Source organism: Kluyvera genomosp. 3 (assembly GCF_011765685.1).
GTDB lineage: Bacteria > Pseudomonadota > Gammaproteobacteria > Enterobacterales > Enterobacteriaceae > Kluyvera > Kluyvera georgiana_A.
On the sequence record NZ_CP050321.1, the window covers coordinates 337,223 to 452,565 of the forward strand.

Annotated in this window: 94 protein-coding genes and 1 pseudogene (1 of these 95 cut by a window edge); 65 read left to right on the forward strand and 30 right to left on the reverse strand. The window is 56.5% G+C overall.

What is annotated here, in order from left to right; all coding sequences use genetic code 11:
• The 3 genes in view from bcsG to bcsE are tightly spaced (each overlapping or abutting the next) and all read right to left on the reverse strand, a layout consistent with a single transcriptional unit that may run on beyond the window.
• Positions 1 to 614, reverse strand: the 5' portion of a protein-coding gene (bcsG, locus tag GY169_RS01600) for a cellulose biosynthesis protein BcsG (RefSeq protein WP_163446855.1). 1,063 nt of this gene lie to the left of the window's left edge; the window shows 614 of its 1,677 coding nt (coding positions 1–614); the start codon lies at positions 612 to 614; its stop codon lies beyond the left edge, outside the window.
• Complete coding sequence (gene bcsF, locus GY169_RS01605; RefSeq protein ID WP_163446853.1) at positions 607 to 804, reverse strand: cellulose biosynthesis protein BcsF; 198 nt, start codon at positions 802 to 804, stop codon at positions 607 to 609. The genes bcsG and bcsF overlap by 8 nt, the downstream gene beginning before the upstream one ends.
• Positions 801 to 2,360: a cellulose biosynthesis protein BcsE gene (gene bcsE / locus GY169_RS01610; RefSeq protein ID WP_167574857.1), complete on the reverse strand. Its 1,560-nt coding sequence runs from the start codon at positions 2,358 to 2,360 to the stop codon at positions 801 to 803. The genes bcsF and bcsE overlap by 4 nt, the downstream gene beginning before the upstream one ends.
• A 300-nt stretch (positions 2,361 to 2,660) precedes the next feature.
• Between bcsE and bcsR the strand changes: the two genes are divergently transcribed.
• The 9 genes from bcsR to GY169_RS01655 all read left to right on the forward strand — a co-directional run bounded on the left by bcsR (position 2,661) and on the right by GY169_RS01655 (position 18,252).
• Positions 2,661 to 2,861, forward strand: coding sequence for a cellulose biosynthesis protein BcsR (gene bcsR, locus GY169_RS01615; RefSeq protein WP_064541198.1), 201 nt, complete (start codon positions 2,661 to 2,663; stop codon positions 2,859 to 2,861).
• 9 nt (positions 2,862 to 2,870) lie between these two features.
• Positions 2,871 to 3,623 carry a cellulose biosynthesis protein BcsQ gene (gene bcsQ / locus GY169_RS01620; protein ID WP_167574858.1) on the forward strand — a complete coding sequence of 251 codons (753 nt, stop codon included), beginning with the start codon at positions 2,871 to 2,873 and terminating at the stop codon, positions 3,621 to 3,623.
• Positions 3,620 to 6,238, forward strand: coding sequence for a UDP-forming cellulose synthase catalytic subunit (gene bcsA, locus GY169_RS01625; RefSeq protein ID WP_163446849.1), 2,619 nt, complete (start codon positions 3,620 to 3,622; stop codon positions 6,236 to 6,238). Before bcsQ ends, bcsA begins: the two co-directional genes overlap by 4 nt.
• Positions 6,239 to 6,251: 13 nt before the next feature.
• The gene (gene bcsB, locus GY169_RS01630; RefSeq protein ID WP_167574859.1) at positions 6,252 to 8,555 is read left to right on the forward strand and encodes a cellulose biosynthesis cyclic di-GMP-binding regulatory protein BcsB; all 2,304 of its coding nucleotides are present in this window, start codon (positions 6,252 to 6,254) and stop codon (positions 8,553 to 8,555) included.
• Between the two features lie 6 nt (positions 8,556 to 8,561).
• Complete coding sequence (gene bcsZ / locus GY169_RS01635) at positions 8,562 to 9,659, forward strand: cellulose synthase complex periplasmic endoglucanase BcsZ (RefSeq protein WP_167574860.1); 1,098 nt, start codon at positions 8,562 to 8,564, stop codon at positions 9,657 to 9,659.
• Entirely contained in the window at positions 9,641 to 12,937 is a 3,297-nt protein-coding gene (bcsC, locus tag GY169_RS01640; protein WP_167574861.1) for a cellulose synthase complex outer membrane protein BcsC, read from the forward strand. Before bcsZ ends, bcsC begins: the two co-directional genes overlap by 19 nt.
• Before the next feature lie 148 nt (positions 12,938 to 13,085).
• Positions 13,086 to 15,095 (forward strand): biofilm formation regulator HmsP, encoded by a 2,010-nt coding sequence (hmsP, locus tag GY169_RS01645; protein ID WP_167574862.1) that lies wholly within the window; start codon positions 13,086 to 13,088, stop codon positions 15,093 to 15,095.
• A gap of 151 nt (positions 15,096 to 15,246) precedes the next feature.
• On the forward strand, positions 15,247 to 16,533 hold the full coding sequence (locus GY169_RS01650) for a dicarboxylate/amino acid:cation symporter (protein ID WP_163446840.1): 1,287 nt from the start codon (positions 15,247 to 15,249) through the stop codon (positions 16,531 to 16,533).
• Positions 16,534 to 16,761: 228 nt separating this feature from the next.
• Entirely contained in the window at positions 16,762 to 18,252 is a 1,491-nt protein-coding gene (locus tag GY169_RS01655; protein WP_163446838.1) for a M16 family metallopeptidase, read from the forward strand.
• Positions 18,253 to 18,469: 217 nt separating this feature from the next.
• Here the strand turns inward: GY169_RS01655 and GY169_RS01660 are convergent, their stop codons facing one another.
• Positions 18,470 to 19,399 (reverse strand): sugar kinase, encoded by a 930-nt coding sequence (locus tag GY169_RS01660; RefSeq protein WP_167574863.1) that lies wholly within the window; start codon positions 19,397 to 19,399, stop codon positions 18,470 to 18,472.
• 227 nt (positions 19,400 to 19,626) lie between these two features.
• Here GY169_RS01660 and pdeH point away from each other — a divergent pair, with 227 nt between their 5' ends.
• Positions 19,627 to 20,397, forward strand: a complete 771-nt coding sequence (pdeH, locus tag GY169_RS01665) for a cyclic-guanylate-specific phosphodiesterase (protein WP_163446834.1) — start codon at positions 19,627 to 19,629, stop codon at positions 20,395 to 20,397.
• Between the two features lie 76 nt (positions 20,398 to 20,473).
• On the forward strand, positions 20,474 to 22,534 hold the full coding sequence (locus tag GY169_RS01670; RefSeq protein WP_167574864.1) for an AsmA family protein: 2,061 nt from the start codon (positions 20,474 to 20,476) through the stop codon (positions 22,532 to 22,534).
• 50 nt (positions 22,535 to 22,584) lie between these two features.
• On the opposite strand, the gene GY169_RS01675 is transcribed toward GY169_RS01670, so the two are convergent.
• The 3 genes from GY169_RS01675 to GY169_RS01685 all read right to left on the reverse strand — a co-directional run bounded on the left by GY169_RS01675 (position 22,585) and on the right by GY169_RS01685 (position 26,118).
• Positions 22,585 to 23,901 (reverse strand): MFS transporter, encoded by a 1,317-nt coding sequence (locus GY169_RS01675; protein ID WP_167574865.1) that lies wholly within the window; start codon positions 23,899 to 23,901, stop codon positions 22,585 to 22,587.
• 263 nt (positions 23,902 to 24,164) lie between these two features.
• Positions 24,165 to 25,127, reverse strand: coding sequence for an inner membrane protein YhjD (gene yhjD, locus GY169_RS01680; RefSeq protein ID WP_223882138.1), 963 nt, complete (start codon positions 25,125 to 25,127; stop codon positions 24,165 to 24,167).
• A 91-nt stretch (positions 25,128 to 25,218) separates the two neighbouring features.
• The gene (locus GY169_RS01685) at positions 25,219 to 26,118 is read right to left on the reverse strand and encodes a LysR family transcriptional regulator (protein WP_167574866.1); all 900 of its coding nucleotides are present in this window, start codon (positions 26,116 to 26,118) and stop codon (positions 25,219 to 25,221) included.
• A 119-nt stretch (positions 26,119 to 26,237) separates the two neighbouring features.
• On the opposite strand from GY169_RS01685, the gene GY169_RS01690 reads away from it, so the two are divergent.
• Both GY169_RS01690 and GY169_RS01695 read left to right on the forward strand, forming a co-directional pair.
• A complete protein-coding gene (locus tag GY169_RS01690; RefSeq protein ID WP_065356390.1) occupies positions 26,238 to 26,996 on the forward strand; it encodes an SDR family NAD(P)-dependent oxidoreductase in 759 nt (252 codons plus the stop codon).
• Between the two features lie 330 nt (positions 26,997 to 27,326).
• The gene (locus tag GY169_RS01695) at positions 27,327 to 27,953 is read left to right on the forward strand and encodes a response regulator transcription factor (protein ID WP_167574867.1); all 627 of its coding nucleotides are present in this window, start codon (positions 27,327 to 27,329) and stop codon (positions 27,951 to 27,953) included.
• On the opposite strand, the gene GY169_RS01700 is transcribed toward GY169_RS01695, so the two are convergent.
• Both GY169_RS01700 and GY169_RS01705 read right to left on the reverse strand, forming a co-directional pair.
• Positions 27,930 to 28,373, reverse strand: coding sequence for a lysozyme (locus GY169_RS01700; RefSeq protein ID WP_163446826.1), 444 nt, complete (start codon positions 28,371 to 28,373; stop codon positions 27,930 to 27,932). The two genes, GY169_RS01695 and GY169_RS01700, sit on opposite strands and share 24 nt — an antisense overlap.
• Positions 28,374 to 28,426: 53 nt before the next feature.
• The gene (locus GY169_RS01705) at positions 28,427 to 28,972 is read right to left on the reverse strand and encodes a GNAT family N-acetyltransferase (protein ID WP_167574868.1); all 546 of its coding nucleotides are present in this window, start codon (positions 28,970 to 28,972) and stop codon (positions 28,427 to 28,429) included.
• Between the two features lie 136 nt (positions 28,973 to 29,108).
• Here GY169_RS01705 and GY169_RS01710 point away from each other — a divergent pair, with 136 nt between their 5' ends.
• Positions 29,109 to 30,701 (forward strand): STY4199 family HEPN domain-containing protein, encoded by a 1,593-nt coding sequence (locus GY169_RS01710; protein ID WP_167574869.1) that lies wholly within the window; start codon positions 29,109 to 29,111, stop codon positions 30,699 to 30,701.
• Between the two features lie 74 nt (positions 30,702 to 30,775).
• On the opposite strand, the gene GY169_RS01715 is transcribed toward GY169_RS01710, so the two are convergent.
• The 3 genes from GY169_RS01715 to GY169_RS01725 form a co-directional block, all read right to left on the reverse strand.
• Complete coding sequence (locus tag GY169_RS01715; RefSeq protein WP_167574870.1) at positions 30,776 to 31,663, reverse strand: bestrophin family protein; 888 nt, start codon at positions 31,661 to 31,663, stop codon at positions 30,776 to 30,778.
• A gap of 3 nt (positions 31,664 to 31,666) precedes the next feature.
• On the reverse strand, positions 31,667 to 32,086 hold the full coding sequence (locus GY169_RS01720; protein ID WP_167574871.1) for a hypothetical protein: 420 nt from the start codon (positions 32,084 to 32,086) through the stop codon (positions 31,667 to 31,669).
• A 382-nt stretch (positions 32,087 to 32,468) separates the two neighbouring features.
• Complete coding sequence (locus GY169_RS01725) at positions 32,469 to 33,398, reverse strand: LysR family transcriptional regulator (protein ID WP_167574872.1); 930 nt, start codon at positions 33,396 to 33,398, stop codon at positions 32,469 to 32,471.
• Between the two features lie 120 nt (positions 33,399 to 33,518).
• Between GY169_RS01725 and GY169_RS01730 the strand changes: the two genes are divergently transcribed.
• Positions 33,519 to 34,259, forward strand: a complete 741-nt coding sequence (locus GY169_RS01730) for a MipA/OmpV family protein (protein ID WP_167574873.1) — start codon at positions 33,519 to 33,521, stop codon at positions 34,257 to 34,259.
• A 76-nt stretch (positions 34,260 to 34,335) separates the two neighbouring features.
• Here GY169_RS01730 and gorA read toward each other — a convergent pair whose 3' ends face one another.
• Positions 34,336 to 35,688 carry a glutathione-disulfide reductase gene (gene gorA, locus GY169_RS01735; protein ID WP_167574874.1) on the reverse strand — a complete coding sequence of 451 codons (1,353 nt, stop codon included), beginning with the start codon at positions 35,686 to 35,688 and terminating at the stop codon, positions 34,336 to 34,338.
• A 105-nt stretch (positions 35,689 to 35,793) separates the two neighbouring features.
• On the reverse strand, positions 35,794 to 36,636 hold the full coding sequence (locus GY169_RS01740) for a 23S rRNA (adenine(2030)-N(6))-methyltransferase RlmJ (RefSeq protein WP_064541271.1): 843 nt from the start codon (positions 36,634 to 36,636) through the stop codon (positions 35,794 to 35,796).
• A gap of 193 nt (positions 36,637 to 36,829) precedes the next feature.
• Here GY169_RS01740 and prlC point away from each other — a divergent pair, with 193 nt between their 5' ends.
• On the forward strand, positions 36,830 to 38,872 hold the full coding sequence (gene prlC / locus GY169_RS01745) for an oligopeptidase A (RefSeq protein WP_167574875.1): 2,043 nt from the start codon (positions 36,830 to 36,832) through the stop codon (positions 38,870 to 38,872).
• A gap of 8 nt (positions 38,873 to 38,880) precedes the next feature.
• Positions 38,881 to 39,633 carry a 16S rRNA (guanine(1516)-N(2))-methyltransferase RsmJ gene (gene rsmJ, locus GY169_RS01750; RefSeq protein WP_064541283.1) on the forward strand — a complete coding sequence of 251 codons (753 nt, stop codon included), beginning with the start codon at positions 38,881 to 38,883 and terminating at the stop codon, positions 39,631 to 39,633.
• 64 nt (positions 39,634 to 39,697) lie between these two features.
• Here rsmJ and uspA read toward each other — a convergent pair whose 3' ends face one another.
• Positions 39,698 to 40,135: a universal stress protein UspA gene (uspA, locus tag GY169_RS01755; protein WP_064541286.1), complete on the reverse strand. Its 438-nt coding sequence runs from the start codon at positions 40,133 to 40,135 to the stop codon at positions 39,698 to 39,700.
• A gap of 378 nt (positions 40,136 to 40,513) precedes the next feature.
• Between uspA and uspB the strand changes: the two genes are divergently transcribed.
• Positions 40,514 to 40,849: a universal stress protein UspB gene (uspB, locus tag GY169_RS01760; protein WP_064541289.1), complete on the forward strand. Its 336-nt coding sequence runs from the start codon at positions 40,514 to 40,516 to the stop codon at positions 40,847 to 40,849.
• Positions 40,850 to 40,902: 53 nt separating this feature from the next.
• Here the strand turns inward: uspB and pitA are convergent, their stop codons facing one another.
• Positions 40,903 to 42,390, reverse strand: coding sequence for an inorganic phosphate transporter PitA (pitA, locus tag GY169_RS01765; RefSeq protein WP_163446808.1), 1,488 nt, complete (start codon positions 42,388 to 42,390; stop codon positions 40,903 to 40,905).
• Positions 42,391 to 42,620: 230 nt separating this feature from the next.
• Between pitA and GY169_RS01770 the strand changes: the two genes are divergently transcribed.
• On the forward strand, positions 42,621 to 43,811 hold the full coding sequence (locus GY169_RS01770) for an NAD(P)/FAD-dependent oxidoreductase (protein ID WP_167574876.1): 1,191 nt from the start codon (positions 42,621 to 42,623) through the stop codon (positions 43,809 to 43,811).
• A gap of 5 nt (positions 43,812 to 43,816) precedes the next feature.
• On the opposite strand, the gene GY169_RS01775 is transcribed toward GY169_RS01770, so the two are convergent.
• The gene (locus tag GY169_RS01775) at positions 43,817 to 44,680 is read right to left on the reverse strand and encodes a LysR family transcriptional regulator (RefSeq protein ID WP_167574877.1); all 864 of its coding nucleotides are present in this window, start codon (positions 44,678 to 44,680) and stop codon (positions 43,817 to 43,819) included.
• Between the two features lie 99 nt (positions 44,681 to 44,779).
• Here GY169_RS01775 and GY169_RS01780 point away from each other — a divergent pair, with 99 nt between their 5' ends.
• From GY169_RS01780 to GY169_RS01820, 9 genes are all read left to right on the forward strand, one after another.
• Positions 44,780 to 45,286 (forward strand): phenolic acid decarboxylase, encoded by a 507-nt coding sequence (locus tag GY169_RS01780; protein WP_064541301.1) that lies wholly within the window; start codon positions 44,780 to 44,782, stop codon positions 45,284 to 45,286.
• A 383-nt stretch (positions 45,287 to 45,669) separates the two neighbouring features.
• Positions 45,670 to 46,809 (forward strand): UDP-4-amino-4-deoxy-L-arabinose aminotransferase, encoded by a 1,140-nt coding sequence (gene arnB, locus GY169_RS01785; protein WP_167574878.1) that lies wholly within the window; start codon positions 45,670 to 45,672, stop codon positions 46,807 to 46,809.
• Between the two features lies 1 nt (position 46,810).
• A complete protein-coding gene (gene arnC, locus GY169_RS01790) occupies positions 46,811 to 47,791 on the forward strand; it encodes an undecaprenyl-phosphate 4-deoxy-4-formamido-L-arabinose transferase (protein WP_167574879.1) in 981 nt (326 codons plus the stop codon).
• Positions 47,791 to 49,776 (forward strand): bifunctional UDP-4-amino-4-deoxy-L-arabinose formyltransferase/UDP-glucuronic acid oxidase ArnA, encoded by a 1,986-nt coding sequence (gene arnA, locus GY169_RS01795; protein ID WP_167574880.1) that lies wholly within the window; start codon positions 47,791 to 47,793, stop codon positions 49,774 to 49,776. The genes arnC and arnA overlap by 1 nt, the downstream gene beginning before the upstream one ends.
• Positions 49,773 to 50,675 carry a 4-deoxy-4-formamido-L-arabinose-phosphoundecaprenol deformylase gene (gene arnD, locus GY169_RS01800; RefSeq protein WP_167574881.1) on the forward strand — a complete coding sequence of 301 codons (903 nt, stop codon included), beginning with the start codon at positions 49,773 to 49,775 and terminating at the stop codon, positions 50,673 to 50,675. The genes arnA and arnD overlap by 4 nt, the downstream gene beginning before the upstream one ends.
• Entirely contained in the window at positions 50,672 to 52,327 is a 1,656-nt protein-coding gene (arnT, locus tag GY169_RS01805; protein WP_163446792.1) for a lipid IV(A) 4-amino-4-deoxy-L-arabinosyltransferase, read from the forward strand. Before arnD ends, arnT begins: the two co-directional genes overlap by 4 nt.
• Positions 52,324 to 52,662, forward strand: coding sequence for a 4-amino-4-deoxy-L-arabinose-phosphoundecaprenol flippase subunit ArnE (gene arnE / locus GY169_RS01810; RefSeq protein ID WP_167574882.1), 339 nt, complete (start codon positions 52,324 to 52,326; stop codon positions 52,660 to 52,662). The genes arnT and arnE overlap by 4 nt, the downstream gene beginning before the upstream one ends.
• Positions 52,662 to 53,051, forward strand: coding sequence for a 4-amino-4-deoxy-L-arabinose-phosphoundecaprenol flippase subunit ArnF (arnF, locus tag GY169_RS01815; protein ID WP_163446788.1), 390 nt, complete (start codon positions 52,662 to 52,664; stop codon positions 53,049 to 53,051). Before arnE ends, arnF begins: the two co-directional genes overlap by 1 nt.
• 79 nt (positions 53,052 to 53,130) lie before the next feature.
• A complete protein-coding gene (locus tag GY169_RS01820) occupies positions 53,131 to 54,321 on the forward strand; it encodes an MFS transporter (RefSeq protein WP_167574883.1) in 1,191 nt (396 codons plus the stop codon).
• Between the two features lie 33 nt (positions 54,322 to 54,354).
• Here the strand turns inward: GY169_RS01820 and GY169_RS01825 are convergent, their stop codons facing one another.
• Both GY169_RS01825 and GY169_RS01830 read right to left on the reverse strand, forming a co-directional pair.
• Positions 54,355 to 54,912: a DcrB family lipoprotein gene (locus tag GY169_RS01825; RefSeq protein ID WP_065356415.1), complete on the reverse strand. Its 558-nt coding sequence runs from the start codon at positions 54,910 to 54,912 to the stop codon at positions 54,355 to 54,357.
• A gap of 73 nt (positions 54,913 to 54,985) precedes the next feature.
• Complete coding sequence (locus tag GY169_RS01830; protein WP_167574884.1) at positions 54,986 to 55,651, reverse strand: 7-cyano-7-deazaguanine/7-aminomethyl-7-deazaguanine transporter; 666 nt, start codon at positions 55,649 to 55,651, stop codon at positions 54,986 to 54,988.
• Between the two features lie 181 nt (positions 55,652 to 55,832).
• Between GY169_RS01830 and tusA the strand changes: the two genes are divergently transcribed.
• Complete coding sequence (gene tusA, locus GY169_RS01835) at positions 55,833 to 56,078, forward strand: sulfurtransferase TusA (RefSeq protein ID WP_163446782.1); 246 nt, start codon at positions 55,833 to 55,835, stop codon at positions 56,076 to 56,078.
• A 180-nt stretch (positions 56,079 to 56,258) separates the two neighbouring features.
• Positions 56,259 to 58,154, forward strand: coding sequence for a bifunctional metallophosphatase/5'-nucleotidase (locus GY169_RS01840; protein ID WP_167574885.1), 1,896 nt, complete (start codon positions 56,259 to 56,261; stop codon positions 58,152 to 58,154).
• 47 nt (positions 58,155 to 58,201) lie between these two features.
• Here GY169_RS01840 and zntA read toward each other — a convergent pair whose 3' ends face one another.
• Positions 58,202 to 60,403 (reverse strand): Zn(II)/Cd(II)/Pb(II) translocating P-type ATPase ZntA, encoded by a 2,202-nt coding sequence (zntA, locus tag GY169_RS01845; protein WP_167574886.1) that lies wholly within the window; start codon positions 60,401 to 60,403, stop codon positions 58,202 to 58,204.
• Positions 60,404 to 60,481: 78 nt separating this feature from the next.
• Positions 60,482 to 61,108, reverse strand: coding sequence for a lysoplasmalogenase (locus GY169_RS01850; protein ID WP_167574887.1), 627 nt, complete (start codon positions 61,106 to 61,108; stop codon positions 60,482 to 60,484).
• A 141-nt stretch (positions 61,109 to 61,249) separates the two neighbouring features.
• Between GY169_RS01850 and GY169_RS01855 the strand changes: the two genes are divergently transcribed.
• The gene (locus GY169_RS01855) at positions 61,250 to 61,609 is read left to right on the forward strand and encodes a DUF2500 domain-containing protein (RefSeq protein ID WP_167574888.1); all 360 of its coding nucleotides are present in this window, start codon (positions 61,250 to 61,252) and stop codon (positions 61,607 to 61,609) included.
• 34 nt (positions 61,610 to 61,643) lie between these two features.
• On the opposite strand, the gene GY169_RS01860 is transcribed toward GY169_RS01855, so the two are convergent.
• Together GY169_RS01860 and rsmD are read right to left on the reverse strand one after the other, a co-directional pair.
• On the reverse strand, positions 61,644 to 61,922 hold the full coding sequence (locus tag GY169_RS01860) for a DUF1145 family protein (RefSeq protein WP_064541345.1): 279 nt from the start codon (positions 61,920 to 61,922) through the stop codon (positions 61,644 to 61,646).
• Positions 61,912 to 62,508, reverse strand: coding sequence for a 16S rRNA (guanine(966)-N(2))-methyltransferase (rsmD, locus tag GY169_RS01865; RefSeq protein WP_167574889.1), 597 nt, complete (start codon positions 62,506 to 62,508; stop codon positions 61,912 to 61,914). The genes GY169_RS01860 and rsmD overlap by 11 nt, the downstream gene beginning before the upstream one ends.
• 178 nt (positions 62,509 to 62,686) lie before the next feature.
• On the opposite strand from rsmD, the gene ftsY reads away from it, so the two are divergent.
• From ftsY to livJ, 6 genes are all read left to right on the forward strand, one after another.
• Complete coding sequence (gene ftsY, locus GY169_RS01870) at positions 62,687 to 64,204, forward strand: signal recognition particle-docking protein FtsY (protein WP_167574890.1); 1,518 nt, start codon at positions 62,687 to 62,689, stop codon at positions 64,202 to 64,204.
• 2 nt (positions 64,205 to 64,206) lie between these two features.
• Complete coding sequence (gene ftsE / locus GY169_RS01875; protein ID WP_064541355.1) at positions 64,207 to 64,875, forward strand: cell division ATP-binding protein FtsE; 669 nt, start codon at positions 64,207 to 64,209, stop codon at positions 64,873 to 64,875.
• Positions 64,868 to 65,923, forward strand: a complete 1,056-nt coding sequence (ftsX, locus tag GY169_RS01880) for a permease-like cell division protein FtsX (protein ID WP_064541359.1) — start codon at positions 64,868 to 64,870, stop codon at positions 65,921 to 65,923. Before ftsE ends, ftsX begins: the two co-directional genes overlap by 8 nt.
• Before the next feature lie 256 nt (positions 65,924 to 66,179).
• Positions 66,180 to 67,034, forward strand: a complete 855-nt coding sequence (gene rpoH / locus GY169_RS01885) for an RNA polymerase sigma factor RpoH (RefSeq protein WP_064541362.1) — start codon at positions 66,180 to 66,182, stop codon at positions 67,032 to 67,034.
• A 186-nt stretch (positions 67,035 to 67,220) separates the two neighbouring features.
• On the forward strand, positions 67,221 to 68,486 hold the full coding sequence (locus tag GY169_RS01890; RefSeq protein WP_167574891.1) for a 4-aminobutyrate--2-oxoglutarate transaminase: 1,266 nt from the start codon (positions 67,221 to 67,223) through the stop codon (positions 68,484 to 68,486).
• Between the two features lie 253 nt (positions 68,487 to 68,739).
• On the forward strand, positions 68,740 to 69,843 hold the full coding sequence (livJ, locus tag GY169_RS01895) for a branched chain amino acid ABC transporter substrate-binding protein LivJ (protein WP_100249924.1): 1,104 nt from the start codon (positions 68,740 to 68,742) through the stop codon (positions 69,841 to 69,843).
• 105 nt (positions 69,844 to 69,948) lie between these two features.
• Here livJ and panM read toward each other — a convergent pair whose 3' ends face one another.
• Positions 69,949 to 70,332 carry an aspartate 1-decarboxylase autocleavage activator PanM gene (gene panM, locus GY169_RS01900; protein WP_167574892.1) on the reverse strand — a complete coding sequence of 128 codons (384 nt, stop codon included), beginning with the start codon at positions 70,330 to 70,332 and terminating at the stop codon, positions 69,949 to 69,951.
• A gap of 444 nt (positions 70,333 to 70,776) precedes the next feature.
• On the opposite strand from panM, the gene livK reads away from it, so the two are divergent.
• The 10 genes from livK (at position 70,777) to ugpQ (ending at position 80,919) form a co-directional block, all read left to right on the forward strand.
• Positions 70,777 to 71,886 carry a high-affinity branched-chain amino acid ABC transporter substrate-binding protein LivK gene (livK, locus tag GY169_RS01905; RefSeq protein WP_163446764.1) on the forward strand — a complete coding sequence of 370 codons (1,110 nt, stop codon included), beginning with the start codon at positions 70,777 to 70,779 and terminating at the stop codon, positions 71,884 to 71,886.
• Positions 71,887 to 71,940: 54 nt separating this feature from the next.
• Positions 71,941 to 72,867, forward strand: coding sequence for a high-affinity branched-chain amino acid ABC transporter permease LivH (gene livH, locus GY169_RS01910; RefSeq protein WP_064541376.1), 927 nt, complete (start codon positions 71,941 to 71,943; stop codon positions 72,865 to 72,867).
• On the forward strand, positions 72,864 to 74,144 hold the full coding sequence (gene livM / locus GY169_RS01915) for a branched chain amino acid ABC transporter permease LivM (protein WP_064541378.1): 1,281 nt from the start codon (positions 72,864 to 72,866) through the stop codon (positions 74,142 to 74,144). The genes livH and livM overlap by 4 nt, the downstream gene beginning before the upstream one ends.
• Positions 74,141 to 74,908 (forward strand): high-affinity branched-chain amino acid ABC transporter ATP-binding protein LivG, encoded by a 768-nt coding sequence (gene livG / locus GY169_RS01920; RefSeq protein ID WP_035892174.1) that lies wholly within the window; start codon positions 74,141 to 74,143, stop codon positions 74,906 to 74,908. Before livM ends, livG begins: the two co-directional genes overlap by 4 nt.
• A gap of 1 nt (position 74,909) precedes the next feature.
• Positions 74,910 to 75,623: a high-affinity branched-chain amino acid ABC transporter ATP-binding protein LivF gene (livF, locus tag GY169_RS01925; RefSeq protein WP_064541380.1), complete on the forward strand. Its 714-nt coding sequence runs from the start codon at positions 74,910 to 74,912 to the stop codon at positions 75,621 to 75,623.
• A 286-nt stretch (positions 75,624 to 75,909) separates the two neighbouring features.
• Positions 75,910 to 77,226, forward strand: a complete 1,317-nt coding sequence (ugpB, locus tag GY169_RS01930) for a sn-glycerol-3-phosphate ABC transporter substrate-binding protein UgpB (RefSeq protein WP_064541383.1) — start codon at positions 75,910 to 75,912, stop codon at positions 77,224 to 77,226.
• A 154-nt stretch (positions 77,227 to 77,380) separates the two neighbouring features.
• The gene (ugpA, locus tag GY169_RS01935) at positions 77,381 to 78,268 is read left to right on the forward strand and encodes a sn-glycerol-3-phosphate ABC transporter permease UgpA (RefSeq protein ID WP_163446760.1); all 888 of its coding nucleotides are present in this window, start codon (positions 77,381 to 77,383) and stop codon (positions 78,266 to 78,268) included.
• Positions 78,265 to 79,110 (forward strand): sn-glycerol-3-phosphate ABC transporter permease UgpE, encoded by an 846-nt coding sequence (gene ugpE / locus GY169_RS01940; protein WP_167574893.1) that lies wholly within the window; start codon positions 78,265 to 78,267, stop codon positions 79,108 to 79,110. The genes ugpA and ugpE overlap by 4 nt, the downstream gene beginning before the upstream one ends.
• A gap of 1 nt (position 79,111) precedes the next feature.
• Positions 79,112 to 80,182, forward strand: coding sequence for a sn-glycerol-3-phosphate import ATP-binding protein UgpC (locus tag GY169_RS01945; RefSeq protein ID WP_167574894.1), 1,071 nt, complete (start codon positions 79,112 to 79,114; stop codon positions 80,180 to 80,182).
• Positions 80,179 to 80,919 (forward strand): glycerophosphodiester phosphodiesterase, encoded by a 741-nt coding sequence (gene ugpQ, locus GY169_RS01950; RefSeq protein ID WP_163446754.1) that lies wholly within the window; start codon positions 80,179 to 80,181, stop codon positions 80,917 to 80,919. The genes GY169_RS01945 and ugpQ overlap by 4 nt, the downstream gene beginning before the upstream one ends.
• Positions 80,920 to 80,927: 8 nt before the next feature.
• Here the strand turns inward: ugpQ and GY169_RS01955 are convergent.
• Positions 80,928 to 81,236, reverse strand: a pseudogene (locus GY169_RS01955) (DUF2756 family protein); the annotation flags it as partial.
• Positions 81,237 to 81,355: 119 nt separating this feature from the next.
• On the opposite strand from GY169_RS01955, the gene ggt reads away from it, so the two are divergent.
• Together ggt and GY169_RS01965 are read left to right on the forward strand one after the other, a co-directional pair.
• Positions 81,356 to 83,101, forward strand: a complete 1,746-nt coding sequence (gene ggt / locus GY169_RS01960) for a gamma-glutamyltransferase (protein ID WP_167577234.1) — start codon at positions 81,356 to 81,358, stop codon at positions 83,099 to 83,101.
• A gap of 159 nt (positions 83,102 to 83,260) precedes the next feature.
• Entirely contained in the window at positions 83,261 to 84,721 is a 1,461-nt protein-coding gene (locus GY169_RS01965; protein WP_167574895.1) for a T6SS phospholipase effector Tle1-like catalytic domain-containing protein, read from the forward strand.
• A gap of 28 nt (positions 84,722 to 84,749) precedes the next feature.
• Here GY169_RS01965 and yhhY read toward each other — a convergent pair whose 3' ends face one another.
• Complete coding sequence (yhhY, locus tag GY169_RS01970) at positions 84,750 to 85,244, reverse strand: N-acetyltransferase (protein ID WP_167574896.1); 495 nt, start codon at positions 85,242 to 85,244, stop codon at positions 84,750 to 84,752.
• Between the two features lie 266 nt (positions 85,245 to 85,510).
• On the opposite strand from yhhY, the gene GY169_RS01975 reads away from it, so the two are divergent.
• The 5 genes from GY169_RS01975 to gntU all read left to right on the forward strand — a co-directional run bounded on the left by GY169_RS01975 (position 85,511) and on the right by gntU (position 90,481).
• Positions 85,511 to 86,548: an oxidoreductase gene (locus tag GY169_RS01975; protein ID WP_167574897.1), complete on the forward strand. Its 1,038-nt coding sequence runs from the start codon at positions 85,511 to 85,513 to the stop codon at positions 86,546 to 86,548.
• Positions 86,549 to 86,669: 121 nt separating this feature from the next.
• Positions 86,670 to 87,365 carry a pirin family protein gene (locus tag GY169_RS01980; protein WP_064541402.1) on the forward strand — a complete coding sequence of 232 codons (696 nt, stop codon included), beginning with the start codon at positions 86,670 to 86,672 and terminating at the stop codon, positions 87,363 to 87,365.
• 102 nt (positions 87,366 to 87,467) lie between these two features.
• Positions 87,468 to 88,463, forward strand: coding sequence for a gluconate operon transcriptional repressor GntR (gene gntR / locus GY169_RS01985; RefSeq protein WP_064541405.1), 996 nt, complete (start codon positions 87,468 to 87,470; stop codon positions 88,461 to 88,463).
• Positions 88,464 to 88,610: 147 nt separating this feature from the next.
• Positions 88,611 to 89,144, forward strand: coding sequence for a gluconokinase (gntK, locus tag GY169_RS01990; RefSeq protein ID WP_064541408.1), 534 nt, complete (start codon positions 88,611 to 88,613; stop codon positions 89,142 to 89,144).
• Positions 89,141 to 90,481, forward strand: a complete 1,341-nt coding sequence (gntU, locus tag GY169_RS01995; RefSeq protein WP_163446745.1) for a gluconate transporter — start codon at positions 89,141 to 89,143, stop codon at positions 90,479 to 90,481. The genes gntK and gntU overlap by 4 nt, the downstream gene beginning before the upstream one ends.
• A gap of 55 nt (positions 90,482 to 90,536) precedes the next feature.
• Here the strand turns inward: gntU and GY169_RS02000 are convergent, their stop codons facing one another.
• Complete coding sequence (locus GY169_RS02000; RefSeq protein ID WP_035892151.1) at positions 90,537 to 91,130, reverse strand: YhgN family NAAT transporter; 594 nt, start codon at positions 91,128 to 91,130, stop codon at positions 90,537 to 90,539.
• Between the two features lie 233 nt (positions 91,131 to 91,363).
• On the opposite strand from GY169_RS02000, the gene asd reads away from it, so the two are divergent.
• From asd to glgP, 6 genes are all read left to right on the forward strand, one after another.
• A complete protein-coding gene (asd, locus tag GY169_RS02005; RefSeq protein ID WP_064541414.1) occupies positions 91,364 to 92,470 on the forward strand; it encodes an aspartate-semialdehyde dehydrogenase in 1,107 nt (368 codons plus the stop codon).
• A 252-nt stretch (positions 92,471 to 92,722) separates the two neighbouring features.
• Positions 92,723 to 94,909: a 1,4-alpha-glucan branching enzyme gene (gene glgB / locus GY169_RS02010; RefSeq protein WP_163446744.1), complete on the forward strand. Its 2,187-nt coding sequence runs from the start codon at positions 92,723 to 92,725 to the stop codon at positions 94,907 to 94,909.
• Positions 94,910 to 94,913: 4 nt separating this feature from the next.
• Entirely contained in the window at positions 94,914 to 96,890 is a 1,977-nt protein-coding gene (gene glgX / locus GY169_RS02015) for a glycogen debranching protein GlgX (RefSeq protein WP_167574898.1), read from the forward strand.
• An 80-nt stretch (positions 96,891 to 96,970) separates the two neighbouring features.
• On the forward strand, positions 96,971 to 98,266 hold the full coding sequence (glgC, locus tag GY169_RS02020; protein ID WP_064541420.1) for a glucose-1-phosphate adenylyltransferase: 1,296 nt from the start codon (positions 96,971 to 96,973) through the stop codon (positions 98,264 to 98,266).
• Positions 98,266 to 99,699, forward strand: a complete 1,434-nt coding sequence (gene glgA / locus GY169_RS02025; RefSeq protein ID WP_065356439.1) for a glycogen synthase GlgA — start codon at positions 98,266 to 98,268, stop codon at positions 99,697 to 99,699. The genes glgC and glgA overlap by 1 nt, the downstream gene beginning before the upstream one ends.
• A 17-nt stretch (positions 99,700 to 99,716) precedes the next feature.
• Positions 99,717 to 102,164, forward strand: a complete 2,448-nt coding sequence (glgP, locus tag GY169_RS02030; RefSeq protein WP_163446740.1) for a glycogen phosphorylase — start codon at positions 99,717 to 99,719, stop codon at positions 102,162 to 102,164.
• Positions 102,165 to 102,208: 44 nt separating this feature from the next.
• Here the strand turns inward: glgP and glpD are convergent, their stop codons facing one another.
• Positions 102,209 to 103,717: a glycerol-3-phosphate dehydrogenase gene (gene glpD / locus GY169_RS02035; RefSeq protein WP_167574899.1), complete on the reverse strand. Its 1,509-nt coding sequence runs from the start codon at positions 103,715 to 103,717 to the stop codon at positions 102,209 to 102,211.
• A gap of 204 nt (positions 103,718 to 103,921) precedes the next feature.
• Here glpD and glpE point away from each other — a divergent pair, with 204 nt between their 5' ends.
• From glpE to GY169_RS02050, 3 genes are all read left to right on the forward strand, one after another.
• Positions 103,922 to 104,251: a thiosulfate sulfurtransferase GlpE gene (glpE, locus tag GY169_RS02040; RefSeq protein WP_064541432.1), complete on the forward strand. Its 330-nt coding sequence runs from the start codon at positions 103,922 to 103,924 to the stop codon at positions 104,249 to 104,251.
• A gap of 127 nt (positions 104,252 to 104,378) precedes the next feature.
• The gene (gene glpG, locus GY169_RS02045) at positions 104,379 to 105,209 is read left to right on the forward strand and encodes a rhomboid family intramembrane serine protease GlpG (RefSeq protein ID WP_167574900.1); all 831 of its coding nucleotides are present in this window, start codon (positions 104,379 to 104,381) and stop codon (positions 105,207 to 105,209) included.
• A gap of 17 nt (positions 105,210 to 105,226) precedes the next feature.
• Positions 105,227 to 105,985, forward strand: a complete 759-nt coding sequence (locus GY169_RS02050) for a DeoR/GlpR family transcriptional regulator (protein ID WP_064541438.1) — start codon at positions 105,227 to 105,229, stop codon at positions 105,983 to 105,985.
• A 74-nt stretch (positions 105,986 to 106,059) separates the two neighbouring features.
• Here the strand turns inward: GY169_RS02050 and malT are convergent, their stop codons facing one another.
• Positions 106,060 to 108,765 carry an HTH-type transcriptional regulator MalT gene (malT, locus tag GY169_RS02055; RefSeq protein WP_163446734.1) on the reverse strand — a complete coding sequence of 902 codons (2,706 nt, stop codon included), beginning with the start codon at positions 108,763 to 108,765 and terminating at the stop codon, positions 106,060 to 106,062.
• A 623-nt stretch (positions 108,766 to 109,388) separates the two neighbouring features.
• Here malT and malP point away from each other — a divergent pair.
• Positions 109,389 to 111,779 (forward strand): maltodextrin phosphorylase, encoded by a 2,391-nt coding sequence (gene malP, locus GY169_RS02060; protein ID WP_163446732.1) that lies wholly within the window; start codon positions 109,389 to 109,391, stop codon positions 111,777 to 111,779.
• Between the two features lie 10 nt (positions 111,780 to 111,789).
• On the forward strand, positions 111,790 to 113,874 hold the full coding sequence (malQ, locus tag GY169_RS02065; RefSeq protein WP_167574901.1) for a 4-alpha-glucanotransferase: 2,085 nt from the start codon (positions 111,790 to 111,792) through the stop codon (positions 113,872 to 113,874).
• Positions 113,875 to 113,942: 68 nt separating this feature from the next.
• On the opposite strand, the gene gntT is transcribed toward malQ, so the two are convergent.
• Positions 113,943 to 115,259: a gluconate transporter gene (gene gntT, locus GY169_RS02070; protein ID WP_163446728.1), complete on the reverse strand. Its 1,317-nt coding sequence runs from the start codon at positions 115,257 to 115,259 to the stop codon at positions 113,943 to 113,945.
• Between the last annotated feature and the right edge of the window lie 84 nt (positions 115,260 to 115,343).

Consider the following 115,343-nt stretch of genomic DNA (forward strand, 5'->3'; position numbering starts at 1 on the left):
AGGTTATCGGATGTCGGCGCGGCGGTTTGTGCCGGAATATCGCTGTTTGCAGCTGCACTTGTGCCTGTTGTTGCCGTTGGCGCTGCCGTGTTGGCGGTTGTCGCCGTCGCATTTTGCCCGGTAGGCCACAGGCTAAACGAGGGACCAAGGAGCGCGTTCAGGTTAATCCACACCATGGCGATGACAACAAATACCGTAATACGAATCCATTGGTTCAGGAACAACCAGGCGACCAGCAGTACGAAGAAGACGCCAACCATCTGCCAGTTGATGAAACGCGTGATCAGGTCCCAAATGTAATCGGCGCTAAAACCTGCAATTTGCGAGCCCTGGCTCATAATGCTTTCCGGTCCCGGCAGCCAGGTATCGTGCCAGAACAGCGCAAAGCCGATAGGTATCGCAATCCAGTGTCGCCAACGGTGCAGCCGACTGTTGGGCAACGGGAACAGCAGGAAGGCCATAAATACCAGGTTCTGCATGGCGTGAAAATTCAGGTATCCGGCCCACAGTAGGCCAAATTTGACCAGAAAATAGAAGTTCCAGCCGGATAGGCCCCGCCAGTAATGCCAGGAGGAAGAAGGCGTCGCGGTGGCGTTTTGCGTCGAATTAGTCATTTTTTGATTTTGCCCTGACGGCCAGATCCCGGCGCAATACGCCTACTGGCTTAACATAACGGGGTTTAAGAAACATCAAGCGGAAGGCGTTTTCAATCCGACGTTGATGGTGGCGCGTCAGATATCCCAACGGGAAAAAAATAAACGCGCACAGTACCACGAGTTGAATAATATCGCTTATTGACATCATGACGATTTCTCTTCGGTATCGGCGGACAAACGCAGTGGTTCGGGATAACGACGCCAGCCGTTGCCCTCGTAAGTGGCGTTGATGACGTTGGTCGGTTTTGGCGCCATCTGCAGTGGTTTGGTCCACAGTTCTGGCTTCACGTCGCGCATGATCAGCAGTTCGGAGGCAATTTGCTTATCTTCGAACCAAATCATGCGGTTAGAGAAAATATCGCCGGTAGGTAGCGGAAAAATATGGTTCAGCGCTTTGTCCAGGTCATTGACCCGGCAGAATGGCAGGAACAACACCAGACGTTGGTCGGCAATGGTGACGATGTCGCCCATACGGTGAGGGCGACATAGCGTGAGCGCCTGCTCAACGCGCAGTCCCGGCGCCGGGCGCAAAGCGACCATCACCCCTTTGCTGTCGGCGGGGAGTAAGGTGTTGTTGATCACTTTTTGCACCGAGTCGCAGAATACATCCCACTTCTGATAACCCTTCAGCTTCAACGGTTCCGTGTTGGCCAGTAGAGTGCTCAGGTCTTCCGGTACGTGGCGATTGAACTGCTGCGTTTGCACGCTTTCAATCAACGTCAGGCTGCGAGACAGCGGCGCGTTTGCAGAAATTACCAGGTTGGCGCCACAGCTGAGCAGCAGGCGCTCGTCGGTGGCGCGCAGGCTTGCCGTGGTCTCGCGAACGATGATTTTTAATGCGCTTCCGCGCTGGCGACGCAAGGTATGGATATAGTGGGCCAGTTGTTCGACCTGGCTATTCTGGTTGAGCGAGAATATGACCGTTGCGGCCTGGGCGGTGCGCGCGGCATTAAATACGGCGTCGTTGGTTTCGAATAACGTCCAGTGTTCTGACAGCGGCGGTGCGCCTTCAAGAATATTGATATTACTCAGAACTTCTTTTTCATCACTACGTGGTTGCACGTTGGCAACCTCTTCCTGTGCTAAATGCCAGCCGTTGTCATTTTGTTTAATTAAAAGCTGCTGACGGGCGCTAACGCCTTTTTCATTCGCCCAGTAAGATATATCCAGGAGTTGACTATCACCCTGGTAACGTAAATTTGCGAGGCCGGAAAGTGAACGATATTCACCCAGAAGATGTGATGTTAAGGCATCGGCATTGTTGCCAGGGCTAAGAACTAAAAGAGTGCAATGGTAGTATTTCGCCCATTGTTGAGACTTGTTTACCCAATCGAGAAGTTTTTTCCCCGATATATTTTCCCAGGCGTTGTGGGAACATAAAAGGATAACGAAATAATCTTTGGGCTCCAGCGTGCAGAGTAAATCGCGGCGCATAAAGTGTAGACCATTCTGGCTATCCTGCATGGTAAATAGCGCAATTTTTTTTGGCCCGGAATTATCCCTTAACTCTATGAGGTCATTGGGGTTTCCCCCCATACCGACGACGGCGACATGGGCCGAATCTGGCTGCGCGGAAAGCGTCTGATTTAGCAGGCTAACGGCATCCTCATGGCGGTCAGTATTGATCCACCAGACACCGCCTGTGGGCATATGGCTCACTTCATCCCACAGCGACTGAATACCTAGCGAAAATATGGGGTTCATCGTGTCCCTCTTATCGACGAAAATCCTGCGTATAAGTTTACTAGTGTCATCGCCAGAATAAACCTAATATTGAAATTAAATAGCATCAGATTTAGCATGTATACTCTGAATAATTCGAGTTATCGTCAGGCGATAAGTGTGTAAATCCCCTGGAAATTGCATAACTATGTGGCTGGAATGAGTAGAAGTGGATGTGCTCATTGCCATCTGAAGTATGATGAGTATAAACGAATTTCATGGAAAGGTTGCCAGTCGAAAGAGGTGGCGCATTCGTACTTTGATTTCAGAGGGAGTAAAGAAATGCCAGATAACGAACCTATGACATCAGTTGATTCGCAACTCGGTTACACTTTCCAGAATGATTTTCTCGCATTGAGCCGAGCTTTCTCTCTACCCAATATAGATTACACTGATATTTCCCAGCGTGAAAAATTAGCTGCGGCGTTTAAGCGCTGGCCGCTGCTATCAGAGTTTGCAGAACAAAAAGCCGAACAAAAATAAGGAAGCCGAATGGCTATTCTGGGATTACAGGGCGTGCGCGGTGGCGTGGGCACAACGTCAATCACGGCGGCCCTCGCGTGGTCATTGCAACTGCTCGGGGAGTCGGTATTGGTTATCGATGCCAGCCCCGACAATATGCTGCGCCTGTCATTTAACGATGATATCGCTCGTGAAAGCGGCTGGGCGCGCGCAGTGCGGGACGGTAATGACTGGCGCGATACCGCGCTCCGCTATACCGCGCAAATCGACCTGCTGCCGTTCGGCAAACTGCACCCCGGCGATCGACAAAATGTGGCCGTACTCAGCGACACGCTGTCGATCATCACCGAAATTGTCCAGACGCTGGAGCGTGAGGGACGCTATCAGTGGATACTGATCGACGTGCCGCACGGCTTCTATCCGTGGACGCCTGCGCTTATTGAGGCTTGCCACTATACATTGACCATCGTGAAGCCGGACGCCAACTGCCACATTCGTTTGCACCAGCAGCCGCTGCCTGCCAATACCCATATTCTGCTTAACGGCCTGCGCATGAGCAGCCCGCTGCAGGAAGACCTGTATCAGGTCTGGCTGCAAACACAGCGCCATCTGGTGCCGGTGGTGGTCCATCGCGATGAGGCGATGGCCGAAAGCCTGGCCAGCAAGCAGCCGTTGGGCGAGTATCGTCATGACTCGCTGGCCGCTGAAGAGATGATCACCCTCGCCAACTGGTGCCTGATGCACTATGCCGGACATCACCCGGCGGAGGAGCGCGAATCATGATTCGCCTTAGCAGCTGGATATTCGTCCCGTCGGTGTATGCGCAGCTACGTGCGCGCTATATCGGCTATCGGCGTGCTGGCTCTTCCTGGCTCGCCGCAACGCTAGCTTGCCTGTGGGTCGGGCTGGCGTGGATGTTTTTGCCGCTAGAAAACCCGCGCTGGCAGGCGCTGCAAGCACGTCAGGATGAGCTGTTTCCGCATATTCGTTTTGCGCGTCCCAGGCCATTAGATCCGCTGCGTTACCTGCTGCAGGCACTGTGGCTCATCATCAGCAAACCACCGGAAACCCGGCGTGCCGTGGCCTGGCGCCCTTTCGCCGGCGTCGATCGCCTGCGTGAACGCTATAACCAGTGGGCGGAGTCGTTGCCGGGCCGTGTGAACGCGCAAACCGGCCATCTCGACCATAAAAAAGAGCTGGCGCACCTGAACCCAAAACTGCGACGGTTTGTGCTTGGCGTTGCCGTGGTGCTATCGCTGCTGCTGGCGCTGGTTTGTATCACGCAGCCGTTTAACCCGATTTCACAGTTTATTTTCCTGATGCTGTTGTGGGGCGTGGCCCTGCTGGTGCGCCGTATTCCCGGTCGTTTCTCCGCGCTGATGCTGATCGTTCTGTCGCTGACGGTCTCCTGCCGCTACATCTGGTGGCGCTATACCTCGACGTTGAACTGGAACGACCCCGTCAGCCTTGTATGCGGGCTGATTCTGCTGTTTGCAGAAACCTATGCCTGGATAGTGCTGGTACTGGGCTACTTCCAGGTTGTCTGGCCGCTGAATCGTCATCCGGTGCCGCTGCCGAAAGACATGAACGAATGGCCGACGGTCGATATCTTTGTGCCGACTTACAACGAAGATCTGAACGTGGTGAAAAATACCGTTTATGCCTCACTCGGTATCGACTGGCCGAAAGACAAGGTGAAAGTGTGGATCCTTGATGACGGCGCCCGTGAAGAATTTCGCCAGTTTGCGAAAGACGTCGGCGTTGAGTATGTCGCGCGTACAACGCATGAACATGCAAAAGCGGGGAACATCAACAACGCGCTGAAGCTGGCGAAAGGCGAGTTCGTCTCCATCTTCGACTGCGACCACGTGCCGACGCGCTCGTTCCTGCAAATGACCATGGGCTGGTTCCTGAAGGATAAAAAGCTGGCGATGATGCAGACGCCGCACCACTTCTTCTCTCCGGACCCGTTCGAACGTAACCTGGGGCGTTTCCGTAAAACACCGAACGAAGGCACGCTGTTCTACGGCCTGGTGCAGGATGGCAACGACATGTGGGATGCGACCTTCTTCTGCGGCTCGTGTGCGGTCATCCGTCGTAAGCCGTTGGATGAAATTGGCGGTATCGCCGTGGAAACGGTAACCGAAGATGCGCACACCTCGCTGCGTTTGCACCGTCGTGGCTACACCTCTGCCTATATGCGTCTGCCGCAGGCGGCGGGGCTGGCGACGGAAAGCCTGTCGGCGCACATCGGCCAGCGTATTCGCTGGGCGCGTGGGATGGTGCAGATCTTCCGTATGGATAACCCGTTGTTGGGCAAAGGGTTGAAGTTGCCGCAGCGGCTCTGCTATCTCAACGCCATGTTCCACTTCTTATCGGGCGTGCCGCGGCTGATCTTCCTGACCGCGCCGCTGGCTTTCCTGTTGCTACACGCTTACATCATCTACGCCCCGGCGTTGATGATTGCGCTGTTCGTGCTGCCGCACATGATTCACGCCAGCCTCACCAACTCGAAGATTCAGGGTAAATATCGCCACTCCTTCTGGAGTGAAATCTATGAAACGGTGCTGGCCTGGTACATCGCGCCGCCGACCATGGTAGCGCTGTTTAACCCGCATAAAGGCAAATTCAACGTGACCGCTAAGGGCGGCCTGGTGGAGGAAGAGTACGTCGATTGGGTGATCTCAAGACCGTATATCTTCCTTGTGCTGTTAAACCTGGTTGGCGTGGCGTTCGGCATCTGGCGCTATATGTACGGCCCGGAGAACGAAATTCTCACCGTATGGATCAGTCTGATTTGGGTGTTCTATAACCTGATTATTCTCGGCGGCGCGGTTGCCGTGTCGGTTGAGAGCAAGCAGGTGCGCCGCTCGCATCGTGTCGAAATCAAAATGCCGGGGGCGATTTCCCGTGAAGACGGGCATCTGTTCTCCTGTACGGTACACGACTTCTCCGACGGTGGCGTCGGCATTCGTATCAACGGCGACGCTCAGGTGCTGGAAGAGCAGAAGGTGAATTTGCTGCTAAAACGCGGCCAGCAGGAATATGTCTTCCCGACGCAGGTGGTGCGCGTGCTGGGCAGCGAAGTCGGCCTCAAGCTGCTGCCGATGAGCACGCGTCAGCATATCGACTTTGTACAGTGTACCTTTGCGCGCGCGGATACGTGGGCGCTGTGGCAGGACAGCTTCCCGGAAGATAAACCGCTGGAAAGTCTGTTCGATATTCTGAAGTTAGGGTTCCGTGGTTATCGTCACCTGGCCGAGTTTGCGCCGCCGGTGGCAAAGGAAATTTTCCGGTCGCTCACCTTGTTGGTGGCGTGGGTGGCCTCGTTTGTACCGCGTCGTCCGGAACGTGACGCGGTGGTCGAGCATCCGCTATCGGCTTTGGCTCAACAATAATGATGATTATGCGATGAAAAGAAACCTTTCCTGGATTTGTGCAGTGGCGGTGGGTATGGGCAGTTTACTGCCGCTCACGACGCATTCAGAAACGACGCCAGAGGTGTCGGTGACGCCCACCGTTCAGCAGGACGCGACGGCGCCTACGCCTGACGCCGCGCCGGTGGTGGTGGAAGATGCGCCAAGCCGTGACGTAAAGCTTTCTTTCGCCCAGATTGCGCCACCGCCGGGCAGCATGGTGCTGCGCGGTTCGAATCCGGACGGTGGCGTGGAGTTTGGCATGCGCAGCGACGAAGTGGTGTCTAAGGCGCTGCTTAACCTGACCTACACCCCGTCGCCGTCCCTGCTGCCGATTACCTCGCAGCTGAAGGTTTATCTGAACGATGAACTGATGGACGTCCTGCCGGTGACCAAAGAGCAGTTAGGTAAAAAAGTGACCGCGCAGATCGCCGTCGATCCGCTGTATATCACCGATTTTAACCGCGTTCGCCTGGAGTTTATCGGCCACTACCGCGATGTGTGCGAAAACCCGGCCAACAATACCGTCTGGCTGGACGTGGCGCGTAATAGCTCGTTGGATTTGACCTACCGCTCGCTGAAAGTGCGTAACGATCTTTCCCACTTCCCGGTGCCGTTCTTTGACACGCGCGACAACCGCGCGCTGGAGCTGCCGATGGTCTTTGCCGCGTCGCCCGATCTGCAACAGCAGCAGGCGGCGGGCATTATCGCCTCGTGGTTTGGCGCGAAAGCGGGCTGGCGTGGACAGAGTTTCCCGGTGCTGTTTAACACGCTGCCGGAGCGTAACGCGATCGTCTTTGCCACCAACGATCGTCGTCCGGACTTCCTGCGCGATCATCCGGCGGTCAATGCGCCGACGATCGAGATGATCGACCACCCGGGCAACCCGTATATGAAGCTGCTGGTGGTGTTTGGCCGTGACGATAAAGATTTGCTGAAAGCGGCGCAGGGCATTGCCTCGGGCAACATTCTGTTCCGTGGTGATAGCGTCACCGTTGATGAAGTGAAGCCGCTGCGGCCACGCGTGCCGTACGATGCGCCGAACTGGGTACGTACCGACCGTCCGGTCACCTTCGGCGAGCTGAAAACCTACGAACAGCAGCTACAGTCTACCGGGTTGGAGCCTGCCTCCATCAACCTGTCGCTGAATCTGCCGCCGGATCTGTACTTGATGCGCAGCACTGGCATCGATATGGATCTGAAATATCGCTACACCATGCCGCCCGTCAAAGACAGTTCGCGGATGGACATCAGCCTCAACAACCAGTTCCTGCAGTCATTTAACCTGGATAGTACTCAGGACGTTAACAAGCTGATGCTGCGCCTGCCGGTGCTGCAAGGTCTGCTGGATGGCAAGAATGACATTAGCATCCCGGCGCTGCGCCTGGGGGCGATGAACCAGCTGCGCTTTGACTTCCAGTATATGAACCCGATGCCAGGCGGTACGCTGGAAAACTGTATTACCTTCCAGCCGGTACAAAACCACGTGGTGATTGGCGATGACTCGACGATCGACTTCTCAGACTATTACCACTTCTTGCCGATGCCGGATCTGCGCACCTTTGCTAACGCGGGCTTCCCGTTCACCCGTATGGCGGACCTGTCCGATACGGTCATCGTGATGCCGAAGACGCCATCTGAAGCACAGGTCAGCACGCTGCTGAATACCGTGGGCGTGGTGGGCGGACAAACCGGTCTGGCGGGCACCAGCATGACCATTGTCGATGAGGGTAGCCAGATTAAGAGTAAAGATGCCGACCTGCTGCTGATTGGCTCTATTCCGCAGCAGCTCAAAGACGACAAGCATATCGACCTGCTGGTCAATGCGACGCAAAGCTGGGTGAAAACGCCGGTGCGCCACCACGACCTGCCGAGCATCTATATGGATGAGGATGACCGCCAGGCCAGCGTGCAAACGGGCATTACCTCCTCAGGGCCGATGGCCGCGGTGGTGGGTTTTGAATCGCCTTATTACAAACAACGTAGCGTGATCGCCCTGTTGGCGGACAGCGCCAGCGGCTATAACTTGCTGAATGGCGCGCTGAACGACAGCGGTAAACGCGCGGCGATGTTTGGTTCGGTATCGGTGATTCGTGAATCCGGCGTCAGCAGCCTGCGGGTAGGGGATATCTACTACGTCGGCCACCTGCCGTGGTTTGAACGCGTTTGGTTTGCGCTTTCCAACCATCCGGTGCTGTTGGCTATCTTCGCGGCGATCAGCATCGTGCTGCTGGCCTGGGTACTGTGGCGTCTGCTGCGTATCATCAGCCGTCGTCGTCTGGATCCGGAAGACGAGTAAGCCGCGATGAAGATGCTGAGCTGGATCGTTCTGCTGTGCGCCCTTGGCGGTCAGGTACAGGCTGCCTGTGACTGGCCGGCCTGGGAGCAGTTTAAAAAGGATTACGTGAGTGCAGAAGGGCGGGTGATCGATCCCAGTGATTCTCGCAAAATCACCACCTCAGAGGGGCAAAGCTATGGGTTGTTCTTTGCCCTCGCGGCCAACGATCGTCAGATGTTCGCCACTCTGTTTAACTGGACGCAGAACAATCTGGCGCAAGGTTCACTGCGCGAGCATCTTCCGGCGTGGTTATGGGGTAAAAAGAGCGAAGAGGCGTGGACGGTGCTGGACAGCAATTCCGCGTCTGACTCCGATATCTGGATTGCCTGGACGTTGCTGGAGGCCGGTCGACTGTGGAAAAACGACGACTATACCGACACCGGCAAAGCGCTGCTGGCGAAGATTGCTGCCGATGAAGTGGTGAATGTACCGGGTCTGGGGCTAATGCTTCTGCCGGGACGCGTCGGTTTTGCCGAAGAGACGCGCTGGCGCTTTAACCCCAGCTACTTCCCTCCTCAGGTGGCGCAGTATTTCAGCCACTTCGGCGCGCCGTGGACTACGCTGCGCGATACCAACCTCAAACTGCTGCTTGATACCGCCCCGAAAGGCTTTTCGCCGGACTGGGTGAGCTACGAAAAAGCGAAGGGCTGGCAGCTAAAAGAGGCGAATGTGATCGGCGGCTATGATGCGATTCGTGTCTATTTGTGGGTGGGAATGATGAACGACGCAGACCCGCAAAAAGCGCGTCTGCTTAAACGCTTTAACCCAATGGCGGCGCAGACCGCCCGGCAGGGGCGTCCCCCGGAGAAAGTGGCGATCGCCACGGGGAAAGTGACCGGTGATGGCCCGGTTGGTTTTTCGGCTTCACTGCTGCCGTTCTTACAGGATCGTGATGCTCAGGCCGTTCAGCGCCAGCGTGTTACCGACCATTTTCCCGGCGCGGATGCTTATTATAGTTATGTTCTGACCCTCTTTGGTCAGGGCTGGGATCAACACCGTTTTCGCTTCAGCGCCCGCGGCGAATTACTACCTGACTGGGGCCAGGAATGCGCAAGTTCACACTAAGTTTACTCACCCTCTCTCTGGGGCTGTCGTTGGTACAGCCGGTCTTCGCGGACACCTCGGCGGAAGAGCAGTTGCTCAACCAGGTGCGTCTTGGCGAAGCCAGCAAACGTGAGGATCTGGTGCAGCAGTCGCTGTATCGGTTAGAACTGATTAACCCCAATAACCCGAAGGTGCTGGCGGCTCGCCTGCGCTACATGCTGCGTCAGGGGGATACCGCGGGTGCGCAGGCGCAGTTGAAAAAACTGGCGCAGGTCGCGCCCAATTCCACGGAGTACAACGCCTCGCGCGCGGAAATTGGTTTGAACACCGATGCCGGGCGTCAGTCGCTACAGCAGGCGCGTTTACTCGCCACCACCGGCCATGTGCCGGAAGCGCTGGCGGAGTATGAAAAAGCGTTTAACGGCCCGCCGCCAGATGGCGACTATGCCGTGGAGTACTGGACTGCGGTGGCGAAACTGCCCGCCCGGCACAACGAAGCGCTCAAACAACTGCAGTCGTTGAACCAGAAAAACCCCGGCAACGTTGGCCTGCAAATGACGCTGGCGAATACGCTCCTGACCGACAACCAGCGCGATGCGGCATTTGCGGTACTCGAACAGATGGCGAAATCGGCGGGCGGTCGCGGACCGGCAGCCGACCTCTGGTTTAAGGCCATTAAAAACCAGCCTGCCAGCCCGTCCAGCGTGCAGGCGCTACAGCGTTACCTGTTAATTTTCACCAGCGGCGAATCGGCGGACAGCGCCCGTGCGCTGCTGGCCGAGCAGCAAAAACAGCTGGCGGATCCGGTGTTCCTTGCGAAGGCGAAAGAGGCCGAAGCGGAAGCGAACAAGCCGCAAACCTGGGAGCTGTACTGGCCGCTGATCCGCAAAGGCGACGCGGCGCTGAAAGCCAATAATCTGGCGCAGGCGGAGAGCTTCTACCAGCAGGCGCGTAAGCTGGATGCCACCGACAGCTATGCGGTACAAGGGCTGGGCGACGTGGCGATAGCCCGTAAAGATACCGCTGCGGCTGAGCGCTATTACCAACAGGCGCTGCGCCTTGACCGTGGCAACAGCGGCGCGGTGCGCGGGCTGGCCAATATCTATCGCGCCGAGTCGCCAGAAAAAGCGACCGCTTTTATTAATGGTCTCTCGGCCAGCCAGCGTCGCAGTATTGATGATATCGAACGCAGCCTGACTAACGACCGGCTTTCACAGCAGGCAGAAGCGCTGGAAAACCGCGGTGAGTGGGCGCAGGCGGCGACGCTTCAGCGTCAGCGCCTGGCGCTGTCGCCGGACGATGTGTGGATCACCTATCGCCTTTCCCGCGACCTGGTGAGCGCGGGGCAACGCGGCGAAGCCGACCGTCTGATGCTCAACCTGGCGCATAAGAAACCGACCGACGCCGATCAGGTTTACGCCTACGGGCTGTATCTCTCCGGCAACGGTCAGGATCAAGCGGCGCTGACGCATCTGGCCGCGCTGCCGTCGTCGCAGTGGACGGACAACATTCGCGAGCTGGATCAGCGTCTGCGCAGCGACCAACTGATTGCCCAGGCGAACCGTCTGCGCGACGATGGACAAGAGGCGCAGGCCATCGCGTTGCTGAAACAGCAGCCGGAGTCTGCACGCATTCATTCAACCCTTGCCGACTGGGCCCAGCAGAGGGGTGACAGCGCCGCAGCGTTGACCGAATACAACGCGGTGCTGGCGAAAGACCCTCATGATGAGGATGCCCACCTGGGGTTAGCGGAGGTCTACGCGGCTGACGGCAACGCATTGGCGGCGCGCCAGCAACTGGCCGAACTGCCGGCAGAAGGTGAGCGTTCGCTCGGTACCCAGCGCCGTATTGCGTTGGTGAGTGCGCAACTGGGCGACACGGGCGCGGCCCAGAAAATGTTGACCGCGCTGGTGCCGCAGGCAAAAGCGCAGCCGCCATCGATGGAAAGCGCGATGGTGCTGCGCGACGCGGCGCGTTATCAGGCGCAGGACGGCAACCCGCAGCAGGCGCTGGAAACCTACAAAGATGCCATGGTGGCGGCGCAGGTTACCCCGACGCGACCGCAGGATAATGACACCTTTACCCGCCTGACGCGTAACGATGAAAAAGATGACTGGCTCAAGCGCGGCGTGCGCAGCGATGCGGCCGACCTATATCGTCAGCAGGATTTGAACGTCACGCTGGAGCATGATTACTGGGGTTCCAGCGGTACGGGCGGTTATTCGGATCTGAAAGCGCACACCACCATGTTACAGGTGGACGCGCCGCTTGCTGACGGGCGAATGTTCTTCCGCTCCGATCTGGTCAATATGGATGCCGGGAGTTTCTCCACCGACAAAAATGGCTACCATAAGGAGCAGTGGGGGACCTGTGATTTAGCCAGTTGTCATGCTTCTGCGCATCAGAGCGATAGTGGCGCCAGCGTGGCCGTGGGCTGGAAAAATGATACCTGGAACGCCGATATCGGTACCACGCCGATTGGCTTTAACGTTGTCGATGTGGTCGGTAGCCTGAGCTACAGCAACGATCTCGGCCCGCTGGGCTACACGCTCAACGCGCACCGTCGACCGATTTCCAGCTCGCTGCTGGCCTTCGGCGGACAGAAAGACAACAGCAGCGGCGCACATCCCGGTACGACCTGGGGTGGCGTGCGCGCTAACGGCGGCGGTCTGAGCCTGAGTTACGATAAAGGTGAGGCCAACGGCGTATGGGCCTCGCTGAGCGGCGATCAGTTGACCGGCAAAAACGTCGCCGACAACTGGCGCGTGCGCTGGATGACCGGCTACTACTACAAGGTTGTCAACGAGAACAACCGTCGGGTAACCGTCGGGCTGAACAACATGATCTGGCACTACCAGAAGGATTTGAGCGGCTATACGTTAGGTCAGGGCGGCTATTACAGCCCGCAGGAGTACGTTTCCTTCGCCGTGCCAGTGAATTGGCGCCAACGCACGGAAAACTGGTCGTGGGAACTGGGGGGATCTGTCTCCTGGTCGCATTCACGTACGAAAACCGAGCCACGTTATCCGCTGATGAATCTGATTCCGTCGCAATGGAAGCAGGACGCGAGCGATGATACCAACGGCGGCGGCAGTAGCCAGGGCTTCGGCTACACGGCGCGGGCCCTCGTCGAACGTCGGGTCACGTCCAACTGGTTTATCGGCGCGGGTGTGGATATTCAGCAGGCCAAAGATTACACCCCAAGCCATGCGCTGTTGTACGTGCGTTACTCCGCCGCCGGATGGCAGGGTGACCTCGACATGCCGCCGCAGCCGCTGGTACCGTACGCTGACTGGTAACCTCATCTATCCTGATATAGGTATTCGTCTTATATAACCCGGCTTGACGCCGGGTTATAATTATCGCGCCAGAGTCCGTTTTGACTTTGCCGCCAGCCTCGTTATTCTCAATGCCTGAGCAATACGTTCGTACCTGTGGAGAGCTCTTTTGCGCGTCAGCCGTTCACTTACTATAAAACAAATGGCTATGGTTGCTGTTGTTACCATGTTGTTTTTGTTCATATTTTGCTTTATTTTGCTGTTCCATTTTGTGCAGCAGGATCGCTATAACACGGCTACGCAATTAGAGAGTATCGCGCGCTCGGTGCGCCAACCCCTTTCCGCAGCCATCCTTAAGGCCGATATCCCGGAAGCAGAGTCCATTCTTGGACGTATTCAGCCGTCAGGTATTGTTAGCCGGGCGGACGTGGTATTGCCAAACCAGTTTCAGGCGCTGCGCATGAGCTTTATCCCGGAACGCCCCGTTCCGGTGAGCATTACCCGTATTTTCGAACTGCCGGTGCAGATATCGCTGCCGCTCTATTCGCTTGAACGGCCGGCAAACCCGCAGCCGCTGGCCTATTTGGTGCTCCAGGCCGACTCCTGGCGTATGTATAAGTTTGTGATGAGCGCGCTGGCAACGATAGTGACCGCTTACTTTCTTCTGGTGTTGATTCTGACCGTTGCCCTGACCTGGTGTATTAACCGGCTTATCGTCAGGCCGCTGCGCAGTATCGCTTATGAGATTCACGACTTACCGGGGGCGGACCGCATCGGGCATCAGCTGACGCTGCCGCGCCTGCACCATGATGATGAAATTGGCACGTTGGTCCGCAGCTATAACCGTAACCAGCAGGCCCTGTTACGCCAGTACGACGAACTGAGCAGCCAATCGACCCGATTCCCGGTTTCTGACCTGCCGAACAAAGCGTTCTTGTTGGGGCTACTGGAGCAAAGTCTGGCGCGCAAAACGCCGGTGGCGCTGCTGGCGATTGCCTGCGAAACCCTGCAGGACACTGCAGGCGTACTGAAAGAGGCGCAGCGCGAAATGTTGCTGCTGACGCTCGCCGAGAAGATTAAACAGGTGATCTCGCCGCGTATGGTGCTGGCGCAGGTCAGCGGCTATGACTTCGCTATTCTGGCTTACGGCGTTAAAGAACCGTGGCACGCCATTACATTAAGTCAGCAAGTACTTACTATCATGAATGAGCGTTTACCGTTGCAGGGGATTCAGCTCCGCCCGAGCGCCAGCATTGGTATCGCCATGTCTAACGATGGTCTGACGGCGGAGCAGCTTTACCGACGTTCACTCTCCGCCGCCTTTACCGCACGCCGTAAGGGCAAAAACCAGATCGAGTTCTTTGACCCTGAACAGATGATCAAGGCGCAGAAACGGCTGACTGAAGAGAGCGATATCCTGACGGCGCTCGATACGCAACAGTTTTCTATCTGGCTTCAGCCGCAGGTGGATACTGCCACCGGCAAGGTGTGTAGCGCCGAGGTGCTGCTGCGCCAGCGTCAGCCGGACGGTAGTTGGGCGTTACCCAACGATTTGATCGATAGTATTGAGTCCTGTGGCCTGATGGTTACCGTTGGCCATTGGGTGCTGGAAGAAGCCTGCCGCCAGCTGGCGGTGTGGCAATCGCGCGGCATTATGCTGCCGCTGTCGGTAAATATCTCCGCGTTGCAGCTGCTACATCACGATATGGTCTCCGACATGCTGGCGTTGCTTAACCGCTACCGCATCGCGCCCGGCACGCTGGTGCTGGAAGTGACCGAAAGCCGCCGTATCGACGACCCGAAAGCCGCGGTGGCGATCCTGCGTCCGCTGCGTAACGCCGGGGTAAGGATTGCGCTGGATGACTTCGGCATGGGCTACGCCGGGCTGCGCCAGTTGCAACATATGAAGTCGGTACCGGTCGACATCCTGAAGATTGATAAAATCTTTATCGACACGCTGCCGGAAGACGCCAGTATGGTATCGGCCATCATCCAGCTGGGGCGTAGCCTCAATCTGAAAATGGTGGCTGAAGGCGTTGAAAATGAAGAACAATATGCCTGGCTGCGTGCGGCGAGTGTGGATGTGTTGCAGGGCTTTCTGTTCGCTCGTGCGGTACCGCCGGAGGTGTTCGAGCAGGATTATCTCGGCCAGGAGAAATCGCTGCTACCGAGTCACTGAACATAGCAATTGTGCGTGTCAGCTCAAAGATTTAACAATTAAATATCAAATCAACGTACAAATATTTCGATTATGTTTCTTGGATGTTATTTTGTGCTCACAGGTGAAAATAAACCCTACTTTTCCTGTGGCTATAGCTTAAGGACATCCTATGAAAACCTCTTTCTTCAAAAGCCTCTATTTCCAGGTGTTAACGGCGATAGTGATCGGCGTGTTGCTCGGTCACTATTACCCGGAATTGGGCGCGCAAATGAAACCGCTCGGCGATGCCTTCGTCAAACTGATTAAAATGATTATCGCGCCGGTTATCTTTTGTACCGTAGTAACAGGGATCGCTGGCATGGAAAGCATGAAAGCGGTTGGCCGCACTGGCGCAGTTGCGTTGCTGTACTTTGAAGTGGTCAGTACTCTCGCCCTGATTATTGGCTTGATCATTGTGAACGTGGTTCAACCCGGCGCCGGGATGAACGTTGACCCGGCAACGCTGGATGCCAAAGCGGTCGCCATGTATGCCGAACAGGCGAAAGATCAAGGGATTATCCCCTTCCTGATGGATATTATTCCGTCGAGCGTCATTGGCGCCTTTGCGAGCGGTAACATCCTGCAGGTGCTGCTGTTTGCGGTGATGTTTGGCTTTGCGCTGCACCGCCTGGGTAACAAGGGCCAGCTGATTTTCAACGTCATTGAAAGCTTCTCGCAGGTCATCTTCGGCATCATCAACATGATCATGCGCCTTGCGCCTATTGGCGCTTTCGGGGCGATGGCCTTCACCATTGGTAAATACGGCGTAGGCACGCTGGTGCAGCTCGGCCAGCTCATCATCTGCTTCTATATCACCTGTATTCTGTTTGTGGTGGTGGTGCTGGGTTCTATCGCCCGCGCGACCGGCTTCAGCATTTTCAAATTTATCCGCTATATCAAAGAAGAACTGCTGATTGTGCTGGGCACCTCCTCATCGGAGTCCGCGCTGCCGCGTATGCTCGATAAAATGGAGAAACTGGGTTGCCGTAAATCGGTGGTGGGGCTGGTTATTCCTACCGGTTATTCATTTAACCTCGACGGCACCTCGATTTACCTGACGATGGCGGCGGTCTTTATCGCCCAGGCGACCAACAGCCATATGGATATTTTCCATCAGGTGACGTTGCTGGTGGTGTTGCTGCTTTCGTCGAAAGGGGCGGCCGGTGTCACCGGGAGCGGCTTTATCGTGCTGGCGGCGACTATCTCTGCGGTGGGTCATTTACCGGTAGCCGGTCTGGCTTTAATTCTGGGTATTGACCGCTTTATGTCCGAAGCGCGCGCGCTGACCAACCTGATTGGTAACGGCGTGGCGACCATCGTGGTCGCGAAACGCGTGAAACAGCTGGACGCTCAGCAGATGGACGACGTGCTCAATAACCGTCCGACTGCGAAAAAACCGCACGAATTATCCTCTTAATCCTCCCACTTACGCCCGTACTCCCTTGCTGGAGTGCGGGCTCCTGCGCATAATTAGGCGGCGTCATGAATGGGCTGTGCTAGCCTATGGCTGTCGTGCATTTTATTTTTCTGAGCCATGTGACGTTTTTGCGATCGTGTGGTCTAACTGACGTATTTACTTCATTATTTTAGGCAATCGCTCTATGGCGGTTGTCTTTGTAACCAGGAACGTTCATCAGGGGTTCACATGCAGGGCACAACAATTCGACTTTTAGCCGGTGGTTTGCTGATGATGGCAGCGGCCAGCTATGTGCAGGCAGAAGCGCTCCAGCCGGACCCGGCCTGGCAACAAGGTACGTTGTCTAATGGCTTCCAGTGGCAGGTGCTTGCCACACCGCAGCGCCCGAGTGACCGTGTAGAAATCCGGCTCTCTATTGATATTGGTTCGCTGAATGAAAGCGCTCAGCAAACCGGCTTTAGCCACCTTATTCCTCGTATTGCACTGACCCAAAGCGGCAGTCTGCCAACCATGCAGGCGCGCTCGATGTGGCAGCAGGGTATTGACCCAAAACGCCCGCAGCCTCCTGCGGTCGTCTCGTATGACTACACCCGCTTTAATCTGAGCCTGCCAAACAACCGCAGCGATCTGCAAAAAGAGGCGCTGAACTGGCTGGCCAGCTCGTTGGGCAAACCAAACATCACCCAGGAAAGCGTGAATTACGCGCTGAGCGTGCAGGATATGGTCGCGACCTGGCCGCAGGATACCAAAGAAGGTTGGTGGCGTTATCGTCTGAAGGGGTCGACGATGCTGGGTCACGACCCGGCTGAACCGCTGAAAATGCCGGTGGATGCGAAGCAGGTCGCCGAGTTCTATCAGAAATGGTACACCCCGGACGCCATGACGCTGATTGTGGTCGGCAACGTCGACAGTCGCGCAACAATTGAACAGATTAGCAAAGCCTTTGGCGAGCTGAAGGGCAAACGTGAAACGCCGGCAGCGCTGCCGACGCTGTCGCCGCTGCGTCCGGAAGCGGTGAGCATTATGACCAACGCGGTCCGCCAGGATCGTTTATCCATCATGTGGGACGCGCCGTGGACGCCAATCCGTGAATCGGCAGCGCTCCTGCGCTACTGGCGCGCCGATCTCTCCCGTGAGGCGCTGTTCTGGCATGTTCAGCAGAAGCTGAGCCGTACCAACACCAAGGATATCGGGCTGGGCTTCGACTGCCGCGTGTTGTACCTGCGCGCGCAGTGCGGCATCAATCTGGACTCACCGGGTGAAAAGCTGGAAAACAACCTGGGGCTGGTGGCGCGTGAGTTGGCTAACGTTCGTGATAATGGCCTGCCGCAGGATGAATTTGATGCGCTGGTGGCGCAGAAAAAGCTGGAACTGCAAAAGCTGTTTGCGACCTACGCGCGCATGGATACCGACGTGCTGATTAGCCAGCGTATGCGTTCGCTGCAAAATCAGGTGGTGGATATCGCGCCGGAGCAGTACCAGAAGCTGCGCCAGAGTTTCCTCGACTCGCTGACGGTGGAGATGCTGAATCAGGATCTGCGTCAGCAGCTTTCGCAGGATATGGCGCTGATTTTACAGCAGCCAACCGGCGAGCCTGAGTTCAATATGAAGGATCTCCAGGATACCTGGGGTAAGATCATGCTGGCGGAGAAGACGGAGTCGGCGGCGGCAGTGGATGAAAGTCATCAGGATGTGACGGATATTCCACCGGCGCAGTAATTTGCCCGGTGCATGCCCCCTCACCCTAACCCTCTCCCCAATGGGGAGAGGGGACCGAGCGTGCAAATGCTGACGTCCGATTTTCTCCCACGCACATTCTGCTTTTCTCCCTCGCCCCTTTGGGGAGAGGGCCGGGGTGAGGGGAAATCTCTTCTCCCAGCCTCCAGACGAAAAAAAACCTCTCCCAGCCGGAAGAGGTTTTTTCATACCCGAAACCTTATGCAGGCATTGCGTCGCGCGGAATAATCGCCCCACGATGCTGAATCACGGTGCTCGCCGTCAGGTGGCCGCGTTTTGCCGCCGCCGCCGCATCGCCGCCGGTCAGGCGCACGGACAGGTAGCCTGCGCTGAACGAGTCACCTGCCGCCGTGGTATCCACCACTTTCTCTTTCGGCAGTTTAACCGCCGGCACGTCTACCAGCGCTTCACCTGCGATGGCTACCAGGCAGGAGTCTGCGCCACGTTTCACCACCACTTCGTTCACGCCAGCGGCCTGAGTACGGGCAATGACTTCTTCAACCGGCTTCTCGCCCCACAGCGCGTCTTCGTCGTCGAGCGTGAGGAAAGCGATATCGGTGCATTGCAGCATCTGCTGGTAAACCTGCTGCGTCTCTTCTTTGCTTGCCCACAGGCGCGGACGGTAGTTGTTGTCAAAGATGACCTTACCGCCGTTCGCGCGACACTGCTTCAGCAGCGCCAGCAGTTTTTCACGGCTGGCCGGGCTTAAAATCGCCAGGCTGATGCCGCTCAGGTAGAGATAGTCAAAGCTCGCCAGCTGTTCGCAGATGGCGGCAGACTGCTCGCTCTCCAGCCAGAATTTAGCGGCAGCTTCGTTACGCCAGTAGTAGAAGGTGCGCTCGCCGGTATCATCGGTTTCGATGTAGTACAGGCCCGGCATGCGGTCGCTCATGCGTTGAATCAGGTCAGTTTTGACGTTCTCTGCCTGCCAGGCGTCCATCATCTGCTGGCTGAATGTGTCGGTACCCAGCGCGGTCACGTAGTTGACGCTGAGTTCTGCAGGGGAGACCTGACGCGCGATATAGACGGACGTATTTAAGGTGTCGCCGCCAAAGCCGCGGTTAACTTGTGCGCCCTTCTCGGACAGTTCAATCATGCATTCGCCAATCACGGCAATTTTTTTGGACATAGTCATCAACCTGATTCGGTAAATTTTTCGTAGTGTGCGCTGTGGCTATTCGATGGTCAACTATATTAAAACAACGTTCCATTATTTTTTTTGAGCTAGCGCGTGTTACGACGTATTTGTCAGCAATACGGAAAAATAAAATGCCCACGATGGACATAAAGTTCTCAATGGCGACGCCGATAACCTAAACACCAGACCCTCAGACCCTCTATTCACAGGAAGCTTAAATGACGTTAAAGCAGGTGAGCCAGCGGGCGAGAGTTCCTGATACGGAGCCAGAAAGCCTACAGCAGCTGCGTTATTGGCAAGAGTGTGAGCGCGTCTATACCTACCAGCCTATCTACACCACGCAAGGCCGCTTGATGGCGATCGAAGTGCTAACGATAGTGACCCATCCCTCTCAACCGCAAAAACGTATTGCCCCGGATCGTTACTTCGCCGCAGTCTCTATCGGTCAGCGGATCCACGTCATCAAAGAACAGGTGGCGATGCTGGCAAAAAAGAAATCATTTTTTGAACAGAATAAGGTGCTGGCGTCGGTTAACGTCGATGCGCCGACGCTGCTGGAAATGCGCCAGGACCGGATACTGAGAACGATGATTGAAACGCTGCCGTGGCTGCGCTTCGAGCTGGTAGAACATATGCCGCTGCCGCAGGACTCTTCGGTCGCCTCGCTGTGTGAATTCGGCCCGCTGTGGCTGGATGATTTTGGCACCGGCATGGCCAACTTCTCGGCGCTAAACGAAGTGCGCTATGACTACATCAAGGTGGCGCGCGATCTGTTCATCATGCTGCGCAAAACCCCGGAAGGCCGCAAGCTGTTCATCCTGCTTCTGGAGCTGATGAACCGCTACTGTGAAGGGGTGATCGTGGAAGGCGTGGAGACGCTGGAAGAGTGGCGTGAAGTGCAGCAGTCGCCAGCACATGCGGCGCAGGGCTATTTTCTTTCTCGTCCAATACCCTTTGCTCATCTTGAAGAGGTGTTTTTGTCCCTTTGAATCAGGCTGTTTCCGGTAATTCCATCTGTCTGGTCTATCTTTAGGACAGGCAAGGGAAGAAGCGAGGAAGCAGAATATGACCAGAGCAGGCAAAATTACCGCCACAGTAGCAGGGACTTTCTTGTTGTTGATCGTCGCACTCATCGTGGTGATAGCGACCTTTGACTGGAACCGACTCAAACCGACCATCAACCAGAAAGTCTCTACAGAACTTAACCGTCCGTTCGCTATCCACGGTGATTTAGGCGTGGTGTGGGAGCGCCAGAAACAGGAAACCGGCTGGCGAAGCTGGGTGCCGTGGCCGCACGTCCATGCGGAAGATATTACGCTCGGCAATCCGCCAGACATCCCCGATAAAACGATGGTCCATCTCCCCCGCGTGGAAGCCACCCTCGCGCCGCTGGCGCTGCTGACCAAAACCGTCTGGCTGCCGTGGGTTAAACTGGTGAAACCCGATGCGCGGCTGATTCGCCTGTCAGAAAAAAACAATAACTGGACCTTTAATCTCGCCGGGGACAAACAGCCGGACTCCAACGCACAGCCCTCCAGTTGGTCTTTCCGCCTCGATAATATTCTCTTCGACCAGGGGCGGATCGCGATTGATGACAAGGTTAGCAAGGCGGATATCGAGATCCTCGTCGATCCGCTGGGCAAGCCGCTGCCGTTTAGTGAGGTGACGGGCACTAAAGGTAAAAACGAAAAATCCAATGTGGAAGATTACGTTTTTGGCCTGAAGGCGAAAGGGCGCTATAACGGCGAACCGCTGAGCGGCACGGGGAAAATTGGCGGCATGCTGGCGCTGCGCGGCGCGGATGCCTCGTTCCCGGTGCAGGCCGATTTCCGCTCCGGTAATACCCGGGTGGCGTTTGCCGGGGTAGTGAATGACCCGATGAAAATGGGCGGCGTCGACCTGCAGCTGAAATTTTCCGGCGATTCGCTGGCGGATCTGTATGACCTGACCGGCGTACTGTTGCCCGATACGCCGCCGTTTGAGACCGACGGTCGGCTGGTGGCGAAAATCGATACGCAGAAGTCTTCGGTCTTTGATTACCGTGGCTTTAACGGACGGATTGGCGACAGTGATATTCACGGCTCGCTCAGCTACACCACCGCTAAGCCGCGTCCGAAGCTGGAGGGCGATCTGGAGTCGCGCCAGCTGCGGCTGGCGGATTTAGGCCCGCTGATTGGCGTTGATTCCGGCAAAGGCGCGGAACAGTCGAAGCGTGCGGAGCAGAAAAAGGGCGAGAAAAGCATTCAGCCCGCCGACAAAGTGCTGCCGTATGACCGCTTTGAAACCGACAAATGGAACGTGATGGATGCCGATGTTCGCTTCAAGGGCCGACGTATTGAGCACGGCGGCAGCCTGCCGATTAGCGATCTCTCCACCCATATTGTGCTGAAGAACGCCGACCTGCGTCTGCAGCCGCTGAAGCTTGGCCTGGCGGGCGGCAGCATCAACGCCAACGTTCATCTGGAAGGGGATAAAAAGCCGATGCAGGGGCGGGCGGATATTCAGGCCCGCCGCCTGAAGCTGAAAGAACTGATGCCGGACGTTGAACTGATGCAGAAAACGCTCGGTGAGATGAACGGCGATGCCGAGCTTCGGGGAGCCGGTAACTCTGTGGCGGCGTTGCTCGGCAACAGCAACGGCAACCTGAAGCTGCTGATGAACGACGGCTTAATCAGCCGCAACTTGATGGAGATCGTCGGGCTGAACGTCGGTAACTACATTGTCGGGCAGATTTTTGGCGACGATGAAGTGCGGGTGAACTGTGCGGCGGCCAATCTCGACATCGTCAACGGCGTGGCGCGCCCGCAGATTTTCGCCTTCGATACCGAAAACGCGCTCATCAGCATTAGCGGAACGGCGAGCTTCGCCTCTGAGCAGCTGGATTTAACCATCGACCCGGAAAGTAAAGGCATACGCATTATTACCCTGCGCTCGCCGCTGTACGTGCGCGGCACCTTTAAGAATCCGCAGGCTGGGGTGAAAGCGGGGCCGCTTATCGCCCGCGGCGCAGTCGCCGCGGCGCTGGCGACGCTGGTCACGCCGGCCGCCGCGCTGCTGGCGCTGATTTCCCCCTCCGAAGGCGAGGCAAACCAGTGCCGAACGATTCTGACCCAGATGAAGAAGTAAGAAGGATCAGGCCGGATAGGGCGCTGTGGCACCGCTATCCGGCAAATCAATTACAGCGACTGATGGCGCGTCTCATGAGTTAACAGCAGCGCAATCAGCGTTAGCGCGGCCATGCAGGCCAGATAGATGCCAACGGCGGCCAGCCCATAGTTCGACTGCAGCCATGTCGCGATATACGGCGCGACCGATGCGCCCAGAATCGACGACACGTTGTAGGAGAAGGAGGCTCCGGTATAACGGACTTCCGTCGGGAACAGCTCCGGCAGCAGCGCTCCCATCGGGCCAAAGGTCAGGCCCATCAGGCTCAGGCCCACCAACAGGTACAGCATAATCAGCGCCGGGTTCCCGGAGCCCAGCAGCGGCTGGAAGAAGAACAGCGCGAAAATAATAATCAGGCTGGTAATGACGATCATGCTTGGGCGGCGACCAAAACGGTCCGCCAGCAGGCCCGCGATTGGCACCATTACGCCAAAGCCAATCACCGCCAGCATCAGCATCCACAGCACTTCGTTACGCGGCAAACCCAGACCGTGTGGCACGGCGGCGGTACTGTAGGTCATCGAGTAGACGGTCATGATGTAGAACAGCGTATAGGTTGCCAGCATGATAAAGGTACCGAGTACCGTCACGCGCACGTGTTTGCTGAGCAGCGTGCCCATCGGCACTTTCACCTGTTTCTTCGCGGCGGCCACTTTGGCGAATACCGGCGTTTCATGCAGCGACACGCGAACGTACAAGCCAATGATCACCAGCACAGCCGAGAAGATAAACGGCACGCGCCAGCCCCAGGTCATGAACTGCTCGTCGGTCAGCAGCCAGGAGAGCAGCAGGAAAGTGCCGTTCGCAAAGAAGAAGCCAATCGGCGCGCCCAGCTGCGGGAACGAGCCGTACAGCGCACGCTTACGCGGCGGGGCGTTCTCGGTCGCCAGCAGCGCCGCGCCGCCCCATTCGCCGCCCAGCCCCAGACCCTGGCCAAAGCGCGCCAGCGCCAGCAGCATCGGCGCCAGAATGCCAATGGATTCGTAACTCGGCAGCAGGCCGATCACCACGGTGGAGATCCCCATGGTAAGCAGTGAAGCTACCAGCGTCACCTTACGGCCAACGCGGTCGCCGAAGTGGCCAAATAGCGCGGAACCGATAGGGCGGGCGACGAAGGCAATGGCGAAGGTTGCCAGCGATTGCAGCGTGGCCGCCGTCGGATCGCCCTGCGGGAAGAAGATGTGCGGGAAGACGATCACCGCCGCGGTGGCGTAAATATAGAAGTCGAAAAACTCAATGGCGGTGCCGATAAGCGAAGCCACGACGACTTTGTTACGCGAGTTAACCGGAGCGGTTGCCTGTTCGTTGTCGAGTGTTGTGCTGGTCATAGTGTTTTCTAATATTTATAGCGAACGAAAGGCCATATTAGACATAGCAAAAGCGACATTTCAATCTGTAACAGGATTGTAAAATGAGGCAAAGAAGGGGAAAAAGTGGATAATTTTTATACCAGGAAATTGGCATCCATGAAATGCTTCACATTTTTTATAACTTGGATGATAAAACTGGTTTTTGGTTAAATAAAAGTTACGGGCTGGATTTATATGCTGAAACGATGGACTGGGCTGAAGTTTTCAGCCCAGCGTCGCGCTTAGCTATGTGTTTTTCCCGGCATGCGCGGGTCGTCTTTGTATTCTGCGGTGGCGATCCACGCGGCGCAGAACAGGGTCAGGCGGGCGAAGAAGTAGAAGAACGCCATCAGGCCAAGCACTGAACCAAACGCCGCGCCGGAAGGCGATTTCACCAGCGTTGGCAGCGTCCAGGTCATGATAATTTTAATCACTTCAAAACCGATGGCGGCAATAAAGGTGCCGCGAATCAATGCCTTCTTACGCGGACGATGGCGAGGCAGACGCCAGAAAATCCAGAAGAACAGCAGGTAGTTGGCGAAGATAGAGATCGCCAGGCCAATCAGTCGCCAGGCGGGTTTCAGCCACTCGATGCTGTCGAGGTACAGCGCGGAGATAATCATCTGCTGGGCGGAACCGGCCACCGAGGTGATGGACAGCGTGACAATCAGCGCAACCAACAGGCCAATCAGCGACACGAAGTCACGCAGGTATTTTACCCAGATGGCCTCCTGGTCCTGCGGCGTGCGTTCCCAGACGTCACGCGACTGCGCGCGAATCGCTTCGCGCAGGTTACCCATCCAGTTCACGCCAGAGTAGAGGGCAATCCCCAGACCCACCAGGCCGACGGTGGTACGCTGCTGGACGGCGGTATTAATGGTGCTTTTTAAGGTCGCGGCCAGCGTCGGGTCGCTGACGTTGTTGAGGATTTTATTGAAAATATCCTGAAGTAGTGTGGGATGTGAGGCGAGGATAAAACCGGCGGCGGCAAACGACACCATCAGGATCGGAATCATCGATAAAAATGAGAAGTAGGTAATCGCCGCACCGAACTGGTTACCCATTCGGTCATTGAAGCGCTCGGCGGCGCGAATCAGGTGGGCGATGACCGGGCGGCGCTGAATCTTCTGCGCCGTGCTGGTGACGGTATCCAGCGCTTTGCTGGCCTTTTGCTGTAGACGTTTGTCGTTGTTTTCCGACGTCATCAGGGGAAATTTCCTTTTTATTGCTTTTACTTAAGTATAGAGGGTTCTGCGGAGTCGGTGCTGTTTGCCCCAACCGGACCCGGTGCCAGATTCAATCGACATAGTCGCGCAGCACCTCGGTTAACCACTCCATCAACACATGCACCCGGCGCGACAGGTTGCGGCGGTGAGGGTAAATCAGCGATACCGGCATCGGTTCCGCCCGATACTGCGGCAGAATTTCCACCAGGGTGCCGTCGCGGAGCGCATCGCGGATGCCAACTCGCGGAACCTGAATGATGCCCAGCCCTGCCAGACAGGCCGCATGGTAGGTTTCGGTACTGTTTACCGTCAGCACTCCGCCTGTTTTCACCCATTGCGTTCCGGTATCCCTTGCCACTTCAAAGCCTTGCGGACGCACGCCGAGGTTTACCGCATAGTGTACCAGCGCATGGCTGCTGAGATCTTCCAGTGATTCCGGATAGCCGAAGCGGGCGAGATACGCCGGGCTGGCGCAGTTGATAATGGTGAGCTTACCGAGCGGGCGTGCAATCAGTCCCGAATCCTTCAGCGTACCGACGCGTACCACGCAGTCAAACCCTTCGCGAATCACATCCACCAGGCGATCGCTGCTGCTGAGTTCCAGTTCGATACCGGGATAGTGTTGCAAAAAGTCGGGCAGGCGGGGAATGACCACGTTCCGGGCGACAGCGACCGGCATATCCACCCGCAATCGACCACTGATGCTGCTGGGATCGTTCTGGAACATGCCGTCCAGCTCATCAAGATTGCTCAGGAGATCTTTAGCACGCTCAAAGTAGACCATCCCGTCCTGCGTCAGCAGCACGCGGCGGGTAGTGCGGTGCAGCAGGCGGCAGCCAAGGTGATTCTCCAGCGCCTGAATCTGTCGCGATACGCTACCTTTAGGAAGGCCCAGCGTGTCGGCCGCACGGGAAAAACTCTCCAGTTCGGCCACGCGGATGAATAGCTGCATTGCGTGAATTTTATCCATCAGAATGACCTATTGTTGTCGTAAGTGAGACAGTGAAGCGTAATTAGCAGTATTTATTGTTCTTTTATCACCTAATAAGCTTGTTCTCAACGTACACACCACCTGAAATGAGGTTTCCTATGAACCAGCGTATTGCGATTGTGACCGGCGGCAGCCGTGGATTGGGAAAAAATGCAGTGCTGAAGCTCGCCGCACAGGGAACGGATATTATTTTTACCTACAACAGCCAACGTGATGCTGCCCTGCAGGTTGTCGCCGAAGTGGAACAAACAGGGGCGAAAGCGGTGGCATTGCAGCTGAACGTCAGCGAAACTGCGAGCTTTACCGCATTTGCCGGGCAGGTGAAAACGCAGCTTAAGCAGGTGTGGGGGCGGGAGACATTTGATTATTTAGTGAACAACGCCGGTATTGGTCTATATGCCCCGTTTGCCGAGACATCGGAAGCGTTGTTCGATGAGCTGATGAACATTCATTTTAAGGGGCCGTTCTTCCTCACCCAGCAGCTTCTGCCATTGATGGCTGACGGTGGGCGCATTCTTAACGTTTCGACCGGGCTGGCGCGCTTTGCACTGCCGGGCTACGCGGCTTACGCGTCCATGAAAGGGGCGATGGAGGTCCTCACTCGCTACCAGGCAAAAGAACTCGGCGCGCGGGGAATCTCCGTCAACAGTATCGCGCCAGGGGCCATTGAAACCGACTTTGGCGGCGGACGCGTGCGCGACAACGAAGAGCTGAATAAATACGTGGCCTCGCAAACCGCGCTAGGCCGTGTCGGCCTGCCGGACGATATCGGCGACGCTATCGCCGCCCTGCTCAGCGACAATCTGCGCTGGATGACCGCGCAGCGTATTGAAGTTTCGGGTGGGATGTTCCTGTAATCGCTACGCACTTTTCATATTGTGCTGAAATAAGTCCGAATTCGGGCTTATTTCATTTTGCGCTTTCTATTTTTCCTTCGGTAATCTACATTTCGCCAAATAATATTTATCATTAGCCCTTCCTCTCAGTTTTTCCTTAATCATGATGTGATGAGTTATGTGAATGCGTAATGGCGCTCTCAGGGTTGTAATTATTCATAATTATGATGTTTAGATCGCCGCTTATCTACGTAAAATGCCCCTGGCCAAACGGCGAGTTCTTATTTCATGCCGCGAGGATTACTCTTCCGGTCATTAAGAACAGTTTATTTTTTTAATGGGGAAACCGTTATGCAGGTAGTCATGTTTGACAGGCAGTCAATATTTATTCATGGAATGAAAATTAGCTTACAGGAACACATTCCAGGAATTGATGTTTGTGCCGTCAACCAGGCCGATGACCTGTGGCGGCAGTTGTTACAGCATCCGGATGCGCTGCTCATTCTGGATGGGGGAATGGACCCCGGATTTTGCCAGTGGTTGTTGCAGGAGAAGTTTCAGCAGTTTCCGGAGTCTAAATGCATCATCATCGTCAATGAATATAACCAGGCCTGGCTCAGCAATATGATGGCATTTAATGTGCAGGCGATTATTCTGCGCGATGCCAGCGTAGAGGTATTTGTACAAACCATCAAAAGCGTGATGCGCGGGTTAATTTGCCTGCCGGGCGACTGGCGGATGGAGTATGAGCAAACGAGACATGGGCTGGATAACTTAAGCCAGCGTCAGCGAGAAATATTAACCCTGCTGGCGAACGGAGAAACCAATAAAGAGATTAGCCGGACGTTGAATATTAGCGCCGGAACGGTGAAAGCCCACCTGGAGTCTTTGTACCGCCGCCTGGATGTGAAGAATCGTACCCAGGCGGCGATGCTGCTTAATCATCGCCAGGATTTACAGCCAGGCGGTCTGGAATAACGCGGCTTCAGCCTGGCGTTGGCGCGCCAGGCTGCTCTGTTGCTCTCCTGCGCGAAGCCACTCGGCCAGCGCGGCGTTAAAATCCTGGCGGTTAATCTCTTGTGTTATCGGTGATAGCTGAACGCCCTCAGGCCCGAGGCTAAAGGCCAGCGACAGCAGCGCGTCAAACTGATGCTGTTCCAGCGGTACGTTGATGCACTGAAGAAGCACCTGCCGATAATATTCCACGTCCCGTTCAAACAGCGCCTCTGCCTGCGGGTGGGTTAACAGCGTATCAAAGCGTTCCCGGTCATGAATAAGATGCCCATAGCCAATCACCCAAAACCCCTCCGCATCGCGGTATTTCTCCAGCGAAAGCCCCTGAAAACGCTTAATAAATGCCAAACCCTGCCGGCTCGGCATGGTGATGCCTGTGCTCATGATGCTCTCTCTCCCGGTAACGCGAGAAGTGTAAAAGAGCGGGGCTCATCCGCCTATTGGCCGAATGACGGTGAATTATCATATTCGTGGTTGAGTAGGCCAAACAGCCAGTCGTTGTGCCACTGCCCGGCGAGGAAATAGCTCTCGCGCAGCTCGCCTTCAAGACGGAATCCGAGTTTTTCCAGGGTGCGGCGCGAGGCCATATTGCCCGCCGTGACCGTCGCGGTGAGCCGACGAATACCGCCGGTGCTAAAGGCATAGTCGCACATCGCACGCAGTGATTCAGTGCCGTAGCCTCTGCCCTGCGACTCAGGGGCGAATAAAAATCCCACTTCCGCACAGTCATGGTCGCGATGAATATAGCCGGTGATACCAAGCGCTGCGTTCTGCCTGTCGCGAACCAGCAAACAGAGCCAGTGCGCATCACCGGGCGACCAGTGAGATAGTCGGGAATCAAAGGCGGCGCGGATCTCGCTTTCACTGCGTTTGTCCGCCACAAAGCGCATCACCTGCGGGTGCTGCTGAAGGGCGAGAAAGAAGGGCCAGTCGCGGTCGACAAGCTGTGTGCAGACTAAACGTTCGGTGGTGAGCGCGATCATAATTTCACATTCTGAGTGGGGGCACAGGACTGTTAATTTGCCTGATTTCGTCTATGGTGTAACGACAAAAATAACAGAAAAATAACATATTAACCCTAAGGCGAAACGGCCTTGCTGTTGGTGAAGGAACGTGAAGATGTCGACGTCGTCGCGTCAGGTTGGTCAGCACTTTGAGCATTGCCTGAGCATTATTCGCCAGGCCTCCATTGAAATACTCACTCTGCTTAAGCTCCGCGTGACGGAGGGTAAAGATCCCCGCTGGTTTCTGGAGCAGTTGGATCAGGCCCGGCTGAATCTCGGCGGCTGGGGCGCCGTCGCCCAACGCCTCGGCATCAACGACAGCCAGCTAAGTGAATTTATGCTGCAACTGCGCCACCTTCAGCAGGGGATCCCCTCGTATGAACACGGGCAAGGGGCGACGGAGAACCAGTTGATTGCGGCGCTGCGCTTTGTCGTAACGCTGGAACAAATCAAACAGCAGCAGCCTCTGCTCATGTTCAACACCGGCTATGCCAGTGACGGCGAACAGCTTCAGGAGCCAGCGCTGCGCCAGCTTCGGGCCGTTGAGCTGACTATCCGCGGCCTGATCGGCGAGGCCTGGCCTGATGAACCGCATTTGCATCATTTTCTGAAGTCGCAGTTCGGGCCGCAAGCGTGCGCCCGTTGGCACTCGCGAAGCCCGTCGGGCGAGATGCTTGACGGCATGACCTTCAGCGAGATGGCGCTGTTGCTTGTCGATAAGAAAACATTCTCCCGCCATTTTACTTCGTTCTTCAACTATGCGACCGCGCTGACGTTTCTGGTTGAGCAGCGCTTAACGCTGCATCTGTTTCTTGATGACATCCGGCGGATGCGAAATTCGGTACTGGCCCATCGGACGTTGGGGGAAATGGAGTGCCTGCTGCTGGACTTATACGCGCAGCAGATTGCCGCGCCGGTTCAGCGCGCCTATGAGCAGGGGCGCACCCGCGTTAATCCCGCCAGCCTGATGGCCGCAGACGGCGCTGAGGTCCAGCAGTTCTGGGAGCGGGCGCATGACTATGCGCGTGCCTACGGTCTGGATGGTCGGCCCATTCCCGACAGCATCGAGCGGCTGTCGCAGAAAACGCGACAGCGTGCCGATACGCGAGAACGCATTATTGCCGCCGTGCTGTGGAGTGCGGTCGGCGTAACCGTGCTGGTGATGGCGCTGGGCGGTATCTGGCTTCTCACCGCGACGCCAGAGGTGGTGCCGTCTGCGGTCTCGCCGATTGAAGAACAGGCGACCGCTGCGGAGGCGCGTGCGACGCCTTCGCCCCGTGAAATTCTGGCTCGGCGCGGGATTCTTTGGGACAGTAATGCGCTGCGTTCGGCGATCGACAGCAATAATATTGAGGTGGCCGAACTCTTTTTACGCGGCGGGATGAACTGGCAACTGGCCTGGACCGATCTGGCGATGTCCGCTGGTCATCAAACGGTGCTCAATCTGCTCTTACGCTACCGCCTGCAGATGGACGAGCCGAAGCCCTGCCGACGGTTTATCAATACCCTTACGCACGAGATGTCACAGGGAGCGCCGCTTAATACGGTGCGGAAATCCTATCTTCAGACCTTCTGCACGACCCCGGCGGTCGTGGCCCGCCAGCGGCAGGCGGTGGATAACGCGCAGCGGCGCAATCAGGCTTCGGGTAATGCGGAAAGTAAAAAATGGCTGCTGATACAGCGATCTATCTATGAGGTGATTCGTTAAGAAGGGTGCGCGACGCGCGATGGGACGGATGGTACACCCCGTAACCTCCACGCATCTCGCGTCACGCAATGCGATTACAGCAGACGATAGTGCGCGTCCGGTTTCAGTTTTGGCGGGATGAGGCTGTCTTTGACCATCTCCCGCAGATCTATCTCTATCGCGTTGCAAATGGCATTGAGCGGCAAGTCGTTATCTTCCGTACCAAAAGGGTCTTCCAGCTCAGTGGCAATCGCGTCGAGGGCCAGCAGCGCGTAGGTGGTGAAAATGGAAAATAGCAGCGTCAAAACGCCAAAGTCGTGAATCAGCAGCAGCGGATACACGGCGCAAAAAATCCCTACCGTACGATGCAGCAGCAGCGAATAGGCATAAGGGATTGGCGTGTTGCTGATGCGCTCGCAGCCGCCCTGAATGGTACTCATCTGATTCAGATAGTGGTTGAAATTGCGGTACACAAAATCATTTGGTCGATGCTGATACAGCCACTGCCCCACGTTTTGCAGCAGCGCGTTGCAGGGCGTAGTAAGGTGCTGGTAGTCCAGCGCCCGGGAAATCGGCACCGGTCCGTGGCGCAGCTTGGCTTTCAGCGTGGTGCAGTAGGTGACGATCAAATCCAGCACCACTTTTTTCTCTTCTGCGCTGGTATTGGTGGTGTTAATAACTTCACGCATTAACGAGCGGCTGACAATCAGCAAATCTCCCCACAGCTTGCGAGCTTCCCAGTAGCGAAGCCACGCCGTGTTATTGCGAAAGCCAAGAAACACCGATATCGAAATAGAGATACCAATAAAGTAGAACGAGCTTTCCTTTGCCATAATGCCGTGCAGGTGCAATAGCGGCAGCACAAACAGATAGGCGATGTTGAGCATGATAAAGAAGCAAAGCTGAGGCGAGATTTTTCGCATGATGGAGCCGCGCCATGAGAATAATTTACGCAGCCAGCTTTGCTCTGGCCTGACGATCATGGTTTACGCCTTTTCTGCTGACAGCGCTAAAAGGGTGTCGTAGACCACCTGCAGGCGTTCGAGATAGTGCGTAAACACCCCGGTTTTATCCTGAACGGGAATGCAGCGATCAAGATTGCCATGCACGTCGATACAGGCTGGCGGGAGCTCAATACGCCCCAACGTCCCGGATTCGACCTCAAACTGGATCTGGATTTCACCAAACATGCATGAGCGGATGATATTAATATTAACACCGCTAAATACGCTGATGCTTAAGCGACCTTTTTCGCTGGGTTGAATTTGGTGATGATACATGCGCTCGGAGGCGGTGATTTTGGTGATAAGCTCCATGGAATAGGTATTCCAGAATTTATCCATTTTATTGAGGTGGTTGAAAATCAGCAGTGATTTTTCTTCCAGAGAGGTAGCGATATTCGTCATCTTTGGTATCCGCAGCGCGCGAAGCGCCCTATCCTGAATGTAATCTATAGCGGCGCGAATGGTTATGTCGTGCGCATGTTTATGTCTATATAGGATGGGTAATCTGGCAATTGCATTAATTAAGTGCGCTAACAAAATAACATATTTCGGATGCGATGGCGTGATTGTAAAACGTCAATAATAAAGTACTTCGTCTATACTTATTATTGGTTATTAATATAATTAATGCGGGTTATTTTCCCTGAGTATCCCATTTTTAATATGAAGAAAGTAAGTTGAACAGATCTGAGGAAAGTCGGTGATTCGCGGTAGAGCTCAAAGGATGAAGTATAAAATCGATAAACGCTCTTCCGCGGATAGTCTGCCTGTGTCGCTTGTCGGGCTATGCCACCTGACGGCGAATCTCTTCCAGTACCTCATTGAGGATAAACTGAACCCGCCATGGCTGATATTCACGCTTGCGGTAGATAGCGACCAGATCCAGCCACCACTCGTATTGTTCGGCAAAGCAAGGGGCTAACACACCGGCCTGAATGTCTGCCTGTACGCTATTTTTAGGCGCAAAGACGATGCCTAAACCATGCCGCGCCAGCTCCAACGCTGACTGGCTGTTATCGCAAACGTAGTGGCCTTTGACACGAAAATCCCGCACTTCCTGGCTGCCCGCAAGGCTAAACCGCCAGATATTAGCATCATCAATCATCATCGAATCCAGCAGGATGCAGGAGTGTTGTTCAAGTTCTTCTGGAGAGTTAAGCGGATGTTCCTTGAGGTATTGTGTGCTGGCATAGGCGCTGACCGCATATTTCGTAATAAAGTTGGCAACCAGTGATTCATTTTTTGGACCCACGCAGGAAAGTAATATATCGCAATCTTCTGGAAAATCGGAACCTTCGTAGAAGGATTTACGTTCAAGGTTAAAGGTTTTTAGACTAAGCGTAATGTTGCCAATATCTTTAATTGTGTTGACCACATTTTTCGCTAAATAGGCGTTAATCATCGTTGGCGAGTAAATGGTGACGCGGCCATTTTTCTCATGCTTATAATCAGAGATGAAATTATTCAGCTGATTTTCCTTCTCCAACAGGTCGTTGACGTAGGGCAGTAACGACTCGCCAAAACGCGTTAACGACAGCTTTCGGGAAGTGCGCTCAAAGATCTTTAAACCAATTTTTGATTCAACATCAGCAAGATACTTGCTTACGTTGGCCTGCGCCATCCCGAGTATAGTGGCGGCATGGCTGACGTTTTCGCTGGCTGCAATCACCGAAATTATTTTTAATTCCTGTGGTTTAATCTGGAGTTTTTTCATCACCTGGCTCTGTATATATAAGTTGATATAGTGCTATATAAATATTGAGATTGCAGCGATATAAATACGACCATTATCATATTTGCTATCAGGATATGATATTAGGTTGGAACCTCAGGAATGTCAATTAAGCGTACGGCGATGTTGCTTCTGTCACTCTCATTTATCGCAAATGCCACGGCAGAGAATTTATCTGTTGGTGCCGGTGTAATATATAATGAGTCGGTTTATCGCGGATATAATGAAAATACCCATGCGGTACCTATTATAAATTACGAAGGCAATTCTTTTTATATTCGTCAGACCACATTAGGCTACGCGTTGTTTAAAGACAAACGTGACGAGGTCAGCCTGACGGCATCATGGCTGCCGCTGACGTTTGACCCGTCGGATAACGACGATCGCGCCATGAAGCAGTTGGACAAGCGTAACAGTACTGCGATGGCCGGTGCGGCATGGTATCACCATGAGAAGTGGGGGAGCCTGAAGCTGTCCGCGGCAGCGGATGTGCTGGATAACAGCAACGGTTGGGTGGGTGAACTGTCCTGGTTCCGCGTGTTGCCGTTAGGAGCTCTGTCTATTACGCCTGCCGTGGGCGTCTATTACTATGATGACAGCTTTAACCGTTACTACTATGGCGTGTCGGGGGCTGAGTCCCGCCGTAGCGGTTTGGCGGCGCGATCGCCCGGGGATAGCTGGATGCCGTACGTGGGGCTGACGTTGAAATACCCGCTGACCCGCAACCTGATGCTGTTGGCCAACGCCAGTTATAGCGTACTGCCGGATGAAATTAAAAACAGCCCGATGGTCGACAGGGATGACAGCTTTACGCTGCTGACCGGGGTAAGCTGGCGGTTCTGATTATCGGCGCTTCCCGATGACGCGTCATAAAAAAAGCCAGACTTTCGTCTGGCTTTTGTCGTTCGGCTCCCGCGTCTTAGCGCATGGTGACAAACTCTTCCGCGGCAGTAGGGTGAATCGCCACGGTATTGTCGAAGTCTTTCTTGGTCGCGCCCATTTTCAGCGCCACGGCAAAGCCTTGCAGAATTTCATCCATGCCGAAGCCGATGCCGTGAATACCGACAATTTTCTCTTCCGGGCCAACGCAGACCAGCTTCATACGGCATGGCTGACGGTGAGAGGTGACGGCGGTGTACATGGCGGTGAAGGAGGATTTATAGACCTTCACAGCATCATCGCCGTACTGCTCACGTGCCTGCGGCTCGGTTAAGCCAACGGTACCGATCGGTGGATGGCTGAAGACCACGGTCGGGATGTTGCTGTAGTCCAGATGCTCGTCTGGCTTGTTGTTAAACAGACGCTCAGACAGACGACGGCCAGCGGCGACCGCGACCGGCGTCAGCTCAACGGCGCCGGTGTTATCACCTACGGCATAAATGCCCGGCACGTTGGTATTCTGGAATTTATCAACGACGATATAGCCTTTATCGTTGGTTTCCACGCCGGTTACCGCGAGGTTGAAGTTATCGGTTGCCGGTTCGCGGCCAATCGCCCAAATCAGGCAGTCGACGGTCTGGCTGCGGCCGTCTTCCAGCTCCAGCGTCAGGCTGCCGTCGGCATTCTTGACCACCGCTTTTGGAATGGCGTTGGTGTGCAACTGCGGGCCTTCGGCGTTCATCACCTCAACCAGCGTCTCGACGATTAACGGGTCGAAACTGCGCAGCGGCGCGTGTTTACGCACGAACAGGTGAGTTTCCGCGCCCAGGCCGTTAATGACGCCCGCCAGCTCAACGGCGATATAGCCTGCGCCCACCACGGCCACGCGCTTCGGCAGCGCCGGAAGTTCGAAGAAACCGTCGGAGTCGATACCGTATTCCACGCCCGGAATGTTCGGATGGCTTGGGCGGCCGCCGGTGGCGATCAGGATATGATCGGCAGTGATCGTCTCGCCGTTCACTTCGATGGTTTTGGCATCGACGAAGCGCGCAAAGCCTTTGATCACATCAACTTTATTCTTACCCAGCACGTTGTCGTAAGAGGTATGGATACGGTCAATGTACGCGGTGCGGCTGGCAACCAGTTTGTCCCAATCAAAGTTATTGATGGTGGTGTCGAAACCGTAGTCCGGGCCATACATATGAATCGCTTCGCGAATCTGCGCGGCATGCCACATCACTTTTTTCGGCACGCAGCCGACGTTAACGCAGGTACCGCCCAGATCTTTGGCTTCAATCAGCGCGCACTTCTGGCCGTACATGGCCGCACGGTTGATTGAGGCGATACCGCCGCTGCCGCCGCCAATGGCGATGTAGTCGTAATGTTTGGTCATGGCCGCTCCTCAAACGTTCAATGTTGAGCGGGTGAGCCTCATGCTCCCCGCCAAAATACTCGCGATTGTATACCTGAAACTGATAGGTTCCACCGATGCCTGCGATTACTCCGGCACGATCCAGTTCACCAGCGTATGACCGATGCCTGTTGGAACCAGCTTGCTGTGCAGCCACGGCAGCACGTTGTTCATTTGTGCTTCCAGCTTCCACGGCGGGTTGATGACGATCATACCGGAGGCGGTCATGCCGCGCTGGTCGCTGTCCGGACGAACCGCCAGCTCAATTTGCAGAATTTTGCGAATGCCGGTCGCTTCGAGGTCGTGGATCATGCGTTTAATTTGCTGACGCAGCACCACCGGGTACCACAGCGCATAGGTGCCGGTAGCAAAACGCTTGTAGCCTTCGCTGATGCCGCTCACTACTGCCTGATAGTCGGTTTTAATTTCGTACGGCGGGTCGATCAGAATCAAGCCGCGGCGGGAGGCTGGCGGCAGCTTCGCCTTGAGCTGCTGGTAGCCGTCGGCGCGTTCTACGCGGGCGCGGTTATCTTTCTGGAATTCAGAACGCAGCAGCGGGAAGTCGCTCGGGTGCAGCTCGGTCATTTGCAGGCTGTCCTGCTCACGCAGCAGTTGGCGGGCAATCAGCGGAGAACCAGGGTAGTAACGCAGTTGGCCGCTGCGGTTGAAGTGCTCAACCACCGAAATATACGGCACCAGCTCTTCAGGCAGATCGTCCTGTTGCCAGATGCGGGCGATGCCTTCCAGGTATTCCCCGGTCTTTTCGGCATGCTCGCCGCTCAGCTGATAGCGGCCTGCGCCAGCGTGGGTGTCCAGATAGAGAAACGGCTTCTCTTTCTCTTTCAGTGATTCAATGATCAGACTCTGAACGGTGTGTTTGAGGACGTCGGCGTGGTTGCCTGCGTGAAAGCTGTGGCGATAACTGAGCATGGATGCGGATATTCCGGGAATTAAACAAGATAACCGATAGTTTACCGCAGATCCGCCGAGATTACCGCTATCACCCGTTAAGAGGATAACCTCCGGCGCTATCATTGAAATTCCCCCAACTATCCCCCATTCTAGATCTATCGCTAAAGCGCCGTTGAGCGCTTCATTTCTTTCTTAGACCAGGACAGCGCATATGACCAATCCATTACTGACCCCTTTCGAACTACCGCCGTTTTCCCGGATTCAGCCCGAACATGTTGTCCCTGCTGTCACTAAAGCACTGAACGACTGTCGCGAGAATGTGGAGCGTGTAGTCGCACAGGGCGCGCCATATAGCTGGGAAAACCTCTGCCAGCCGCTGGCGGAAGTGGACGATGTTCTGGGGCGTATTTTCTCGCCAATTAGCCACTTAAACTCGGTCAAAAACAGCCCGGAACTGCGTGAGGCCTACGAGCAGACGCTGCCGCTGCTGTCGGAATACAGCACCTGGGTTGGCCAGCATGAGGGGCTGTACAAGGCTTACCGCGACCTGCGCGACGGCGACAACTACGCCACCCTGAGCGTAGCGCAGAAAAAAGCGGTCGATAACGCGCTGCGTGATTTCGAACTGTCCGGGATCGGCCTGCCGAAAGAGAAACAGCAGCGCTACGGCGAAATCGCCGCTCGTCTGTCCGAGCTGGGCAACCAGTACAGCAACAACGTGCTCGACGCCACCATGGGCTGGAGCAAGCTGGTGACGGACGAAAGCGAGCTGGCCGGGATGCCGGAAAGCGCGCTGGCGGCAGCGAAGGCCCAGGCCGAAGCCAAAGAGCAGGAAGGTTACCTGCTGACCCTGGATATCCCGAGCTACCTGCCGGTCATGACCTACTGTGACAACCAGGCTCTGCGTGAAGAGCTGTATCGCGCCTACTCCACTCGCGCCTCAGACCAGGGGCCGAACGCCGGTAAGTGGGACAACACCCCGGTGATGGAAGAGATTCTTGCGCTGCGTCACGAGCTGGCACAGCTGCTGGGCTTCGAAAGCTACGCCTTTAAATCACTCGCCACCAAAATGGCGGAAAACCCGCAGCAGGTGCTCGACTTCCTGACCGATCTGGCGAAACGCGCCCGTCCGCAGGGTGAAAAAGAGCTGGCCCAGCTGCGTGCTTTCGCCAAAGCCGAATTTGGCGTTGATGAGCTGCAGCCGTGGGATATCGCTTACTACAGCGAGAAACAAAAACAGCATCTGTACAGCATCAGCGACGAACAGCTGCGCCCGTACTTCCCTGAAAACAAAGCCGTTAATGGCCTGTTTGAAGTAGTAAAACGTATTTACGGTATCACCGCAAAAGAGCGTACCGACGTTGACGTCTGGAACCCGGAAGTGCGTTTCTTCGAGCTGTACGATGAAAGCAACGAACTGCGCGGCAGCTTCTACCTTGACCTGTACGCCCGTGAACACAAACGCGGCGGGGCGTGGATGGATGACTGCGTCGGCCAGATGCGTAAAACCGACGGCACGCTGCAAAAACCGGTTGCCTATCTGACCTGTAACTTTAACCGTCCGGTGAACGGCAAACCGGCGCTGTTCACCCACGACGAAGTGATCACCCTGTTCCACGAATTTGGTCACGGTCTGCACCACATGCTGACCCGCATTGAAACGGCCGGTGTTTCCGGCATCAGCGGGGTGCCATGGGATGCGGTCGAGTTGCCGAGCCAGTTTATGGAAAACTGGTGCTGGGAGCCGGAAGCGCTGGCGTTTATCTCCGGCCACTATGAAACCGGCGAACCGCTGCCGAAGGAACTGCTGGATAAAATGCTGGCGGCGAAAAACTATCAGGCCGCGCTGTTTATCCTGCGCCAGCTGGAGTTCGGCCTGTTCGACTTCCGCCTGCACGCGCAGTACAACCCGCAGCAGGGGGCGAAAGTCCTCGAGACGCTGGCGGAAATTAAGAAACAGGTCGCCGTGGTGCCGGGCCCAACCTGGGGCCGCTTCCCGCACGCCTTCAGCCACATCTTTGCCGGCGGTTATGCAGCGGGTTACTACAGCTATCTGTGGGCCGACGTGCTGGCCGCGGATGCGTTCTCTCGCTTTGAAGAAGAAGGCATCTTCAACCGTGAAACCGGTCAGTCGTTCCTCGATAACATCCTGACCCGTGGCGGTTCCGAAGAGCCAATGGCGCTGTTCAAACGCTTCCGTGGCCGTGAACCGCAGCTCGATGCCATGCTGGCGCATTACGGCATCAAGGGCTGATTGTTCGCGTGAAAATTTGTTTATTGGATGAAACGGGCGCCGGAGACGGCGCCTTATCTGTTCTGGCCGCCCGCTGGGGGCTTGAGCACGATGATGACAACCTGATGGCGCTGGTGATGACGCCGGAGCACCTGGAGCTGCGCAAACGCGACGAGCCGAAGCTCGGCGGCATCTTTGTCGATTTTGTCGGCGGGGCGATGGCGCACCGGCGCAAGTTTGGTGGCGGTCGCGGCGAAGCGGTGGCGAAAGCCGTCGGCATCAAAGGCGATTACCTGCCGGACGTGGTTGATGCCACCGCCGGGCTGGGGCGCGATGCATTTGTACTGGCCTCTGTTGGCTGCCGCGTGCGGATGCTGGAGCGTAATCCGGTGGTTGCCGCGCTGCTCGACGACGGCCTGGCGCGTGGCTATGCCGATGCGGAAATTGGCCCGTGGTTGCAGGAACGTTTACAGCTGATTCACGCCTCAAGCCTGACGGCGTTAACCGATATTACCCCACGCCCACAGGTGGTCTATCTCGACCCGATGTTCCCGCACAAGCAGAAAAGCGCGCTGGTGAAAAAAGAGATGCGCGTGTTTCAGTCGCTGGTGGGGCCGGATCTCGACGCGGATGGCCTGCTTGAACCGGCGCGCCGGTTAGCCACCAAACGCGTGGTGGTGAAGCGGCCGGACTACGCGCCGCCGCTGGCGGACGTGGCAACGCCGAACGCGGTGGTGACCAAAGGACATCGCTTTGATATTTATGCCGGAACGGCGGAGTAATTTCGGGTTAATAGAAATAAAAACGCCTGCTTGCGCAGGCGTTTCACGATGCTCAACGCGAGAGTTATTCTTCTTCGTCGTCGCGCAGCGGAACAATCAGCATATCGACGTGGACTGTGTTGATAAGCTGGCGTGCAGATGACATCAGCTTGCTCCAGAAGTCCTGATGATGACCACAAACCACCAGGTCCATATCGTATTTCTTAATCGCATCAACCAGCACCTGACCCAGGTCGCCGCTACCGCTCAGGGTTTCGGTGATCGGGTAGCCCGCGTTCGTGGACAGTTCAGTCAGTGCGTGATGGGTTTCTTCGGAAATGCGCTTCTGCATATCGCCAAGATTAACGTCGATAAGCCCGGTGTAGAGATCGGAATAGTTTACGTCGACGTGAATCAGCGAAACTTTTGCATTGTAGGGGCGAGCCATTGATACCGCTTTTTCCACCAGAACTTTGCTCTCTGGGGAAAGGTCGACCGCGATCAAAATGTGTTTGTAAGCCATGGTGTTACTCCTTCCATAAAGTTGTCGATGACTGTTGGACCAGACAGCCCATGCGCTGTCCCTTGCCCGCGTCCTGCGTGCGACTTGCGCGGGGTTTGCCCTTAAAGACCTAATTGTAGAAGATATTTCTACCTTATAGCGGCCTTGGGGCGCCGTCAATGCATCCGGTTCGCCAATTAGTTAAACAAATTTTTCCATCTTACGTATTGATAACGATTAACCTTGTGGTAAAAAATTTAACTGATCTCCTACACTATTTAATGAGCCGTTCGGATAAATAAACGTGATCTGAATCGCACTCTTTTACTGAGGTGTTGGTGGGTTATTGGGGAGCGAGATGTCCTGGGGTCTCCGAGGACTGGTCGCCGGGGAGGAGTTATGATCAGCACGATTGCGCTGTTTTGGGCCCTGTGTGTCGTTTGTGTGGTAAATATGGCACGCTACTTCTCATCGTTGCGTGCATTATTGGTTGTACTACGTGGTTGCGATCCCTTGCTTTATCAGTATGTGGACGGCGGTGGTTTCTTTACCTCGCACGGTCAGCCGGGCAAACAAATACGCCTGGTCTGGTATATCTACGGGCAGCGGTATCGCGATCATCATGATGATGAGTTTATTCGCCGCTGTGACCGGGTTCGTCGTCAGTTTATTTTGACCAGTTCCCTGTGTGGCCTGGTGGTGATTAGCTTAATCGCCCTGATGATTTGGCACTGAGTAAAAAAAACGGGCCAGTTTCCTGACCCGTTTTCTGTTTGTGCCAAACGCGCTTAGATAAGCTTCAGAGACAGCCAGTACAGCACGCCGGACAGCAGGATCGACGCTGGCAGCGTGAAGACCCAGGCCATCAGGATATTGGTCACGGTTTTTCGTTGCAGACCGCCGCCGTCAACGACCATGGTCCCCGCAACGGAAGACGACAGGACGTGGGTGGTGGATACCGGCATCCCTGTATAGCTTGCCAGACCTATGGAGACCGCAGAGGTCATCTGCGCTGCCATCCCCTGGGCGTAGGTCATGCCCTTCTTACCGATTTTCTCACCGATGGTGGTCGCCACGCGACGCCAGCCGATCATTGTACCGATACCCAGAGCCAGCGCGACGGCCATGATAATCCAGACAGGCGCGTACTCGATGGTGCTCAGCATGTCGGTTTTCAGTTTCTTCAACAGACGTTGGTCATCGCCGCTGACTTCCGGCATCTTCGCCACTTTATCGGTGGTATCAGAGATGCAGAGCATGATACGACGCAGCTGGCCACGCTGTTCTACGGAGAGGCTGTCATAGCTCTCAACGTTGGTCAGCATCGCTTTAGCGCGATCAAGCGCGTTGATGGTGTTCGCCGGATGGCAGTGAAACTCAACGGCAGCCTCGGCTTCCGGGGTCAGCTTTTCAGCGTTGCTTGCCACTTTCAGCAGCAAATCTGGGCGCTGCTGGAAGAAGGTTTCAACGTTGTTGACCGCATCGCGGGTACGGGTGATTTCGTAGCCGGAAGCGTTCATATTGACTACGAAACCTGCCGGAGCGACGCCAATCAGGACCAGCATGACCAGACCAATGCCTTTCTGACCGTCGTTGGCGCCGTGGGAGAACGCCACGCCAATGGCGGAGAGAATCAGAGCGATACGCGTCCAGAACGGCGGTTTTTTCTTACCGTCTTTCTTTTCACGTTCAGCAGGGGTCAGGTGGATACGGGCGCGTTTTTTAGTACCGCTCCAGTAACGGCGCAGCAGGAAAATCAGACCACCCGCAACAACCAGACCCACGATAGGCGAGATAATCAACGAACCGAAAATGTTAATCACTTTCGGGATGTTGAGCGCCTCAACCACTGAAGTGCCGGTCATCAGCGCATTGGTTAAACCAATACCGATGATCGCGCCGATCAGCGTGTGGGAGCTGGAAGCAGGCAGACCGAAATACCAGGTGCCAAGGTTCCAGATGATGGCCGCCAGCAGCATGGAAAAGACCATGGCGAGGCCGTGCGCGGAGCCCATATTGAGCAGAAGATCCGTCGGCAGCATATGCACAATCGCATAGGCTACGCTCAGACCGCCCAACAGAACGCCGAGGAAGTTAAAGATTGCGGCCATCGCAACAGCAAGCTGTGAGCGCATGGCACGGGTATAAATTACGGTGGCAACAGCGTTTGCCGTATCGTGGAAGCCGTTAATCGCTTCGTAGAACAGAACAAACACCAGCGCCAGAACTAACAACAGCCCGGTATGTAAATCCAGGCCAGCAAACAAATGTAACATAGGACGTTACGCCATTTTGAGGACATGAACGCGCGGCATTATCAGGGACATTGGCGGCGCGGGCAAAGTGAAATCTCGACTTTTTTTGATATTTATCCGTATTCGTTAAATGGTTGAAAATAAATATTTCCCTTGTATCAATCAGATAAGTCGGCTTTGTCGAGATTTCACTGGTATGACATCCATGAAAAATTTACACTTCCCGACAATACCTATGTTGAGGATAGTGCGTGGAAAGGTTTGATGCCATTGTAGTGGGTGCCGGAGCGGCAGGAATGTTTTGTGCAGCCATGGCCGGGCAGGCAGGCCGCCGCGTGTTGCTGTTGGATAACGGTAAAAAACCGGGGCGTAAAATCCTGATGTCCGGCGGCGGCCGTTGTAATTTTACTAACCTTTATGTCGAACCCGCGGCCTATCTCAGCCAAAACCCGCATTTTTGTAAATCTGCCCTCGCGCGTTATACCCAGTGGGACTTTATCGACATGGTCGGCAAGCACGGCATTGCCTGGCATGAAAAGACCCTCGGTCAACTCTTCTGCGATGATTCTGCCGAGCAAATTGTCGCGATGCTGGTGGCGGAATGCGAGAAGGGCAATGTCACGATGCGTCTGCGCAGCGAAATCCTCAACGTCTCTCGTGACGAGCAGGGCTACACCTTACAGCTCAATGGCGATACCGTGGCTGCCGATAAACTGGTGATTGCCAGCGGCGGCCTGTCGATGCCGGGGCTGGGCGCTTCGCCGTTCGGCTATAAAATTGCCGAACAGTTCGGCCTGAAGGTGCTTCCGACTCGCGCCGGGCTGGTGCCGTTTACCCTGCATAAGCCGATGCTGGAGCAGTTTCAGGTATTGTCCGGCGTCTCCGTCCCGTCGGTGATTACCGCTGAAGACGGCACGGTGTTCCGCGAAAGTCTGCTTTTCACCCACCGCGGCCTGTCTGGCCCGGCAGTGCTGCAAATTTCGAGCTATTGGCAGGCGGGCGAATTCGTCACCATCAATCTGCTGCCCGACATCGATCTCGCGGACTTCCTTGATGCGCAGCGCGCCGAGCATCCGAACCAGAGCCTGAAAAATACGCTGGCGATGCAGCTGCCGAAGCGTCTGGTGGAGTGTCTGCAACAGTTGGGCCAGGTTCCCGACGTGACCCTTAAGCAGCTTAATATACGTGAGCAGCAGACGCTGGTTGAGACGCTGACAAACTGGCGCGTTCAGCCGAACGGCACCGAAGGCTACCGTACGGCGGAAGTAACCCTCGGCGGTGTGGATACCAACGAACTCTCTTCGCGCACCATGGAAGCGAAGAAAGCGCCAGGTCTGTATTTTATCGGTGAAGTGATGGATGTTACCGGCTGGCTGGGCGGCTATAACTTCCAGTGGGCGTGGTCGAGCGCCTGGGCTTGTGCGCAGGCGCTGGCGGAGTAAACGTATTAATGCTGCTGGCTAAACAGCTTCAGCAGCATCTCCACCTGTTCGTCGAGCGGGGCTAAATCTCGTTTGACGATCAGATGCAGCGGCGTTGCGCGGCGTACGCCATGATTTAGCGGCAGCGGCTTTAATATTCCCTGCGCCAGTTCCTCCTGGATTCTCTCCTCCGGCAACCAGCCATATCCCACCTGATACAATACGGCATCAATGGCGGCATCAATCGTTGAGAAGGTCCACGCATCGTGCGTCTCCTGGCGGCTGCTATCGCTGTCGGCAATGCGGATCAGCGGCCAGGGGCGCAACTGTTCGTCGCTAAGCGGACCTGGCTGCTGAAACACAGGGTGATCCCGATGTGCGACGGCGACAAAATCGATATTCATCAACCATTCCCCGCGGCCGGTAATATCCTGACGGCGCGTAAGCACCATCACGTCCGCCTCCGCTTGCACGTTATCGGCGTCGTTGGCGTTCTCCAGCACCTCGGTTAGCCGTACCTGCGTTTGCGGGTAGCGCTGCTGAAACTGGCGCAGAATGGCGAACAGTCTCTGACGCGGGAAAATGCTGTCGACCACCAAATCCAGCCGCGTGCGCGTGCCTTCACGTAACGTGGCGGCACGAGTTTCTACCCAGGCAAAGGCTTTGAGCAGCGGCTTCACCTGGCCCAGCAATAGCTCGCCCGCCGGAGTCAGCACCGCGCGGCGACCTTCGGGGACCAGCAAGGCCACGCCCAGCCGCTCCTGCAGCAGCGACAGGTTATAGCTGACCGACGACTGGCTGCGGTGCGTCTCTTCCGCGGCTTTCGCAAAACTGCCCAGTTCGACTACCTTTTCCAGTAGCGCCCACTGTTCAAGGGTGGTTTTGTGCATGATTGATTTAAAAATTAGATGAATTTAATTCAAGCATAGCGTTATTCATTTATTTTTTAAAGCAATAAGATCTCTGCATCGACACAAGGAGATTTGATTATGAGCAACTTTGATAAACATGATTTGAGCGGCTTCGTGGGTAAACATCTGGTCTACACCTATGACAATGGCTGGAACTACGAAATTTATGTGAAAAACGACAACACTCTGGATTACCGTATCCACAGCGGTATCGTGGCGAATCGTTGGGTCAAAGACCAGCAGGCCTACATCGTCCGTGTGGGTGAGAGCGTATATAAAATTTCCTGGACCGAACCGACCGGTACCGATGTCAGCCTGATTGTGAACCTCGGCGACAAACTGTTCCATGGCACCATTTTCTTCCCGCGTTGGGTCATCAACAATCCGGAAAAAACCGTCTGCTTCCAGAACGATCACATCCCGCTGATGAATTCGTATCGTGATGCGGGCCCAGCGTATCCGACTGAGGTGATTGATGAATTCGCTACCATTACCTTCGTTCGCGACTGTGGGGCGAATAACGATAGCGTGATTGATTGTGCTGCCAGTGAATTACCGAAAGATTTCCCGGCGAATTTACGCTAAGTATTAATACTGTCCTGAATATTTTTTATTACACTAATATTCAACGAAGGTTAATTTATTCTGATTATAAATCCTTTGTTGAGTGAACGTTGAATAATGTGAATCAGCGCCCAGGTTACGATGTAACCTGGGCGCTTTTTACATACAAATCATATGAATTAATAGAGGTGTAATCTATTGATTTCGTTTAGTTAGTATTTATTGTGCCTCTCGCCACAAGTTTCTTAATCTTATCCTAAGATAACATTGATACTTTTACCGTCATCGAATGTTGTCGGTTTGAATATCACGTTATCCATTGCTGTTTTTAAACAAAAACAACGCTCGAATAATTGATTGATGAGCCAGCTTCGCTCATTTGCGTAATAGGGTAAGGAACATTCATGAGTGATTTTCTGCCGTTTTCCCGCCCTTCTATGGGTGAGGCGGAGTTCGCAGCACTCAAGGAAGTGCTGCAATCCGGTTGGATCACCACCGGGCCAAAAAACCAGGCGCTGGAAGAGGCGTTCTGCTCGCTAACGGGGAACCGTTTTTCAATCGCCGTCAGCTCGGCAACCGGCGGTATGCACGTCACGCTGATGGCGCTGGGCATCGGTCCCGGCGATGAAGTCATCACCCCTTCTCAAACCTGGGTTTCGACGCTGAATATGATCGTCCTGCTGGGGGCGACCCCGGTGATGATCGATGTCGATCGCGACAACCTGATGGTGACGCCTGAAGTCATTGAAGCCGCTATTACTCCCCGTACGAAAGCCATTATTCCCGTGCACTACGCGGGTGCGCCTGCTGATATTGACGGCATTCGCGCAGTGGCGGAGCGTCACGGCATTCCGGTGATTGAAGACGCGGCGCATGCGGCGGGTACCTACTATAAGGGCCTGCATGTCGGCGCGCAGGGAACGGCGATTTTCTCCTTCCATGCCATCAAAAACATGACCAGCGCCGAGGGTGGGCTGATTGTCACCGACGATGAACAGCTGGCCAACCGCATTCGTAGCCTCAAGTTCCACGGTCTTGGCGTTGATGCCTATGACCGTCAGACCCACGGCCGCGCCCCGCAGGCAGAAGTGATTAGCCCGGGCTTTAAGTACAACCTCGCCGATATCAATGCCGCACTGGCGCTGGTTCAACTGGGCAAATTAGGGCAGGCCAATCAGCGCCGTAGTGATATCGCTCAGCGTTACGTGCAGGAACTGGCGGATACCCCGTTCCAGCCGCTGGCCGTACCGAGCTGGCCGCATCTGCACGCCTGGCATCTGTTTATTATTCGCGTGGACGAACAGCGCTGCGGCATCAGCCGTGATGCGCTAATGGAACAACTCAAAGCACAAGGTATTGGTACCGGGCTGCACTTCCGTGCGGCGCATACGCAGAAATACTACCGCGAGCGTTTCCCTGAACTCTCGCTACCGAATACCGAATGGAACAGCGCACGTATCTGTTCATTACCTCTTTTCCCGGATATGACCGATGACGACACCACCCGTGTCATTACGGCGCTCCATCAGCTAGCAGGCCGTTGATATGTTTGAGTACCCGTTAGTCAAGAAAGTCTCCGTCGTGATACCGGTCTATAACGAGCAGGACAGCCTGCCGGAGCTGATTCGCCGTACCGACGCTGCCTGCGCGACCCTGAATCGTGACTATGAAATTTTGTTGGTCGACGACGGCAGCAGCGACGACTCCGCGCGCATGTTGGTTGAAGCGGCAGAAGCGCCGGAAAGCCACATTGTGGCGGTGCTGTTAAACCGCAACTACGGCCAGCATTCGGCAATTATGGCGGGCTTTAGCCACGTTACCGGCGATCTGATCATCACCCTCGATGCCGACCTGCAAAACCCGCCGGAAGAGATCCCGCGCCTGGTCGAAAAAGCCGACGAAGGCTACGACGTGGTGGGTACTGTGCGGCAGAACCGTCAGGACAGTATCTTCCGTAAAACCGCCTCGAAGATGATTAACCGTCTGATCCAACGGACCACCGGGAAAGCGATGGGCGACTACGGCTGCATGCTGCGCGCCTATCGCCGCCATATTGTCGACGCGATGCTCAACTGCCATGAGCGCAGCACTTTTATTCCTATTCTGGCGAATACCTTCGCCCGCCGCGCCGTGGAGATTCCGGTGCTGCACGCCGAGCGTGAGTTCGGTGACTCGAAATACAGCTTTATGCGCCTGATTAACCTGATGTACGACCTGGTGACCTGCTTGACCACCACGCCGCTGCGTCTGTTAAGCGTGGTCGGCAGCGTGATTGCGGTGCTGGGCTTTGCCTTCTCCATTCTGCTGGTCGTGCTGCGCCTGGTGCTCGGTCCGGAATGGGCGGGGGACGGCGTGTTCATGCTATTCGCCATTCTGTTCATGTTTATCGGCGCCCAGTTTATCGGCATGGGCCTGCTTGGGGAGTATATCGGCCGCATCTACAACGATGTGCGTGCCCGCCCCCGCTACTTTATTCAACGTGTTGTTCGCCAGGAAAATCTGGATTCTGAAGAGGAAAATCGTTAATGAAAGCTGTTGTATTTGCCTATCACGACATGGGTTGCACCGGTATTCAGGCACTGCTGGATGCCGGATACGACATCGAGGCGATCTTCACTCACCCGGACAACGCGGGTGAGAATAACTTCTTCGGCTCTGTTGCCCGTCTGGCGGCTGAGCAGGGTATTACCGTTTACGCGCCGGAAGACGTCAACCACCCGCTGTGGGTGGAGCGCATCCGCGCGATGGCGCCGGAAGTGATTTTCTCCTTCTATTACCGCAACTTGCTCAGCGACGAGATCCTCAATCTGGCGCCGAAAGGGGCGTTCAACCTGCACGGCTCGCTGCTGCCGAAATACCGGGGTCGCGCGCCGCTGAACTGGGTGCTGGTGAACGGTGAGAAAGAGACCGGCGTGACGCTGCACCGTATGACCAACCGCGCGGACGCGGGGGATATTGTGGCCCAGCAGAGCGTAGCGATTGCTGACTCTGACGTGGCGCTGACGTTGCACCGTAAGCTGTGCGCAGCGTCCCAGACGCTGCTTGGCGATGCGCTGGCGAAAATTCGCAGCGGCCAGACCGACGAGCGTGTGCAGGATCATTCGCAGGCGACCTACGTCGGTCGTCGTACCCCGGAAGATGGCCGCCTGGAGTGGGAAAAACCGGCTCAGGCGTTGCATAACCTGGTGCGTGCGGTGAGCGATCCGTGGCCGGGCGCGTTTGGCTATGTCGGCACCAACAAATTTATCGTCTGGAAATCTCGTGTGCGTACTGACATGGAAGCCGCGAAGCCGGGTACCGTTCTGTCCGTCGCGCCGCTGGTGGTTGCCTGCGGTGAAGGCGCGCTGGAAATCGTTACCGGTCAGAGCGCTAACGGCGTTTATATGCAGGGCGCTCAGCTGGCGCCGGCGCTGGGTTTGGTGGCGGGCGCGTTGCTCTCCAGCCGTCCGTTTGTGGCCGTTAAACGCCGTACCCGCGTGCTGATTCTGGGTGTGAACGGCTTTATCGGTAACCACCTGACCGAACGCCTGCTGGCCGATGATAGCTACGAGATTTACGGCCTGGATATCGGCTCTGACGCCATCAGCCGCTTCCTCGACTGCCCGCGCTTCCACTTTGTGGAAGGCGATATCAGCATTCACTCTGAGTGGATCGAATACCACATCAAGAAATGCGACGTGGTGCTGCCGCTGGTGGCGATTGCGACGCCTATCGAGTACACCCGTAACCCGCTGCGCGTGTTCGAGCTGGACTTCGAAGAGAACCTGAAGATCATCCGCGACTGCGTGAAGTACAACAAGCGTATTATCTTCCCGTCCACCTCCGAAGTGTACGGCATGTGTACCGATGCCAACTTTGATGAAGATAACTCTAACCTGGTGGTCGGGCCGATCAACAAACAGCGCTGGATCTACTCGGTCTCCAAACAGCTATTGGACCGCGTGATTTGGGCTTACGGTGACAAAACTGGCCTCAAGTTTACCCTGTTCCGTCCGTTTAACTGGATGGGGCCGCGTCTGGATAACCTCAACGCTGCGCGTATCGGCAGCTCTCGGGCTATCACCCAGTTGATCCTCAACCTGGTGGAAGGTTCGCCGATCAAACTGATTGAAGGCGGCAAACAAAAACGCTGCTTCACCGACATCAGCGACGGTATTGAAGCGCTGTTCCGCATCATTGAGAACAAAGACGGCCGCTGCGATGGGCAGATTATCAACATTGGTAACCCGGACAACGAGGCGAGCATTAAAGAGCTGGCTGAAATGCTGCTCGACTGCTTTGAGCGTCATCCGCTGCGCGACCGCTTCCCGCCGTTTGCCGGCTTCCGTGAAGTGGAAAGTAGCGACTACTACGGTAAAGGTTATCAGGACGTTGAGCATCGTAAGCCGAGCATTCGCAATGCGAAACGCCTCCTCGACTGGCAGCCGACGGTGGAAATGCAGCAGACCGTTGAAGAAACGCTGGACTTCTTCCTGCGCACGGTTGAACTGACGGATGAAAAACCATCATGAAAAAAGTAGGTTTGCGCGTTGATGTCGACACCTTTCGCGGTACTCGCGAAGGGGTGCCAAGGCTGATGGCGGTGCTGAAAAAGCACCGCGTACAGGCCAGTTTTTTCTTCAGCGTCGGGCCGGATAACATGGGGCGCCACCTGTGGCGCCTGGTAAAGCCGAAGTTCTTGTGGAAGATGCTGCGCTCACGCGCGGCATCGCTGTATGGCTGGGACATTCTGCTGGCCGGGACGGCGTGGCCGGGGCGTATTATTGGCGAAGCCAACGCGGAGATTATCCGTAGCGTTGCGCAGACACATGAGGTGGGGCTGCATGCCTGGGATCATCACCGCTGGCAGCAGTGGAGCGGCATGTGGAACGAGCAGCAGCTGATTGACGAAATTGGCCGTGGCCTGTCTGCGCTGGAGACGATTATTGGTCATCCGGTCACCTGCTCGGCGGTGGCGGGCTGGCGCGCTGACCAGCGTGTGGTGAAGGCGAAAGAGTCTTTTGAATTTCTCTACAACAGCGACTGCCGCGGCACGCAACCGTTCATTCCGCAACTCAGTAACGGCGAGAAGGCGACCGTACAGATCCCGGTGACGTTGCCCACCTGGGATGAAGTTGTCGGTAGCGTGGTCAGTGCGGAAGGCTTCAATCGTTGGCTGCTGGAGCGTATTCGCCAGGATACCGGTACGCCGGTGTACACCATTCATGCTGAGGTGGAAGGGGGGGCCTACGCCGAACAGTTTGACTATCTGCTGACCCTTGCGGCACAGCAGGAAATTCGTTTTTGCCCGTTAGGCCAGCTTCTCCCGGATGACTTCCGTCAGTTGCCGGTTGGGAAGGTGGTGCGCGGAGAAATTGCCGGTCGTGAAGGCTGGCTAGGCTGCCAACAACTTTTGAGCTCAGACGTATGAAATCCCTTCGCTATGGTATTTCGTTAGCTGCATTGTTTGTTCTGTACTACCTGGTTCCGCTCAACTTCCGGCTGCTGTGGCAGCCGGACGAAACCCGCTATGCCGAAATCAGCCGCGAAATGCTGGCGACCGGTGATTGGGTGGTGCCGCATTTCCTGGGGCTACGTTATTTCGAAAAGCCGATTGCCGGCTACTGGATTAACAGTATCGGGCAGTGGCTATTTGGTCACAGTAACTTCGCGGTACGCTTTGGCGCGGTGTTTTCTATCACCGTTTCCGCGCTGCTGGTGGTCTGGCTGGCGTGGAAAATCTGGCAGGATCGCAAAGTGGCGCTGCTCTCCGGCGCCATCTTCTTAACCGCGTTCCTGGTCTACGGGATTGGCACCTATGCGGTGCTCGACCCGATGATTACCCTGTGGATGACGCTCGCCATGTGCAGCTTCTGGTTGGCGGCGCAGGCGAAGACCACTGGCGAACGCTTCTGGGGTTACGTGCTGCTGGGCGTGGCCTGCGGTATGGGGGTCATGACCAAAGGCTTCCTCGCCCTGGCGGTGCCGGTGATCGGCGTGCTGCCGTGGGTCATTGCGCAGAAACGCTGGCGGGAAGTGCTGGTCTGGGGTTGGCTGTCGGTACTGGTTTGCGTGCTGACCGTCCTGCCGTGGGGGCTGGCCATCGCCGCGCGGGAAAGCGACTTCTGGCGCTACTTCTTCTGGGTCGAACATATTCAACGTTTTGCTCAGAGCGACGCGCAGCACAAAGCGCCGTTCTGGTACTACCTGCCGTTCCTGGTCGCGGGAAGTCTGCCGTGGCTGGCGTTGCTACCCGGCGCGTTCAAGCGCGGCTGGCAGGAGCGAGAAGGGTTACGCGGCGCATTTTATCTGCTGGGCTGGGTGGTAATGCCGTTCCTGTTCTTCAGTATCGCCAAGGGCAAGCTGCCGACCTATATCCTGCCGTGCTTCGCGCCGCTGGCGATGCTGATGGCGCGCTATGCGGTTGAGGCGGCAAAAGTCGGCTCGAAAGCGCTGCGGGTGAACGGCATCATCAACATTGTCTTCGGCGTTGTGGGCCTGGTGGCGGTCGCGGTGGTCTCACCGTGGGGGCCGATGAAACACCCGGTCTGGATGCAGATTGAGCTGTATAAATGCGTACTGGCGGCAGTGGCCTTCTTCTTCTGGGCGCTGATGGGCTGGATATCGATTAAACCGGGCGCACAGCGTTGGCAGCTTGCCGCGCTCTGTCCGCTGGGGCTGGCGCTGCTGGTGGGGATGGCGATTCCCGATCGCGTGACCAACAGCAAGCAGCCGCAGTTCCTGGTGGATATTGTTAGCGAGTCGCTGGCGCCGAGCCGCTATGTGCTGAGCAACAGCGTCGGCGTAGCCGCCGGGCTGGCCTGGGAGCTGAAGCGTAGCGATGTGATGTTGTACGGCCAGCAGGGAGAGCTGAAGTATGGGCTCTCTTACCCTGACGCGAAAGGCAGCTTCGTCTCTACCGAAGACTTCCCACAGTGGCTGGCGGCACATCGTCAGGAAGGGCCAATCTCGCTGGTGTTATTGCTCTCTCGTGACGTACAGTTAGCCGAACTGCCGCTGCCAAAACCGGATGAGGTATATGCCATGGGCCGCACCGTCTTTATTCAGTACCGTCCGCAATGATCACATGGGCCTGCCTGCTGCTCGCCAGCCTGTTGAGCTGCGGCGGGCAGCTATGTCAGAAACAGGCGACTCGCCCTGCCCGTAAAGGGCTGCGCGGGCGTCATCTGCTAACCTGGCTCGGGCTGGCGCTGGCACTGCTGGGGCTGGGCATGCTGCTGTGGCTGCTGGTGCTCCAGCAGATTCCGGTCAGCGTGGCCTACCCGATGCTGAGCCTGAACTTTGTCTGGGTGACGCTGGCCGCGCGTCTTATCTGGCGCGAGCCGGTGAGCGGCCGCCATTGGGCCGGGGTGGCGCTGATTATCGTCGGCATTGCGTTACTGGGGAGCAGCGCCTGATGGGGCTTATCTGGGCATTGATGAGCGTGGCGCTGGTCAGCGCCGCGCAGTTGACGCTGCGTGCGGCGATGACCACGCTACCGTCGGCGACGCAGCCGCTGGCTTTTTTGCTGCATCTTCTGCATTTTGACACCGGCACGCTGGCGCTGCTGCTGGGGTTGCTGGGCTACGTGGCTTCGATGGCCTGCTGGTTCTTCGCCCTCAAGCGTCTGCCGCTGGCGAAAGCCTACGCGCTGCTGAGCCTGAGCTACATGGTGGTATGGCTTGCGGCGATTCTGCTGCCCGGCTGGCATGAGCCGTTCTCGTGGCGCGGCCTGCTGGGGGTTATTGTGATTATCGCCGGCGTCATTACCATCTTCTGGCCAAACAAACCGACACCTCGCCGGTAGTCCGAATCGGGTAATGCCGTCTTCCCGGCGACAAAATGTGCAATAATGCCATTTCTGTTGCATCTATAAGGGATTATCTATGCCTGCGGCCGACGCCGAGGCGCAGCTTAGCGGCCTGCGCCTCAATTTGCGTATTGTCTCCGTCGTGATCTTCAACTTCGCCAGCTATCTCACCATTGGCCTGCCGCTGGCGGTGCTGCCTGGTTATGTTCATGATGTGATGGGGTTTAGCGCCTTCTGGGCCGGTCTGGTTATCAGCCTGCAATACTTCGCTACCTTGCTGAGTCGTCCTCATGCCGGGCGTTATGCCGACCAGCTAGGGCCGAAGAAAATCGTTGTTTTTGGCCTTTGCGGCTGTTTCCTGAGTGGGCTGAGCTATTTACTGGCGGCGTTTGGCGGCGGCTGGCCGTTGATAAGCCTGGCGCTGCTGTGTCTGGGGCGCGTGATCCTCGGTATCGGGCAGAGCTTTGCAGGTACCGGTTCGACGCTGTGGGGCGTCGGCGTCGTCGGGTCGCCGCATATTGGCCGGGTGATCTCCTGGAATGGTATCGTCACTTACGGCGCGATGGCAATGGGCGCGCCGCTGGGCGTGCTGTGTTACCGCTTTATTGGCCTACAGGGGCTAGCGCTGGCGATTATGGCCGTCGCCGCCGTGGCGATTCTGGCGGCGCTGCCGCGTGAGGAAGTGAAAGCGAAAAAGGGCAAACCGATGTCCTTCCGGGCGGTACTCGGGCGCGTCTGGCCTTACGGTATGGCGCTGGCGCTGGCCTCCGCGGGATTTGGCGTGATCGCCACCTTTATCACCCTGTTCTATGACGCCAAAGGCTGGGATGGCGCGGCCTTCGCGCTCACTCTGTTTAGCTGCGCGTTTGTCGGCACACGGCTGCTGTTCCCGAACGGCATTAACCGCCTTGGTGGACTGAATGTGGCGATGATTTGCTTTGCCGTTGAGGTGGTGGGGCTACTGCTGGTAGGAATTGCGATGACGCCAATGATGGCGAAGATTGGCACTTTCCTGGCGGGCGCGGGCTTTTCGCTGGTGTTCCCGGCGCTGGGCGTGGTGGCGGTAAAAGCCGTGCCGCAGCAAAATCAGGGATCGGCGCTGGCGACCTATACCGTATTTATGGATTTATCGTTGGGCATCACCGGGCCGCTGGCCGGGCTGATGATGGCATGGATGGGCGTGTCGACAATCTATCTGGCGGCGGCGGGGCTGGTGGCGGTGGCGCTGCTGCTCGGCTGGCGGCTAAAAAAACGGCCTCTGGCGTAGTCACGCGAGAGGCCGTGAGATCATCAAGCGAAATTAGTTGATGACCAGCGTATTAATGATTTTCTCAGCATCAGCCTGCGCCTGTTGCTGGTTGTCCGCTGGCAGCGTCACCTGCAGGGTCAGCAGTTTGTTGTCGATTTTGCCCAGTACTACGGAAGAGTAGGCGGTCTGCCCTTTGGCAGAGATGATGCTATCAAGCTGCTGCAGCGTGTGGCCTTTCATCTCGATGGATTTATTGGTCACCACCTGTAGCTGCGGGTCGCGGCTACGCTGTTGTTCTTCCAGACGATTTGCCAGCACGGACAGCTCTTCATTGGTGCTATCGCCAACGATAACAATGATCGCTTTCTGGCCAGTGGCATCCGAGTAGACGTGCATGTTGTTGCTCTGGGTGCCCAGTTTACCGCTCTGGTCGGTCATCCCGGCAGGCAGCGTGAAGCTCAGCTTACCGTCCAGCAGGTTAATCGACTGACCCGCAGCATCGCTGGCGGCTGCCGAACCCTGTGCCGGCGTGCTGGTATCGCTGTTGTCGCAGGCGGCAAGCCCCATCACCAGCAGGCCAATACCAACATATTTCACCAATTTGCGCATTGACTTCTTCCTTTCGCTAAATAGCCATAAACGGCTCATCCGCCTATCTTAACACAACCCGTCAAATGAACCTTTAACCTGGCTGCATTGCCGACAAATCAGATTTATCTGCCAGCCTTTTCAATAGCATATTCAGCAGTACGCCGTACATCGGCAGGAAGAAAATAATGCTAATGAGCACTTTAAAGCAGTAGTCGACGAGGGCGATTTCCACCCAGTGGTCGGCCATAAACGGGTCGGTGCTGCGCCAGAAGGCAATGAAGAAGAACGCCAGCGTATCGCTGATGTTGCCAAACAGCGTGGAAGCCGTCGGCGCAAGCCACCAGCGACGGTTCTGGCGCAGGCGGTTGAACACGTGAACGTCAAGGATCTGCCCCAGCGCATAGGCCATAAAGCTCGCGGCGGCGATACGGGCGACGAACAGGTTAACGTGCGCGAGCGCGCCAAAACCCTGCCATTGGCCCATATAAAACAGCGATGAAATCACGTAGGAGATCATCAGCGCCGGGATCATCACCGCAAAGACAATACGTCGAGCCAGCGGCGCGCCAAAAATGCGCACGGTGAGATCGGTGGCGAGGAAAATAAACGGAAAGCTAAACGCGCCCCAGGTGGTGTGGAAGCCGAAAATCGTTACCGGCAGCTGCACCAGATAGTTGCTGGAGGTGATCACCAGCAGATGGAATAGCGATAGCCAGACCAGCGCATGGCGGCGCTGTATGGAGGTAAAGGGAGTCATATTGTACCTTTTTAGTGGTTGGGGTGAGGGAACCCAATAATCTGCAAACCCATTGCAGGGGCGGAATGATACTGCTTTCGTGCGTCATTGCAATGGTTGTTTTTCGCGCAATCGTTAACCTGGTTGCGTCGTCGCGCCGTCGGCGTAAACTAGGCGCGTTTTTTATGATGACGAGATGATAATGACCGATTTGTTCTCCAGCCCCGATCATACCTTAGACGCGCAAGGGCTGCGCTGCCCGGAGCCGGTAATGATGGTGCGTAAAACCGTACGCACGATGCCGGTGGGTGAAACGTTGCTGATTATCGCCGACGATCCCGCCACCACGCGCGATATTCCCGGCTTTTGCCGCTTTATGGAACATGAGCTGATTGCCCAGCAGACCGCGTCGCTGCCGTATCAGTATTTGCTGCGCAAGAGCCATTAATCGCGAACGGCGGCCTTACCCGGACTGTTTTCAAACCGTGGCCGCCATTTCCCTTCCGCTAGCCCGCCTAACCTTGAACTGCCTCTCAGTTTTATTGTTTACCCTGTAAAGCCTCTGGCCAAATTATTGATGTGAATCGCATAATTTCCCCTCATTTCCCTTCCGGCACCACAAATAACAATGAAAAAATCACTCTTAGCACTGCTGCTTTGTTTAGGTACCTCTACGGCGATGGCTGAACCGGTCAATATCACGATTCTGGGCACTTCCGATCTCCATGGCACCTTCGTCCCCTGGGATTACTCGACGGATACCGAAAATCTGGCGGGCAGCCTGAGCCAGATTGCGACGCAGGTGCGCGAAGTGCGCAGCCAGCAGCCGAACGTCATCCTGGTCGACGCGGGCGACACCATTCAGGGCAACTTTGTCGAAACCTTCAAAAACGACAAAACCAGCCCGATGATCCTCGGGTTTAACGCCCTGGACTATGACATCTGGGTGATGGGCAACCATGAGTTCGACTTTGGCCTGACGTCGCTGTCGACCTCGCTGAACCAGTTTAAAGGCTCGGCGCTGGCCGGCAATATTCTTTGGGACAGCGGCAAACCTTATCTGCCCGCGTATAAAATCATTGAACGTCAGGGGGTGAAGATCGGCATTATCGGTATGGATACGCCGATGACCGCTGAGTTCGCCAAAGGCACCGACCGCGTCAAAGGGCTGAACTTTACCGACCCGGTACAGGCGGTGAAGCAAACCATCCAGCAGATTCAGGGTGAGGTGGATGCCATCGTGCTGGTGGCGCACATGGGGATCGATAACGAGAACCAGCGCCCGGGGACCGGCGTCGGGGATATCGCGCGCGCTAACCCTGAGCTGGCGGCCATCGTCGCCGGGCATATGCACGTGAAGGTCGATAAAGAGGTTATTAACGGCGTCATCGTGACCGAACCGGATAAATACGGCCGCGCGCTGTCGCGTATCGACCTGCAGTTTGAGCAGCACAACGGCAAGTATGTGCTGATCAACAAAGACAGCTACACCTATTCCATCAAAGGCATGGCGTCAGACAAGGCGCTGGAAGATGTCTATCAGCCGTACCACAAAATCCTGCGCGCCAACGCTAATCGGCCGATTGCGCAACTGACTGGCCAGGATCTGGTGCCACCGGATGCGGTGAAAGGCATTCCGCAGGTCCATATTCAGGACACCGGTATTAGCAAGCTGTATCAGGAAGCCAGCCGCCACTATGCGCCGAAGGCGCAGGTGATTGCCCTGCAAATTGATAACGACCGACCCAAACTGAATGTGGGCACCATTACGGCAAAAGATATCGCCTTTAACTATCAGTATGCGGGCGGCGAAATTACCGTGTATCAGCTGACCGGCAAAGAGCTGAAAAAGTACATGGAGTGGTCGGCGGGTTACTTCAATCAGCTGCATGATGGTGACGTCACCTACAGCTTTAACCCGCAGCGCCGGGCGTCTAAATATTCCACCAACGATTTCTTCGACGGCGTGACCTACAAGATTGACCTGCGCCAGCCTGCCGGGCAGCGTATTCGCGATCTGCACATGGCGGATGGTACGCCAGTGACCGACAGCACGCCGATTCGTCTCGGGATGAACAGCTACCGCATGGGTCACCTGACGCAAAAAGGCGGTGTGCTGGAAGGCATGCAGTTCCCGGTACTGTCGGATAGCAAGGCGGAATATGGCGAAGAGGCGGGCACCATCCGCAATCTGACCATCCGCTACCTGACGGAGGTGAAAAAAGGTCACTATCAGGGGCAGGCGGTACAGCGCTGGCAGCTGGTTGGGCTCGAAGGTTACGATCGTGAACGTAAGATCGTCGAAAAGCTGCTGAATGACGGCAAAATCAGCGTGCCGATGAGCGACGATGGACGCTATAGCAACGTGGCGTCGTTCAATGTGAAAGCGCTGCTGTTTAGCGACCCACAGGCGAAGAAGCAAAAGCAGGCGGCCTTGCAGGCAGAGCTTGCGGCGGCAAGCTCACCGGCAGCGAAGAAATTGGTGAGCGACCAGCTGGTGATTCTTGAGGCGATCAACGAGTAAACGTTCAGAGTGCCACCCGGCCTACAGCGGTAGGCCGGGTTGGCTCGCTACTTTCTGCGCAGCAGCCGCAGCGCGTTCAGCGTCACCAGTACGGTTGCGCCGGTATCCGCCAGCACCGCCAGCCACAGCCCGGTCATGCCCAGCAGCGTGGTGACGAGGAAAATCCCCTTCAGCCCCAGCGCAATGGCGATATTTTGCCGCACGTTGGCGTGAGTGGCGCGCGCCAGGCGAATCATCTGCACCAGCCCGGTCAGGCGGTTGTGGGTGAGCGCGGCGTCGGCGGTTTCCAGCGCCACATCGGTGCCGCTGCCCATCGCAATCCCCATTGCCGCCGCCTTCATCGCCGGGGCATCGTTGATGCCATCGCCAACCATCGCCAGCGGGCCCTGCACGTTCAGCGCGGTGACTTCTTTCACCTTATCCGCAGGCAGCAGGTTAGCGCGGTAAGTCATGCCCAGCTCATCGGCAATCGCTTTCGCGGCGCGTGGGTTATCGCCGGTCAGAATCACGCCCTGAATACCCAATTCGCGCAAGCCATCAATCGCTTCGCGAGCCTCTTTGCGTACCGTATCGCGCAGCGCCAGAATGCCCAGCAGCGTGTCGTCGCGGGTGACCAGCACAACGGTATTACCCTCATTTTCTAACTGCTGAATCTGCGCCAGGTGCGCTTCGGCCGGGAATTTGCCTGCGGCGCAGATAACGATGCGCTGACCCTCTACTTCCGCTTCAATGCCCGAGCCCACCAGCGTTCGCTGCGCGGTTGCCTGCGGGATGGCCAAATTCCGCTGTTGCGCCTCACGCACCACCGCCTGTGCCAACGGATGCGTGGAGCCTTGCTCTACGGATGCAGCCTGTGCCAGCAATGCGTCTTCGCTCAGTTCAGCGGTGGCGATAATGGCTGTCACCTGCGGTTTACCGAGGGTCAGCGTGCCGGTTTTATCAAACGCCATCTGGCGAATCAGGCCAAGTTGCTCCAGCGCCGCGCCGCCCTTAATCAGCGCGCCGTGGCGTGCGGCGGTGGCGAGGCCAGAGGTAATCGCCGCCGGGGTGGATATCACCAGCGCGCACGGGCAGCCGATTAGCAGCAGGGTCAGCCCTTTGTAGATCCACTCCTCCCACGAGGCGGAGAACAGCAGCGGCGGCACCAGCGTGACAAGTAGCGCAATCGCCATAATCACCGGGGTATAGATACGGCTGAAGCGGTCGATAAAGCGCTCGATCGGCGCGCGACGCTCTTCCGCCTCTTCAATCAGACGCAGGATGCGGTCAATCGCGCTGTCACCCGGTTTGGAGATGACGCTCAGCTGTACCAGACGGTCGGCGCTGGTGGCGCCAGCCGGAACGCTCTCTCCGGCGCTGCGCTCAACGGGGATCGACTCACCGGTTAATGCGCTTTCGTCAAAGCTGGCGAAGGGGGTGATCAGCTTGCCGTCAGCCGGCAGGCGGCCACCGGCAGCCACTTCAATCACATCGCCGGGCTGCAAATCTTTCTGCGCCACGGTTTCACGCTGGCCATCGCGTACGCGCACGGCGGTGTCCGGCTTCAGCGCCATCAGCGCGCTAACGCCCTGACGAGCGCGGTTTGCCGCCCAACCTTCCAGCCGTTCGCCGATTAAAAACAGCAGCAGCACCATCGCGGCTTCCGCCGTTGCGCCGATAAACAGCGCGCCGATGGCTGCGACGCTCATCAGCGTTTCAATGGCGAACCAACTGCCGCTTTTCATCAGGCGCAGCGCCTGGCGGGCGATAGGGTATAGCCCAACCAGCGTGGTGGCGATAAACGCGAGATTGCCGAAGGGGTGATTGAACTGCTCCAGCCCCCAGCTGATTACCATCATCACGACCAGCGCAATCAGCGGCAGGTTTTCCTTCAGGCGGGATTCCGGAACCTCGGGCTGCGGCTCATCTTCGCTGCGCAGCGTGTAGCCTGCGGCAGTGACCGCTTTTTCCACCTGCGCACGAATATCTTCATCGGCCTCGACCAGCAGTTTTTCGGTGGCAAACAGCACTTTTGCCTGTTTGACTCCGGCAACCTGGCTTGCGGCCGTCTCTACTTTGCGGGCGCAGGCGGCGCAGTCCATGCCGTTGACGACCCAGCTATAGCGTGCTTCAAACGCGCTTTCTGGCGCGGCTTCAGCGGTTGCGAACTGGCTGTCGCAGCAGCAGTCTTCCTGCGGCTGTGGCGCGGGGGCAAGTTTAAATGAGGAGAACTGTGGGGCTTTTTTGCCCTGCGTCTCTGGAGTCGACATTGTATCCTCCGGTTAATGATCGTTGTCTCATTAAGCGCAGCATACACTCTGGAGTCGACTCCAGAGTCAAGCAGGAAATTACATATAAAGCGCGCGAACGATAAAGAAGTGCCCGGCAAAGTAACAGGCGGCGTAGATCGCCGTATCGGCGCGGAAGCGGCGACGATAGTGACTCACCTGCCAGACAATGTTGCCGATAAGCAGCAGCGCCGCGCCGACGAAGCCGGACAGGGCGGTATCGGTTGGCCGCAGGAACCATTGCTCGCCCGCGACCCACACCATCACCAGCGTCATGCCGATAAAGGCCAGCACCGGCAGGCGCATCTCCTCCAGCCGCGTCCAGATAACCGCCACCCACAGCGCGCCAATCACCAGCAGTACAACCGGCAGCGGCCAGAAGAAGGTGAAGGTGAGCTGGCTCGTAAACCAGATGGTATACAGCAGGTGGGAGAGGAAGAATGCTCCCACGGCGTACAGCATGCGCTGGCGCGGTAGCTGGGTTAACGCATCGCCGACCAGCGCGGCGCACAGGCCTGCCAGCACCAGGTAGCTGATGGCGTTAAACATCGGCGCCTGCCAGGCGAGAAACAAGAGTAAAATGAGTGTGATAGGTTTAAACACCCAGCGTTGCCAGGTGGGGCCACGGTAGGCGGCATCGACATAGAGCCAGCCGGAGAAGAATACGGCGATGAACGACCAAAGCATATTAAGTCCCTGTATCTGTTATCATTAATGGGTACTGTGTAGCCAGTCTTGAATGTCCAGTGTAGTAGTGTGGATGACCAGATGACAATGGCTGACCGCGCCCTTTACTATGATTTGCGTAAATTCTTAAGAGAACCTGAAATGAGCAAAATGCCTCTTTTTTTCATCGTGGTGGTGGCCGTCATCGTGGTTGCAGCCTCGTTTCGCTACGTGCAGCAACGACGCGAGAAGATGGACAACGACGCCGCGCCGCTGATGCAAAAGCGAGTGGTGGTGAGCAATAAGCGCGAGAAGGTACTGAATGACCGTCGTTCACGTCAGCAAACGGTAGCGCCCGCGGGCAGCGAGATGCGCTATGACGTGAGTTTTAAGCCGGATCAGGGCGGGCTGGAGGTGAGCTTTCGCGTCGAGGCGGCGCAGTATCATCAGCTGACGGTGGGCGACAAAGGCACGCTGAGCTACAAAGGCTCGCGTTTCGTTGAGTTTAAGGCAGACCAGTAAAACGCGGCCTGGTGCATGACCAGGCCGGCTGTCGTTACTTTTTCTTCAGGCTGGCGCCGATTTTCTTCTGCCACACCAGCAGTTCAAACACGCCAAACAGGAAGATGCGAATTTGTTCTCCGCGCGTCATCTGCGGGCCGTCTTTCGGCAGCGTGGACTTCAGCAACGCCATCTGCATACCGTGCATCAGCACCATGAAGATCAGCGCGACGTTGACGAAAATATTCAGCGGACGCGGGAACGGGTGAAACAGGTTCAATAGCAGAAATGCCCACACGCACAGCATCAACAAACGACCCAGATTAATCAGCATCCTTTTCTCCCTGTACTTCACGTTGGTAGAGACGATAAGCCACCTGACCGGCGATTTTTTCCCGATACAGATCCCAACAGGCGGGTACCGGCGGCAGGCCGTTTTCGACTTCGCTTTCGACGTAGATTAACGCGTCACTAGCCAGCCAGCCATTGCTCTCCAGCAAGTGTAACGTCTCTTCCAGTAATCCTTTACGGAACGGCGGATCGACAAACACAATATCGTGCGGCGTACCGGTCTGGTTGAGGAATGCGAGCGTATTCGTATTTACCACTTTTCCGTGCGTTGCCTTCAGCGTGGCGAGGTTCTTTTGCAACTGCTGGGCAACCTGACGCTCCATCTCAAGCAGCGTGGCGCTACCCGCGTAGCGAGAGAGCGCTTCCAGCCCCAGCGCGCCGCTGCCGGCAAAGCAGTCCAGGCAACGGGCATCGACCATCGACGGCGCCAGCCAGTTGAATAAGGTTTCACGCACCCGGTCGGTGGTGGGGCGCAGTCCCGGACTATCAGGAACAGGGAGTTTACGGCCTCGCCATTGCCCGCCAATAATGCGGATCTGGCCACTGCCGCCGGAAGTTGGTTTTTTCATTTGCTTGCTCTGGTCGCTCTTTCGGCCTGCTATTCTAGCGATCTGCTCAGCCGGGTGAAAGCGGTGAAGCCAGGGAAGTTAAGTGATAGACTAAGCGACTAATTTCATCATTATTTTAGCCTTCGCGTCGATTATGGCGAAGTGGCGCCATCAAAAACAGCGGGGAGTGTGGTTGCAAATGGCAAAAGAAAAAAAACGTGGCTTTTTTTCCTGGCTGGGCTTTGGGCAGAAAGAACAGGAACAGGTTGTTGAATCAGAAGAAAAAATTGAGTCTCAGCCGGTAGAAGAAACGCCTGCTGTCGAGCCGGAAATCATCGCAGAAGAGATCCCGGTCGTTGAAGACGCCCATACGATTGCCGAGAGTGAAGCTTTCGCGGCTGAAGTCGTGGAAGTGACCGAGCAGGTTGCGGAAAGCGAAAAAGCACAGCCGGAAGTGGTTGAGGAAATCGAGCCGGTTGTTGAAGCACAGCCGGAAGCGGTCGAAGAAATCGAGCCGGTTGTTGAAGCACAGCCGGAAGCGGTCGAAGAAATCGAGCCGGTTGTTGAAGCACAGCCGGAAGTGGTCGAAGAAATCGAGCCGGTTGTTGCAGAACAACCGGAAGTGGTCGAGGAGACCCCTTCGGAGCAGGATGAAGCGATTGAACCTGAGCTGACCGACGAAGAGCTGGAAGCGCAGGCGCTGGCGACGCAGTCTGAAGATGAAATCGTCGAAGAAGAGGCGGCGGTGGAAGAGACGCCTGCCGACGACGCTCAGCAGGAACAGGAAAAGCCGACCAAAGAAGGCTTCTTCGCGCGCCTGAAACGCAGCCTGCTGAAAACGAAAGAAAATCTCGGTTCCGGATTTATCAGTCTGTTCCGCGGTAAGAAAATCGACGACGATCTGTTTGAAGAGCTGGAAGAACAGTTGCTGATTGCCGACGTCGGTGTGGAAACCACCCGTAAGATCATCAGCAGCCTGACCGATACCGCCAGCCGTAAACAGCTACGCGACGCGGAAGCGCTGTACGGCCTGCTGAAAGATGAAATGGGTGAAATTCTCGCAAAAGTGGATGAACCGCTTAATATTGAAGGCAAAACGCCATTCGTTATTTTGATGGTCGGCGTTAACGGCGTGGGTAAAACCACGACCATCGGCAAGCTGGCGCGTCAGTTCGAACAGCAGGGTAAAAGCGTGATGCTGGCGGCGGGCGATACCTTCCGTGCGGCGGCGGTTGAGCAGCTGCAGGTTTGGGGCCAGCGCAACAACATTCCGGTGATTGCGCAGCACACCGGCGCAGATTCTGCTTCGGTCATTTTCGATGCTATCCAGGCGGCAAAAGCGCGTAACGTCGATGTACTGATCGCTGATACCGCCGGGCGTTTGCAGAACAAATCGCACCTGATGGAAGAGTTGAAGAAAATTGTCCGCGTGATGAAGAAACTCGACGTTGATGCGCCGCACGAAGTGATGCTGACCATTGACGCCAGCACCGGGCAGAACGCGATCAGCCAGGCCAAACTGTTCCATGAAGCGGTCGGTCTGACCGGCATTACGTTGACTAAACTCGACGGTACCGCCAAAGGCGGGGTGATATTCTCCGTGGCGGATCAGTTCGGCATCCCGATTCGTTATATCGGCGTCGGCGAGCGTATAGAGGACTTACGTCCGTTTAAAGCGGGCGATTTTATTGAGGCACTTTTTGCCCGAGAGGACTAACAATGATTCGCTTTGAACACGTCAGCAAAGCCTATCTCGGCGGGAGACAAGCGCTGCAGGGCGTCACTTTCCACCTGCAGCCGGGCGAGATGGCATTTCTGACCGGCCACTCCGGCGCGGGTAAAAGTACCCTGCTGAAGCTTATCTGTGGGATTGAACGGCCAAGCGCCGGGAAAATCTTCTTCGGCGGCCATGATATCAGCCGCCTGAAGAACCGTGAGGTGCCGTTCCTGCGTCGCCAGATCGGCATGATTTTCCAGGATCACCATCTGCTGATGGACCGTACCGTTTTCGATAATGTGGCGATCCCTCTGATTATTGCCGGCGCGAGCGCGGACGATATCCGCCGCCGCGTGTCGGCGGCGCTGGATAAAGTGGGGCTGCTGGATAAGGCGAAGAACTTCCCGATTCAGCTCTCCGGCGGTGAACAACAACGTGTCGGTATTGCCCGTGCGGTGGTGAACAAGCCTGCGGTACTGCTGGCGGATGAACCAACCGGTAACCTGGATAATGCGCTGTCGGAAGGCATTCTGCGACTGTTCGAAGAGTTTAACCGCGTTGGGGTGACCGTCCTGATGGCGACGCACGATATTGGGCTGATCTCCAGTCGTTCCTATCGCATGCTGACGCTGAGCGACGGCCATCTGCATGGAGGCCTGATGAATGAATAAGCGCGATGCCATCAACCAGATTCGCCAGTTTGGCGGGCGACTGGACAGGATTCGCCAATCCGTCGGTAAAGGCGGCGATAACCGCAACGCGCCGAAACGGCCGAAGCCTGCGACAAAGCCGAATTCACGCAAAACCAACGTGTTCAACGAACAGGTGCGCTATGCGTGGCAGGGAGCGTTACAGGACCTGAAAAGCAAACCGTTCGCCACCTTCCTGACGGTGATGGTGATTGCTATCTCCCTGACGCTGCCGAGCGTCTGCTACATGGTGTACAAGAACGTCAATACGGCGGCGTCACAGTACTACCCGTCGCCGCAGATCACCGTCTATCTGGAAAAAACGCTGGATGACGATGCGGCCGCGAAGGTGGTGGGCCAACTTCAGGCCGAGCAGGGCGTGGATAAGGTGAACTACCTTTCCCGCGATGAGGCGCTGGGTGAATTCCGCAACTGGTCAGGCTTTGGCGGCGCGCTGGATATGCTGGAAGAGAACCCTTTGCCCGCCGTGGCGGTGGTGATTCCGAAAATTGACTTCCAGACCACCGACGCGCTGAACACGCTGCGTGACCGGGTATCCCAGATTCAGGGCGTTAACGAAGTGCGGATGGACGACAGCTGGTTTGCCCGTCTGGCTTCGATTACCGGGCTGGTGGGACGCGTGGCGGCGATGATTGGCGTGCTGATGGTGGCGGCGGTATTCCTCGTCATCGGTAACAGCGTGCGCCTGAGCATTTTTGCCCGTCGCGATACCATCAACGTGCAGAAGCTGATTGGCGCGACCGACGGTTTTATCCTGCGGCCGTTCCTGTACGGCGGAGCGCTGCTGGGCTTTGCCGGCGCGTTTCTGTCGCTGATCCTGTCGGAGATTCTGGTGATGCGTTTGTCATCGGCGGTCACCGAAGTGGCGCGGGTTTTCGGCACCCAGTTTGAACTGAGCGGCCTGTCGTTTGACGAGTGTCTGTTGCTGCTGCTGCTGTGCTCGATGATTGGTTGGGTGGCAGCCTGGCTTGCCACGGTACAACATTTACGTCACTTTACCCCCGACTAAAAAAGTTCTGTTATACTCTTCCCCTGCGACGACTTCCGTTCGCAGGGGATGTGTTTTCAACCCCATCTTTCTGCCCTCGCAACTATCGCGTGTCACATTTTGTGCGTAATTTATTCACACTGTTGCACGGAACTTGTGGATAAACTCACTGTCTGATAAAAGAGCGGATGATATTCTCGTTGCTCATAGAGCCTGGCATGTTTGTTGCCTTCGGGGACAAGCCTCCGCCAGTATGAAGTGAATTGAGAGGATTTGAATGACCAAAGAAATGCAAAATTTAGCGTTAGCCCCTGTTGGTAACCTGGAATCTTATATCCGGGCTGCGAACGCATGGCCGATGTTGACGGCTGATGAAGAAAAGGCGCTTGCTGAACGGCTGCATTACCAGGGCGATCTGGAAGCAGCTAAAACGCTGATCCTGTCTCACCTGCGCTTTGTTGTTCATATTGCTCGTAACTACTCGGGCTATGGCCTGCCGCAGGCGGACCTGATTCAGGAAGGTAACATCGGCCTGATGAAAGCGGTGCGCCGTTTTAACCCGGAAGTGGGCGTTCGTCTGGTCTCCTTTGCGGTGCACTGGATCAAAGCGGAAATCCACGAATACGTACTGCGTAACTGGCGTATCGTTAAAGTGGCGACCACCAAAGCACAGCGTAAGCTGTTCTTCAACCTGCGTAAAACCAAGCAGCGTCTGGGCTGGTTCAATCAGGATGAAGTCGAAATGGTGGCCCGCGAGCTGGGCGTCTCCAGCAAAGACGTGCGTGAGATGGAGTCGCGTATGGCGGCGCAGGACATGGCGTTTGATATGTCTTCGGACGACGAGTCTGAAAGCCACTCCGTTGCTCCGGTGCTCTATCTGCAGGATAAATCGTCCAACTTTGCCGACGGCATCGAAGACGATAACTGGGAAGAGCAGGCGGCCAACAAGCTGACCGACGCGATGCAAGGCCTGGACGAACGTAGCCAGGACATCATCCGCGCCCGCTGGCTGGACGAAGACAACAAGTCCACGCTGCAAGAACTGGCCGACCGTTACGGCGTTTCTGCCGAACGTGTACGTCAGCTTGAAAAGAACGCGATGAAAAAACTGCGTGCGGCGATTGAAGCCTGATAACGACAGTTAACGCGTTACCCTGATAACCCCTGGATGCCTGTCCGGGGGTTTTGTTTTTTTATCCCACCGTCATCACGCTTTCCTCTGTTTATTTCCCTTTTATCGCTGGCGCGAATGAAGTCGATGGCAAAGACTAAATAAGCGCTATGTATTTTTCCGTCTTTTAACGGCAGGGGGTTTACCGTGAGTAACGAGTCACTGAATCATCGGCGTTTACAGGCGACGCCGCGCGGCGTCGGCGTGATGTGCGGTTTCTACGCGGAGCGCGCGGAGAACGCCACGCTGTGGGATATTGAAGGCAATGAATATATTGATTTCGCCGCCGGGATCGCGGTGCTCAACACCGGTCACCGCCACCCGCAGGTGATTGCGGCGGTAGAAAGCCAGCTTCAGGCCTTTACCCATACCGCCTACCAGATTGTCCCCTATGAAAGCTATGTATCATTAGCAGAACGTATCAATGCCGTGGCGCCCATTGCCGGCAATGCCAAAACGGCGTTCTTCAGCACCGGGGCCGAAGCGGTTGAAAACGCGGTGAAGATTGCCCGCGCCTACACCAAACGTCCGGGGCTGATTACCTTTGGCGGTGGCTTCCATGGGCGTACTTTTATGACCATGGCGCTAACCGGCAAAGTGGCACCCTACAAAATCGGCTTCGGCCCGTTCCCGGGGTCGGTTTACCACGCCACGTACCCGAATGCGGCGCATGGCGTCACTGTCGACATGGCGCTCAAAAGCCTGACCCATATTTTTAAAGCCGACATCGCCCCGGATCAGGTGGCGGCGATTATTATCGAGCCGGTACAGGGCGAGGGCGGTTTCAACGTTGCGCCGCCCGAGTTTATGCAGGCGCTGCGTACGCTGTGCGACACCCACGGCATTCTGCTGATTGCGGATGAAGTGCAGACTGGCTTTGCCCGTACCGGCAAGCTATTTGCCATGGAGCACTACAGCGTGAAGCCGGATCTGATGACCATGGCGAAAAGCCTGGCCGGCGGCTTCCCGCTCTCCGGCGTAGTGGGCCGCGCCGAGGTGATGGACGCCCCGGCCCCCGGCGGTCTGGGCGGTACCTATGCGGGTAACCCGCTGGCGATTGCCGCCGCGCATGCGGTGCTGGACGTCATCGAAGAAGAAGCGCTGTGTAACCGCGCCAATCATCTGGGCCAGCATCTGATTGAAGTGCTCAACAGCCTGCGCGACAGTTGCCCGGCGATTGCCGACGTGCGCGGCCTGGGCTCGATGGTGGCGGTGGAGTTTGTCGACCCGCAAACCCGCGAGCCGTCGCCGGAGTTCACCAAATTGGTACAGGAACGCGCGCTGGCGGAAGGGGTGCTACTGCTGAGCTGCGGTGTGTACGGCAACGTGATTCGCTTCCTTTACCCCCTCACGATTCCTGAGAAACAGTTCCAGCAGGCGCTGGAGGTGATCCGTCGGGCTCTCAGTGAATGAATTGACTCCCCCTGATCCCCTAAGCCACTCCGATGAGTGGCTTTTTTTTGTCATTTTTGCGTTACAAATCCGTCAAAATTAACGTTTCAATTCCATAAAAATGGGGTATGTTTTAGCAGAGTATGCTGCAAAAGCACAGGCAGCGTCCCTTAATATTAATATCTTATACTTACCATGCGTCTGATATAAGAATAATGTGCTAAACAACAACATCACAACAATTGCAATAACCATAATAATGGGGAACCTCAGGATGAAAATGAAGGGCAAAGCGTTACTGGCAGGATGTATTGCACTGGCATTCAGCAATATGGCATTAGCAGAAAATATTAAAGTTGCTGTCGTTGGCGCGATGTCTGGCCCGGTTGCGCAGTATGGCGATCAGGAGTTCAGCGGTGCGGCGCAAGCGGTGGCCGATATTAACGCCAAAGGCGGCATCAAGGGCAACAAGCTGGAAATCGTAAAATATGACGATGCCTGCGACCCGAAACAGGCGGTGGCGGTAGCGAACAAAGTGGTCAACGACGGCATTAAGTACGTTATCGGTCACCTGTGCTCCTCTTCAACTCAGCCAGCGTCTGACATCTATGAAGACGAAGGCATTCTGATGATCACCCCGGCGGCGACGGCACCGGAGCTGACCGCGCGCGGCTATAAGCTGATTCTGCGCACCACCGGTCTGGACTCTGACCAGGGCCCGACCGCCGCAAAATACATTCTCGATAAAGTGAAGCCGCAGCGCATCGCTATCGTGCACGACAAGCAGCAGTACGGCGAAGGTCTGGCGCGTGCGGTGCAGGACGGCCTGAAAAAAGGCGGCGCCAACGTGGTCTTCTTTGACGGTATCACCGCCGGCGAGAAAGATTTCTCCACCCTGGTGGCGCGTCTGAAGAAAGAGAATATCGATTTCGTTTACTTCGGCGGCTACCACCCGGAAATGGGGCAGATCCTGCGTCAGGCGCGTGCTGCGGGCCTGAAAACCCAGTTCATGGGGCCGGAAGGGGTAGCGAACGTGTCGCTGTCTAACATCGCGGGTGAATCTGCTGAAGGCCTGCTGGTGACCAAGCCGAAGAACTATGACCAGGTTCCGGCGAACAAACCGATCGTTGACGCAATCAAAGCCAAGAAACAGGATCCGAGCGGTGCGTTCGTGTGGACCACCTACGCGGCGCTGCAGTCTCTGCAGGCGGGTCTGAACCACTCTGACGATCCGGCTGAGATCGCCAAATTCCTCAAGGCAAGCACCGTGGATACCGTAATGGGCCCGCTGTCCTGGGATGAGAAGGGTGACCTGAAAGGCTTCGAATTCGGCATTTTCAACTGGCACGCCAACGGTACGGCGACCGACGCGAAGTAAGTCGCTCTCAATGTAGGTCGGATAAGGCGTACGCCGCCATCCGGCAATGTATGCGGCAGTGCCTGATGGCGCTGCGCTTATCCGGCCTACACCGAGTGGTTCAAACTACCCTCGCACCCAGCCCTGTTCCCTGGATGTAAAGCCCAGCGCTTTGGCAAACGCCGCCATTTCCAGACTCTCTTCCGCGCCCGCTTTGCTGAGCAGCCAACGGCTAACCTGCGGGTTATCGCGCATCACCTCTTCCAGCAGATACTGTCCCACGCCGCGTCGGCGGGTCACTTCACGCACACATAAATCGCGCAGCTCGCCCTGATGTTCACTCAGCGTCACGCGCACGGCGGCCAGCAGGCGCCCGTTAAAGCGGGCGACATACAAACGGTGAGTATCGTCGAGGGCTGATTCGGCGGGAACACGATCCGGCCAGATCTTGCCAAGGCAGATGCGGTCCTGGTCGCTAAAGGTCTCTAAACGAATGATGGTCAGTTTCATGGGCGGTGGGCTCCAGTCGCGAAAATGGCGGTCAGTGTACTCAATTTATTCTGCCGCAGGCTTTCTCTTTTTTGCCCTGGCAGCCAGGTGATTCGTTTTTCGATATTCACATAGGCAGCTTGAAACAGTATGGATCGAAAAATAGACAGAGTTTTAACCTAAAAACCAGCGTTTTATTCGGCTCTTTATGCCGTTATTTTATGCTGTATGGCGGACTTTTTTTTGTTTATCTATGGCAAAAATCAGAATATTATCTTTCCTTAATAGACTGAAAAATAGAGAATTTAGTCTGTTTTTAGCCAAAAAGCTGCGCTAACCCATTAAAGATAATGGCAAAAATAGCGTTGTATATTAAAAGTACAGAATGCTTTTTAACCACTAAATTACAAAATATATACACGCCACGACGTGTAAACACGACATCACGAATGAGGATCCCGAAGTATGAAAAGGAATACAAAAACAGTAATCGCAGGGATGATCGCGCTGGCTATGTCTCACGCGGCTTTTGCTGACGATATCAAGGTTGCGGTTGTCGGGGCGATGTCCGGCCCGGTCGCGCAGTGGGGCGACATGGAGTTCAACGGCGCGCGCCAGGCCATTAAGGATATCAACGCGAAGGGCGGCATTAAGGGCGACAAACTGGTGGGCGTTGAGTACGACGACGCCTGCGACCCGAAACAAGCGGTGGCGGTGGCCAACAAAATCGTCAACGACGGCATTAAATATGTCATCGGCCACCTGTGTTCTTCTTCCACACAGCCTGCTTCCGATATTTATGAAGATGAAGGCATTCTGATGATCTCTCCGGGGGCGACCAACCCGGAACTGACCCAGCGCGGCTATCAGTACATCATGCGTACCGCGGGCCTGGACTCCTCTCAGGGGCCGACGGCGGCAAACTACATCCTCAATAAAGTGAAGCCGCAACGCATCGCCATCATTCATGACAAACAGCAGTACGGCGAAGGCCTGGCGCGCTCCGTGCAGGACGGGCTGAAAAAAGGCGGCGGCAATATCGTCTTCTTCGATGGCATCACCGCCGGTGAAAAAGACTTCTCCGCGCTGATTGCCCGTCTGCAAAAAGAGAATATCGACTTCGTTTACTACGGCGGCTACTACCCGGAAATGGGCCAGATGCTGCGTCAGGCGCGCGCCGTAGGGCTGAAAACGCAGTTTATGGGGCCGGAAGGCGTGGGTAACGCCTCGCTGTCGAACATCGCGGGCGATGCGGCGGAAGGCATGTTGGTTACCATGCCAAAACGCTATGACCAGGATCCGGCAAACAGCGCTATCGTCGATGCCCTGAAAGCGCAGAAGAAAGATCCGAGCGGTCCGTATGTGTGGATCACCTACGCCGCCGTACAGTCTCTGGCAACCGCCATGGAACGTACCGGCAGCGATGATCCTCAGGCGCTGATTAAAGACTTAAAAGCAAACGGCGCGAAAACCGTGATTGGGCCGCTGAGCTGGGACGACAAAGGCGATCTGAAAGGCTTTGAATTTGGCGTCTTCCAGTGGCACGCCGATGGCTCATCCACCGCGGTGAAGTAACCTTCATTTCCCCCTGGCGGGCGTAGATCCGCAGGGGTAGCAAAAGGCTAATTTATGTCAGAGCAGGTTCTCTACTTTGTGCAGCAGATGTTTAACGGCGTAACGCTGGGAAGCACCTATGCACTGATCGCCATCGGTTACACCATGGTGTACGGGATTATCGGCATGATCAACTTCGCCCACGGCGAGGTGTACATGATCGGTAGTTATGTCTCCTTTATGATCATCGCCGCGCTGATGATGATGGGCATCGACACCAGCTGGTTGCTGGTGGCGGCGGGCTTTATCGGGGCGATTGTCATTGCCAGCGCCTACGGCTGGAGCATTGAACGGGTGGCCTATCGCCCGGTGCGAAACTCTAAGCGTCTGATCGCGCTGATCTCCGCTATCGGGATGTCTATCTTCCTGCAAAACTACGTCAGCCTGACCGAGGGTTCGCGCGATATCGCGTTGCCGAGCCTGTTTAACGGTCAGTGGATTGTGGGCAGCAGCGATAACTTCTCCGCCTCTATCACCACCATGCAGCTGGTTATCTGGATTGTGACCTTTATTGCCATGCTGGCGCTGACGCTGTTCATTCGCTACTCCCGTATGGGCCGCGCCTGTCGCGCCTGCGCGGAAGACCTGAAAATGGCCAGCCTGCTTGGCATTAACACTGACCGCGTGATTGCGCTGACCTTCGTGATTGGCGCGGCGATGGCGGCGGTGGCGGGCGTACTGCTCGGCCAGTTCTACGGCGTTATCAACCCGTATATCGGCTTTATGGCCGGGATGAAAGCCTTCACCGCCGCGGTTCTCGGCGGTATCGGCAGTATTCCTGGGGCGATGATCGGTGGGCTGATCCTCGGCATTGCGGAAGCGCTGTCGTCGGCATACCTGAGCACCGAATATAAAGACGTTGTGTCGTTCGCGCTGCTGATCGTGGTACTGCTGGTGATGCCGACCGGTATTCTGGGCCGCCCGGAGGTAGAGAAAGTATGAAACCGATGCAATTTGCGATGGCGCTGCTGTCGGCGGCGATGTTCTTCGTCCTGGCGGGCGTCTTTATGGGCGTGCAGCTGCAGCTCGATGGCACTAAGCTGGTGGTCGGCAGCGCGGCGGATATCCGCTGGCAGTGGATCTTTATTGGCACCGCGGTGGTCTTTTTCTTCCAGCTGCTGCGCCCTCTGTTCCAGAAAGGGCTGAAGAGCGTCTCCGGGCCGAAGTTTATTCTGCCGGCGATTGACGGCTCGACGGTCAAACAAAAGCTGTTCCTGATTGCGCTGCTGGTGATTGCCGTGGCGTGGCCGTTTATGGTCTCGCGCGGTACGGTTGATATCGCAACCCTGACCATGATTTATATTATTCTGGGCTTGGGTCTGAACGTGGTGGTGGGGCTGTCCGGCCTGCTGGTGCTGGGCTACGGCGGCTTTTATGCCATCGGCGCCTACACTTTCGCGCTGCTGAACCACTATTACGGCCTCGGCTTCTGGACCTGTCTGCCAATCGCCGGGCTGGTCTCTGCCGCTGCCGGTTTCCTGTTGGGCTTCCCGGTACTGCGTCTGCGTGGTGACTATCTGGCGATTGTGACCTTAGGCTTCGGCGAAATCGTCCGTATCCTGCTGCTCAACAACACCGAAATCACCGGCGGCCCGAACGGCATCAGCCAGATTCCAAAACCGACCTTCTTTGGCCTGGAGTTCAGCCGCAGCGCGCGCGAAGGCGGCTGGGACACCTTCAGCAACTTCTTTAACGTCAAGTACGACCCGTCCGATCGCGTCATCTTCCTCTACCTGGTGGCGCTGCTGCTGGTGGTGCTGAGCCTGTTCGTGATTAACCGCCTGCTGCGCATGCCGCTGGGCCGCGCGTGGGAAGCGCTGCGTGAAGATGAAATCGCCTGTCGCTCGCTGGGCTTAAGCCCAACCCGCATCAAGCTGACCGCCTTTACTATTAGCGCCGCGTTTGCCGGTTTTGCCGGCACGCTGTTTGCCGCGCGTCAGGGCTTTGTCAGCCCGGAATCCTTCACCTTTGCCGAGTCGGCCTTCGTGCTGGCAATTGTGGTGCTGGGCGGCATGGGTTCGCAGTTTGCCGTTATCCTCGCCGCGATTCTATTGGTTGTGTCGCGCGAGCTGATGCGTGACTTTAACGAATACAGCATGTTGATGCTCGGCGGCCTGATGGTACTGATGATGATCTGGCGTCCGCAGGGCCTTCTGCCGATGACCCGTCCACAGCTGAAACTGAAAAACGGGCAAGCGAAAGAAGGAGAGCAGGCATGAGTCAGCCATTATTATCCGTTAACGGCCTGATGATGCGTTTTGGCGGCCTGCTGGCGGTCAACAACGTGGCGTTGGAGCTGCATCCTCAGGAAATCGTCTCCCTGATTGGCCCGAACGGCGCGGGGAAAACCACGGTCTTTAACTGCCTGACCGGCTTCTACAAGCCCACCGGCGGCACCATTATGCTGCGCGACCAGCACCTGGAAGGGCTGCCGGGCCAGCAAATCGCCCGCATGGGCGTGGTGCGCACCTTCCAGCACGTGCGTCTGTTCCGCGAAATGACGGTGATTGAAAACCTGCTGGTGGCGCAACATCAGCAGCTGAAAACCGGCGTCTTCTCCGGCCTGCTCAAAACCCCGTCGTTCAAGCGCGCGCAAAGCGAAGCGCTGGACCGCGCCGCCACCTGGCTTGAGCGTATCGGCCTGCTGGAGCACGCCAACCGTCAGGCCAGTAACCTGGCCTACGGCGACCAGCGTCGTCTGGAGATTGCCCGCTGTATGGTGACCCAGCCGGAAATCCTGATGCTCGACGAACCGGCTGCTGGCCTCAACCCGAAAGAGACCAAAGAGCTCGACGAGCTGATTGCCGAACTGCGTAATCATCACAACACCACCATTCTGCTGATTGAGCACGATATGAAGCTGGTGATGGGCATTTCCGACCGTATCTACGTGGTGAACCAGGGCACGCCGTTGGCTAACGGCACGCCGGAAGAGATCCGCAACAACCCGGATGTTATCCGCGCGTATCTGGGTGAGGCATAATATGGATAAAGTGATGTTATCGTTCGACAAAGTCAGCGCCCACTACGGCAAAATTCAGGCGCTGCACGAGGTCAGTCTGCACATTAATCAGGGTGAAATCGTGACGCTCATCGGGGCGAACGGCGCGGGGAAAACCACGCTGCTCGGCACGCTGTGCGGCGACCCGCGCGCGACCAGCGGGCGGATTGTCTTTGATGATAAAGACATTACCGACTGGCAGACGGCGAAAATCATGCGTGAAGCGGTGGCGATCGTGCCGGAAGGGCGTCGTGTGTTTTCGCGCATGACGGTGGAAGAGAACCTGGCGATGGGGGGCTTCTTTGCCGAGCGCGATCAGTTCCAGGAGCGCATCAAGTGGGTTTACGAACTGTTCCCGCGCCTGCATGAACGTCGAATTCAACGTGCGGGCACCATGTCCGGCGGCGAACAGCAGATGCTGGCGATTGGCCGCGCGTTGATGAGCCAGCCGCGCCTGTTGCTGCTGGATGAACCTTCTCTGGGGCTGGCGCCGATCATCATCCAGCAGATCTTCGACACCATCGAACAGCTGCGCGAGCAGGGTATGACCATCTTCCTCGTCGAGCAGAACGCCAACCAGGCGCTGAAGCTCGCCGACCGCGGCTACGTGCTGGAAAACGGCCACGTGGTGCTATCCGATACCGGTGATGCGCTGCTGGCGAACGAAGCGGTGCGTAGCGCGTACCTCGGCGGTTAATTCACAGCAACAATGCCGGATGGCGGCGTAAACGCCTTATCCGGCCTACCGTTACTCGTAGGCCGGATAAGATGCGTTCGCATCGCCATCCGGCGTTTCTCTATCCGTGCCACAGCTCCCACTTTCCTTCCTTACCACCGTCACCTCCTTGCCATCCCTTTGTCGCCTTACTATCTTTTTTTTGTAATAAAAAAGTTATTTTTCTGTCATTCGAGCATGTCATGTTACCCCCGCGAACATAAAACGCGTGATATCGCGCATCCCGGCACAAAAAGAGAGATAACCGATGATATCGTTACGACATACAGCTTTAGGATTGGCGTTAAGTCTGGCATTGGCGAGCCAGGCGATGGCAGTGACCACAATTCCGTTCTGGCACTCCATGGAAGGCGAGCTGGGCAAAGAAGTTGACTCCCTGGCGCAGCGTTTTAACGCCGCCAACCCGGACTACAAAATTACCCCGATCTACAAAGGCAACTACGAGCAGAGCCTGAGCGCGGGTATCGCCGCTTTCCGTACCGGCAATGCGCCGGCGATTCTACAGGTGTATGAAGTGGGCACCGCCACCATGATGGCGTCAAAAGCGATTAAGCCGGTGTATCAGGTGTTCAGCGATGCCGGGATCACGTTTGACGAATCTCAGTTTGTGCCGACGGTATCCGGTTACTACACCGATGCCAAAACCGGGCATCTGCTCTCTCAGCCGTTTAACAGCTCTACCCCGGTGCTGTACTACAACAAAGATGCCTTCAAAAAAGCCGGTTTAGACCCGGAACAGCCGCCGAAAACCTGGCAGGACCTGGCTGACTACACCGCGAAGCTGAAAGCCGCCGGTATGAAGTGCGGCTACGCCAGCGGCTGGCAGGGCTGGATCCAGATTGAAAACTTCAGTGCCTGGCACGGTCTGCCGGTCGCCAGCAAAAACAACGGCTTCGACGGTACCGATGCGGTGCTGGAGTTCAACAAGCCGGAGCAGGTTAAACATATCGCGCTGCTTGCCGATCTGAACAAGAAGGGCGACTTCAGCTACTTCGGACGTAAAGACGAATCCACCGAGAAGTTCTACAACGGCGACTGTGCGATCACGACCGCGTCCTCCGGCTCGCTGGCGGATATTCGCCATTACGCCAAATTCAACTACGGCGTCGGCATGATGCCGTACGATGCCGACGTCAAGGGCGCACCGCAGAATGCCATCATCGGCGGGGCGAGCCTGTGGGTGATGCAGGGTAAAGATAAAGAGACCTATACCGGCGTGGCGAAATTCCTCGAGTTCCTGGCGAAGCCGGAAATTGCCGCCGAATGGCACCAGAAAACCGGCTACCTGCCGATCACCACCGCCGCGTACGATTTGACCCGCCAGCAGGGCTTCTACGACAAGAACCCAGGCGCGGATATCGCGACCCGTCAGATGCTGAACAAACCACCGTTGCCGTTCACCAAAGGCCTGCGTCTGGGCAACATGCCGCAGATTCGTACCATCGTGGATGAAGAGCTGGAAAGCGTCTGGACCGGTAAGAAAACGCCTCAGCAGGCGCTGGATTCTGCGGTAGAGCGCGGGAACCAGCTGCTGCGTCGCTTCGAGCAATCGACCAAGTCTTAATTTAACCGCCTTACCCCTCACCCTAACCCTCTCCCCATAGGGGAGAGGGGACCGTTCGGCGCCGTCTGGTAGAGATTGCACCGGGTTGTCTTTTCTCCCTCGCCCCTTTGGGGAGAGGGTCGGGGTGAGGGGAAAACCAACGCAGAGTTTAACTATGTCATCATCCCGTCCGGTGTTTAAATCGCGCTGGCTGCCCTATGCATTGGTCGCCCCGCAGCTGATTATCACCGTTATTTTCTTTATCTGGCCCGCCGGCGAAGCGCTGTGGTACTCGTTGCAAAGCGTCGACCCGTTTGGGCTCTCCAGCCAGTTTGTTGGCCTGGATAACTTCGTCACGCTGTTTCATGACCCTTACTATCTCGACGCCTTCTGGACGACCATTAAGTTCAGCGCCATGGTAACGGTGAGCGGCCTGCTGGTGTCGCTGGTTTTTGCTGCCCTGGTGGATTATGTCGTGCGCGGCAGTCGTCTCTACCAGACGCTGATGCTGCTGCCATACGCCGTTGCCCCCGCCGTTGCCGCGGTACTGTGGATCTTCCTGTTCAACCCAGGACGCGGGCTGATTACCCACGTTCTCGGTGAGTTCGGCTACGACTGGAACCACGCGCAGAATAGCGGCCAGGCGATGTTCCTGGTGGTCTTCGCCTCGGTGTGGAAGCAAATCAGCTACAACTTTCTGTTCTTCTTCGCCGCGCTGCAGTCGATTCCGCGCTCGCTGGTAGAAGCTGCCGCCATCGACGGCGCCGGCCCGATTCGCCGCTTCTTCAAGCTGGCGCTGCCGCTGATTGCGCCGGTGAGTTTCTTCCTGCTGGTGGTGAACTTGGTTTACGCCTTCTTTGATACCTTCCCGGTGATTGATGCCGCGACGGCAGGCGGCCCGGTACAAGCCACCACCACGCTGATTTATAAGATTTACCGTGAAGGGTTCGCCGGGCTGGATCTCTCGGCCTCTGCCGCGCAATCGGTGGTGCTGATGTTCCTCGTCATCATCCTGACCGTGGTGCAGTTCCGCTACGTGGAAAGAAAGGTGCGTTACCAATGATTGAGAACCGTCGCGGGCTGACTATTTTCAGCCACACCATGCTGATCCTGGGGATTATCGTGATTCTCTTCCCGCTGTACGTCGCGTTCACCGCGGCAACGCTGGACGACAAAGCGGTATTTGAAACGCCGATGACGCTGATCCCCGGCGGCCATCTGTTTGAGAACATGAAGGCCATCTGGGTGAACGGCGTTGGGGCCAACAGCGCGCCGTTCTGGTTGATGATGCTTAATAGCTTCATCATGGCCTTCGCCATCACCGTCGGCAAAATTACCGTCTCGATGCTGTCGGCGTTTGCCATTGTCTGGTTTCGCTTCCCGCTGCGTAACCTGTTCTTCTGGATGATTTTTATCACCCTGATGCTGCCGGTCGAAGTGCGTATCTTCCCGACGGTGGAAGTGATTGCCAACCTGAAAATGCTCGACAGCTACGCGGGCCTGACGCTGCCGTTGATGGCCTCGGCCACCGCGACTTTCCTGTTCCGTCAGTTCTTTATGACCTTGCCGGACGAGCTGATTGAAGCCGCGCGCATTGACGGCGCCTCGCCGATGCGTTTTTTCCGCGACATCGTGCTGCCGCTGTCAAAAACCAACCTCGCGGCGCTGTTCGTTATCACCTTTATCTATGGCTGGAACCAGTATCTCTGGCCGCTGTTGATCATCACCGACGTCAATCTCGGCACCGCCGTGGCGGGCATCAAAGGCATGATCGCCATTGGGCAAGGCACCACGCAGTGGAATCAGGTGATGGCGGCAATGCTGCTCACCCTTATCCCTCCGGTCGTTATCGTTTTAGCCATGCAACGGGCGTTTGTGCGTGGTTTAGTGGACAGTGAGAAATAACATGGCAGGACTGAAATTACAGGCAGTAAGCAAAAGCTGGGACGGCAAAACCCAGGTGATTCAACCGCTGACGCTGGACGTGGCGGACGGCGAGTTTATTGTGATGGTCGGCCCGTCGGGCTGCGGTAAGTCGACGCTGTTGCGCATGGTGGCCGGGCTTGAGCGAGTGACCAGCGGCGACATCTGGATCGATCGCAAGCGCGTCACCGAAATGGAGCCGAAGGATCGCGGCATTGCGATGGTGTTCCAGAACTACGCCCTCTACCCGCATATGAGCGTGGAAGAGAATATGGCCTGGGGGCTGAAAATTCGCGGTATGGGGAAAGCGCACATCGCGGAAAAGGTGCGGGAAGCGGCGCGTATTCTTGAGCTGGATGGCCTGCTGAAGCGCCGTCCGCGCGAACTGTCCGGCGGCCAGCGCCAGCGCGTGGCGATGGGGCGCGCGATTGTACGCGACCCGGCGGTGTTCCTGTTTGATGAGCCGCTCTCTAACCTTGATGCCAAGCTGCGCGTGCAGATGCGTCTTGAACTACAGCAACTGCATCGTCGTCTGAAAACAACCTCGCTTTACGTCACTCACGACCAGGTGGAGGCGATGACCCTTGCCCAGCGGGTGATGGTGATGAACAAAGGCATTGCCGAACAAATCGGCACGCCGGTGGAAGTGTATGAGAAACCGGCCAGCCGTTTTGTGGCGAGCTTTATCGGCAGCCCGGCAATGAACCTGCTGGACGGGCAACTGGATGCGTCCGGCACGCGCTTTGTGTTGCCCAATGGAATGCAGCTCCCGATTCCGGCAGGGCGTCGTGAATATGCCGGACGTCGCATGACGCTGGGTATCCGCCCGGAACATATTGCGTTAAGCTCGCAGGCGGAAGGCGGCGTGCCGATGGTCATCGACACGCTGGAAATTTTAGGTGCAGATAACCTGGCGCACGGGCGCTTTGGCGAATTGAAAATGGTGGTTCGTCTGCCGCACCAGCAGCGCCCGAATGCAGGCACTACACTGTGGCTACATCTGCCGGATGAACATCTGCACCTCTTTGACGGTGAAACAGGAATGCGAGTATGAGCAACTGGCCCTATCCTCATATCGTCGCCCATCGCGGCGGCGGCAAATTAGCGCCGGAAAATACGCTGGCGGCGATCGACGTGGGTGCGCGCTATGGGCATACCATGATTGAGTTTGACGCCAAGCTGTCGAAAGACGGGCAGATCTTTCTGCTGCATGACGATAACCTTGAACGCACCAGCAACGGCTGGGGCGTGGCAGGCGATCTGAACTGGCAGGATCTGCTGCGTGTGGACGCGGGCAGCTGGTTTGCCAGCAGCTTTAAGGGTGAACCGCTGCCGCTGCTGTCGCAGGTGGCGGAACGCTGCCGTCAGCACGGCATGATGGCGAATATTGAGATTAAACCCACCACAGGCACCGGCCCGCTGACCGGCAAAGTCGTGGCGCTGGCCGCCCGCGAGCTGTGGGCCGACATGACGCCGCCACTGCTATCGTCGTTTGAAATCGATGCGCTGGAAGCGGCGCAGCTTGCCGCACCAGAGCTGCCGCGCGGCCTGCTGCTCGACGAGTGGCGCGACGACTGGCGTGAGCTGACCACGCGACTGGGCTGCGTTTCCATTCACCTTAACCATCGTTTACTCGATGAGGCGCGCGTGGATGCGCTGCGCGAGGCCGGGTTAAAGATTCTGGTTTATACGGTCAATAACCCCCAGCGCGCGCGGGAGCTGCTGCGCTGGGGCGTGAACTGCATCTGTACCGATGCGATTGACGTCATTGGCCCGGATTTCCAGCCTTAATACTGCTTCAGCATGCCGCCGTTGTTGTTGGGCAGCGGCTGCTGATTCGGGGTGAGTGTACCTGGCTGGGCCTGTTGTACCCGCTGCTGGTTGGCCTTGAGCTGGTTTTGCAGATGCAGCTGTTGCTGCTGCGTCTGCACCTGCCGCTGTTGATTCAGCATCCCTTTCTGCTGCTGTTGTTGGTTCAACATTCGCGACTGCATGCGCTGCTGGCTGGGGATCTCATAACCCGGCTGGTTCGGGTTATTGTCGATGTTCAACGGCGCAGCCAGCGCGGTGAACGGCAGCAGCGCTGCGAGAATCAGTAATCGTTTCATCATCTTTCCTCCTTGTAGGGGATCTCTTAAGTTTACTCCTTTCCCGCCAGAACGAGGATTATTTCAGCATTTTGAACCAGGCTTAGTGGGGACCTCACCGCACGCTCTGGAGAATGATGATGATAACAACGCCGACGTTTTTCCGCCGGGTAGCCCTTGCTGCTCTGCTCTCAGGAAGCTGTTTTAGCGCCGTAGCCGCGCCGCCTCCGCCTCCCGTCTCCTACGGCGTGGAAGAAGATGTGTTTCATCCCGTCCGCGCCCAGCAGGGCATGGTGGCCTCGGTGGATGCCGCCGCCACGCGAGTCGGCGTGGAGATTTTGCGCCAGGGCGGCAATGCCGTCGACGCGGCGGTCGCGGTTGGCTACGCGCTGGCGGTTACGCACCCGCAGGCCGGTAACCTCGGCGGCGGCGGGTTTATGCTGCTGCGCACCAAAGACGGTAAAACCACGGCGATCGATTTCCGTGAAATGGCTCCGGAGCAGGCAACGCGCGACATGTTCCTCGACGATCACGGCAACCCGGACAGCAAAAAATCGCTGACTTCGCATCTGGCTTCCGGCACGCCGGGCACCGTCGCCGGTTTCTCCCTGGCGCTGGAAAAATACGGCACACTGCCGCTCAACAAAGTCATTCGCCCGGCGCTGAAGCTGGCGCAAGAGGGTTTTATCGTTAACGATGCGCTGGCCGACGATCTGAAAACCTACGGCAGCGAAGTACTGCCGAATCACGCCAACAGCAAGGCCATCTTCTGGAAAAACGGTGAACCGCTGAAGAAGGGGGATAAACTGGTGCAGGCTAATCTGGCGAAAAGCCTGGAGCTGATTGCCGAGCACGGGCCGGATGCGTTCTACAAAGGGGCGATTGCCGATCAAATTGCCGAAGAGATGCAGAAAAACGGCGGGCTATTGAGTAAGGCGGATCTGGCGAATTACAAGGCCGTCGAGCGCACGCCTATTAGCGGCACCTATCGCGGCTATGAAGTATTCTCCATGCCGCCGCCGTCTTCCGGCGGGATTCACATCGTGCAACTTCTTAATATTCTGGAAAACTTCGATCTGCATAAATACGGTTTTGGCAGCGCTGATGCGATGCAGCTGATGGCCGAAGCGGAGAAGCATGCCTATGCCGACCGTTCGGAATATCTCGGCGATCCGGACTTTGTGAAGGTACCGTGGCAGGCGCTGACCAACAAAGCCTACGCTAAATCAATTGCCGACCAGATTGATATCAACAAAGCCAAGCCTTCCAGCCAGATTAAACCCGGCAAGCTGGCCCCATACGAAAGCAACCAGACCACCCATTTTTCGGTGGTGGATAAAGACGGCAATGCGGTGGCGGTGACCTACACCCTCAATACCACCTTCGGCACCGGTATCGTGGCGGGTAACACCGGCATTCTGATGAATAACGAAATGGATGACTTTTCCGCCAAGCCCGGCGTGCCGAACGTCTATGGGCTGGTAGGGGGGGACGCCAACGCGGTAGAGGCGAAGAAACGCCCGCTGTCGTCAATGTCGCCGACCATCGTCGTCAAAGACGGCAAAACCTGGCTGGTGACCGGTAGTCCGGGCGGTAGTCGTATTATCACCACGGTGCTGCAGATGGTCGTCAACAGCATCGATTTTGGTATGAACGTGGCGGAAGCCACCAACGCGCCGCGTTTCCACCACCAGTGGCTGCCGGACGAACTGCGGGTCGAGAAGGGCTTTAGCCCGGACACGCTCAAGCTGCTGGAGGCGAAAGGGCAGAAGGTGGCGCTGAAAGAGGCGATGGGCAGCACGCAGAGCATTATGGTCGACCCGGACGGGACGCTGTATGGGGCCTCGGACCCACGTTCGCCGGATGATTTAACTGTGGGTTATTAAGCTATATATCTGATCTAACTATAAAATGTTAGATCAGATAACTTCAATAAATAGATAAGAGAATTGCTTACCGTTAATCGCGAGCTGTAACGAAAAACGTTTTTGCCTGCGAAAATCACCGTGTCATGTTGACCTCTTTATTCAGCAAGAGGGGGCGTGATGGACGCAGAGGTACCGGTAAGAAGGGTGACGCTTGCGCTGGGGATCTTTTTTGATGGTACGGGCAATAATGCGTTAACCACCCAAAAAATGGTGGAGATTTTTCGTCAACAGCACGGAAATATCGATAGCGTCGAGGCAGAACCCCTTTTCAGGCGTCATGCCCAAACGCATTTCGGGGTAAGCGGTACGCAAGCGGCGAGTTATCTCGGCTATTACACCAATATTTACGCGTTGCAGGCGCTCTACGCGCTCCCCGATTCTGCCGGGAAGGAACGGATTCAACAGGCGATTTATATTGAGGGCGTGGGTACCTGCGTGGGAAAGCCTGATTGCGTCATCGGGATGGGTTTTGGCACCGGAGAATATGGCGTGATAGCCAAAACCGATGAGGCTATTGCCCGTCTGGCGTCAGCGGTGTCGGTAGCACTCGCTTCGTTAAGTGGTCCGTGGGTAGTTGATTGCGTGCTGTTCGATCTCTTTGGCTTCAGCCGCGGTGCGGCGGCGGCTCGCCATTTTGCCAATCGTATTCAATCGGAAGATCCGGCTATCTTTCGCGCTATTGCCTCTGCCGTAGGCGATCTGCCACGGATGCGCTGCCGCTTTATTGGTCTATTTGATACCGTTGCCGCTATCGCGACGCTTGCCAACGGTATGGATCCCCACGGTCCTGACACCGGCGAGGTCAATCTTGTATTGCGTCCGGGCGTGGCGGAACACGTTTTTCACATCGTCGCTCAGCATGAATGCCGCTATAACTTTGCGCTGAACAGCGTCGCACCAGCATGGCCGGAGCTTTTGCTACCGGGTGCGCATTCGGATATCGGCGGCGGCTATCTGCCGCGAATACGTGAGGATCTCTTTCTCACGCGCCCGCAGGTTGAGACGGTGCCGTGGAATGAGCCAGGCGAACGATCGCGGGTTTATCGGCAAGCTGTCGCGCAGCTTTCCGCACTCAACAACGCCCCCGTAATGGCTCCCTTAATGCGAACGCACTCGGTGATGCCGGCAACCTGGGAGGATGAATTTGCCCCGAACGATCGCTACGGGCAGATGCAAAAACGATGTTTTGCGGCGTTGACCTTGCGGCAGCGACTGGTCAGCGCCGACTGGTCGCAGGCCGCGTTATGGGTGATGCTGGATGCGGCACGTGCTGCCGGCGTGCTGTTTGATGAGCCGACGCTACACTTGCCGGAGGCGTTAATACCCCTTGTCGAGCGCGCCAGACAAATGGGGAAGGCGGTACGCGTAGGATCGCGGATAAACGGGTTTAGCACGCAGGAATTAGATACGCTGGCGCAGGACTATATTCACTGCTCGGCTAACTGGAACAGCGTGACGGTGAATGATGCAGGCGAGCTTTATGGCGGCGCGGCGGTAGCGGAAACGCTCGGCTTTGTGAATAGACCTGATGAAGGGTGGGTCAGGACCGTCTACGATTTGAACGGCAAAAAGTGGTGAGTGCCCGGCACGTGGCCGGGCGAACGGTTTAAATGGGTTTCACCCGCGCCATAAAATAGGCATCCACATACTCCCCATTACGCAGCGCATAGTTGCGCCCGGTGCCTTCGATCTCAAACCCGTGCTTTTGATACACCGCCACCGCCGGCGCGTTATCGACAAACACGGTGAGTTCAATGCGGTCGACGCGCAGCCAGTTGTCGCACATATCGATCATGGTGCGCATGAGCGCGCTGGCGACGCCGCGGTTTTGCCAGCGGGCATCGACGCAAATACCAAAATCGGCGACGTGGCTGCGGCGAGGGCGTTGGGGGATGGCAATACTGAGGTGGCCAACCACCTGTTCATCGATGCAGGCGACCAGTTGCTTGATACCTGGCTGGTCGGCTAGCCGCTCTTGCCACATGTGGCTGGAAGGATGAGGCACCTGTAGCGTGTTGTGATACACCTCCGGCTGGGCGTGGATCTGACGGATAGCGTCGAAATCTTTGGGTTCAGCGTGGCGTATCACGATGTCACTCATTCTTCATTTCCTTTGTGGTGTAAAAGTCCCTTTTAACATCATTGATTTTGAAATGTGCGTCAATTAGCTTTTTTTGCAAAAATCACTGGACAGTTGCGAATGAGAATGATTATTATTGTCCTGCATTCAGGGCGTCCTTGCGGAGTTCCTGAAAGCACGACATTGCTCACATTGCTTCCAGTATTACTTTAGCCAGCTTATTGCTGGCTTTTTTTTGTCTGTCATTGCGCTATGGTATTCAGCAAACTCTTCAAAAGGACTGAACCATGACTCTGCACTGCGCCTTTATCGGCTTTGGCAAAAGCACCACCCGCTACCATCTTCCCTACGTTCTGCACCGCAAAGCCGACTGGCACGTGGCGCATATCTATCGCCGCAGTCCGAAGCCGGACGAGCAGGCGCCGCAGTATGCGCACATTCACTTCACCAGCGAGCTGAACGATATTCTGCACGATCCGCAGGTGAAGCTGGTGGTGGTTTGCACCCATGCTGATAGCCACTTCGAGTACGCGAAAAAAGCGCTGGAAGCGGGCAAGAACGTACTGGTAGAAAAACCGTTCACCCCGACGCTGGCGGAAGCGAAGGAACTGTTTGCGTTAGCGAAAAGCAAAGGGCTGACCGTCTCTCCGTATCAGAACCGTCGCTTTGACTCCTGCTTCCTGACCGCCAAAAAAGCCATTGAGAGCGGTAAGCTGGGCGAGATTATTGAAGTAGAAAGCCACTTTGACTACTACCGTCCGGAAGCGCCGACCCAGCCGGGGCGCCCGCAGGATGGCGCGTTTTATGGCCTGGGCGTGCACACCATGGACCAAATCATCTCGCTGTTTGGTCGTCCGGATCACGCGGCGTACGACATTCGCAGCCTGCGCAATCCGGCCAATCCGGATGATACCTTTGAAGCTCAGCTGTTCTACGGCAACCTGAAGGCGATAGTGAAAACCAGCCACCTGGTGAAAATCGACTACCCGAAATTTATCGTGCACGGCACCAAAGGCTCCTTCGTGAAGTACGGTATCGATCAGCAGGAAACCAGCCTGAAAGCGGGCATTATGCCGGGCGATGCGGGCTTTGCGGCGGATAGTTCACTGGCACAGCTGGAGTACGTCAACGATGCGGGGGAAACGGTAAAAGAGCAGTGGCAGGCCGAGCGTGGCGACTATGGCCGAGTGTACGATGCGCTGTATCAGACGCTGACCCAAGGCGCGCCGAATTTCGTCAAGGAAACTGAGGCTCTTACCAATATGGAACTGCTTGAGCGCGCCTTTGAGCAACCGTCTCCTGCCACGATTACCCTTGCCAAATAAGTAAAAATGGCTCCTCTGTTCTTGTTCATATTTTTTGAACAGAGGAGTCAATTTTCACCCACTATCATCCTGAGCGGTTTACGTCCAAACTTGTTTCATCGAAAACATGAGGGGGTAAAAAATGATTTTCTTACGCAAAGCAAATGAACGTGGTCACGCGAATCATGGTTGGCTGGATTCCTGGCATACCTTCTCTTTTGCCGACTACTACGATCCGAATTACATGGGCTTCTCGGCGCTGCGCGTCATTAACGATGACGTGATTGATGCAGGCCAGGGGTTCGGTACTCACCCGCACAAAGACATGGAAATCCTGACCTACGTGCTGGAAGGCGCCGTGGAGCACCAGGACAGCATGGGTAACAAAGAGCAGGTTCCGGCGGGCGAGTTCCAGATTATGAGCGCCGGTACCGGGGTGCGTCACTCGGAGTACAACCCGAGCGCCACCGATAAGCTGCACCTGTATCAGATCTGGATTATTCCAGAAAAAACCGGCATCACGCCGCGCTACGAACAGCGTCGCTTCGACGCCGCGCAGGGCAAACAGCTGGTGCTGTCGCCGGATGCGCGTGAAGGTTCGCTGAAGGTTTACCAGGATATGGAGCTGTACCGCTGGGCGCTGGCAAAAGGCGAACAGTCAGTACACCAGATTGCCGCCGATCGCCGCGTGTGGATTCAGGTCGTGAAAGGTGAAGTCTCGATTAATGGCACCAAAGCCACCACCAGCGATGGTCTGGCGATTTGGGATGAGCAGGCGATTTCGGTTCACGCCGACAGCGAAAGCGAAATTTTACTCTTCGATCTGCCGCCAGTTTGATCCGTCTTAAATAATTAGCGCAACCTCCCCAATCTTGCGGGGAGGTTGCGTCATCTCCGTGGTAAACTTCAGCAATATTTCACCTTTGTTTGCCACTGGACGATGAAAAAGAAAAGACCCGTACTTCAGGATGTTGCCGATCGCGTTGGCGTAACCAAAATGACGGTGAGCCGTTTTTTACGTAACCCGGAGCAGGTTTCCGAAGCGTTACGCGGTAAAATTGCGGCGGCGCTTGATGATCTGGGCTATATCCCCAATCGGGCTCCCGATATTCTCTCCAATGCGACCAGTCGCGCCATCGGCGTGCTGCTGCCCTCATTAACCAACCAGGTCTTTGCGGAAGTGCTGCGCGGCGTGGAAAGCGTCACCGACGCCCACGGCTATCAGACGATGCTTGCCCACTACGGCTACAAGCCGGAAATGGAGCAGGAGCGCCTGGAGTCGATGCTCTCCTGGAACATTGACGGCCTGATTCTCACTGAACGTACCCACACGCCGCGTACCCTGAAAATGATCGAAGTTGCCGGTATCCCGGTTGTTGAGCTCATGGACAGCCAGTCTCCGTGCCTCGATATCGCCGTGGGTTTCGATAACTTTGAAGCGGCGCGGCAGATGACGGCGGCGATTATCGCGCGCGGTCATCGGCACATTGCCTATTTAGGCGCGCGTCTCGATGAACGTACTATTATCAAACAGAAAGGCTACGAGCAGGCGATGCTTGACGCAGGTCTGACGCCGTATAGCGTGATGGTGGAGCAGTCGTCGTCTTACACTTCCGGCATCGAACTGATGCGCCAGGCACGACGCGAATTCTCCAGGCTGGACGGCATTTTCTGTACCAACGATGACCTCGCGGTCGGCGCGGCGTTTGAGTGCCAGCGTCTGGGGCTGAAAATTCCGGACGATATCGCGATTGCCGGTTTCCACGGCCACGATATCGGCCAGGTGATGGAACCGCGTCTCGCCAGTGTCCTGACGCCGCGTGAGCGCATGGGGCGCATTGGCGCGGAGCGTCTGCTTGCCCGTATTCGCGGTGAGGTAGTGACGCCGAAGATGTTAGATTTAGGTTTCACTTTGTCACCGGGTGGTTCTATTTAGGCCTCACAAGTTTGAACTAGATCACACATATTCACTCGTAATTCACTTCCGGCACGAATGGTTATTGCTTATCCAGTTGCTCAGCATGACAATGTTACCGATAACTGTTACCCGTAACAAATTCTCAGTGCCCAACAGGAGGACGCCTTGAGCACGACTAACCACGATCACCACGTTTATGTACTGATGGGCGTATCCGGCAGCGGTAAATCCGCCGTTGCCAGCGAAGTCGCACATCGCCTGAACGCCGCGTTTCTGGACGGCGATTTCCTGCACCCGCGCAGCAATATCGTCAAAATGTCCTCCGGCGAACCGCTGAACGACGACGACCGCAAACCCTGGCTGCAGGCGCTGAATGACGCCGCGTTCGCCATGCAGCGCACGAACAAAGTCTCGCTGATTGTCTGCTCCGCGCTGAAAAAAGCGTACCGCGACATTCTGCGTGAAGGGAACCCGAATCTCTCCTTCGTCTACCTGAAAGGGGATTTCGAGGTGATTGAGAGCCGTCTGAAAGCGCGTAAGGGCCACTTCTTCAAGACCCAAATGCTGGTGACGCAGTTCGAAACCCTGCAAGAACCGGGCGCTGACGAACGCGACGTGCTGGTGGTTGATATCGATCAGCCGCTGGAAGGCGTTATCGACAGCACCATTGAAGTGATTAACAAAGGCCGTATCGCGTGACAACTTTATCGTTAGTTTTAACAGCAGTGGGTTCCGTTTTACTGCTGCTGTTTTTAGTCATGAAGGCGCGTATGCACGCCTTCCTGGCTTTGATGGTGGTTTCTATTGGTGCAGGGCTTTTCTCCGGTATGCCGTTGATTAAAATCGCGGAAACCATGGAGAAAGGCATGGGCGGTACGCTGGGCTTCCTGGCTATCGTGGTCGCGCTGGGCGCGATGTTCGGCAAAATTCTGCATGAGACGGGCGCAGTCGATCAGATTGCGGTCAAAATGCTGAAATCCTTCGGCCACAGCCGCGCGCACTATGCCATTGGTATCGCCGGCCTTATCTGTGCGCTGCCGCTGTTCTTTGAAGTGGCGATCGTGCTGCTGATTAGCGTCGCGTTCTCTATGGCGCGTCACACTGGCACCAACCTGGTGAAGCTGGTGATTCCACTGTTTGCCGGTGTGGCAGCCGCTGCGGCGTTTCTGCTGCCGGGGCCAGCGCCAATGCTGCTGGCTTCCCAAATGCACGCCGACTTTGGCTGGATGATTCTGATTGGCCTGTGTGCGGCGATTCCGGGGATGATTATTGCCGGGCCGCTGTGGGGCAATTTTATCAGCCGTTACGTTGAGCTGAATATTCCTGATGACATTACCGAGCCGCACCTTGGCGAAGGCAAAATGCCGTCCTTCGGCTTCAGCCTGGCGCTGATTCTGCTGCCGCTGGTGCTGGTGGGTCTGAAAACGATCGCCGCGCGCTTTGTGCCGGTGGAGTCCGAAACCTATCAGTGGTTTGAATTTATCGGTCACCCATTCACCGCGATTCTGATTGCCTGCCTGGTGGCGATTTATGGCCTGGCGTTCCGTCAGGGCATGGCAAAAGACAAAGTGATGGCGATCTGTGGCGCGGCCTTGCAGCCAGCGGGGATTATTCTGCTGGTTATCGGTGCGGGCGGCGTGTTCAAACAGGTGCTGGTGGATTCCGGCGTCGGCCCGGCATTGGGTGAAGCCCTGACCGGGATGGGCCTGCCGATTGCGCTGACCTGCTTCATTCTGGCCGCTGCGGTGCGCATTATTCAGGGTTCCGCGACGGTTGCGTGTCTGACTGCGGTTGGCCTGGTGATGCCGGTGATTGAGCAGCTGCATTACAGCGGCGCTCAGCTGGCGGCGCTGTCTATCTGTATCGGCGGCGGTTCTATCGTGGTGAGCCACGTGAACGACGCAGGCTTCTGGCTGTTCGGTAAGTTTACCGGCGCGACGGAAGCGCAGACGCTGAAAACCTGGACCATGATGGAAACCATTCTTGGTACGGTAGGCGCGATTGTCGGTATGGTGGCGTTTTCGCTGCTGAGCTGACCTGAAGTGCTCCCTCTCCCCAATGGGGAGAGGGATTGTACGGTGCAACGATTTATTATCCCTTCATCCACATCCGAATGCCGTCCAGGAACATCTGGGTCGCCATCATCACCAGAATCAATCCCATCAGACGCTCTAACGCGTTAACCCCTTTCTCGCCCAGCAGGCGCAGGAACAGCGACGACTGCAGCAAAATCACCACTGTGCCCCCCCAGGCAATCAGCAGCGCAATGACCAGATGCGACAGATTGTTGGGATACTGATGCGACAGCAGCATCAGCGTCGCCAGCAGCGTCGGCCCGGCAACCAGTGGAATGGCAAGCGGGACAATAAACGGTTCTTCACCCGCCGGCAGCCCCGAGCTGTTCCCCGTGGCGCTGGGGAAAATCATCTTAATGGCAATCAGGAATAAAATGATGCCGCCGGAGATAGAAACCGTCTCGGCGCGCAGGTTTAAAAACGCCAGAATCTTCTCGCCCGCGAAGAGAAAAATCAGCATCAGTAGGAGTGCGATTAAAAGCTCACGTATCATGATCGCCTTGCGGCGCTTGGGTTCCGTGTGTTTTAGCACCGACATAAAAATGGGCAAATTTCCCAGTGGATCCATAATCAGGATCAATAAAACAGCGGCGGAAAAGATTTCACTCATGACTCAAATTCCCTGATAATTGTTGTGGAATTTCTGCTCTACACATCGTCTGCGTTGCGGAGTTCAACGTGGATAAATGTGCCCCCTATAACTGGGGGGAATAAGTTGCATTTCTGATTGCTTTGCAATCATTGATTAATTTCACTTGCGACTTTAGCTGCTTTTTGTAATGTGAAGGGATGCCCAGTGGAACTGGTAAGCAATAACAGCACATATCTGCAGGAAAATTCGTTATGAAAAATGTTGGTTTTATCGGCTGGCGCGGGATGGTCGGCTCTGTACTCATGCAACGCATGGTTGAAGAGCGCGACTTTGACGCCATTCGCCCGGTCTTCTTCTCCACCTCTCAGTTAGGTCAAGCTGCGCCGTCGTTCGGCGGCACCACCGGTGGTAAGCTTCAGGACGCCTATGATCTTGAAGCGCTGAAGGCGCTCGACATTATTGTTACCTGTCAGGGCGGCGATTATACCAACGAAATCTATCCTAAGCTGCGTGAAAGCGGCTGGCAGGGTTACTGGATTGACGCCGCCTCCTCGCTGCGCATGAAAGATGACGCCATCATTATTCTCGACCCGGTGAACCAGCAGGTCATCACCGACGGTCTGAACAACGGGATTAAAACCTTCGTCGGCGGCAACTGCACCGTCAGCCTGATGCTGATGTCGCTGGGCGGCCTCTTCGCCAACGATCTGGTTGAGTGGGCCTCTGTTGCTACCTATCAGGCGGCTTCCGGCGGCGGCGCGCGCCACATGCGCGAACTGCTGACCCAAATGGGCCTGCTGCACAACCACGTCGCCAGCGAACTGGCCGACCCGGCTTCCGCCATCCTCGACATCGAACGCAAAGTGACCACCTTGACCCGCAGCGGCGATCTGCCGGTTGATAACTTTGGCGTCCCGCTGGCGGGCGGCCTGATTCCGTGGATCGACAAGCAGCTCGATAACGGCCAGAGCCGTGAAGAGTGGAAAGGCCAGGCGGAAACCAACAAAATTCTCGCGACCTCCTCGGTGATTCCGGTGGATGGGTTATGCGTACGTATCGGCGCGCTGCGTTGCCACAGCCAAGCATTCACCCTGAAATTGAAAAAAGATATTTCCATAAGTTCTGTGGAGGAATTACTGGCTGCGCACAATCCGTGGGCGAAAGTGGTGCCAAACGATCGTGAAATCACGATGCGCGAACTCACCCCGGCGGCGGTCACCGGTACGCTGACCACGCCAGTTGGGCGTTTGCGCAAACTGAATATGGGGCCGGAATACCTGTCAGCGTTCACCGTTGGCGACCAGCTCCTGTGGGGCGCAGCCGAGCCGCTGCGTCGTATGCTACGTCAATTGGCGTAAACATTTATTCATCGATCAGGGGTGGCGAACCACCCCTTTTTTTTGCGTAATACAAGGGAGTAAACGCAATTATGTCTATTTTTCTCTCAGGAGTCAGGTAAAGCGTTGACTATGCTTTAATCAAGGTCTGTCACCTTGACTGAAGGTTGAACGGGGCCGAGAGAGGCACACAACTTCGTGCCGCACCGTTCAGGTCACAAATGTCGCCATTTAAATTGGATTGAGGCGATACAAAACTAAGGATGATGAAGCATGTCTGATCGTGTTGATAGAGACGTGATTAATGCACTGATCTCAGGCCATTTTGCGGATCCTTTTTCCGTACTGGGGATGCACAGAACGGAAGCAGGGCTGGAAGTCCGGGCGTTACTGCCTGACGCGACCGACGTTTGGGTGATTGAACCCAAAACCGGGCGCAAAGTGGGCAAGCTGGAGTGCGTGGACTCACGCGGTTTCTTTTGTGGCATTCTGCCGCGTCGTAAAAATTTCTTCCGCTATCAGTTGGCTGTCGTTTGGCATGGCCAACAGAATCTTATTGATGACCCCTATAGCTTTGGCCCATTGCTCCAGGAAATGGATGCATGGTTGCTGTCCGAAGGTACCCACCTGCGCCCGTATGAAAAACTGGGCGCGCATGCGGACACGATGGACGGCATCACCGGGACTCGCTTTGCGGTCTGGGCGCCTAACGCCCAGCGCGTTTCCGTCGTCGGGCAGTTTAACTACTGGGATGGCCGCCGTCACCCGATGCGTCTGCGTCGGGAAACCGGAATTTGGGAGCTGTTCATCCCCGGCGCACACAACGGTCAGCTGTATAAATTCGAGATGATCGACGCTCGCGGCGCGCTGCGGATTAAAGCAGACCCTTATGCCTTTGAAGCTCAGATGCGCCCGGAAACGGCATCGCTGATCTGCGGGCTGCCGCCAAAAGTTGAGCAGAGCGAAGAACGCAAAAAAGCCAACCAGTTCGACGCCCCTATCTCTATCTACGAGGTGCACCTGGGTTCCTGGCGCCGTCATACCGACAACAACTACTGGCTGAGCTACCGCGAGCTGGCCGAGCAGCTGGTGCCGTACGCTAAATGGATGGGCTTCACTCATCTGGAGCTGCTGCCGGTTAACGAGCACCCGTTTGACGGCAGCTGGGGCTATCAGCCCACCGGGCTGTATGCGCCAACCCGCCGCTTCGGTACGCGCGAAGACTTCCGCTACTTCATCAACGCCGCGCACGCCGCCGGTCTGAACGTCATTCTCGACTGGGTGCCGGGGCACTTCCCGTCGGATGACTTCGCGCTGGCCGAGTTTGACGGCACCAACCTGTACGAGCATAGCGATCCGCGTGAAGGCTACCATCAGGACTGGAATACCCTGATTTATAACTATGGCCGCCGTGAAGTGAGTAACTTCCTGACGGGCAACGCCTTGTACTGGGTGGAGCGCTTCGGTATTGATGCGCTGCGCGTCGATGCGGTGGCGTCAATGATTTACCGCGACTACTCTCGTAAAGAGGGCGAGTGGATCCCGAACGAGTTCGGTGGCCGCGAAAACCTTGAAGCGATTGAGTTTCTGCGTCAGACCAACCGCGTGTTGGGCGAGCAGGTTCCCGGCGCGGTGAGTATGGCGGAAGAGTCTACCGACTTTGCCGGCGTCTCACGCCCGTCCGATATGGGCGGTCTGGGCTTCTGGTTTAAGTGGAACCTGGGCTGGATGCACGACACCCTGGACTACATGAAGCTCGATCCGGTTCATCGCCAGTACCATCACGACAAAATGACCTTCGGCATGCTGTACAACTACACGGAAAACTTCGTGTTGCCGTTATCGCATGACGAAGTGGTCCACGGTAAAAAATCCATTCTTGACCGTATGCCGGGCGACGCGTGGCAGAAGTTCGCCAACCTGCGCGCCTACTACGGCTGGATGTTCGCTTTCCCGGGCAAAAAGCTGCTGTTTATGGGCGATGAGTTTGCTCAGGGCCGCGAATGGAACTTTGACGGCAGCCTCGACTGGCATCTGCTGGAAGGCGACGATAACTGGCATCACGGGGTACAGCGTCTGGTGCGCGACCTCAACCATACCTATCGCCACCATAAAGCGATGCACGAGCTGGACTTCGACCCGTACGGGTTTGAATGGCTGGTGGTTGATGACCACGCGCGTTCGGTATTCGCCTTTGTCCGCCGCGACAAAGCCGGGAACGAAGTGATTGTGGTCAGTAACTTTACGCCGGTGCCGCGCCACGACTATCGCTTCGGCATTAATCAGCCGGGGCGCTGGCGTGAAGTGCTGAATACCGATTCTGCCCATTACCACGGCAGCAACGCCGGTAACGGCGGCGTGGTGCACAGCGATAATCTCGAAAGCCATGGTCGTCCGCAGTCGCTGAGCCTGACGTTGCCGCCGCTGTCGACTATCTGGCTGGTACGGGAAGGGGATTAACCACATGGGGCAACTCGCAGCAGGGAAACCCGCGCCGCTCGGCGCCAGCTTTGACGGCGAAGGCGTGAACTTCACGCTTTTTTCGGCGCATGCCCAGCGGGTAGAACTCTGCGTGTTTGACGCGCAGGGCAACGAGTCGCGCTATGACCTTCCCGCCCGGAGCGGCGACGTCTGGCACGGCTATTTGCCTTATGCGGGCCCCGGTTTACGTTACGGTTATCGGGTGCATGGCCCGTGGGATCCGCAGCAGGGCTTCCGCTTTAACCCGGCAAAGCTGCTGCTGGACCCGTGCTGTTTTCGCGCCGAGGGCGACCCGGTAGACGACCCGCGTTTTCACGATGGCTACGATGCGCCGGATGAACGCGACAGCGCGCCGGTGGCGCCAAAATCGGTGGTCGTAGACCTGGCGTACGACTGGCAGGACGACGCCGCACCGCGCACCGCGTGGGGTAAAACCGTTATCTACGAAGCGCACGTCAAAGGGCTGACCCTGCGCCACCCAGGGCTGCCGGATGCCATCCGCGGAACCTATAAGGCGCTGGGCCACCCGGTGATGATCGACTACTTCAAGCGGCTTGGCATCACGGCGCTGGAGCTGCTGCCGGTGGCGCATTTCGCCAGCGAACAGCGTCTACTGCGGATGGGGCTGCGCAACTACTGGGGCTACAACCCGCTGGCGATGTTTGCCCTGTCGCCGCGTTACGCCAGCGCGCCCGAGCACGCGCTGGACGAGTTTCGCGATGCGGTAAAAGCGCTGCATCAGGCCGGTATTGAGGTGATCCTCGATGTGGTGCTGAATCACAGCGCCGAGTTGGATCTGCATTGTCAGACCTTCTCGCTGCGGGGGATTGATAACCGCAGCTATTATTGGTTGAGAGAAGACGGCGATTATCACAACTGGACGGGCTGCGGCAACACGCTGAATCTCAGTCACCCGGGCGTCGTGGAATACGCCCGTCAGTGCCTGCGATTCTGGGTTGACGTCTGCCACGTTGATGGTTTTCGTTTTGATTTAGCGTCGGTGATTGGCCGAACGCCGGGCTATCGTCAGGATGCGCCGCTGTTTAAGGCTATCCATGACGACCCGGTACTGTCGACGGTGAAGCTGATTGCTGAACCGTGGGATATCGGCGACGGTGGCTACCAGGTGGGGAACTTCCCGCCCGGTTTCAGCGAGTGGAATGACCGTTTCCGTGATGCTATGCGTCGCTTCTGGCTTGAGGAGTCGCTGTCGCTGGGGGAATTTGCCCAGCGCTTCGCCGCCTCTAGCGACGTCTTTCAGCATCAGGAGAGGCAACCGCACGCGGCCATCAACCTGGTCACCGCTCACGATGGCTTCACCCTGCGCGATTGTGTGAGCTTTAACAATAAGCACAACGACGCCAACGGCGAAGAGAATCGTGACGGAACCAGCAATAACCATAGCAATAATCATGGTATCGAAGGATTGGAAGCAAACCTGGATGTAATGGCGCGTCGGCAGGGTAGCGTTCAGGCGCTGCTGACAACGCTGCTGTTATCGCAGGGAACGCCAATGTTGCTGGCCGGTGACGAACACGGTCACAGCCAGCAAGGTAACAACAATGCCTACTGCCAGGACAATTCGTTGACCTGGCTTGATTGGGAAAACGCGGATGATGCGCTGACCGACTTTACCGCCGCCCTAATCCATCTGCGCCAGCAAATTCCGGCTTTAACGGACGATCGCTGGTGGCAGGAGGGCGACGGTAACGTTCAATGGCTCAATCAGGACGCGCAGCCGCTGTCTGCCGAGGAGTGGCAGCACGGGGCGCGCCGGATGCAGATTCTGCTTTCCGATCGCTGGCTCATTACGCTCAATGCGACGCAGGACGTGGCAAACCTGAAGTTACCCGTGGGGGAGTGGCGCGCCGTTCCTCCATTTACCGGCGATGAAGCGCCGGTAGTCATGGCTGTCTGGCATGGGCCCGCGCACGGAGTGTGCGTATTTCAAAGGTCATAGTCTCTGAATTACCCGGAACCCCGCACCTGTGCGGGGACTACCTAATAACCCGGAAGGACGAGCAACAAAAGGAGTTAATCATGGTTAGGCTAGAAAAAAACGATCCCTTAATGCTGGCTCGCCAGTTACCTATCAAATCCGTCGCCCTGATTCTGGCGGGCGGACGCGGAACGCGATTAAAGGATCTCACCAATAAACGGGCAAAACCCGCTGTCCACTTCGGCGGTAAATTCCGCATTATCGACTTTGCATTATCTAACTGCCTGAACTCCGGGATCCGCCGTATCGGCGTGATTACGCAGTACCAGTCCCACACGTTGGTGCAGCACATCCAGCGCGGCTGGTCCTTCTTCAGCGAAGAGATGAACGAATTTGTGGATCTGCTGCCGGCTCAGCAGCGGATGCACGGTGAAAACTGGTATCGCGGTACCGCCGATGCGGTGACCCAGAACCTCGACATTATTCGCCGCTACAAAGCGGAGTATGTGGTGATCCTCGCCGGTGACCACATCTACAAACAAGATTACTCGCGCATGCTGATCGACCACGTCGAAAAAGGCGCGCGTTGCACCGTGGCGTGCATTCCGGTGCCCATTGAAGAGGCATCGGCGTTCGGCGTCATGGCGGTTGACGAAAACGACAAGATTATCGACTTCGTGGAAAAACCGGCTAACCCGCCAGCCATGCCGAGCGACCCAAGCAAATCGCTCGCCAGCATGGGGATCTATGTCTTTGATGCGGATTACCTTTATGAACTGCTGGAGCAGGATGACGTCAACGAAAACTCCAGCCACGACTTCGGCAAAGATTTAATTCCGTTAATTACCAAAGCTGGCGCGGCTTATGCACATCCTTTCCCGCTGTCCTGCGTACAGTCCGACCCGGACGCTGAACCGTACTGGCGCGATGTGGGAACCCTGGAAGCCTACTGGAAAGCGAACCTCGACCTGGCATCGGTGACCCCTGAGCTGGATATGTACGACCAGCACTGGCCAATCCGTACCCATATGGAGTCCCTGCCTCCGGCGAAGTTCGTCCAGGACCGCTCCGGCAGCCACGGCATGACCCTGAACTCGCTGGTCTCCGGCGGCTGTATTATTTCCGGTTCGGTGGTGGTGCAGTCGGTGCTGTTCCCGCGCGTGCGCGTGAACTCGTTCTGTAACATTGATTCGGCAGTCTTACTGCCAGATGTGTGGGTCGGGCGCTCCTCACGCCTGCGTCGCTGCGTCATCGACCGGGCCTGCGTGATTCCAGAAGGCATGGTGATCGGTGAAGATGCGGAAGAGGATGCGCGTCGCTTCTACCGTTCAGAAGAAGGGATCGTGCTGGTAACGCGCGAGATGTTGCGGCAGCTGGGGTACAAACAGGAGCGATAATGCAGGTTTTACACGTTTGTTCTGAGATGTTCCCGTTATTAAAAACGGGTGGCCTTGCGGATGTTATCGGCGCGCTGCCGGCGGCACAGATTGCCGAAGGGACTGACGCTCGCGTGCTGTTACCCGCGTTTCCGGATATTCGCCGCGGGATTACGGATGCCAAAGTGGTGACGCGTCGTGATACGTTCGCCGGGCGCATTACGCTGCTGTTCGGCCACTATAACGGTGTTGGTATTTACCTGATTGATGCGCCGCATCTCTACGATCGCCCTGGGAGCCCGTATCACGACACGCACCTGAACGCCTATCCCGATAACGTGAAGCGCTTTGCGCTGTTGGGCTGGGTGGGTAGCGAAATGGCCTGCGGTCTGGATCCGTTCTGGCGTCCGGACGTGGTGCATGCCCACGACTGGCACGCGGGCCTGGCCCCAGCCTATCTGGCGGCCCGCGGTCGCCCGGCGAAATCGGTGTTTACGGTACATAATCTGGCGTATCAGGGGCTGTTTTACAGCCACCATATGGATGAAATCCAGCTGCCGGCAGAATACTTCAACATGCACGGGCTGGAATTCCACGGGCAGATTTCGTTCCTGAAAGCGGGGCTGTTCTTCGCGGATCATATTACCGCCGTCAGCCCAACCTACGCCCGGGAGATTACCGAACCGCAGTTTGCCTACGGTATGGAAGGGCTGCTGCGTCAACGGCATAAAGAAGGCCGTCTGTCGGGGATTCTCAACGGCGTGGATGACAACGTCTGGAGTCCGGAAAAAGACCTGCTGCTGCCAGCAAGCTATAGCCGCGATACGCTAGAGAAGAAAGCGGAGAACAAACGGCAGCTCCAGATTGCGATGGGACTGAAGGTCAGCGACACCGCGCCGCTGTTTGCCGTGGTCAGCCGCCTCACCAGCCAGAAAGGGCTGGATCTGGTGCTGGAAGCCCTGCCGGGCCTGCTGGAGCAGGGCGGTCAGTTGGCGCTGCTAGGCGCGGGCGATCCGGTATTGCAGGAAGGTTTTCTCGCCGCCGCCGCAGAACATCCGGGGCAGGTGGGGGTACAGATTGGCTACCACGAAGCGTTCTCGCACCGCATTATCGGCGGCGCGGATGTCATCCTGGTGCCAAGCCGCTTTGAGCCGTGCGGCTTAACGCAGCTTTACGGTCTGAAGTACGGCACGCTGCCGTTGGTCCGTCGTACCGGCGGTCTGGCGGATACCGTGGCGGATAGCTCACTGGAAAACCTGGCTGACGGTATCGCCAGCGGTTTTGTCTTTGAAGACAGCAACGCCTGGTCGCTGCTCAGAGCCATCCGCCGTGCTTTCGTATTATGGTCTCGTCCGTCGCTCTGGCGCTATGTACAGCGTCAGGCGATGAACATGGATTTTAGCTGGCAGGTTGCTGCGCACTCTTATCGTGAGCTTTACCAACGCCTGATCTAACTACGGGGATCTGAGTTATGAATGCACCCTTTACGTATGCATCACCGACCCTCAGCGTTGAGGCACTGAAGCACTCTATTGCCTATAAGCTGATGTTCATCATCGGGAAAGATCCGGCTATCGCCAACAAACACGAATGGCTGAACGCCACCCTGTTTGCCGTTCGCGATCGTCTGGTTGAACGCTGGTTGCGCTCGAACCGCGCTCAGCTTTCCCAGGAAACGCGACAGGTTTACTACCTGTCGATGGAGTTTTTGATTGGCCGCACGCTTTCCAATGCGCTGTTGTCGTTAGGCCTGTATGACGACGTGAAAAACGCGCTGGAAGGTATGGGGTTAGACCTCGAAGAGCTGATCGACGAAGAGAACGACCCGGGCCTTGGCAACGGCGGTCTGGGGCGTCTGGCGGCCTGCTTCCTTGACTCGCTGGCGACGCTGGCGCTGCCGGGGCGCGGCTACGGTATTCGCTATGATTACGGCATGTTTAAGCAGAACATCGTCGACGGTCGTCAGAAAGAGTCGCCGGATTACTGGCTGGAGTACGGTAACCCGTGGGAGTTCCCGCGCCATAACACCCGCTACAGAGTGCGTTTCGGTGGCCGCGTGCAGATGGAAGGCAAAACCAGCCGCTGGCTGGAGACCGAAGAGATCCTGGCGGTCGCCTACGATCAAATTATCCCCGGCTACGACACCGACGCGACCAACACGCTGCGTCTGTGGAACGCCCAGGCCAGTAGCGAAATCAACCTGGGTAAATTTAACCAGGGCGATTACTTCGCCGCGGTGGAGGATAAAAACCACTCGGAGAACGTGTCCCGCGTGCTCTACCCGGATGATTCCACCTATTCCGGGCGCGAGCTGCGCCTGCGTCAGGAGTACTTCCTGGTCTCCGCCACGGTGCAGGACATTTTAAATCGCCACTACATGTTGCATAAAACCTATGACAACCTGGCGGATAAAATTGCCATCCACCTCAACGATACCCATCCGGTGCTGTCGATTCCTGAGCTGATGCGCCTGCTGATTGACGAGCACAAGTTCAGCTGGGACGACGCGTTTAACGTCACCTGTCAGGTCTTCTCGTACACCAACCACACGCTGATGAGCGAAGCGCTGGAAACCTGGCCGGTGGACATGCTCGGCAAAATTCTGCCGCGTCATTTGCAGATTATCTTCGAGATTAACGACTACTTCCTGAAGACGCTGCAGGAGCAGTACCCGAACGATACCGCACTGCTGAGCCGCACGTCGATCATCGACGAGTCCAACGGCCGCCGCGTACGCATGGCGTGGCTGGCGGTGGTGGTGAGTAAGAAGGTCAACGGCGTTTCCGAACTGCACTCGAACCTGATGGTGCAGTCGCTGTTCGCCGACTTCGCCGCTATCTTCCCGACCCGCTTTACCAACGTCACTAACGGCGTGACCCCGCGCCGCTGGCTGGCGCTGGCGAACCCGGCGCTCTCCGGTGTGTTGGACGAAAATATCGGCCAGACCTGGCGTTCGGATCTCAGTCAGTTGAGCGAGCTGGAACAGCACATCGATTATCCGAAGGTGAATCAGGCGGTGCAGCACGCCAAGCTGGAGAACAAAAAGCGCCTCGCGGCGTTTATTGCCCAGAACCTGAACGTGGTGGTGAATCCCCACGCGCTGTTTGACGTGCAGATCAAGCGCATCCACGAATATAAGCGTCAGCTGATGAACGTGCTGCACGTGATCGCTCGCTACAACCGCATCAAGGCCGATCCGGATGCGAAGTGGGTACCGCGGGTGAATATCTTCGCCGGTAAAGCGGCGTCGGCCTACTACATGGCAAAGCACATCATTCACCTGATCAACGACGTGGCGGACGTGATCAACAACGATCCGCAGATTGGCGATAAGCTCAAGGTGGTGTTTATCCCAAACTACAGCGTGAGCCTGGCGCAGATGATCATTCCGGCGGCCGATCTTTCCGAGCAGATTTCGCTGGCGGGGACGGAAGCCTCCGGCACCAGTAACATGAAATTTGCGCTCAACGGTGCGTTAACCATCGGTACGCTGGACGGCGCTAACGTGGAGATGCAGGAGCACGTTGGGGCGGATAACTTCTTTATCTTTGGCAACACGGCTGAAGAGGTGGAGGCGTTGCGCCGCAAAGGCTACAGCCCGCGCGACTTCTACGAGCAGGATGAAGAGCTACGCCAGGTGCTGACGCAAATCGCCACCGGCGTGTTCAGCCCGAGCGAGCCGGGCCGCTACCGCGACCTGGTGGATTCGCTGATTAACTTCGGCGACCACTATCAGGTGCTGGCCGACTTCCGCAGCTATGTGGACTGTCAGGACAGGGTCGATGAGCTGTATCAGGAGCCGGAGCAGTGGACCACCAAAGCGATGCACAACATCGCCAACATGGGCTACTTCTCCTCTGACCGCACGATCAAAGAGTATGCCGAGCATATCTGGTATATCGAACCGGTGAGGCTGTAAACGTCAAACGGGGCCAATCGGCCCCGTTTCTTTTCCCTGGTCGCTTATGACGCCAGCAACAATTCAGGCTTTCCCAGCGTTTTCACCAGCCATGCGCTAATCCGTGACTGCTGTTCGGCGTTCAGCCACATTCCCTGCTTAGTACGACGCCAGATAGCATCGTCGAGGCGACGCACCCACTCGTGTTCGACCAGGTAACGCAGCTCCGCTTCGTAAAACTCATGGCCGAAATCTTCACCCAGCCCGGCAATATCCTTCGCATCGCCAATAATCAGCTCGCTGTTGCTGCCGTAGGTGCGGGCGAAATGGCGGGCCAGTGACTCGCTGATGAACGGATAACGGCGGCGCAACTTCGCCGCGTAGTCGTCACGATCGCTGCCAATCTCACCGCCCGGCAGCACCGCGCCTTTGGTCCAGGCCGGGCCAATGCCCTGATAGTATGGGGCCAGTTTCTCGAGCGCGTGTTCTGCCAGCTTGCGGTAGGTGGTGAGCTTGCCGCCAAACACCGACAGCAGCGGCGCTTTGCCGTGGTCGTCATGGATATCCAGCGTATAGTCGCGGGTGATCGCCTGCGGAGAATCCGACTCGTCGTCACACAGCGGGCGCACGCCGGAGTAGGTCCAGACGATATCTTCACGAGCGAGCTGTTTCTTAAAGTGCCCGTTGTAGACTTTCAGCAGATAGCTAATCTCGCTTTCGTCGATTTCGACGTTTTTCGGATCGCCGTGGTACTCCACGTCGGTAGTGCCAATAATTGAGAATTCGTCCATCCACGGGATCACAAACACGATGCGCTTATCTTCGTTTTGCAGAATGTAGGCTTGCTTCTGGTTGTGCACGCGGGGCACCACAATATGACTGCCCTTGATCAGGCGGATGCCGTATGGCGAAGGCAGATGCATCCCGTCGTCAAAGAACTGTTTGACCCACGGACCGGTGGCATTCACCAGGCCGCGCGCCTGCCAGCGGAATTTTTCGCCGCTGTCGATATCTTCCGCTTCCACCACCCACAGGCCGTTTTCGCGTTTCGCTGAGATTGCGCGAGTACGGGTTCGGACTTCACCGCCTTTTTTTACCACCATTTGCGCGTTAGCCAGTACCAGACGAGCATCATCGACCCAGCAGTCGGAATATTCGAAACCGCGCACGATTTCCGGCTTCAGGACCGATTCTGCGCCAAAACGCAAACCGGTAGAAGCGGGCAGGCTGGTGCGCTTACCCAGGTGATCGTACATAAACAGACCGGTACGGATCATCCATGCCGGGCGCAGATGCGGGCGGTGCGGCAGACGAAAACGCATCGGAATGGCGATGTGCGGGGCCATTTTCAGCAGTACTTCACGCTCGGCCAGCGCTTCGCTGACCAGACGGAATTCGTAGTGTTCAAGGTAGCGCAGGCCGCCATGGATCAGTTTCGAGCTGGCGCTCGACGTGGCGCAGGCCAGATCTCTGGCTTCCAGCATCAGCACGGATAATCCGCGCCCCGCCGCGTCAGCCGCAATGCCCGCACCGTTGATACCGCCACCTATCACAATCAGATCTTTGGTTTCCATTATTGCTACCTCAGGGACTTTCGTTATAGCTCATTAATGTTCGATATCGCTCATAATAGCAAGTAAACGCGCTTTTGGTAACATTGAAAAAACATTTTAGAGTGATGTGCATAACATATTGGCGTTTACGTGGCCTGAGGACGTACACTTGGCGGTAAAATATCGCCAGCAAGACAATACCTGCCATAAAGATAAGAGAGCACCATGGAACAGTTTGAATGTATTAACGTAGAACAGGCGCACCAAAAGCTGCAGCAAAGCACCGCTGTGCTGGTGGATATTCGCGACCCGCAGAGCTTTGCGATGGGCCATACCCCAGGCGCGTTTCATCTGACTAACGACACGCTGGGCGCGTTTATGCGTGATAACGATTTTGAAACGCCGGTGATGGTGATGTGCTATCACGGCAACAGCAGCAAAGGTGCTGCGCAGTACCTGTTGCAGCAGGGTTATGACCAGGTCTACAGCGTCGATGGCGGCTTTGATGCCTGGCATCGTCACTTCCCGGCTGAGGTGGAGCACGCGGCTTTCTAAGACGGCTGCGTTCGCCCATTCCTGATACCGCCTGCAGTCAGGCGGTCATTGCGCGCCTTTGCAACGTATCCGTCAGAGTTTGGGTATATACTGTCCCCTTTTGTGTGGAATAGAAGCGACCTGCTGAATGTTGATGATCACCTCTTTTACCAACCCGCGCGTGGCCCAGGCCTTTGTTGACTATATGGCGACGCAGGGGGTTATTCTGACTATCCAGCAGCATACGCGCAGCGACGTCTGGCTTTCTGATGAAGCGCAGGAGGCCCGCGTGCGCGACGAGCTGGAGCGCTTTCTTGAGAACCCGGCCGATCCGCGCTACCTGGCGGCGAGCTGGCAGTCCGGGCAGACCAACAGCGGCCTGCATTATCGTCGTTTCCCTTTTCTTGCCACGCTGAAAGACGGTGCTGGCCCGGTAACGATGAGCATCATGGCTGTCTGCATTCTGGTCTTTATTCTGATGAGCGTCATCGGCGATCAGCCGGTCATGATTTGGCTCGCCTGGCCGTACGACGATTCGCTGAAATTTGAAGTCTGGCGCTATTTTACCCACGCATTCATGCATTTCTCGTTCGTTCATATCCTCTTTAACCTGCTATGGTGGTGGTACCTCGGCGGCGCGATAGAGAAACGCATTGGCAGCGGCAAACTGGTGGTGATTACCGTTATCAGCGCGCTGCTGAGCGGCTTTATTCAGCATCAGTTTAGCGGTCCGTGGTTTGGCGGCCTTTCCGGTGTGGTCTATGCCTTGATGGGCTACGCCTGGCTGCGCGGTGAGCGCGACCCGCAGAGCGGCATTTTCCTGCCGCGCGGGCTGATTATTTTCTCACTGGTCTGGCTGGTTGCCGGGTGGTTCAACGTTTTTGGGATGTCGATTGCGAACGGCGCGCACGTCACCGGGCTGGTGATTGGTCTGGCTATGGCCTTCGTCGATACGCTTAATGTGCGAAAGCGAGCATAATTTTCCAGGGATTCATCATGAAACAAACACAACGTCATGACGCGATAATCGAACTGGTCAAACTCCAGGGCTATGTCAGTACGGAAGAGCTGGTGGAGCACTTTTCCGTCAGCCCCCAGACCATTCGTCGCGATTTGAATGACCTTGCGGAACAGAAAAAAATCTTGCGCCATCACGGCGGCGCGGCGCTGCCGTCGAGCTCGGTCAACGCCTCATGGCACGATAGAAAAGCGACGCAAACGGCTGAGAAAGAGCGTATCGCACAGAAGGTGGCGAGTCAGATCCCGAACGGCTCGGCGCTGTTTATCGACATCGGTACGACCCCGGAAGCGGTGGCGCACGCGCTGCTTAATCACAGCGACCTGCGCATCGTGACCAATAACCTTAACGTGGCTAACACGTTGATGGTGAAAGAAGATTTTCGCATTATTCTGGCAGGCGGTGAGCTGCGAAGCCGCGATGGCGGTATCATCGGCGAGGCGACGCTGGACTTCATCTCCCAGTTCCGCCTCGACTTCGGCATTCTGGGCATCAGCGGCATCGACAGCGACGGTTCGCTGCTGGAGTTTGACTATCACGAGGTGCGCACCAAGCGCGCGATTATCGACAACTCCCGCCACGTGATTCTGGTTGTCGACCATTCGAAATTTGGCCGTAACGCAATGGTCAATATGGGCAGTATCAGCATGGTGGATGCGGTATACACCGACGTGCTACCGCCGCCGGGCGTGATGCAGGTGATTGCCGAAAATGAGGTGCAGCTGGAGCTGTGCTAAAGCCTGATAAGCTTCGCGCTATCAGGCTTGTGGTGGGTCAGAAAGGAGAAACGTAAACCGTTTCTCCTTTTTTATTAAACGCCATACCCCATCATCTTCAGCAGCTGCTGTGCGTGCTGCACCGCATCCTGACGGTGCGCCACGCCAAGCTTCTGATAAAGATTACGGATATGGGTTTTGATGGTGGTTGCCGCCACGTCCAGTTCACCGGCAATTTGTTCGTTGCTATAGCCTGAATAGATAAGCCCCAGCACCTGCCACTCGCGCTGGGTGAGCGGGCTGGTACGGATGAGCTCCGGCACTTCCGGGTGGTTAAGCAGGCGCTCGACGAAGCTTTCGTCGAAGTGGGCGAACTTATGACGATGGTGCTGGTTGATTTCACGCAGAATGCGCTGGGCGCGATGCTGGTCCAGCTCCGGCAGCGTATTCAGCTGAATCAGCTGGCGCAGCTGCTGGGCCATCGCTTCGCCTTCAATCACAAAGTGGCTGATGAACCCGGTGCGGTTGGCGAGCTGGAGCGCTTCCAGCAGCACGCGCTGGGCTTCATTCTTATTACCCGCTTGCCAGTGCAGCTGGTTGAGCAGCAGCAGGTTGCGGTTGAGATCGCTCATCAGGCGCAGCCCACGGGCATTCTCATTCAGCTCTTCGAGCACCATTTCCGCGGAGTCGAACTCGCCCAGCAGAATCTGCGCGCGGGCGATGTTACGCCACTGGCCCTGCAGGAAGTGGTTGTTGGCGAACTCCGGCTTCGGCGTGTGTCGCAGCCAGTTGGCGGCCGCTTTTTTATCGCCGACCATTTGCCAGTAGATGACGCGAACCTTATCCGCGTTGGAAACCCAGTCGCTGTGATAGGCGCCGTTGCCGAGCAGATTTTCAAGACGGTTCAGGTGGTTGCGGGCGTTATCCAGGTCGCCGCGCGCCAGCGAGCATTGTACCTGTAACGTCAGGCACTGGAGTTGCTGCTGCGGCTGGAAGCCACTCAACACTTCTATACCGGTGCGGGCAGCGGTTTCTGCCTCGTCGAGACGCGCCCACGCCCACAGCAGCTGCGCGCGGATGCGCAGCAGGAATTCATGCATCGGCAGCTGTTCCAGATGCTGCTCGCGAATCAGCTGGAAACCTTTTTCCTGACACTCCCAGGCGGCTTGTAAGAAGCCCTGGGCAAACAAAATTTCGCTTTGTTGAATCAGACTCCACAGCGCGTAGTGCCAGATATCGTGGCGGCGCGCCATCTGTTCTGTTTGCTGCATGACGGCGATGGACTGGCTGAGTTGCCCCTTGCAGTGCAGCACTTCACCATGCACAGACGTGGCGACGATACGGCTGTAGAAGTTAGCCAGCGGCAGCTCTTCCAGCGCCACGGTCGACAGACGTTCGGCTTCGTCCTGATCGCCGTCGTTGATCGCCACCTGTGCGCGCAGGGCGTTGAAATCGCCGTGCAGCGAGGTATCCATTTCAAACGTCATCTCCTGCTCGGCGCGAGCCAGCAGGGTGTTCACTTCACTGTAGCGGTGCTGGCTTTGCATCAGCCAGGCCTGGAGCAGCACCAGACGCGGGTTTTCCAGCAGGCTTTCCCACGGCAGCGCGGAGAGCGACTCTTCAAGCAGCGCCAGCTCGCTGTGGTGGAACAGACCCCAGGCGTGATTCAGCAGAATATCGCGCAGCATTTTCGGGTCGCCAGCCGCCAGCGCGTGATGGATAGCTTCGCTTGGGAAGCCCTGCGCCATCCAGCTTTCCGCCGCCGCGCGGTGGATTTCCGGCAGCTCGGTGGCCAGTTCCCACTGGCAACGTTGACGCAGGAAGCTACAGAACAGCGGGTGATAGTTGAACCACTCACCGGAGTTATCCATGCGCTGAATAAACAGCCCCTGGCGTTCAATCTCTTCAAGGCGCATCTGGCCGTTTTCTTCACCGGTCACGCGAGCGATGAGCGCATCGTTCATGGAGCGCAGCAGCGAGCTTTTCAGCAGGAAGTTGCGTGTTTGCGAATCGACGTTATCCAGCACTTCATCCACCAGGTAATCGGACAGATGGCTGGCGTTAATCCCCGCCAGACGACGCGCCGAATGTTGGGTGGCGTTATTACGCTGGCGTGCGGAGAGCGCGATCAGCTGGAGCGCGGTCGCCCAGCCGGCGACGTCGTCGCACAGACGGCTGCTTTCCGCCGCTTCGATGGGCGCGGCTAAGCGGCAGTCGAAGAATTGTTTGGTTTCCGCATGCGTAAAGGAGAGCTGCTGGCTGCCGATCTCCAGCAATTGATCGCGCACGCGCAGGTTGGCGATACCCAACTGCGGCAGATTGCGCGATAGCACGACCAGCGTCAGATTTTCCGGCTGATGGCGCAGGAAGAAACGCATGGCATCGTGGATCACCGGGTTGGTAATCAGGTGGTAATCATCGATCACCAGATACAGCGGACGTTGCCACTCGCTGAGTTCAATAAACAGTTGTGCGAAAAGGGAGCTGAGGCTCGCGTACTGGCGCTTTTGCACCATGTTTTCGCTGGCCTCGCAATGGCCGCCCGTCGCCTGCTGGATAGCCGCGATCAGGTAGCTGGCAAAGCGCTCCTGTTGGTTATCGCCTTCATCCAGCGAATACCAACCAAGGTCACTCATTCCTGCCGCCCATTGTGATACGAGCGTGGTCTTTCCATAGCCAGCCGGACTGGTTATCAGCGCCAGACGATAATTGTTCGCGCCGGAAAGTTTCGCCAACAGCCGATCGCGAATCACCGTGTGTTCGAGACGGACTGGTCGACTTAGTTTTGACGGAATCAACATAGCTAATCACTTCACTGTGAGGATTGGAAAACGAGATTTTTTTTGCGCTTCGTAATTAATCCCTACAAAGGTCGGTCAAATGCCTATGTATTGCAAGTTATGTCCCGTTTTGATGTCTGCTAATTTGCGATATGTCACAAATTCTTTAATTTAATACCATCCACGTAGAACGGCGCGCAGAGCGCGGAAATGCGGGGTTTTATAACCTATTGTGGTTACAAGTGAAAATAAACTTTAAGCACCTATGGAATAAAGAGCGTTTAAAGATATGTCAGCTCACGTAATTTTCCGTAGAAACAATACGTATTAATTTGTTGCTTATTTTCGCAAGGGGATTGTTTCCTTATTTACATATTTACTGCGAAACAGTATTTCATTTTATGAGCTGGCGCGAAGATCTCACGGGCATAATCCCAGAGACTGAATTCTGAAAAAAGGACGTGCTGAACCGGCTGAAAAACGCGCAAAACTGCCGCCAGTCGCTAACGTTATAGTGGCGGCGATCACACTTTTCGCTCATCCCTGCGACTCCTCCCCGCCTAATCCTGGACAGGATGAGGAAGTCGCGCATTCAGCCAGGCAAACTACCGCTAACGTTTATGTAAAAAGGATTCGATTTCACTATGTCACAGCCTACTTTTAATCACGATTCATTCCAGGCTGCCCTGACGCGTCAGTGGCAGCGTTTTGGCCTGCAGGCCGCTTCCGAAATGACGTCTCATCAGTGGTGGCAGGCTGTGAGCGGCGCGCTGGCTGAACAGCTGTCGGCGCAGCCGGTAGCGAAGCCAGCAAAAGATCAGCGTCACGTGAACTACATCTCCATGGAGTTCCTGATTGGCCGCCTGACCGGTAACAACCTGCTCAACCTCGGCTGGTATGAAGGGGTGAGTGAAGCGCTGAAGGGCTACAACATTAACCTGACTGACCTGCTGGAAGAAGAGACTGACCCGGCGCTGGGCAACGGTGGTTTGGGTCGTCTGGCGGCGTGCTTCCTCGACTCCATGGCGACCGTTGGCCAGTCCGCCACCGGCTATGGTCTGAACTACCAGTACGGTCTGTTCCGCCAGTCGTTTGCCGATGGCCAGCAGATGGAAGCACCGGATGACTGGCAGCGTGGTAGCTACCCGTGGTTCCGCCACAACGCTGCGCTGGATGTGCAGGTGGGCATTGGCGGTAAAGTGGTCAAAGGCGAATGGCAGCCTGCCTTCACGATTACCGGTGAAGCCTGGGATCTGCCGGTGCTGGGTTATCGTAACGGCGTCGCGCAGCCGCTGCGCCTGTGGCAGGCGAAACATGCGCACCCGTTCAACCTGACCAAATTCAACGACGGCGATTTCCTGCGCGCTGAGCAGCAGGGCATTGACGCTGAAAAACTGACGAAAGTGCTCTACCCGAACGACAACCATACCGCAGGTAAAAAACTGCGCCTGATGCAGCAGTACTTCCAGTGCGCCTGCTCGGTGGCCGATATTCTGCGTCGCCACCATCTGGCGGGCCGTAAGCTGCACGAACTGGCCGATTTCGAAGTCATCCAGTTGAACGATACTCACCCGACCATCGCCATTCCGGAACTGCTGCGCGTGCTGATTGACGAGCACCAGCTGAGCTGGGATGACGCCTGGGCTATCACCAGCAAAACCTTCGCTTACACCAACCACACCCTGATGCCAGAAGCGCTGGAGTGCTGGGATGAGAAGCTGGTGAAAGCGCTGCTGCCGCGTCACATGCAGATCATCAAAGAGATTAACGACCGCTTTAAGAAGCTGGTTGATGCCACCTGGCCGGGCGATGAAGCCGTATGGGCGAAGCTGGCCGTGGTGCACAACAAGCAGGTACGCATGGCGAACATGTGCGTGGTGAGCGGCTTTGCGGTTAACGGCGTGGCGGCGCTGCACTCTGACCTGGTGGTGAAGGATCTGTTCCCGGAATACCATCAGCTGTGGCCGACCCGTTTCCACAACGTCACCAACGGCATCACGCCGCGTCGCTGGATCAAACAGTGCAACCCGGCTCTGGCCGCGCTGCTGGATAAATCGCTGAAAAAAGAGTGGGCTAACGATCTCGACCAGCTGATTAATCTGGAAAAATACGCCGACGATGCGAAGTTCCGTCAGCAGTATCGTGACATCAAGCTGGCGAACAAAGAGCGCCTGGTGAAATTCATCAAGGCCCGTACCGGGATTGAGATTTCAAGCAACGCGATTTTTGATATTCAAATCAAACGTCTGCACGAATACAAACGTCAGCACCTGAACCTGCTGCACATTCTGGCGCTGTACAAAGAGATTCGCGAAAACCCGCAGGCTGACCGCGTACCGCGCGTGTTCCTGTTCGGGGCGAAAGCGGCGCCGGGCTACTACCTGGCGAAGAATATTATCTTTGCGATCAACAAAGTGGCTGAGGCGATCAATAACGATCCGCAGGTGGGCGATAAGCTGAAAGTGGTCTTCCTGCCGGATTACTGCGTGTCGGCGGCAGAGATGCTGATTCCGGCGGCGGACGTTTCTGAGCAGATTTCCACTGCCGGTAAAGAGGCCTCCGGCACCGGCAACATGAAGCTGGCGCTGAACGGCGCGCTGACCGTTGGTACGCTGGACGGTGCGAACGTAGAAATCGCCGAGAAGGTCGGTTCTGAAAACATCTTCATCTTCGGCCATACCGTCGAGCAGGTGAAAGAACTCAAAGCCAAAGGTTACGATCCGCTGAAATGGCGTAAAGCCGATAAGCTGTTGGACGCGGTGCTGAAAGAGCTGGAAAGCGGCAAGTACAGCGACGGCGACAAGCATGCCTTCGACCAGATGCTGCACAGCATCGGCAAAGAGGGCGGCGACCCGTACCTGGTGATGGCCGACTTTGCCGCCTATGTGGAAGCGCAGAAGCAGGTGGACGTGCTTTATCGTGACCAGGAAGCCTGGACGCGTGCGGCCATTCTGAACACCGCGCGCTGCGGCATGTTCAGCTCCGATCGTTCGATTCGCGATTACCAAAAACGTATCTGGCAGGCAAAACGCTAAGGACTGGCCTATGGAAAGCAAACGCCTCGATAATGCCGCGCTGGCGGCAGGCATTAGCCCTGACTATATCAATGCGCACGGCAAGCCGCAGTCTATCGGCGCAGACACCAAACGGCGCTTGCTTGACGCAATGCATCGTCCCGCGACCGCTTCGGTCGCGGCGACGCCGATACCGAACGTGATGGTTCTGACGTACGGTAAGAAAATGGCGCTGCCGGTTTCCGGCAGCGGCGAGTTTAGCTGGATCCTCACCACCGAAGAGGGCCAGCAGCATCACGGCAAGGCGACGGGCGGGAAAAATCTCAGCCTGCCGACGCGTCTGCCGGAGGGGTATCACTCCTTAACGTTGACTCAGGACGATCAGCGCTGGCACTGCCGGGTGATTATTGCGCCGGAACGCTGCTATGAACCACAGCCGCTGCAAGAGGCGAAAAAGCTGTGGGGCGCCTGCGTGCAGCTCTACACCCTGCGTTCGGAAAAGAACTGGGGTATCGGCGACTTCGGCGATCTGAAGGCGATGCTGCCGGAAGTGGCGAAGCGCGGCGGCGCGTTTATCGGCCTCAACCCGATTCATGCGCTTTATCCGGCTAACCCGGAGAGCGCGAGCCCGTACAGCCCGTCGTCGCGTCGCTGGATGAACGTTATCTATATCGACGTTAACGCGGTGGAAGACTTCAGACTGAGCGACGAGGCGCAGGCGTGGTGGAAACTGCCGGCGACTCAGCAGAAGCTGAAGGCCGCGCGCGACGTCGAGCAGGTGGACTACACCGCGGTCACCGAGCTTAAAATGACGGCCCTGCGTATGGCGTGGAAACGCTTTGCCAAACGTCACGACGAGCCGATGGCGGCCTTCCGTTACTTTGTTGATAAAGAGGGCGAAAGCCTGTACTGGCAGGCGGCGTTTGACGCGCTGCACGCTCATCAGGTGAAAGAAGATAAGCTGCGCTGGGGCTGGCCGGCCTGGCCGAAGGCGTATCAGAACATCGAAAGCCCGGAAGTGCACGCATTTTGTCAACAGCATGCCGACGAAGTCGATTTCTACCTTTGGCTACAGTGGCTGGCCTACACCCAGTTTGCCGAGTGCTGGGAAACCAGCCAGCGCGACGCCATGCCGATTGGCCTCTACCGCGACCTGGCGGTAGGTGTGGCTGAAGGCGGAGCCGAAACCTGGTGTGACCGTGAACTCTACTGCCTGAAGGCCTCCGTCGGCGCGCCGCCGGATATCCTTGGGCCGCTGGGGCAGAACTGGGGCCTGCCGCCGATGGATCCGCATATCATCGCCGCGCGTGCTTATGAACCGTTTATCGAGCTGCTGCGCGCCAACATGAAAAACTGCGGCGCGCTGCGTATCGACCACGTGATGTCCGTGCTGCGTCTGTGGTGGATTCCGTACGGCGAAACTGCCGATCACGGTGCTTACGTGCAGTATCCGGTGGATGCGCTGCTGTCGATTCTGGCGCTGGAAAGTAAACGTCATCGCTGCATGGTCATTGGCGAAGATCTGGGGACGGTGCCGGTGGAAATCGTCGGCAAGCTGCGTAAGAGCGGCGTCTACTCGTACAAAGTGCTCTATTTTGAGAACGACAGTGAGAAGACGTTCCGTGCGCCGAAAGCTTATCCGGAGCAGTCAATGGCCGTGGCCACGACCCATGACCTGCCGACGCTGCGCGGTTACTGGGAAAGCGGCGATCTGACGCTGGGCAATGCGTTGGGTCTCTACCCGGACGCAGACGTATTGCGTGGGCTGTATCAGGACCGTGAACTGGCGAAGCAGGGGCTGCTCGACGCGCTGCATAAATATGGCGCGCTGCCTAAACGCGCAGGGCATAAGGCGTCGCTGATGTCGATGACTTCAACCCTGAGCCGCGGCATGCAGCGTTATATCGCGGACAGCAACAGCGCGCTGCTGGGCCTACAGCCGGAAGACTGGCTGCAGATGTCCGCGCCGGTCAATATTCCCGGCACCAGCACCGAGTATCCGAACTGGCGACGCAAGCTTACGACAACGCTGGAGGCGATGTTTGCCGATGAGAGTGTGAACAAGCTGATTAAAGATTTGGATAAGCGCCGGAAAGCGGCGAGCAAGAAGAAGTAACCATCATATCTAGCCATAAAAAAACGCCGGGGAAAGCCCCGGCGTTTTTATTTCGAGATTTCGTGGTGTTACACCACCATCCCTAGCAGCAGACAACCGACCAGACCGCAAACCGAGATAATGGTTTCCAGCATTGACCAGGACTTGATGGTCTCACCGATGGTCAGGTTGAAGTACTCCTTGAACAGCCAGAAGCCTGGATCGTTCACGTGGGAGAAGATGACGGAACCGGAACCTACCGCGATAACCATCAGCTCCGGGCTCACGCCGGTGGTGGCAATCAGCGGAGCGGCAATACCGCCCGCGGTGATGGCGGCAACGGTTGCGGAGCCCAGCGCGATACGCAGAACGGCAGCGATAGACCATGCCATAAACAGCGGAGATACGTTGGACTCGTGCATGATAGACGCGATGTACTTATCTACGCCGGAGTCGACCAGCACCTGCTTGAAGGCGCCGCCGCCGCCGATGATCAGCAGCATCATGGCAATGATTTTAATGGAGGAGATCAGCGTATCGTTGATGTCATCCATTGAGCGGCCACGGTTCAGACCGAAGGTGAAGATAGCGATCAGCACGGCGATCAGCGTTGCCATCACCGGGTCACCGAAGAACTCAGCGGCAGGCAGCAGCGCGTGGCCTTTCGGCAGCACCATCTCAGCCACGGCGCGCATCGCCATCAGGATAACCGGCACCAGAGAGGTCCAGACGCTCACGCCAAAGGACGGCATCTCTTCATCGGTGAAGGTTTTCGGGTTGTGCAGACCTTCCGGGATCGGCTTGTCGATGCTTTTCAGGCAGCGTGCGTAAACCGGGCCTGCCAGAATGACGGTCGGAATCGCCAGCAGGGTGCCGTACAGCAGGGTTTTACCCATGTCTGCGTGGAAGATGGTGGCGATAGCAGTCGGGCCCGGGTGCGGAGGCAGGAAGCCATGGGTCACCGAGAGCGCGGCAGCCATCGGCACGCCGACGTACAGCAGCGGAATACGCGCGTTGGCGGCAATGGTGAAGACCAGCGGCAGCAGCAGCACGAAGCCCACTTCGTAGAACAGCGCGAAGCCGACGGTGAAACCGGTCAGTACGACCGCCCACTGAATGTACTTGCGGCCAAATTTGTCGATAAGCGTGGTGGCAATACGCTGCGCGCCGCCGCAGTCGGCCAGCATTTTGCCGAGCATGGCGCCAAAGCCCATAATCAGCGCCAGGCTGCCAAGGGTGCCGCCGACGCCGTTTTTAATCGACACGATCACTTTGTCCAGCGGCATGCCCTGCATTAAGCCGACGGCTAACGCCACCAGCACCAGAGCGATAAACCCGTTCATTTTGAAACGGATCATCAGCAGTAATAAGAGGATAACCCCGATAGCTACGATGATTAATGGCATAACTTATCCAGCCTTTAATTTGTTATGGGTAACGTCACTGTTGTTGCGACAACTTCCAATTGTCCCTACAGAGGGAATAGGTAC

What these genes read in the sequence shown, in the direction of transcription:
- GY169_RS01705 (WP_167574868.1), bottom strand. Translation starts at nt 28,972, where the DNA reads ATGATCGCGCTCACCACCGAACGTTTAGTCTGCACACAGCTTGTCGAC.
- ugpA (WP_163446760.1), top strand. Translation starts at nt 77,381, where the DNA reads ATGTCATCATCCCGTCCGGTGTTTAAATCGCGCTGGCTGCCCTATGCA.
- GY169_RS01855 (WP_167574888.1), top strand. Translation starts at nt 61,250, where the DNA reads ATGAGCAAAATGCCTCTTTTTTTCATCGTGGTGGTGGCCGTCATCGTG.
- GY169_RS01825 (WP_065356415.1), bottom strand. Translation starts at nt 54,912, where the DNA reads ATGCGCAAATTGGTGAAATATGTTGGTATTGGCCTGCTGGTGATGGGG.
- arnB (WP_167574878.1), top strand. Translation starts at nt 45,670, where the DNA reads ATGAGTGATTTTCTGCCGTTTTCCCGCCCTTCTATGGGTGAGGCGGAG.
- arnE (WP_167574882.1), top strand. Translation starts at nt 52,324, where the DNA reads ATGATCACATGGGCCTGCCTGCTGCTCGCCAGCCTGTTGAGCTGCGGC.
- arnF (WP_163446788.1), top strand. Translation starts at nt 52,662, where the DNA reads ATGGGGCTTATCTGGGCATTGATGAGCGTGGCGCTGGTCAGCGCCGCG.
- gntT (WP_163446728.1), bottom strand. Translation starts at nt 115,259, where the DNA reads ATGCCATTAATCATCGTAGCTATCGGGGTTATCCTCTTATTACTGCTG.
- GY169_RS01775 (WP_167574877.1), bottom strand. Translation starts at nt 44,680, where the DNA reads ATGCACAAAACCACCCTTGAACAGTGGGCGCTACTGGAAAAGGTAGTC.
- rpoH (WP_064541362.1), top strand. Translation starts at nt 66,180, where the DNA reads ATGACCAAAGAAATGCAAAATTTAGCGTTAGCCCCTGTTGGTAACCTG.
- bcsQ (WP_167574858.1), top strand. Translation starts at nt 2,871, where the DNA reads ATGGCTATTCTGGGATTACAGGGCGTGCGCGGTGGCGTGGGCACAACG.
- GY169_RS01715 (WP_167574870.1), bottom strand. Translation starts at nt 31,663, where the DNA reads ATGATCGTCAGGCCAGAGCAAAGCTGGCTGCGTAAATTATTCTCATGG.
- GY169_RS01690 (WP_065356390.1), top strand. Translation starts at nt 26,238, where the DNA reads ATGAACCAGCGTATTGCGATTGTGACCGGCGGCAGCCGTGGATTGGGA.
- gorA (WP_167574874.1), bottom strand. Translation starts at nt 35,688, where the DNA reads ATGACCAAACATTACGACTACATCGCCATTGGCGGCGGCAGCGGCGGT.
- bcsE (WP_167574857.1), bottom strand. Translation starts at nt 2,360, where the DNA reads ATGAACCCCATATTTTCGCTAGGTATTCAGTCGCTGTGGGATGAAGTG.
- ftsY (WP_167574890.1), top strand. Translation starts at nt 62,687, where the DNA reads ATGGCAAAAGAAAAAAAACGTGGCTTTTTTTCCTGGCTGGGCTTTGGG.
- arnC (WP_167574879.1), top strand. Translation starts at nt 46,811, where the DNA reads ATGTTTGAGTACCCGTTAGTCAAGAAAGTCTCCGTCGTGATACCGGTC.
- bcsF (WP_163446853.1), bottom strand. Translation starts at nt 804, where the DNA reads ATGATGTCAATAAGCGATATTATTCAACTCGTGGTACTGTGCGCGTTT.
- GY169_RS01740 (WP_064541271.1), bottom strand. Translation starts at nt 36,636, where the DNA reads ATGCTCAGTTATCGCCACAGCTTTCACGCAGGCAACCACGCCGACGTC.
- malP (WP_163446732.1), top strand. Translation starts at nt 109,389, where the DNA reads ATGTCACAGCCTACTTTTAATCACGATTCATTCCAGGCTGCCCTGACG.
- GY169_RS01685 (WP_167574866.1), bottom strand. Translation starts at nt 26,118, where the DNA reads ATGGATAAAATTCACGCAATGCAGCTATTCATCCGCGTGGCCGAACTG.
- glpE (WP_064541432.1), top strand. Translation starts at nt 103,922, where the DNA reads ATGGAACAGTTTGAATGTATTAACGTAGAACAGGCGCACCAAAAGCTG.
- tusA (WP_163446782.1), top strand. Translation starts at nt 55,833, where the DNA reads ATGACCGATTTGTTCTCCAGCCCCGATCATACCTTAGACGCGCAAGGG.
- GY169_RS01655 (WP_163446838.1), top strand. Translation starts at nt 16,762, where the DNA reads ATGCAGGGCACAACAATTCGACTTTTAGCCGGTGGTTTGCTGATGATG.
- glgP (WP_163446740.1), top strand. Translation starts at nt 99,717, where the DNA reads ATGAATGCACCCTTTACGTATGCATCACCGACCCTCAGCGTTGAGGCA.
- ugpB (WP_064541383.1), top strand. Translation starts at nt 75,910, where the DNA reads ATGATATCGTTACGACATACAGCTTTAGGATTGGCGTTAAGTCTGGCA.
- livK (WP_163446764.1), top strand. Translation starts at nt 70,777, where the DNA reads ATGAAAAGGAATACAAAAACAGTAATCGCAGGGATGATCGCGCTGGCT.
- livF (WP_064541380.1), top strand. Translation starts at nt 74,910, where the DNA reads ATGGATAAAGTGATGTTATCGTTCGACAAAGTCAGCGCCCACTACGGC.
- asd (WP_064541414.1), top strand. Translation starts at nt 91,364, where the DNA reads ATGAAAAATGTTGGTTTTATCGGCTGGCGCGGGATGGTCGGCTCTGTA.
- pdeH (WP_163446834.1), top strand. Translation starts at nt 19,627, where the DNA reads ATGACGTTAAAGCAGGTGAGCCAGCGGGCGAGAGTTCCTGATACGGAG.
- GY169_RS01975 (WP_167574897.1), top strand. Translation starts at nt 85,511, where the DNA reads ATGACTCTGCACTGCGCCTTTATCGGCTTTGGCAAAAGCACCACCCGC.
- GY169_RS02050 (WP_064541438.1), top strand. Translation starts at nt 105,227, where the DNA reads ATGAAACAAACACAACGTCATGACGCGATAATCGAACTGGTCAAACTC.
- bcsA (WP_163446849.1), top strand. Translation starts at nt 3,620, where the DNA reads ATGATTCGCCTTAGCAGCTGGATATTCGTCCCGTCGGTGTATGCGCAG.
- ftsX (WP_064541359.1), top strand. Translation starts at nt 64,868, where the DNA reads ATGAATAAGCGCGATGCCATCAACCAGATTCGCCAGTTTGGCGGGCGA.
- GY169_RS01945 (WP_167574894.1), top strand. Translation starts at nt 79,112, where the DNA reads ATGGCAGGACTGAAATTACAGGCAGTAAGCAAAAGCTGGGACGGCAAA.
- ggt (WP_167577234.1), top strand. Translation starts at nt 81,356, where the DNA reads ATGATAACAACGCCGACGTTTTTCCGCCGGGTAGCCCTTGCTGCTCTG.
- GY169_RS01660 (WP_167574863.1), bottom strand. Translation starts at nt 19,399, where the DNA reads ATGTCCAAAAAAATTGCCGTGATTGGCGAATGCATGATTGAACTGTCC.
- ftsE (WP_064541355.1), top strand. Translation starts at nt 64,207, where the DNA reads ATGATTCGCTTTGAACACGTCAGCAAAGCCTATCTCGGCGGGAGACAA.
- ugpE (WP_167574893.1), top strand. Translation starts at nt 78,265, where the DNA reads ATGATTGAGAACCGTCGCGGGCTGACTATTTTCAGCCACACCATGCTG.
- malT (WP_163446734.1), bottom strand. Translation starts at nt 108,765, where the DNA reads ATGTTGATTCCGTCAAAACTAAGTCGACCAGTCCGTCTCGAACACACG.
- GY169_RS01850 (WP_167574887.1), bottom strand. Translation starts at nt 61,108, where the DNA reads ATGCTTTGGTCGTTCATCGCCGTATTCTTCTCCGGCTGGCTCTATGTC.
- GY169_RS01980 (WP_064541402.1), top strand. Translation starts at nt 86,670, where the DNA reads ATGATTTTCTTACGCAAAGCAAATGAACGTGGTCACGCGAATCATGGT.
- GY169_RS01780 (WP_064541301.1), top strand. Translation starts at nt 44,780, where the DNA reads ATGAGCAACTTTGATAAACATGATTTGAGCGGCTTCGTGGGTAAACAT.
- glpD (WP_167574899.1), bottom strand. Translation starts at nt 103,717, where the DNA reads ATGGAAACCAAAGATCTGATTGTGATAGGTGGCGGTATCAACGGTGCG.
- arnT (WP_163446792.1), top strand. Translation starts at nt 50,672, where the DNA reads ATGAAATCCCTTCGCTATGGTATTTCGTTAGCTGCATTGTTTGTTCTG.
- gntR (WP_064541405.1), top strand. Translation starts at nt 87,468, where the DNA reads ATGAAAAAGAAAAGACCCGTACTTCAGGATGTTGCCGATCGCGTTGGC.
- zntA (WP_167574886.1), bottom strand. Translation starts at nt 60,403, where the DNA reads ATGTCGACTCCAGAGACGCAGGGCAAAAAAGCCCCACAGTTCTCCTCA.
- glgX (WP_167574898.1), top strand. Translation starts at nt 94,914, where the DNA reads ATGGGGCAACTCGCAGCAGGGAAACCCGCGCCGCTCGGCGCCAGCTTT.
- arnD (WP_167574881.1), top strand. Translation starts at nt 49,773, where the DNA reads ATGAAAAAAGTAGGTTTGCGCGTTGATGTCGACACCTTTCGCGGTACT.
- GY169_RS01700 (WP_163446826.1), bottom strand. Translation starts at nt 28,373, where the DNA reads ATGAGCACAGGCATCACCATGCCGAGCCGGCAGGGTTTGGCATTTATT.
- ugpQ (WP_163446754.1), top strand. Translation starts at nt 80,179, where the DNA reads ATGAGCAACTGGCCCTATCCTCATATCGTCGCCCATCGCGGCGGCGGC.
- GY169_RS01670 (WP_167574864.1), top strand. Translation starts at nt 20,474, where the DNA reads ATGACCAGAGCAGGCAAAATTACCGCCACAGTAGCAGGGACTTTCTTG.
- bcsZ (WP_167574860.1), top strand. Translation starts at nt 8,562, where the DNA reads ATGAAGATGCTGAGCTGGATCGTTCTGCTGTGCGCCCTTGGCGGTCAG.
- GY169_RS01695 (WP_167574867.1), top strand. Translation starts at nt 27,327, where the DNA reads ATGCAGGTAGTCATGTTTGACAGGCAGTCAATATTTATTCATGGAATG.
- glgC (WP_064541420.1), top strand. Translation starts at nt 96,971, where the DNA reads ATGGTTAGGCTAGAAAAAAACGATCCCTTAATGCTGGCTCGCCAGTTA.
- GY169_RS01710 (WP_167574869.1), top strand. Translation starts at nt 29,109, where the DNA reads ATGTCGACGTCGTCGCGTCAGGTTGGTCAGCACTTTGAGCATTGCCTG.
- GY169_RS01830 (WP_167574884.1), bottom strand. Translation starts at nt 55,651, where the DNA reads ATGACTCCCTTTACCTCCATACAGCGCCGCCATGCGCTGGTCTGGCTA.
- livM (WP_064541378.1), top strand. Translation starts at nt 72,864, where the DNA reads ATGAAACCGATGCAATTTGCGATGGCGCTGCTGTCGGCGGCGATGTTC.
- GY169_RS01650 (WP_163446840.1), top strand. Translation starts at nt 15,247, where the DNA reads ATGAAAACCTCTTTCTTCAAAAGCCTCTATTTCCAGGTGTTAACGGCG.
- yhhY (WP_167574896.1), bottom strand. Translation starts at nt 85,244, where the DNA reads ATGAGTGACATCGTGATACGCCACGCTGAACCCAAAGATTTCGACGCT.
- livH (WP_064541376.1), top strand. Translation starts at nt 71,941, where the DNA reads ATGTCAGAGCAGGTTCTCTACTTTGTGCAGCAGATGTTTAACGGCGTA.
- pitA (WP_163446808.1), bottom strand. Translation starts at nt 42,390, where the DNA reads ATGTTACATTTGTTTGCTGGCCTGGATTTACATACCGGGCTGTTGTTA.
- GY169_RS01965 (WP_167574895.1), top strand. Translation starts at nt 83,261, where the DNA reads ATGGACGCAGAGGTACCGGTAAGAAGGGTGACGCTTGCGCTGGGGATC.
- GY169_RS01720 (WP_167574871.1), bottom strand. Translation starts at nt 32,086, where the DNA reads ATGACGAATATCGCTACCTCTCTGGAAGAAAAATCACTGCTGATTTTC.
- uspA (WP_064541286.1), bottom strand. Translation starts at nt 40,135, where the DNA reads ATGGCTTACAAACACATTTTGATCGCGGTCGACCTTTCCCCAGAGAGC.
- bcsB (WP_167574859.1), top strand. Translation starts at nt 6,252, where the DNA reads ATGAAAAGAAACCTTTCCTGGATTTGTGCAGTGGCGGTGGGTATGGGC.
- arnA (WP_167574880.1), top strand. Translation starts at nt 47,791, where the DNA reads ATGAAAGCTGTTGTATTTGCCTATCACGACATGGGTTGCACCGGTATT.
- livG (WP_035892174.1), top strand. Translation starts at nt 74,141, where the DNA reads ATGAGTCAGCCATTATTATCCGTTAACGGCCTGATGATGCGTTTTGGC.
- livJ (WP_100249924.1), top strand. Translation starts at nt 68,740, where the DNA reads ATGAAAATGAAGGGCAAAGCGTTACTGGCAGGATGTATTGCACTGGCA.
- glgB (WP_163446744.1), top strand. Translation starts at nt 92,723, where the DNA reads ATGTCTGATCGTGTTGATAGAGACGTGATTAATGCACTGATCTCAGGC.
- glpG (WP_167574900.1), top strand. Translation starts at nt 104,379, where the DNA reads ATGTTGATGATCACCTCTTTTACCAACCCGCGCGTGGCCCAGGCCTTT.
- GY169_RS01820 (WP_167574883.1), top strand. Translation starts at nt 53,131, where the DNA reads ATGCCTGCGGCCGACGCCGAGGCGCAGCTTAGCGGCCTGCGCCTCAAT.
- rsmD (WP_167574889.1), bottom strand. Translation starts at nt 62,508, where the DNA reads ATGAAAAAACCAACTTCCGGCGGCAGTGGCCAGATCCGCATTATTGGC.
- prlC (WP_167574875.1), top strand. Translation starts at nt 36,830, where the DNA reads ATGACCAATCCATTACTGACCCCTTTCGAACTACCGCCGTTTTCCCGG.
- GY169_RS01860 (WP_064541345.1), bottom strand. Translation starts at nt 61,922, where the DNA reads ATGCTGATTAATCTGGGTCGTTTGTTGATGCTGTGCGTGTGGGCATTT.
- GY169_RS02000 (WP_035892151.1), bottom strand. Translation starts at nt 91,130, where the DNA reads ATGAGTGAAATCTTTTCCGCCGCTGTTTTATTGATCCTGATTATGGAT.
- panM (WP_167574892.1), bottom strand. Translation starts at nt 70,332, where the DNA reads ATGAAACTGACCATCATTCGTTTAGAGACCTTTAGCGACCAGGACCGC.
- GY169_RS01675 (WP_167574865.1), bottom strand. Translation starts at nt 23,901, where the DNA reads ATGACCAGCACAACACTCGACAACGAACAGGCAACCGCTCCGGTTAAC.
- GY169_RS01725 (WP_167574872.1), bottom strand. Translation starts at nt 33,398, where the DNA reads ATGAAAAAACTCCAGATTAAACCACAGGAATTAAAAATAATTTCGGTG.
- malQ (WP_167574901.1), top strand. Translation starts at nt 111,790, where the DNA reads ATGGAAAGCAAACGCCTCGATAATGCCGCGCTGGCGGCAGGCATTAGC.
- GY169_RS01840 (WP_167574885.1), top strand. Translation starts at nt 56,259, where the DNA reads ATGAAAAAATCACTCTTAGCACTGCTGCTTTGTTTAGGTACCTCTACG.
- GY169_RS01730 (WP_167574873.1), top strand. Translation starts at nt 33,519, where the DNA reads ATGTCAATTAAGCGTACGGCGATGTTGCTTCTGTCACTCTCATTTATC.
- bcsC (WP_167574861.1), top strand. Translation starts at nt 9,641, where the DNA reads ATGCGCAAGTTCACACTAAGTTTACTCACCCTCTCTCTGGGGCTGTCG.
- uspB (WP_064541289.1), top strand. Translation starts at nt 40,514, where the DNA reads ATGATCAGCACGATTGCGCTGTTTTGGGCCCTGTGTGTCGTTTGTGTG.
- yhjD (WP_223882138.1), bottom strand. Translation starts at nt 25,127, where the DNA reads ATGACGTCGGAAAACAACGACAAACGTCTACAGCAAAAGGCCAGCAAA.
- glgA (WP_065356439.1), top strand. Translation starts at nt 98,266, where the DNA reads ATGCAGGTTTTACACGTTTGTTCTGAGATGTTCCCGTTATTAAAAACG.
- bcsR (WP_064541198.1), top strand. Translation starts at nt 2,661, where the DNA reads ATGCCAGATAACGAACCTATGACATCAGTTGATTCGCAACTCGGTTAC.